The sequence below is a fragment of the Roseovarius maritimus genome (assembly GCF_043355895.2).
GTDB lineage: Bacteria > Pseudomonadota > Alphaproteobacteria > Rhodobacterales > Rhodobacteraceae > Roseovarius > Roseovarius maritimus.
Genome location: NZ_JBHFPF020000001.1, coordinates 728,496 through 840,485 on the forward strand (window position 1 = coordinate 728,496; position 111,990 = coordinate 840,485).

Genomic DNA, 111,990 nt, shown 5'->3' on the forward strand with positions numbered 1-111,990 from the left:
GGTTGCCTGGCGCAGTGCGCCCTCGCCCGCGCTGAGCCTGTCGCGGGCGGAAGCCTGACGCGCCTCGGCATCGGTGATCTTGCCTGCCAGCGCGGCACGCTTGGCAGCCAGTGTTTCGGGCTGCGATGCGGCCTCGGCCAGCTCGGCTTCGGAGGCCTCCTTGCGCTCTTGCAACTCGGCGCTGCGCTTCTCGGCGGTCTCGAGCCGGTGGCGCCAGCCGCTGATTTCCTTGGTCACTTCCTGGCTGCGGCGCAAACGCGCGTCGCCCTCGCGGCGCAGTTCGTCATGGGACGACCGGCGCGTCATCATCGTGATGCGCGCGGCCTCGACCGTCATCTTGATATCCTCGGCGCGGGCGCGCTCGGCCTCCAGATCACCCAGATCGGCAAGACCCTTTTCCGCCTCGGCCAGCTGCGCGCGAGCCGCCATCGCCTCGTCCCCGTGGCGTGTCACGGCCAGGCCCAGCGACTCGAGCTTGGAGGCCGCCAGGTTGCGGTCCGCCTCGGCGCGACTAAGCGCGCGAGAGGCATCGTTGACCGCGGTATCCGCGGCGCGGCGGGCGGCGCGCGCGGCCTTGTCGGCCTCGGTCCGCTCGGCCAACTGGCGGCCTAGCGCCTCATGCGCGCCCTTGGCACCATCCGCGCGGGCGGTGGCATGAGCCATCTGTTGTTTCAATGTTTCCAGCCGGTTCAGTTGCTCCAGCCGCAGCGCGGCGGCCGAGGGCGCATCCTCGGCCCAGGCGCGATAGCCATCCCAACGCCAGAGATCGCCCTCAATGCTGACCAGCCGCTGACCCGGCTTCAACTGCGGTTGCAAGCGCAGACCGTCATCCGCATCGACGAGGCCGATCTGCCCCATCCGGCGGGCCAGCACATCGGGCACAGAGACGTTCTGTGTCAAAGGCGGCACGCCTGCGGGAAGAGGCTGGGGCACGTCATAGGGCGGCAGCTCGGCCCAGCCCGAGGGCCCATCCGGGCCCACCTGAGGCGCGCGCAGATCATCGGCCAGCGCGGCCCCCAGCGCCTTTTCATAGCCCTGCTGCACCTGAAGCCGATCAAGGATCTGGCCACCCTCGGCCGTGTCCCGCTCCAGAAGGCGCGCAAGGGCCGAGACCTCGGCGCTGATCGCGCTCAGCTCGCCCTCGGCCTCGCTGCGCTCCGCCCGCGCTGCGGCTTCGCGCGTTTGAGTGTCGCTGCGCGCCGCATCGGCGGTAGTCAGCGCGGCCTCGGCGGCCTGGGCGGCGGTCAGTGCCTCGGCCTCGGCCTGGGTTGCCGCGTCGAACTCGGCCCCGGCCTTATCCATCGCGGCTCGGCTCTCCTCGACTGCGGCACGCGCGCGCGCCTCCTCGGCCTCGCTCCGCTCCAGCGTCTTGCGGCTGTCGGCCAAAAGGCGCTGCGCCGATTGGTGCCGCGCCGACAGCCGCGCGACATCCTCGGTCAGGGTCGAGAGGTCCGCCTCGCGCGCCTGCAAAGTCTGGCTGGCCTCGCGCGCGGCCTCGGCCGCGGCCTCCAGCCGCGCATCATGCCCCTCGCTGGCCTTCTGCAGCTCGGATTGCTCCCATTCCAGCCGCTTGATCGTGTCGCCGGCGTCGGAATTAAGACCTGCCTCACGCTCGATATCCCGCACCAGTTGCGCGATACGCCCCTCCAGCGTGTCGATCCGCGCGCGCGCGGCGGCCTCCTGGTCGGCAAGGCTGCCCTGCTCCACGCTGAGGCGCTGCAGAATGGCGGCGGCAATCGCCTCTTCCTCGCGCAGTTTGGGCAGGGCATCGTCGGCGGCGGCACGGGCTTGGGCCGCCTCGCGCGCGACCGCTTCGGCGTGGGCCGTGGCGGCCGTGCGCTCGCGCAGCTCGGCGCGCGCGACGTTCAGTGCCTCATCCGCCTCGCGCCAGCGCCGGTAGAGCAGCAGCCCCTCGGCGGTGCGCAGCTCGTCCCCGATGGCGCGATAGCGCGCGGCCTGTCGCGCCTGCCGCGCCAGAGTCGCCAGCTGGCTGGCCAGCTGATCGACCGTATCATCGACACGCGCGAGATTCGCCTCGGCGCCCTTTAGTTTGAGTTCGGCCTCGTGGCGGCGCTGGTAGAGGCCCGAAATGCCTGCCGCCTCCTCCAGGATGCGGCGGCGGGATTTGGGCTTGGCATTGATCAACTCCGAGATCTGGCCCTGCCGCACCAGCGCGGGCGAGTGCGAGCCGGTGGACGCATCGGCAAAAAGCATCTGCACATCGCGGGCGCGCACGTCTTTGCCGTTGACCTGATAGGCGCTGCCCACGTCGCGGGTGATGCGGCGCACGATCTCGATATGGTCGCTGTCGTTGAACCCTGCGGGCGCGAGTCGGTCAGTGTTGTCGATATGGATCGTGACCTCGGCAAAGTTGCGCGCGCCGCGCGACGAGGCGCCGGCAAAGATCACATCCTCCATCCCGCCGCCGCGCATCGCGGTCGGGCGGTTCTCGCCCATGACCCAGCGCAGCGCCTCCAGCAGGTTGGACTTGCCGCAGCCGTTGGGGCCGACCACCCCCGTTCGCCCGCTGCCGATGATGAGATCGGTCGGGTCGACAAAGCTTTTGAAGCCGTTGAGTTTGAGCTTGGAAAAGCGCAAAGGGTGGGTCGTCTCCAAAAATGGCCGCGGGCCGGGTCTAACTGGCCGCCAATGTGGCCGCCGCTGTGGCATTCTGTCAATGAAATACCCCCGCATCTGGCAGATGGCGGCAGGTTATCCACAATATATTGACGCAAGGAGAGGTTTTCGCGCCCGGATCCACTTGACTTGTCGTCTGCGCGAGGGCCAGATCGCGCCCATGTTGATCATCGAGCCTGCAAGCCCCCTTGCCCCCGGCCCGCATGCCCTGCTGACGCAGAGCCACGCGATGATGCAGGAGCTGTTCGAGCCGGAGGAAAATTACTTTCTTGGCTTCGAGGCGCTCTGCGCGCCCGAGGTGCATTTCGTCGCCGCCCGCAGGGATGGCGAGGTTTTGGGTACCGGCGCGCTGGTCGTCAACGGCGGCTATGGCGAGATCAAGTCGATGTTCACCGCGGCCGAGGCTCGCGGGCACGGCGTGGCCGCAGCCATTCTGCGCGCGCTCGAAGATCATGCGCGCCAAGCAGGGATATCCCTATTGCGGCTCGAGACGGCAGATGTGCTGGCGGGTGCGGTGCGCCTTTACGAGCGCCACGGATACGTGCGCTGCGGACTGTTCGGCGACTATGCGCCGAATGATGTCAGCGTCTACATGGAGAAGGCGCTCTAGCGCAGGGCGATAGCCATTTGGCCTACTCGGCCGAGCCCTTCGCCTGCGCGCTTTTCATCCGCTTCAGCAACTCCGCCTTGCCCGGACGCCCCTTGCCGCGCTTGCCAAACGGATCCTTTTGCGATCCGGGTGCATTATGCTCGGTATGGCGCGGTGCGTTGCGGCCCATCTTGGGCGCGCCTTGTGCCTTGTAGTTCATGGAAATCATCCTTGGTAGGCGATGCTGCCCCTGCGCGGTCTATAGGCGCAAAGCCATGCCAAGATCAAGCGGCGCCGGTCACACCGGATCCGGTCTGCAATCAAGCTCGGCCAGCCCATCAAAAATCTCATAGACGTCACACGTGTAGGAAAACCCGCGCGGGAGAGGCTCCAGCTTTTGACCGCAATCCAGCCGCGCGGCCATCAATGCGGCATCACCATACAGCTTGCGCACACGGCAGCCCGACACTTCCTCGATTGCGGCGACGCCGTTCGGCGCGACGCTGTCCAGATTGGGCGCCCAGCGCGCATTGAGGCGCATCGCCTCGGCGCGGACGCCGTCGATGCGGACGTCAAAGACGTCGCCGCGCAGGCTGATGCGGACAGGCTCGACCCCGCGAAAGGTGGGGCCGGGCGTGTCGCAGGCCATCAAGGCAAGCACGGCGACAATGAGGATCATGACATATCTCATTGCCTCACTCTGCGACACGAATGGTTAATGCATCCTTACCGTCCATGCCTGGGCGCCCCCAAGCGCACGAAAAGTGCGCATTCGCCACATTGGGCGCCACAAAATATCGCCACCTCTAAATTTTACCGTTTGATAAAAAATAATTCCGTGCTTTACTCGACGCCAGCCACCCCTTGCCAAAGGAGGACGCCATGACCCAAGGCGCACTGACCCCCGGTATCGTCGCAGGCAGATTGCCGGATGCCGACTACGCCGAAAACTTCTCGGACCTGCATCCGAGGCTTGACCAGCACGAGGCGCTTGTTGCCGCTGACCGCTGCTATTTTTGCCACGACGCGCCCTGCATAACGGCCTGCCCCACGGATATCGACATCCCCCTCTTCATTCGGCAGATCGCCACCGGCACGCCCGAGGCGGCGGCCAAGACGATTCTCAGCCAGAACATCATGGGCGGCATGTGCGCCCGCGTCTGCCCGACCGAGACGCTCTGCGAGGAGGTCTGCGTGCGTGAGGTCGCCGAAGGCAAGCCGGTCCTGATCGGCCAGTTGCAACGCTATGCCACCGATACGCTCATGGAGGCGGGCGTGCATCCCTTCACCCGCGCGCCCGAGACGGGCAAGCGCGTGGCCGTCGTGGGCGCCGGTCCTGCGGGGCTTTCCTGCGCGCATCGCCTCGCAATGCTGGGCCACGACGTCACGGTCTATGACGCACGGCCCAAGCCCGGCGGGCTGAACGAATACGGCATCGCCAGCTACAAGACGCCCGATGATTTCGCCGCACGCGAGGTCGACTGGCTACTCAAGATCGGCGGGATATCCATCGAGACGAGCAAGGCGCTGGGCAGCGAAATGACGCTGGACGAGCTCAAGTCGGATTTCGACGCGGTATTTCTGGCCATCGGCCTCGGCGGTGTCAACGCGCTGCACCTTGAGGGCGAGGACAAGGAGGGGCTGCAGGATGCGGTGGATTTCATCGCCGACCTGCGGCAGGCCAGCGACCTTTCGACCCTGCCCATCGGGCGCGACGTGGTGGTGATCGGCGGCGGAATGACCGCGGTGGACGCCGCCGTGCAGGCCAAGCGCCTTGGTGCGCTGAATGTCACGCTGGTCTATCGTCGGGGCCGCGAGCGGATGAACGCAAGCGAATTCGAGCAGGATCTGGCCGCCTCTTCGGGCGTGCGGATCATCACCAATGCCAGCCCCGTCGCCGTGATCGGCAATGGCGCGGTGCGCGAGATCGAGTTCGAATACACCGATGACGCGCTCAAGCCGACGGGCCAGACCTTCCGCCTTGCCGCCGACCAGGTGTTTCGCGCCATCGGCCAGACGCTGGAGGGCGCGGGCCTGCCCGATCTCGACGGACGCAAGATCGCCGTGAGCGGCGCGGGCCGCACCAGCACTGCCTTGGTCTGGGCAGGCGGCGATTGCGCCGCTGGCGGCGACGATCTGACCGTCACGGCAGTGGCCGAAGGCCGCGATGCCGCGATGGATATCCATGCAACACTGATGGCGGAGGGCTGAGCCATGGCCGACCTCACGAGCGACTTCATCGGGATCAAATCCCCCAATCCGTTCTGGCTGGCCTCGGCGCCGCCGACGGACAAGGAATACAACGTGCGCCGCGCCTTCGATGCCGGCTGGGGCGGCGTCGTGTGGAAAACACTGGGCGAGGCCGGGCCGCCCGTCGTCAACGTCAACGGGCCACGCTATGGCGCGATCTACGGCGCTGATCGACGCCTGCTGGGCCTCAACAATATCGAGCTCATCACCGACCGGCCGCTCGAAGTGAACCTGGAGGAAATGACGCGCGTCAAGCGGGACTATCCGGACCACGCACTGATCGCGTCGCTCATGGTGCCCGTCAACGAGGACGCGTGGAAGGAAATCCTGCGCCGCGTCGAAGATACCGGCTGTGACGGGGTCGAGCTCAACTTCGGCTGCCCCCACGGGATGAGCGAGCGCGGCATGGGCAGCGCCGTGGGCCAGGTGCCCGAATACGTGGGCCAGGTCGCGCATTGGTGCAAGAAACACAGTGATCTGCCCGTGATCGTCAAGCTGACGCCCAACATCACCGACATCCGCAAACCTGCGCAAGCGGCGATGGAAGGCGGCGCGGATGCGGTCAGTCTGATCAACACGATCAACTCGATCACTTCGGTCGATCTCGACCTTTTCGCGCCCCAACCCACCATCGACGGGCAAGGCGCCCATGGCGGCTATTGCGGCCCCGCGGTCAAGCCCATCGCGCTCAACATGGTGGCCGAGATCGCCCGCGATCCTGCCACCCGCGGCCTGCCGATCAGCGGCATTGGCGGCATCACCACATGGCGCGATGCGGCCGAGTTCATGGCGCTCGGCGCCGGCAACGTGCAGGTCTGCACGGCGGCGATGACCTATGGCTTCAAGATCGTGCAGGAGATGATCTCGGGCCTCAGCCAGTGGATGGACGAGAAGGGCTATGAGAGCACATCCGAAATCGTCGGGCGCGCCGTGCCCAACACGGTCAACTGGCAGGATCTGAACCTCAACTACGTCGCCAAAGCCGTGATCGACCAGGATCTCTGCATCAAATGCGGCCGCTGCTATGCGGCCTGCGAGGATACCTCGCATCAGGCGATCTCCATGTCCGAGGGGCGCGTCTTCGAGGTGATCGACGAGGAATGCGTGGCCTGCAACCTCTGCGTCAATGTCTGCCCGGTCGAGGGCTGCATCACGATGGAGGAAATGGCGGCGGGCGAGGTGGATCCGCGCACCGGCAAGGTGGTCGAGGCGGAGTATGCCAACTGGACGACCCACCCGAACAATCCCGGCGCCTGCGCCGCCGAATAGGCGGCGCGCCCACCCCGTCAGGAGCCACGAAAAGGCCGCGCGGGGCGCCGAAAACGCCCAGCGCGCAAAACCTCTGCGGCTGCCTCGTCATACGTGTCGATCACGCGCGCCCTTTCGCCACCCGCGTCGCCATCCTCAAGGATCTGCCCTGACACGGGCTGCGCGGTGACGCGCACAGCCGCAGCTGGCGCGCGCAGACCTGATGCTTCTTGCAATGCGCGGCGCAACTGGTCTGTGCGCAGGCGCGCCTCAATGTCACCTTCCAGCCTTGCCTGCGCTACGCCGAAATTTCGATAGAAATATCCCGCCATGAGGCCCTCACCAAAGGCCGCCACCCACGAGCAAGCTATGCCACCCCGAACCGTGCAGCCAGTGCATTCGCGGCAGCTGGCTAATACCGGACTAACCCTGATCCGGTATCAGCGCCTTGCGGTAAAGCCCGGACAAATGCGCCCACGCCCCATCCGTGGCCGGCGCCCCGCCCATAAGCACGCTGATCTGCGCCTCGAAATCCGCGTAATGCTGGGTCGTAGCCCAGATCGAGAAGATCAGGTGACGCGCGTCGATCGTCGCGATAGCACCCGAGCGGCTCCAGCCGTTGATCAATTCCACTGCGCTGTCGAAAAGCGGTTTGAGCTCAACCTCGAGCAGTGGCGCGATGCGCGGTGCGCCCTGCAGAATCTCGTTGGCGAACAAGCGGCTCTCGCGCGGGAAAGACTGGCTCATTTCCAGCTTGCGCCGCAGATAGGTCAAGAGCTCGTCCAGTGGCACGCCATCGGGGTCAAGCTGGCGCAGCGGCTCCAGCCAATTATCCATCAGCTGATGCAAAAGGGTGGCGTGGATGTCTTCCTTGCCAGCGAAATAGTAGAGAATATTCGGCTTGCTCAGCCCCGCGCTGGCCGCGATCTGGTCCAGCGTCGCGCCGCGATAGCCATGCTGCGAGAAGACGTCGAGCGCCGCTTCGAGGATACGGCGCCGGTTTCGCTGTTGGATACGGCTGGGCGCAGGATCTCTCGAATTTGCCGTCTCGCCCATATCGCCCCTTTCACACTCATCCGCCATCGCCCAATCTGTAGGCAATCGGCGGGTATCAGACAGATCCTTCAACACTATTCTTGACAGGTCCGGCCCGCTCCGCAATCGTTTAGTTGACCAAACGGTAAAAAGACCGCCCGCATCCCGCGCAAGAAAGGACACCCCATGGCAGCCTCCAAGACCTCACCGGGACAGAATCTGAAAATCGACGGACAGCGCCTCTGGGACAGCCTGATGGAAATGGCCAAGATCGGCCCCGGCGTGGCGGGCGGTAACAACCGCCAGACGCTGACCGATGCGGATGCCGAAGGGCGCGCTTTGTTCCAAAAGTGGTGCGAGGATGCGGGCGCCACCATGGGCCTCGACACGATGGGCAACATGTTCGCGCGGCGCGAGGGCACCGATACGGACGCCCTGCCCGTCTATGTCGGCTCGCATCTCGACACCCAGCCGACCGGCGGCAAATACGATGGCGTGCTGGGTGTGCTGGCGGGGCTGGAGCTGATCCGCACGCTCAATGATCTGGATATCAAGACGCGCCATCCTATCGTCGTCACCAACTGGACCAACGAAGAGGGCACGCGCTTTGCCCCCGCCATGCTGTCCTCCGGCGTTTTCGCGGGCATCCATGAGGAGGCGTGGGCCAAGGACCGCACCGACAAGGACGGGAAGACCTTCGGGGACGAGCTGAAGCGCATCGGCTGGCAAGGGGACGAGCCCGTGGGCGCGCGCAAGATGAAGGCGTTTTTCGAACTGCATATCGAGCAGGGCCCAATTTTGGAGGCTGAGGGCAAGGATATCGGCGTGGTCACCCATGGTCAGGGCCTCGACTGGACCGAAGTAACCATTATTGGCAAGGACGCGCATACCGGTTCGACGCCGATGCCCATGCGGCGCAATGCGGGCCTCGGCATGGCGCGTGTGCTGGAGAAGGTGAACGAGATCGCTCTCGCCCACGGCCCCAGCGCGGTCGGTGCTGTCGGCGCGCTCGAAGTCTATCCCAATTCGCGCAACGTGATCCCCGGCAAGGCCGTCTTTACCGTCGATTTCCGCTCGCCCGATATCGACGTGCTAGCCAAGATGGTGGGTGAGATGAAGGAGGCCGCCAAGGCGATCTGCGACGAGATGGAGTTGGAGGTCAGCTTCGAGAAGGTCGGCGGGTTCGATCCCGTGACCTTCGATCCGGATTGCGTCACCGCCATCCGCTCGGCCGCCGAGCGTCTGGGCTATTCGCATCAGGACGTCATCTCGGGCGCGGGCCACGACGCCTGCTGGATCAACCGCGTCGCCCCCACTGCGATGGTCATGTGCCCCTGCGTCGACGGCCTCTCGCACAACGAGGCCGAAGAGATCACGATGGAATGGGCCCGCGCCGGCGCGGATGTGCTGCTGCACGCGGTGGTGGAAACGGCGGGTGTTGAGGGCTAGCAGGGGGCCAACCCCCAACCCTGTATTTTCTGTGAAAATTCAGGGCATCCCCCGGAATATTTAAAGCAAGAAGAAAAGCCGAGACGCGACCAAGGGAGAACCATCATGACCACCAAAGTCATCAAAGGCGGCACCGTCTGCACCGCAGATCGCACGTGGAAAGCGGATGTCCTGATCGAGGGTGAAACGATCAAGCAGATCGGCGAGGACCTGAAGGGCGACGAGTATATCGACGCCTCGGGCGCCTACGTCATTCCCGGCGGGATCGACCCGCATACGCATCTGGAAATGCCCTTCATGGGCACGACGGCGGCCGAGACCTTCGAGAGCGGAACATGGGCCGCGGCCTGCGGCGGCACAACGATGCTGGTCGATTTCTGCCTGCCCGGCGCTGACGGGTCGATCAAGAACGCGATCAACGAATGGCACCGCAAATCCGCGCCGCAGATCTGCAGCGATATCGGCTATCACATGGCCATCACCGGCTGGAACGAAGATGTCTTCAACGAGATGAAGGACGCCGTCGACATGGGCGTCAATTCTTTCAAGCATTTCATGGCCTACAAGGGCGCGCTGATGATCGAGGACGACGAGATGTTCGCCTCGTTCAAGCGCTGCGCCGAGCTGGGTGCGCTGCCGATGGTCCATGCCGAGAACGGCGATCTGGTCGCCGAGATGCAGCAGAAATACTTCGATCAGGGCATCACCGGGCCCGAAGGCCACGCCTATTCCCGCCCGCCCGAGTTCGAGGGCGAAGCCGCCAACCGTGCCATCTGCATCGCCGACGCGGCGGGCGTGCCGCTCTACATCGTGCATGTCAGCTGCGAGCAATCGCATGAGGCGATCCGGCGCGCGCGTCAGAAGGGCATGCGCGTCTATGGCGAGCCCTTGGTGCAGTTTCTGACGCTGGACGAGTCCGAGTATTTCAATACCGATTGGGACCATGCCGCGCGCCGCGTCATGTCGCCCCCATTCCGGGGCAAGCAGCATCAGGACTCGCTCTGGGCAGGCCTTCAGGCCGGCTCGCTGCAGGTGGTGGCCACCGATCACGCCGCCTTCTCGACCGAACAGAAGCGCCGCGGGCGCGATGATTTCCGCATTATACCCAACGGCTCGAACGGCCTGGAAGAGCGGCTGCCGGTCCTTTGGACGCATGGGGTCGAGACCGGGCGCCTGACGCCAAACGAGTTCGTGGCAATGACCTCGACCAACGTGGCCAAGATCCTGAACATCTATCCCCGCAAGGGCGCCATCGTCGAAGGCGCCGACGCCGATATCGTGGTGTGGGACCCCAAGATCAGCAAGACGATCAGCCCCGCCAACCACCACTCGATCCTCGATTACAACGTCTTTGAAGGGTTCGAAGTGACCGCCAACAGCCGCTACACTCTATCACGCGGCGAGGTGATCTGGGCCTGGGGTCAGAACTCACAGCCCCAGCCGGGCCGCGGCCGGTTTGTCCCGCGCCCCGCGTTTCCATCGGCGCATACAGCGCTAAGCAAATGGAAGGCGCTGAACGCGCCCAAGATGATCCAGCGCGATCCGCTGAACATTCCGGCAGGGATTTAATGCAGATCGAACGCCCCTCATGGACATTATGGGTGGACGAAGCCGCTGGATTCCTAGCGGCATATCTTTATACGTTCATTCTGACCTTTCTCATTTTCCCGGTTGTCCTTCTCGTCATCGGGCAAGTGATCGCCCTATTCCAATTCGAAAGCGGTATTGAGAAATTCACATCCGCCTTGCAGGGTGGACCAGCCATGCTTGGGGTGTCCTACTTTTTCGGCTCTCCCCTCGCGGTAAAGGCTTTCCTTCCCGGACTGGCTGCATCTGCCCTGGGCTTTTTTCTGTTTCGGCTGTGTTCGCCTCGCAATGTCGAACAAAGGTCTTGGGCCAGGCTCACATTTCCTGCATCAGTCGGCGCGGGAGCGTTCATGGGCTTGGCATTTGAAGCAGCCCCATCACCTGCGTTTTTGCGTTGGTCGCAGGACGTTTCAACGTCTTTTGCTATGGGCATCGCCGCCACCGCAGCAGCGGTCGGAGTGATCGTCGCAAGACGGCAATGGCGGCAAGAGATTCAGTATGCATGATCCGGTTCTCTTGAAAAAAGACCCTGCGCCGATCTTCTTGGCCAATAGAGTTTCCGTTTCTGTTGGCGGCTTTCACCTGATCGGTCGTCATGTTATCACCTCACCAATCGGCACAGCCCTATGACCTCATCCCCCACCCGCCCCGGCATTCTGGAAACCGCACTCTACGCCCGGGACCTGGGCACGGCGGCACGCTTCTACGCCGATATCGTCGGTCTGACCGAGCAATCGCGGGTCGAAGGGCGGCACGTCTTTTTCCGTTGTGAAGGCTCGATGCTGATGCTCTTCAATCCCGATGCGACGCAGGAAACCGGAAGCAAGCTGCCGGTGCCGCCCCACGGCGCGCTTGGCGAGGGCCATGTCTGCTTTCGCGCCGCGCCGGGCGAGCTGGACGTCTGGGCGGCACATCTCAAGAACAAGGGTATCGCCATCGAGGCCGATTTCGAATGGCCGAACGGGGCGCGGTCGATCTATGTGCGCGATCCGGCAAACAATTCGGTCGAATTCGCCGAAGCCAAACTCTGGGGGGTCGAGCCATGAAGGATACAGCCATCAAGGACACGGTCATCAGCGCTCAAAACCTCTCGCTCACCTTCGAGACGAATGACGGTCCGGTGCATGCGCTGAAAGACGTCTCGCTCGACGTCAAACAGGGCGATTTTGTCAGCTTCATCGGCCCCTCGGGCTGCGGAAAAACCACCTTTCTGCGCGTCATGGCCGACCTTGAGCACCAAACGGCGGGCACAATCACGGTCAATGGTGTGACGCCCGAAGAGGCGCGCCGGAACCGCGCCTATGGCTACGTCTTCCAGGCTGCCGGCCTATATCCGTGGCGCACGATTGGCGGCAATATTCGCCTGCCGCTAGAGATCATGGGCTACTCCAAAGACGAGCAAGCGCGCCGCACCGACGAGGTGCTGGAGCTGGTCGAGCTTGGGGGATTTGAAAAGAAATTTCCGTGGCAACTCTCTGGCGGCATGCAGCAGCGTGCCTCGATCGCGCGTGCGCTGGCCTTCGATGCCGATATCCTGCTCATGGACGAGCCGTTCGGCGCGCTCGACGAAATCGTGCGCGACCACCTCAATGAACAGCTTCTCAAGCTTTGGGACCGCACCGGCAAGACGATCTGCTTTGTCACACATTCCATTCCGGAGGCGGTCTATCTGTCGACTCGGATCGTCGTCATGTCCCCGCGCCCCGGCCGCATCGCGGATGTGATCGACAGCCCCCTGCCCCGGACTCGCCCGCTGGATATCCGCGACAGCCAGCAGTTCATCGACATCGCCCACCGCGTCCGCGAGGGGCTGCGTGCGGGGCACGGCGATGATTGACCGCGGCGCAGCAGAGCCAACAACATGAGAAACGTCTTTCCCGTTCTCACCGTCGTCGCCGCCATTCTGGCCTTATGGTATGTTGCCGCCGTCCCGCTCAACGCGCCATGGGCCTACGACAAGGCGAAGCGGGCTGACATCACCCTGAGCACGGCGGATCTGGTGGCCGATACCTGGAGCCAGGACAAACCCAAACTGCCCGTTCCGCACCAGGTGGCGGCCGAGATTTGGGATACGACCGGCGCTATGGTGTTGAAAGGCCGCGGATTTTCCAAACGCTCGCTGATCTATCACAGCTGGGTCACGTTCAGCGCCACGATGCTGGGTTTCGTTCTGGGCACCGGACTCGGCGTTCTACTGGCTGTCGGGATCGTGCATAATCGCACGATGGACAAAAGCGTGATGCCCTGGATCATCGCCAGCCAGACGGTGCCGATCATCGCCATCGCGCCGATGATCATCGTGGTGCTCAATGCCATAGGCATCTCGGGGCTGCTGCCCAAGGCGATGATCTCGATGTATCTTTCGTTCTTTCCGGTGGTCGTGGGCATGGTCAAAGGGCTGCGCAGCCCCGACGCGATGCAGCTGGACCAGATGCGCACCTGGAATGCCAGCCGCGCGCAGACCTTTCGGTATCTGCGCTTGCCTTCGTCGATGCCCTACTTCTTTACCTCGCTCAAAATCGGCATGGCGGCCAGCCTCGTCGGGGCGATCATCGGAGAATTGCCGACAGGCGCGGTCGCGGGCCTCGGGGCACGCCTGCTTGCAGGCAGCTACTACGGGCAGACCATTCAGATCTGGAGTGCGCTCTTGATGGCGGCGCTGTTGGCAGCGGTCCTTGTCGGACTCATCGGCGCCATACAAAGGATTGCACTAACACGCATGGGGATGGGGCGATGACGACGCAAGCAAAGACGTCCGGCATGCCGGGTGGGATCTATGCCATCGCCGTCGCGCTGGCCTGTGTGGTTGGCATCAGCATCCTGAGCCCCACTCTGGCCCTGCTGCTGGTCGTATGGCTGGTCGGGTGGCGCTTCAATTCCTGGCTGGCGCGCTATGAGACGCGCGCAGCCCGGTTTCTGGTTCCGGTGATTTTCGGCCTCTCTGTCCTCGCCTTGTGGGAAATTGCTGTGCGCGGCTTTGGCATCAGCCCGGTCCTTCTGCCAGCGCCCAGCGATATCGCGCAGACCTTCGCAGCCTCGACCGGTCTGCTCTGGCAGGATTTTGTCCAGACCGTCATCAAGGGCGCGATGAGCGGCTATATCATCGGCTGCTGCGCGGCCTTTGCCATGGCCATCGCGGTAGACAGATTTCCCTTTCTGCAGCGCGGCCTCTTGCCCGTGGGCAATTTCATGGCCGCCCTGCCCATCATCGGCCTCGCCCCAATTCTGGTCATGTGGTTCGGCTTCGACTGGCAGTCGAAGGCTGCCGTGGTCGTCGTCATGGTCTTTTTTCCCATGCTGGTGAATACGGTGCAGGGGCTTGCCGATACCGGCGCGATGCAACGCGACCTGATGCGCACCTATGCCGCCAGCTATTGGCAGACCCTGCTGAAACTGCGCCTGCCCGCCGCGCTGCCCTTCATCTTCAACGGGCTAAAGATTGCGACGACACTGGCGCTGATCGGGGCGATCGTGGCAGAATTCTTTGGCTCGCCCACGAAGGGCATGGGATTCCGAATCTCGATCTCGGTCGGGCAACTGGCGATGGACCTTGTCTGGGCCGAGATCGTGGTAGCGGCGCTGGCCGGATCGGCGTTTTATGGCGTCATTGCACTGACCGAGAAGGCACTGACTTTCTGGCACCCGTCCCAACGGGGCCGGTAAACGAAAAAAAATCAACCAATAGGGAGACTTGAAATGAAAAATCTGACAACCCGGATCGGGCTGGCCGGTCTTGCACTGATTGGAGCCGGTGCGGCGCAGGCGGCGGATGATGTGACGCTGCAGCTCAAATGGGTGACACAAGCACAGTTCGCGGGCTATTACGTCGCACAGGATCAGGGCTTCTACGGCGAAGAGGATCTGAACGTGACGATCAAGCCGGGCGGCCCCGATATCGCGCCCGCGCAGGTCATCGCGGGCGGTGGCGCGGATGTGGTCGTCGACTGGATGCCCTCGGCCATGGCCAGCCGCGAAAAGGGGCTGGACCTCGTCAATATCGCGCAGCCCTTCAAATCGTCAGGGATGATGCTGACCTGCCGCAAGGACAGCGGCGTCGAGACGCCCGAGGACTTCCCCGGCAAGACCCTTGGCGTGTGGTTCAGCGGCAACGAGTACCCCTTTCTCAGCTGGATGAACAAGCTCGGTATCCCCACCGATGGCTCGGATGGTGGCGTCACCGTGCTCAAGCAGGGCTTCAACGTCGATCCTCTGCTGCAACGCCAGGCGGCCTGCATTTCGACCATGACTTATAACGAGTATGGTCAGGTGCTGGATGCCGGTCTGACGCCCGAGGAGCTGGTCGTGTTCAAGTATGAGGATCAGGGCGTCTCGACCCTGGAGGACGGGCTTTACGTGCTGGGCGAAAACCTCGAGGATCCGGCCTTCGTCGACAAAATGGCGCGCTTTGTCCGCGCTTCGATGAAGGGCTGGAAATGGGCCGAGGAGAATCCCGAGGAGGCCGCAATGATCGTGCTCGACAACGATGCGAGCGGCGCCCAGACTGAAAAGCACCAGATCCGCATGATGCAGGAGATTGCCAAGCTGACCGCAGGCAGCAACGGCGCGCTCGATCCGGCCGACTTCAAGCGGACGATTGACTCGCTGCTCTCTGGCGGCTCGGACCCGGTCATTACCGGCGATCCCGGCGACGCCGCCTGGACGCATGAGGTGACCGACAAAGCGCTGAATTGAGGCGGTTCTGAACATTGAAAGACGAGGCGCGTCCAGAGATGGGCGCGCCTTTTTTGTCGGATATGAACGTATTGAGACGGCGGAGCCTTCGGCGAGGATATTTTCAGCCAGAAGAAACGGGGCGCGATTACTGCTTCATCCTGGGTCCAATACGCAGGGCCATCAGGCGCTGCGCGTGATCTGTGCGCCGAGGCGGTCCATCAGAGGCTCGAAGATCGGAAAGGACGTGGCGATCGGGCTGCCGTCGTCTACCAACACAGGCGCGTTCGCGCCCATTCCAAGGATCAGGAAAGACATGGCGATGCGGTGGTCGAGATGGCTGGCGCAGGTGGCGCCTCCAGGCACGTTGCCGTGGCCGCGGCCGTTGACGATCCACCAATCCGGCCCATCCTCGACCTCGACACCGTTTGCACGCAGGCCAGTGGCCATGGCCTCGATCCGGTCGGATTCCTTGACGCGGAGTTCGGCAACGCCGCGCATCACCGTTTGCCCTTCCGCGAAGGCGGCGACGACCGACAGCACCGGGTATTCGTCGATCATCGAGGCCGCGCGGGCGGGATCCACCTCGATCCCTTCGAGATCGGGCGAAAAGCGGGCGCGCAGGTCGGCCACAGGCTCGCCGCCTTCAAGGCGCTCATTCTCGTAGGTGAGGTCCGCGCCCATCTCGCGCAGCGTAGTGAAGAGGCCCGCACGGGTCGGGTTGAGGCCGATATTGGGAACCAGCACGTCCGAGCCGGGCACGATAAGCGCCGCGCAGACGGGAAAGGCCGCCGAGCTGGGATCGCGCGGCACGTCGATCTCTTGGGCGCGCAACTCTGGCTGGCCTGTCAGGGTGATGACGCGGCCCTCTTTGCTATCCTCGGCGCGAATGGTCGCGCCGAAGCCTCCCAGCATCCGCTCGGAATGATCACGGGTCGCCTCGCGTTCGATCACCACCGTCTCGCCGGGGGCATTGAGCCCGGCGAGGAGGACCGCCGATTTCACCTGTGCGGAGGGAACCGGCGTGGTGTAGCGCACCGGCACAGGCTCGGCCGCGCCGACGATGGTCATGGGCAGGCGCCCCCCGGCGCGGCCATAGCTCTGCGCGCCGAAGAGAGCCAGCGGATCAGTCACGCGCGCCATCGGGCGCTTGTTGAGGGAGGCATCGCCGGTGAATGTCGCCGTGATGGGCGAGGTCGCCATCGCCCCCATGATCAGGCGCACGCCGGTGCCCGAATTGCCGCAATCAATCACATTTGATGGCTCGGCAAAGCCGCCCACCCCGACGCCATGCACCGACCATGCGCCGCCCCCGTAATCGGTGACCTCGGCGCCGAAGGCCCGCATGGCGCGCGCAGTGTCGAGCACATCCTCGCCCTCCAGAAGACCGGTAATCCGCGTCTCGCCCACGGCCATCGCGCCTAGAATCAGGGCGCGGTGCGAGATGGACTTGTCGCCCGGCACATCCGCCGTGCCGGTCAGCGGGCCGCATTTGGCCGAACTCATGGGGATGGGGGTGCCGTGGCCTGACATGCGCGCGCCTTTGCCTGAATTGCGTTTCGGACCTGATAGCGCACTCGCGCGGAGTGGTCCATCGCAGGCTACGCCCCGCCAGTCCCACTCAAAGAGAGAGTGTGCGCCCGCAACCATGTCATGAAACCGCGCGGATCGCGCCCCAGCATTTCCATCCGCTCGTCCGAGACGGGCGCGCCGACCACCGGTTTTTGCGGGCGGTTGCAGCTGTGGACCACCTCATGCAGCAAGAGGCCCTGCCGCAGAGTTGCCGAAATGCGGTTGGCCATCTGATACCAACGGCTGTTCGAACCCGGAAAATAGATCGGCACCACCTTGGCGCCCGAGCGGCGGATCATCTGCGCGGTGAACACGTTCCACTCTCGCTCGATGGCCGGGCCGAACATGGTGTCCGATGAGGCCACGACGCCCGAGGGAAAGACGCTGATCAGTCCGCCCTCCTTGAGGTGCGCCATCGCATTGGCGCGCATTTCCACGGATTTGCGCTGCGCGTCAGGTTCGTGCGGGAAAGGCACCGGGATCATGTAGCTGGCGGCGACCTCGTCTATGCCGGTCAGCAGGGCGCGTGTCAGAATCTTGTAATCGGTGCGGCGCCGGCCGATGAGATCGGCCAGGATCATGCCATCGACCAGACCATGAGGATGGTTGGCCACCGCGACGACCGGCCCGGTCAGCGGGATGTTCTCAAGCTCGCTATCCGGGGTCAGCAGGTCGATGCCCATCGTATCGAGCGAGGCACGCCAAAAGGCTTGCCCGGTGGGCGCGCCGCGCCGCTCGAAATCTCGGATCATGCGGATGATCGCCAGCTTGCCGGTCATCCACTCGATCCCCCGGATCGTGGCGGCGGTCAGCGGAGCATCGAAGGAATTGGAATAGGTCAGGCTGCGCCTGTCATATTTGGGAAAGGTCATCGTCGCATCGCCGGACGCGGTATGTGCGAACTGTTCCGCGCCGCCCTGGCCGGATGCCTGATGCCGTTCGTCGCGTTGATCGATTGCCAAGTTGGACCGTTCCAATCCGTCGCTCCGCGCGCGGTTGCGCGCTACATGTCTTCCCCGAACCTGGCCGCAACCAAGGCGGCTACCGCATCGGCCAGCGCCTCGGCATCCGGGCCGCGGGTTTCGACGTCAATAGTGCTTCCCATCGCGGCTGCCAACATCAAAAGGCCCATGATGCTGTCGCCGCTGGCCGATTGACCATCATAGGAAACCTCTGCAGACGCATCGAATCCTTCGACCACCTCGACCAGCTTGGCCGAGGCGCGGGCATGCAGGCCCTTGACGTTGACGATCTCCAGTTTTCGCGTCACGGGTGCGGACATAGGCTTAATCTTCCACTGAAATATTCTGGCTGTCGATGTACTTGCGCGCGGCATGAAGCGCGTCGCGCACCGCATCAGGCAGCGGCTTGTCCCGGCTTTTCGCCAACTTGATCAGCATGGGCAGGTTCGCACCATAGAGCATGCGGCGGTCACCGCTGCGGCAGGCGGGAAGCGACAGGTTGGAGGGAGATCCGCCGAACATGTCGGTCACGACCGCCACCCCCTCGCCCCGATCGACGTCGCGAGCCGCCTGGGTGATTTCGGCTGTCTTGGCTTCGCGGTCATCGCCGCTTTCGACCGAGATGGCGCGAATGCCCTGCTGCGGTCCGACGACATGCTCGATCGCGGCCAGATACTCACGTGCCAGCCCGCCGTGCGCTACGATGACGATCCCGATCAACGCCTTGTTATCCTTGTCTATCCGCCCCGGTCACAGCCAGTTACGTGTCGCTCGCCGGGCGCTCGAGTTCTCGGTGCCTAGTTGACACCTGCCACCCCCCTTCTGCAAGGGTGCGCGCCAAAGTTTCCGCCATGGCAACCGAACGATGCTGGCCGCCGGTGCATCCCAGCGCGATCGAGAGATAGGACTTGCCCTCGGCCTCGAAGGCCGGCAGCAGCAGATCCATCATCCTGCTCAGCTGGGCGTGAAAGGCCTCGAACCGCGGATCGGTGGCGACATAGCGCGCCACCTCCGGCGCCCGGCCATCCAGCGCGCGCAGGCCGGGCTCCCAATACGGGTTCTTCAGGAACCGGCAGTCGAAGACCATGTCAATGCCGCGCGGCAGCCCGCGCTTGTAGGAGAAGGAATGCACCGAGACGGCCAGTCGCGCAGCGCGGCCGGGGCTGATCCACTGCTCCAGCTCAGCGCGCAGCTCATGCGGGCTAAGCTCGGACGTGTCGATCAGGATGTCGGCACGTGTGCGCACGGCGCGCAACAGGTCCATCTCGCGCGCGATGCCGATCTGTGCGCTTTCTGCCGGGGCGAGAGGATGGCGGCGGCGCGTTTCGGAAAATCGGCGCAGCAGCACATCCGGGCGGCAATCCACAAACAAGAGCTGCACATGCCGGTCTCCACCCGCCGAGAGCTGGTCGACCGCGTCGATCACCGCCGCTGCCGAAAAGTCGCGATTGCGCGGATCGACGCCCAGCGCCATGGGCCGGTCCGGCGACGTGCCGCCACCACTGGGCGCATTCAGCAACCGCGGAAGAAGGCTGAGCGGCAGATTGTCGATCGCCTCATAGCCCATATCCTCCAGCGCGCGGATCGCCGTGCTGCGGCCCGCGCCCGAGGGCCCCGTAACCAGAACCAGCGGCGGCGCCGTGCCCTGCGGTGTCGATGTCCTGCTCTCACTCATATACCCACGTCCTCACTCAGCGCGTCCATGCAACAGATAGAGGTGAACAGCCGCCGGAAAATACTCTGCGGCACTGCCCCGCACCAGGGGAAGCGGCAGGCCCAGGATCGTCTCGGCCTCTTCGGGCGGCAGGCGCGGCGGATCCTCAAACCCCAGATCAACGACCAGTGCCGCGGGCGTCGGCCCCGCTGCCGGCGCATTCAATATCCCGACGCCGCGCGCCTCGATCCGGCCCTGGATGGCCGGGGGCGCGTCCAGCATGAGAGCGCCGCCCTCGCGCCATAAGCAGGTTCGATCATCTGAGACAAGCACGCCTCCCATTGCGATAAGTTGCAGTGCCAGAGACGACTTGCCCGAGCCGGAGGCGCCCCGGATCAACACGGCGCGGCCGGTGACCGCGACGCTTGAGGCGTGCAGCATCTGCATCCCCGACGGATCGTTGGACATCGGCCTAGACCGGCAGGCCGACGACAAAACGCGCGCCCAGCGGGTCCGAGGTGATATCCGCATCCGTCGGGCGAATATTCTCGGCCCAGATCACGCCGCCATGCGCCTCGACGATCTGCTTGGAGATCGCAAGGCCGAGGCCGGAATTGTTGCCGAAATCCTTGGCGCTACGCTGCGAATAGAACCGCTGGAAAATCTTCGTCAGTGCCTGATCGGGAATGCCGGGGCCAGTATCCTCAACCACGATCAGCACGCGGTTCTCACGGCGGCGGGCCCAGATGCGGATCGCGTCGCCCTCCTCGCAGAAGCTGGTCGCGTTTGAGATCAGATTGACAAAGACTTGCGCCAAACGTGCCTCAAGGCCATTGATGACGATTGGCTGGCTGGGAAAATCGGTGATGAACTCGATGCCCTTCTCGCCGGCCTGCTGGCCCAGATATTCGCCGAGATTGCGCATCATGGTCAGCAGATCGAAAGGCTCTTCCTCTTCCTTGACCAATTCGCTGTCGAGGCGCGAGGCATTCGAGATATCACTGACAAGCCGGTCGAGGCGGCGCACATCGTGGTCGATGACATCCAGCAGTTTTTCGCGCTGATCGTCCCGCTTGGCCACGCGCATGGTGCCCACGGCGCTGCGCAGGCTGGCAAGGGGGTTCTTGATCTCATGGGCGACATCGGCCGCGAACTGCTCGTTCCCGTCGATCCGGTTGTAGAGCGCGGCGACCATGCCGCGCAGCGCGCCTGAAAGGCGCCCGATTTCATCCGGGCGGGCCGTTAAATCGGGGATACGGATCCGGCCCGCCCCCTGCTTGCCGCGGTTGCGCGCGCCGCCGATCTCGGCTGCGGCGGCCAGATCGGCCAGCGGATGCGCGATGGTCGAGGCCAGTATCAGGCTGAGGCCGATGGAGACGAGCGTGGCGATCAGGAACATCTGCAGGATCCGCTCGCGCTCGGACATGACCAGATAGTCGATTTCGCCGGTCGCACTGATCATCGACACGGCGCCCACGGGGGTCTCATCCTGCAGGATCGGAGTCGAGATCACGAACACCGCGCCGCCATCGACCTCGGCGGTTGTCACCTGCGTGCCGCCCTGAAGCGCCAAATCCACCTGGGCGCGGGCGATTTCTTCCAGATCGGGCGCAGTGGCGTCCTGCTGGGCGGTAAAGGGCTTCGACAGCCAATCCCAAAGGCGGGCCAGCGCGTCGGTGATCAGCGTCGGCTGATCCTCGGCGGAGTTGGCGGGGCGATCCGCCGTACCGGTCATGCGGCCCGCCAGCGCGCCCGCCGCGTCGAACACGAACACCTCGGCCCCATCCTGTACATCCAGCCGCGACAGGGTTGTATCCACATCGACACCGTCCCCGGTGATGAGGTTGACCGGCGAGCGGGCAGGCATCTGCACTTCGAAAATATTGGCCACCAGTTCGGCTTCGCCGACCAGGCCACTCATGCGTTGCAGGGCAAGCCCGTCGCGCGATGAATTGAGATAAAGGATTCCGGCGACAAGGATGTTCAGCGCGATCAGGTTGAAGATGATGATCTTGCGCGCCAGAGGCGACTCGCGCAGCGAGAAAAAGCCGCGCCGCGCCCGGCGCTGACGCAACTCATCCTCGACAACGTTGTCCGGCGCGACGAAATCTTCGCCGAGAACCACGTCGCCATCCCGTCCCGGTGCCGCCTCGCGCACGTCAATCCCCTCGGCCAGAGCCACGTTTATTCTTCGTTGTATCTGTAACCGATGCCGTAGAGCGTCTCAATCGCGGAGAATTCCGGATCGACCTGGCGCAGCTTCTTGCGCAGACGCTTGATGTGACTGTCGATGGTGCGGTCGTCGACATAGACCTGATCGTCATAGGCCACATCCATCAGCTGGTCCCGGCTTTTTACGAAACCCGGGCGCTGCGCGAGCGCCTGAAGCAACAGGAATTCGGTGACGGTCAAAGAGACGTCCGAGCCCTTCCACGCCACCGCGTGGCGCAGCGGATCCATGCGCAGCTCGCCGCGCTCGATTACCTTGCCCTCTTCGGCATCGACGGCAGTCACGTTCCCATCCAGCGCATCCTGCCGGCGGAGCAGCGCACGGATCCGCTCGACAAGAAGCCTTTGGGAAAATGGCTTTTTCACATAGTCATCCGCGCCCATACGCAGGCCCAACACCTCGTCGATCTCGTCATCCTTGGAGGTGAGAAAGATCACCGGCATCTGCGATTTCTGGCGCAGACGCTGCAAGAGGTCCATCCCGTCCATGCGCGGCATCTTGATGTCGAGCACGGCCATGTCCGGCAGCTTCTTGGAAAATGCATCAAAGGCCTGCTGGCCGTCATTATAAGTCTCGACCTCGAAGCCTTCTGCCTCGAGGGTCATGGAAACGGATGTCAGAATATTCCTGTCATCGTCCACAAGGGCGATTTTGGACATTTAGCTATTCCTTGTACTGCTCAGATTGCCTGATTTTTTCAATCAGTATGCCGTTCTTTGCGCGTGGCGATCAATCCCAATTCGCGAATCACGCCCTTTTCACCCTCCATTTGAAGGCGTTTTTCATAACCAATGGCTAATATGACTCACTTTTTGGACCCATTCTGCGCATGATTTGTGCAAATTGCCGCCGGATGGGCGCGATTGCGCTAACGGCCATTTGGTTGCGCTAACGCGTGCAAAGCCGCCTGTTCAATCCCTGAAACCGCATGCTAAGAGACGCGTGAGCCATCGGTGGACGCCCGCGAATTCCGATCAATCGGTCTCCGCGCAGTGCATCCAAGGAGCGGCCAAGACCAATTATCGGAGAGAGATTGTCATGACATTGGGACGGGTAAACCCGAAATTCCGCCTTGAGGATCAGGGGATCGATGGGCTGGACAGCGTCCACTACAATCTGATCGAGCCTGCGCTGATCGAGGCCGCTCTGAAAAGCGGTGAAGGCACTCTCGGCCGCGGCGGCGCTTTCCTGGTCTCCACGGGCAAGTTCACGGGCCGTTCGCCGCAAGACAAACACGTTGTGGCGACCGACAGCGTCAAGGACAGTATCTGGTGGGATAACAACGCCGCCATGTCGCCCGAAGGGTTCGATGCCCTCTATGAAGATATGCTGACGCATATGAAGGGCGGCACCTATTATGTGCAGGACCTCGTAGGCGGCGCCGATCCGGCCTATGCGATCAAGGTCCGCATGGTGACCGAACTGGCCTGGCACGGTCTTTTCATCCGCCACCTGCTGCGCCGCCCCGACCGTGAGGCGCTGGACAATTTCGTCGCCGATTTCACCGTCATCAACTGCCCCAGCTTTCAGGCGAACCCGGCCAAGCATGACTGCCGCTCGGAAACGGTGATCGCGATGAATTTCGACCGCAAGATCATCCTGATCGGCGGCACCGAATACGCAGGCGAGAACAAGAAATCCGTCTTTTCGCTGCTCAACTATCTGCTCCCCGAAAAAGACGTGATGCCGATGCATTGCTCGGCCAACCACGCCAAGGGCAACCCCGTCGATACCGCCATCTTTTTTGGCCTTTCCGGCACGGGCAAGACCACCCTGTCGGCCGATCCTGACCGCACGCTGATCGGAGATGACGAGCATGGCTGGTCGGATCGCGGCACCTTCAACTTCGAGGGCGGCTGCTATGCCAAGACGATCAACCTCAACCCCGAGGCCGAGCCCGAGATCTATGCGACCACCTCGAAATTCGGCACCGTGATCGAAAACATGGTCTATGACGAAGAGACCAAGGAGCTTGATTTCGACGACGACAGCCTGACTGCAAACATGCGCTGCGCCTATCCGCTGGAATATATCTCGAATGCCAGTGACACGGCACTGGGCGGGCACCCCAAGAACATCATCATGCTGACCTGCGACGCATTTGGTGTGCTGCCCCCAATTGCCCGGCTGACGCCGGCGCAGGCGATGTATCACTTCCTGTCAGGCTTTACCTCCAAGGTCGCCGGCACCGAGCGTGGCGTGACCGAACCCGAGCCGACCTTCTCGACCTGCTTCGGTGCCCCCTTCATGCCGCGCCGCCCTGAGGTTTATGGCAACCTGCTGCGCCAGAAGATCGCCAAGCACGGCGCGACCTGCTGGCTGGTCAACACCGGCTGGACGGGCGGCGCCTATGGCACCGGCTCGCGCATGCCGATCAAGGCGACGCGCGCCCTGCTGACAGCCGCGCTCGACGGCTCGCTGGGGGATGTGGAGTTCCGGACGGATGCCAATTTCGGCTTCGAAGTGCCGATCGATGCACCGGGCGTGCCCACCGTCCTGCTGGACCCGCGCCGCACCTGGGACAAGCCCGACAGCTATGACCGCCAGGCGACCAAGCTGGTCAGGATGTTCGCGGAAAACTTCGAGCAGTACCTGCCGCATATCGATCAGGATGTGAAGGCGGCGGCCATCGGCTGAGCTTGACGGGCACTGACAAATGACAAGGGCGTGCCGATCGGCGCGCCCTTTCTCTATATGAGCCATCGAAACTTCGGGGCTTTGCCCCGGACCCCAGGACATTGTCAGCAAGAAGAACGAGCGGGTTTTTCTTTTTGCTGAGAACATCCCTGTCGAAGGCATTCGTCTTTTTTGGCGCGGCGCTTAGCCGAAAAGATAGAGCATACCATAGAGCGCGGCGGCCCCGGCAAGGATTGCTGCGACCACGTTGCGCGTGGCAAGCCCGACCAGGATCGTGGCGCAGGCCGCCGTCATGCGCGGCAGGTCCAGTGCGCCCCCTGTCGCGGGCGGCCAGACCACCATCGGTGCAACCAGCCCCGGCAGGACGGCGACAGCGGTATAGCGCAGGTGACGGAGTATCCATGCGGGGAGCGGCCGGTCCCCGATGAGGCCCAGGAATACAAAACGCAGCCCATAGCTGCCGAGGCCGAGGCAGATGATCGTGATCCAGATGTCGAGTGTGGCGATATCCCTCATGGCACAGACTGCCGGCGGGTCATCATCAGCTCGACCTGCGCGCCCGCCATCATGCCCACCACGCCTGCCACCAGAAGGCCCATGCTATAGGGCATGAAGGCCAGCAACAGCGCGACGGCGATGGAGGTGAGCGCCGCCGCCACATGGGCCAGCGTGCGCAGCATGGGCGCGATCATCGCGAGGAACGTGATGGGCACCGCGAAATCCAACGCAAATTCCGGCGGGATGCGCCCGCCGACCAGCGCGCCAATGACCGTGAAGAGCAGCCAGAGCGGCATGAGCGGCGTGACTGCGCCAAAATAGAACGCGATCTTCTGCCGCATGCTCCAGCCGGGATGTTTTTCGTAGGCAAGGATGGAGCAGGCATAAGCCTGATCGACCATGCAATAGGCCACCATCGCCCGCATGCCCAATGGCGCCTCGCCAAGATGCGGCGTCAGCGAGGCCGAATACATCGCCATCCGCAGGTTGACCGCCAGCGCGGTGACCACGACGATGATCGTCGGCGCGTGCTCGGTCAGAAGCTGAACCGCGGTGAACTGCGCGGCACCCGCGACGACCAGGATCGAGAAGGAAAACGTCTCGATCAGCGTCAGCCCCGCCTCGGTCGCCACGACGCCGAAGAGGAGCGCGAAAGGCACCAGCACCAGGATGAAAGGCGCGCCCGCGCCCACGCCTTGCCAGTAGGTGGATTTGGTGCTTTGTGGTGTCATGACATGCACGCCCCCCGCATGGTGATGGCGCTGCGGAATAGGCGCCGATACCGCGGGCTTAGCGGCCCCGCCAAGGAGATGCAATTGCCCCTGCCGGATGACAGCCCCTACATCATTGCCCCGTCGCCGACTGCGGCGGGCCTGACACGCGCCGTAACCGGCACCGATCACGAGGGACGCGCCCAGACGATCAACGTGGTCGAGGAGCGTCCTTTGACAATATTCCTCAACGCCCAGGAGATCGTGACCGCCATGACGATCGGGGATTACCCGGAATACCTGGCACTGGGATTCCTGCGCAACCAGGGTATGCTGAAGGATGGCGAGGCGGTGCTGCGCGTCGACTATGACGACGAGCTTGAGACAGTCGTCGTGCGCACCGATGGGAGCACCACCTATGAGGACAAGCTGAAGAAGAAGACCCGCACGAGCGGCTGCGCCGTCGGCACCGTTTTCGGTGACATGATGGAGGGGCTGGAGGGCGTGACGCTGCCCGACGCTCAGGTGCGCACCTCGCATCTTTATGCGCTTGCGCATGTTATCAACACGACGCCCAGCCTTTATCTCGAAGCGGGGGCGATCCATGGCACGGTCCTCTGCGAAGGGGACCGCCCGCTTGTCTACATGGAGGATGTCGGGCGCCATAACGCGGTCGACAAGATCGCGGGCTGGATGCTGTCGGAAGGCGTGGGGCCCGAGGGCAAGATACTCTACACCACCGGGCGCCTGACCTCCGAGATGGTGATCAAGACCGCGCTCATGGGCATTCCTGTACTCGCCTCGCGCTCGGGCTTTACCGCGTGGGGGGTCGAGATCGCACGGCAGGTGGGCCTCACGCTGATCGGGCGGATGCGTGGGAGGCGTTTCGTTTGCCTCTCCGGCGAGGAGAGGCTGCTGCGCGACGCCGATCCGGCGGGCGTGGCCGAGGAAGAAAGCAAGCACCGGCGCAAGGCGGCGCAACCCGAGGGTGACGCATGAAACAGCCCCATGCCATCATCCTTGCCGGGGGCCGCGCAACACGCATGGGCGGCGGTGACAAGGGGCTTTTGCCGCTTGGCGACACGACCTTGCTGGACCAAGTGATCGAACGGATCACGCCGCAGGTGGCCGGGGTCGCGCTCAATGCCAATGGCGAGCCGGCGCGGCTGGTGCAATTCGGCCTGCCGGTGCTGGCCGATCCGGTGGAGGGCTACGTCGGCCCCTTGGCGGGCGTTCTGGCGGGCATGGACTGGGCCGCGCGGGAGGGAGCGGAAACGGTCGTTTCCGTCGCCGCCGACACGCCGTTCTTTCCCTGTGATCTGGTGCCGCGCCTATTGCTGGCCGCCGAGGGGATGAAGGCGCCGCTGGCTTTGGCCGCAACGCCGGACGGGCGCCATCCGACTTTCGGCCTCTGGCCCGTCGTACTGCGCGACGATTTGCGCGCAGCGCTCAGGGGCGGTTTGCGCAAGGTGGTGCAATGGACCGATGCGCATGGGGCAGCGACGGCGATGTTCCCGAAGGACGGTGATCCCTTTTTTAACGTCAACACGCCCGAGGATCTGGCCCGCGCGCAGGAGATGGTTACGCGATGAAAGTCTACGGCGTCACCGGCTGGAAGAACGCAGGCAAGACCGGGCTGATGGAGCGCCTCGTGAGCGAAATCACCGCACGCGGGTACAGCGTCTCGACCATCAAACATGCGCATCATAGCTTCGACGTCGATCAGCCGGGGCGCGACAGTCACCGCCACCGCGTGGCCGGCGCGCAAGAGGTTCTGCTGGCCTCGGGCACGCGTATTGCGATCATGCAGGAGTTGCGCGGCGCACCAGAGCCGGATCTGGATACGCTTCTGGCCCGTCTTTCGCCCGTCGATCTGGTATTGATCGAGGGCTATAAACGCGCAACCCACCCCAAGGTCGAAGCCTATCGCGCCGAAGCGGGAAACCCTTTGATCGCACTGGATGATCCCAGTATCCGCGCCGTGGCCGCCGACTGCACGATAGACGCGCCCTGCCCCGTCATGGATCTGGACGATACGCGCGCCATTGCCGATTTCATCCTGCGCGAGGTCGATTTGTGAGCGGCTTCGACAGCATCCTGATCGTCGACTGGTCTGCCGCAGGCACGCGCGCGCCTGCCCGTCCGTCCAAGGATGCCATCTGGATGGGGTTCATTCAGAATGGTGCGCCGCAAGAACCGATCTATTGCCGCACCCGGATCGAGGCCGAGGCGCGCATCGCCGATATCATCGAGGTCGAGCGCAGCGCCGGGCGCCGCCTGCTGGCCGGGTTCGATTTTCCCTTCGGCTATCCGCGCGGTTTTGCGCGGCGCGTGACAGGCGGGGATAATCCGCTGGACCTCTGGGATTGGCTGGCCGCGCGCATCACCGATAGCGAGACGGGCGGGAACAATCGTTTTGACGTGGCCGAGTCGATGAACGCGCTGTTTGACGGCGCTGGCCCCTTCTGGGGCAAGACGCATGCGGGTCGCTGGCCCGGCATTCCCTACCGCAAGGAGGGGATCGTATATGATACCATCGCCGAAAAGCGCGCCTGCGATCTTGTCGCCAAGGCCGCCAGCAGTTGCTTTCAGCTTTGCTACAATCCTACGGTCGGTAGCCAGGTTCTGATGGGGCTGCCCATGCTGTCGCGCCTGCGCCGCCTGCCGGGTGTCGCCGTCTGGCCCTTCCAGGCTTGGCAGAGGGCGGATGTGGTGCTGGCCGAGATCTGGCCCGGCCTGATCGAATCTGCGGTGCGCGCGGCAATGGCAGAAAACCCCGGCCAGATCCGCGATGCGGTGCAGGTCGACTTGCTGTCGCGCACGCTCGCGAGCATGGCCGACGACCGGCTCTGTGCGCTGATGTCGGACCTGCCCCCCGAGGCGCCAGTGGAGGCTTGGATCCTCGGCGCCGGCCACGCCGCAGAGATGAGTGCGGTCGCAAAGGGAAAGGACAGCGGGCCGCCCTCCCCGCCGCCCTTGCGCGACGATTGCTTTGCGATGCCCGCGGGCATCGATTGGACACCGGTGGACGAGGCGCTGGCCGCGCTGCGGGCCGGGCTGCACCGGGTTGTCCGCAGCGGCCCCTGCCCCGTGTCGCTGGCCGCCGGCCGTATCCTTGCCGCGTCGGTGACCGCGCGCCGCGCCAGCCCGCCGCACGCCAATTCGGCGGTGGACGGCTACGGCTTTGCCCATGCGTCCCTTCCGCCAGGCGATCCGGTGATGCCACTGGCGGAGGGTCGCGCAGCAGCGGGCGCGCCCTACAAGGGCAGCCTGCCAGCAGGCCAAACGCTGCGCATCCTCACTGGTGCGATCCTGCCCGAGGGCGTCGATACCGTCATCCTTGAGGAAGACACGCGGCAGGGCGCCGGGCAGATCGCCTTTCGTGCCGGGATCAAGCCGGGCGCGAACACCCGCCGCGCGGGCGAGGATACGGAAACGGGTGCCGAAGTTCTGCCCGAGGGTCGCGCGCTGACCCCCGCCGATCTGGCTCTGCTGGCCTCAGTCGGCATTGGCGAGGTCGAGGTTTATGACCGTCTGCGCGTCGCCGTGCTCTCAAGCGGCGACGAGCTGGTCGAGGCGGGCGGCGACGCCAAAGCTGGGCAGATATTCGACGCGAACCGCCCCATGCTTCTGGCGCAGATCGCGCGGTGGGGGATGGAAGCCGTCGATATGGGCCGCATCCCCGATGACCGCGCCGCCCTGCGCAGCGCGCTTGATGATGCGGCAGGCCGCGCGGATGTCATCCTCACCTCGGGCGGTGCCTCGGCGGGCGATGAGGACCATGTCTCGGCCCTCTTGCGCGAGGCGGGCGCGATGCGCGAATGGCGCATCGCGCTGAAGCCGGGGCGACCCTTGGCCTTGGGACTGTGGCAAGGCGCGCCGGTTTTTGGCCTGCCGGGCAATCCGGTGGCGGCGCTGGTCTGCACGCTGATCTTCGCGCGGCCGGCACTGGGCCTTCTGGCAGGCGCGGGCTGGGCCGCGCCGCAGGGGTTCGACGTGCCCGCCGGTTTTGCCAAGTCCAAGAAACCGGGCCGCCGGGAATATCTGCGCGCCCGGATCCGAGAGGGCCGCGCGGAGGTATTCCCCTCCGAAGGATCGGGCCGCGTCAGCAGCCTCAGCTGGGCCGAGGGCTTGGTCGAGCTGTCCGACGGTGCGGCCAAGATCACGCCGGGCGATCCGGTGCGCTACATTCCCTTCGGCAGTTTCCAGCTCTGACGCCTACTTCGCGCCCCATGTATCGGAGAGACGATAGCCCTCGGGCCACGGATCCTCGGGGTCCAGCATGTGCTGATGCGTGCCGGTAATCCAGCCGCGCCCTGAAATCTCGGGCAGTATGGCGGGCTTGCCGCCCACGGTGGTCTCGCCCACGATCTGCCCCGCGAAGGTCGAGCCGATCAGCGACACCGCCGTCAGCGTATCGCCCATGCCCATCTGCCCCCGCGCCGCCAGCACCGCCATCCGTGCGCTCAGCGCGGTCCCGGTGGGTGAGCGGTCGATCTTGCCCGGCCGAACCGCGACGGCGGCACCGGCGCGCAGGGCATTCCCCTCGCGCGTCGCCGGCCCGGCGAAGAGGCAGAAGGAAATGTGCCGCCAGTCGGGATTATCCGGGTGGTGAAAGCCCAGCTGCTCGTTCGCCGCCGCAGTGATCTGCACGCCCAGTTTCGCCAACGCGTGCGCCTCCTCGGGCACCAGCGAAAACCCCAATGCTGCCGCATCGACAAAGACGAAACTGTCGCCGCCATAGGCGGTATCGACCGCCAGCGTGCCCAGCCCGTTCACCTCAAGTTGCGCATCGAGTTGGGCCGCGAAACTGGGCAGGTTCTGCACTTGGATGCGCTGCGCCTTGCCGTTGCGGCATTCGGCCCTCACCTTGACGAGGCCACCGGGTGCCTCCAGCAGCATCTCGGTCACCGGCTCGATCATCGGCACGATGCCGCTGTCGAGCAGCACGGTTGCCACACAGATCGAGTTCGAGCCGGACATGGGCGGCGTATCTTCGGGCTCCATGATGATGAAGGCGGCATCGGCATCCGGATGCTTGGGCGGGACCAGCAGGTTGACATGGCGAAAGACACCGCCGCGCGGCTCGTTCAGCACAAAATTCCGCAAGGTATTGTCGGCCGCGATCCAGCGGCTCTGCTCCCAGATCGTCTCGCCGGGGGGCGGGGCGACGCCTCCGACAATGACATCGCCCACCTCACCCTCGGCATGGGCGGAGATCACATGGATAGTCTTGGTGCTGCGCATATCTGTGCCTTTCTAGGAGGTGAGCCAAGTGGGCGGTTTGGCGGGTGCGATGCCTGTGATGGCGGTCTCGGCGCATTCGGCCAGACTGCCAAAGCGCACCGCGCGGCCCGAAAGGCCGGGCGCGTAATGGGCGTATTTTCCCGAATTGGTCATCAATACCCGCGCGGCGGGTGGAAAGACAGGCTCGGAAATCGAGCACCAGCAGATATCGGGAACGACCTGCACGCCGGATGCCTCGAGGCTGGCCAGAGTGCCATCGGCGCGGATCGCGTCCAGAACCTGCTGCCCGACGGTGGCGATGACCTTCGTGCCATCAGCGCGTTTGCGGCCTGCCAGCGCCGCGTTCAGCGCATGACATTCAGGCAGCGAGAAATGCGGGCTGCCGAAGGCGATCAAATCGATCTCGGAGGGAGCGTCGTTGAACTGTCGCCACCCCTCGGCCAAATCCGGCGCGCCGATGCGCACGGCATCGGCATCCGCGTCCAGCGCGCCCTCCGCCTCGGGCGTCACGCCCGCGACATGCAGCATGGGCGCGGCGGATGTGGTGCCAAAGGCGGCGCAGAGCGCCTTGAGGTCGTCATCGCTGGGCCTCGTCTGCTCCAGCCCGGTAATGAGCGGGATACGGTCGGGCGCGGCGCGGCCCACCAGCCAGCCCAATAGCGGCCAGAGCGCGTCGCCATGCCCGGCGGGCAGATCGACATGCACAGCGCGGCGCGCGATGCGGCCCGCATCCAGATAAACGCCCGACAGCGGCGCGCGGCCCGTGAGCGCGATGAAAAGGTCCATGAAGTCCGGGTGCTTGACCGTCCGCGCGCCCAGTACCGAATTGGCATAGATCACCGCATTCGACTCGGACCAGCCGATCATCTCGCCCAAGGCGGGCGGCGCAGGCAGCAGGTAGGGCGCGCAGGTGAAGCTGGGACGCGCGCCCATCTCGACATATGCATCAGCCAACTTCTGCGCAGGTCGGCCAAAGTTGGGCGGCACACCCTGCGACTCCCAGTTGGAATGATCGACCGAGATTGCATTCATCGTCGTCGGCACGCGCACCCGCCCGCCCATATCAGCCATGCGCCGTGCAAAGGTGAGGTTCGCGGGGCTGGCATAGATACAGCCGTCGATATGCGCGCGAGTGACATCCGTAAGGCGCGTCGCCCCCTGCCCTGCAGCCAGGGTGCAAATCACCTCTAGCGCCAGCTGCGCCGCCGCGCCGTCCTTGCCGTTCAGCATGGCGCGATCGCCCTCGCTCAGATCCAGCGCGGCGGTGGGCGGCGGTGCAAGGTCCAGCGCCCAATCTCCGGCTGTCAGGCGCGCACCTTCTATCTCGGCTTTCTCAGCGCCTGCCAGCCTGTCCCATTCCTCGGCGCTCAGCCGCAGCACGGCCAAAGGCTTGCCGAACATGCGCCCCGCGATCAGCGCCCCCAGCGTCAGGATGTCCTCCGCCTCGCGAAAGACCAGCGCGGCGGGCGCGTTGCCGGACAGCGCCAGCTCCAGCAACACGCCACTGCCGGTGCAGGAACCGCGGCTGGTCGGCAGGAGCAGCACGGTCCCCGCGAGGGATGCGCCCTGCAGCGGGTGATGCGCGTCGATCACCATGCCCGTGGCCGCATCGACGCCGCCCCAGAAACTCAGCCCCTCGGCGCTGGCCAGTATGGGGCCGGATGCGTCCGCCTCGACAATGGTCTGAGCCATGCGGCCCCCTTTTCAGATGACGACGAAGCCATGCGCGAAGGGATCACGCTCGTCGATAAAGATGGTGTTGAGCCCCGTCACCCGCGCCCAGCCGGCGATGGAGGGGATGATGGCGGGCTGGCCCGACACGTCGGTGCTGGCCTCATAGCGGCCCTTGAAAAGCGAGCCGATGATACTCTCGTGGATGAATTCCTCGCCCTCTTTCAGCAGGCCCTTGGCCGCCCGCTGCGCCATGCGGGCCGAGGTGCCCGTGCCACAGGGCGAGCGGTCGATCGCCTTGTCGCCATAGAACACCGCGTTGCGCGCATGCGCCTCGGCATGACGCGGTGCGCCGGTCCAAAGGATATGGCTGAGGCCGTTAATGGCCGGATGCTCGGGGTGGATGAATTCGTATTTGGCATTAAGCGCCGCGCGCAGTTTCGGGCTAAGGCCGATCAACTGCGAGGCGGTAAAATCGGCTATGTCTGCGAAGTTCTTCTGCGGCTCGACGATGGCGTAGAAATTACCCCCATAGGCAACATCGACGACGACCTCGCCCAGCCCCTCGACCTCGGCGGTCAGACCCTCGGAATGGAGGAATCCCGGCACATTGGTCAGGCACACTTCCTCTATGAAACGCCCCTCCTGCCGGTAGGTGACGTCGACCTTGCCGGCGGGCGTTTCCAGCGCCAGTTGCCCAGGAACTGCAGGCTTCACGAGGCCGTTTTCCAGCGCGATGGTGACCGTGCCGATCGTGCCATGTCCACACATCGGCAGGCAGCCGGAGGTCTCGATGAAAAGGACAGCGATATCGCAATCGGGGCGCGTCGGCGGATAGAGGATCGCGCCCGACATCATGTCATGCCCGCGCGGCTCGAACATCAGGCCGGTGCGGATCCAGTCGTATTCGGCCAGGAAATGTGCGCGCTTCTCCAGCATGTTGGCACCGCGCAGTATCGGCGCGCCCCCGGCGACAAGGCGCACGGGATTGCCGCAGGTATGGCCGTCAATGCAAGGAAAAGTGTGTTGGGTCATGGGTGCCTCCCTAGAACCGCGCGGGCGAGAATGGGGCCATGTCGATCTTCGGCACCTGCCGAGTCAAGAGATCGGCGACGATATCGGCCGTGGCCGTCGATTGGGTGAGGCCCAGATGGCCATGGCCGAAAGCGCAGATCGCATTGGGCGCGCCCGGAAGATAGCCGATGGCGGGCAAGCTGTCGGGCAAGGACGGACGAAACCCCATCCACTGCGTGCCGCCCGAAATATCGAGATCTGGCAGGAAGGCCTTGGCTTTTTGCAACATCGCGTCGGCGCGCTTGTAATTGGGCGGCGCTTTCAGCCCGCCCAGCTCGACGGCGCCTCCGACACGAAGCTTACCCGAAAGCTTCGAGATGACAAAGCCATGCGCCGGAAACGTGATGTGCTGGCGCAGATCGATCCCGCCATGGGGTAGCGTGGTGTTGTAGCCGCGCTCGGTCTCGAGCGGGATGCGCACGTCGGCGGTGCGGGCCAAGTGATGCGAATGGGCCCCGGCGGCGATGACGACACGACCGATGATCTCGCCCGCGCCGGTGGTCAGGCCGTCCTGCGTCAGAGCCTCGACATCCGCGATGACGATCTCGCCGCCATTCGCGACGAACTTCTCCGCCAGCGTTTCCACATAGAGCTTCGGATCGTCGATCGTGGCCCAGCCGGGGGTAAAGGTGGCATGGGTAAAGCGCGGTGAGAGGCCGGGCTGCATCGCCAGTATCTCGTCTCCCTCGAGGTGGCGAAACTCGACGCCGCCCTCTTGCCGCGCGCGCCAGCCGTCCAATGAGGCCTCGAACTGCGCCTTGCCTTCATAGACCTGCAACTGGCCCTCGCGGCGCAGCATGTTGGACGCGCCCGCGCGGACCAGAAAGCCGTCGAGCGTGCCTTGCGCATGGCGCATCATCGCCGTCTGCGCGGCGGTGGAGGCTGCCACTTGAGCCGGACGGCTCGCCCGCCAGAAGCGCCACATCCAAGGCAGGAGGCGCGGCGCGTAAGCCACCGGCACGCTCAGGGGCCCGAGCGGATCAAGCAGCCATTTCGGCGCTTGCCGCATGATGCGCGGCGAGGCCAGCGGCAGGATGTCGGCAAAGGCGAAGGCGCCCGCATTGCCTGCGGATGCGCCTGCCGCCGGCCCCTCGCGGTCGATCACGCGCACAGATAAGCCGCGCGATTGCGCTTCGAGCGCGATCGAGAGGCCAATGACTCCCGCACCAACGACCAATATCTGATCCGTCATTACCGGACGCTCGACAGGAACTTGCGCGTAGCCTCGCTCTTGGGCGCGCCGAAAATCTGCTCGGGCGGACCGATCTCGGCCATGACGCCGCTCTCGAAATAGGCGACGCGGTTCGACACGTCGCGGGCAAAGCCCATCTCGTGCGTCACGCAGATCATGGTCATGCCGCCCTCGGCGAGCAGTTTGAGGGTATCCAGAACCTCGCCCACAAGCTGCGGATCAAGCGCCGATGTCACCTCATCAAAGAGCATGTAGTCAGGCGACATCGCAAGAGCGCGGGCAATCGCCATGCGCTGCTGTTGTCCGCCCGAAAGGCGGCCGGGATAGACCTTCATCTTGTCGGCGAGGCCCACATGGGTCAGCTGCTTTACCGCGATCTCCTCGGCCTCGGCACGGCCCATGCCCTTGACCTTGCGGGGCGCGAGCGTGACGTTTTCGAGAACCGTCAGATGCGGGAATGCGTTGAACTGCTGAAAGACGATGCCGATATGCTGGCGCAACTTGTTGAGGTCGGTGCCGCGCGCATGGACTACGGTGCCGTCAACGGTGATCGTGCCGCTGTCGATCGGCTCGAGGCCGTTGATGCAGGTCAGCAGTGTCGACTTGCCCGATCCCGAGCCGCCGATCACCGACACCACCTCGCCCTTCTCCACCGTCAGGTCGATGCCGTTCAGCACCTTGAGCGCGCCAAAGGATTTATGGACGTTTTCGATCTCAATCATTCTCTTGCCACCTTCGTTCCAAATGTCCGCCCAGCCGCGCGATGGGAAAGCTGATGGCGAAATAGATCGCGCCCGCGATCAGCAGGATCAGCATCGGCTCTTGCAGACGTGTCACGATGATCTGGCTGGCCCGCAAAAGCTCGATGATACCCAGCCACAAGACCAGCGCGCTGTCCTTCATCACGCCCAACGTCAGTCCAATCCAGCTGGGCAGGCCGACGCGCAGCGCCATGGGAAAGACGATCTGCGTCATGTCCTGCCCCCATGTCAGCCCCAGCGAGCGCGCGGCGCGGCGCGTAACGGTGGGCACCGCGTCGATGGCGCCGCGCACGATTTCGGTGCAATAGGCCGACGTATAAAGCGCCAGGACGATGCAGGACGTCACGAACGGCGACATCTGCAAGCCAGCGATGGCCTGAAACGCATTGGCGAGGATCAACTGGATCAGCAGCGGGACCGAACGGAAGATATCCAGCACGAAGACCAGCGGCAGCGTGAACCACGGGTTCACATGGCTGCGGATCACGCCGAAGGCAAGGCCCATCAGCGTGCCGCCGGTGACTGCGAAAAACGTGATCGCCAGCGTGACGCCCGCGCCTTTCAGCATGAACCAGATATCATTGAGGGTGAGGCCGGTATCGAACATCAGCAGCCCCTCAATACCGGAAGAGACGCCAGGCGAGCAGACGCGCGCCCAGCATCACCGCCTTGGCGATGCAGTAATAGATGACACCTGCCAGCGCAAAAAGCTCGAAGGTGCGGAAGGTACGCGCGTTCAGGGCCTGTGTCACGCCCGTCAGATCGATATTCATTCCCACGGTGACACCCAGCGAGGTCATCAAGATCGCCCAGACCATCTGGTTGGTGCTGGGCAGGAACGCGATGCGGAACATCTGCGGCAGCACGATCAGGCGAAACGCCTTGACCGGCCCCATGCCCAGCGAGCGGCCCGCCCTCACCTGTGTCTCGGGGATGGCGCGCAGGGCGCCGCGAAATGTCTCGCAGAGATAGCCCGCGTTGTTGAAGGTGATCCCGGCCAGCAGCGCGACGAACGGGCTGAGGTAGATGCCGAAGGATCCGAGACCGAAATGCGCCATGTAGATCTGGAACAGCGCGGGCGTGTTGCGCGCGACCTCGACCCAGGCGGTCGCCGGTCCGCGCAGCCAGATGGATTTTGAGTTGCGCCCCACGGCTAGCAGAACCGCGATCGCGATGCCGATCGCCATCGACAAGAGCGAGATCTGCATCGTGACCACCGCCCCCTCCAGCATCTGCGGCAGGGCGCGGAAGGCTTGCCGCCATTGAAAGGTATAGTCGAACATGCCGCGCTCCGGATGGGGCCAGTCGATGAAAGGTTATGGGCAACAAAAAGCCGGGCAGAAGGAATAGTCGCGCCCCCTGCCCGGCCAGCTTAAGCCTTAGTAGTAGACCTTGTCGACGGTCAGGCGCGGTGCGTCGCCGCCGATCCACTGCTGAAAGAGCTCGTCATAGCGACCGGTGCGAACCTGCTGGTTCACGAACAGATCAAGGTAGTTCAGCAGGCCGTATTCCTGGCGCAGGGCGATAAGGCCGACATAGTCGATATCGTAAGGCGCCTCACCCGTCATCGCGAGGCCATCGTAGGTGCCACCCTGTACGATGGCCGCGCCCACGGTCGAGGTCACGACCGTGGCGTCGATCTGGCCCTGCGAAAGGGCCAGGAACACGTCTGCCTGGCTCTGATACGAGCGGAACGAGCCGCCCTTGTCCCAAGTGTTGATATCCTCTTCGAGGCGGATTGCCTCATATGTGCCCGCGACGGCGCCGACGGTGCGATCTGCCAGCGCCTCGTATGTCTCGAGGCCGGCTTCGGCATTTGTCACAACATTAAAGGTGAAGGCGAAATAGGGGATCGAAAAGCCGACCGTGCGCGCCCGCTCCAGCGTGTCCGAGGTGGACGCAATACCCACATCGGCGCGGCCCGACACCAGCGCCGGGATACGGTCGGGGAAAGGCGTTTCAACGATTTCGGCCTCGACATCCAGTGCCTTGGCCAGGTCGTTGCAATAGTCGACGTCAAAGCCGACCGGCTCATTATTGGCATCGCGCGAGCCCATGGGCGGAAAGTCCAGCACGACGGCGCAGCGCAGCGTGCCCGAGGCGATGATATCGTCCAGCTTGTCGGCCTGCGCGGCGGGGGCCACCAGCGCCGCGGCGATCAGAGCTCCGGCGAGTTTAATGAATTTCATGATTATCTCCCTGTTTTTTTGTCTCGTTGTCGTCCCGACCTGCCGTGATGCATCCGCAGCGAGTCGGGCCTGCATTCAGCGAACACCAGATGGTTTTTGAATACAAGTTGTATACTAGTATCAAGAACAGAAAAATGCGCCCTGGATTGGCGGGCGCGGGCGACAGGCAACAAAAACGGCGCGCAAGGGGATGCGCGCCGCTGACACGTCTTAGGCCGCGCTGGCCATTGCGCTGGGATCAGCCGCCGAGGCTCTCAGGCAGCAGACCGGCGGGCATGTTCTGATAGCAGACCGGGCGCAGGAACCTGCGGATCGACAGGGTGCCGACGCTGGTCGCGCCGAAATTGGTGCTGGCCGGGTAAGGCCCGCCATGCACCATGGAATCGACGACCTCGACGCCGGTGGGGAAGCCGTTGACCAGAACCCGGCCCGCCTTCCGCTCAAGCACCGGGACCAGCGCGTGCGCGGCCTCCATGTCGGCATCATCCATATGCAGCGTCACGGTCAGCTGCCCTTCCAGACCACGGGCGATCTGCATTGCCTCGTCCTGCGAGGCCGCGCGCACGATCAGGCCCAGCGGGCCAAAGACCTCATGATGCAGCTCGGGATTGGCAAGAAATGCCGCGCCGCTGGTTTGGTAAAGCGCGGGAGCGGCGCTACGTCCCTCAGCGTCGGCCACCTGCACGGGGGCCACATCCGGCGCGCCAGCGACGCGCGCCCGGCCCTTGCCATAGGCCTCGGCGATGCCATCCGTCAGCATGACCTGCGGCGCCACACCCGCCAATGCCTCGGCGGCGGCTGCAGCAAAGCGGTCTGCCGCCGCGCCATCCGTGATCACCGCGATGCCGGGATTGGTGCAGAATTGGCCCGCCCCCATCACCAGCGATCCAGCCCAGCCGCTGCCGATCTCCTCGGCGCGCGCCTCGGCGGCGCGGTCCAGCACGAACATCGGATTGACCGATCCAAGCTCGCCGAAGAACGGGATCGGCTCGGGCCGCTGGGCGCACAGATCAAAGAGCGCACGCCCCCCCGCAAGGCTGCCGGTGAAGCCGACGGCCTTGATCAACGGGTGCTGCACAACGGCCTGCCCCACCTTGCGATCGCCGCCCTGGATCAGGGAAAAGACGCCGGGCGGCATATCGCTGCGCTCCGCCGCGGCCTTGATCGCTTCGGCCACGATCTCGCCCGTGCCGGGATGGGCGGAATGGCCCTTGACCACCACGGGGCAGCCTGCGGCCAGCGCCGCCGCCGTATCGCCGCCTGCAACCGAAAAGGCGAGCGGGAAGTTCGACGCGCCAAAGACCGCGACGGGCCCGATCGGCCGCTGGATCATCACCAGATCCGGGCGCGGCGCGGGCGCGCGGTCCGGCATGGCGGCATCATGGCGGCGGTCCAGATAGGCGCCGCTCCGGATGTGATCGGCAAAAAGGCGCATCTGGCCGACGGTGCGCCCGCGCTCACCCTCCAGTCGGCCTTCCGGCAGGCCGGTTTCCTGCGTGCCGATCCCGGTGATCTGCGCGCCGCGCGCCTCGATTTCCTCCGCGATGGCATCAAGGAAATCGGCCCGCGCCGCGCGGCTGGTGGCTGCATAGGCGTTGAACGCCTCTTCGGCGGCCTGCACGGCGCGGTCGACCAGCTCGGGCGTGCCCACGGCATAGGCATGCGTCGGGCCATGCGCAGGGTCCGATGCGAAGGTCGTCTCGCCTGCGATCCACTGACCAGCGATCAGGTGTTTTCCGTGCGGGGTGAAAGGCATATCATTCTCCATAGTTCCTGTGGCAATGCGGGCGTCGCCCCTTGCCTTGATATCCACATGCATACAGTGTGTATGCAATAACGCAACCGACCAAACCCGGCGAGGCCCCATGACTGACACCACCCTGACCCACCATGCGCTCATCACCCGCGTCTCGCAGATTTTCCAGCGCGCGGGGCTAAGTGCGCTGCAATCGGATGCCGTCGCCCGCACCATCGCGGCGGGCGAGCGGGACGCCTGCAAATCGCACGGCATCTACCGCATCGACGGCTGCCTGCGCACAGTGAAGGCGGGGATGGTCACACTGGACGCGGTGCCCGAACTGGGCGGCGATGAAGGCGCGATCGTGCGCGTGGCGGCCAAGGGCGGCTTTGCCAATGCCGCGTTCGAGCTGGGCGCCCCCGAGCTGGCAAAGCGCGCCAAAGAGCTGGGCATTGCCGCCCTCGTGATCAATGACTGCACCCATTTCGCCGCCCTCTGGCCCGAGATCGAAACACTGACCGCCCATGGCCTCGCCGCGATGGCGATGTGCCCCAGCTATTCCAGCGTCGCGCCCTCAGGCGGGAACGAGGCGTTGATGGGCACCAACCCCTTCGCCTTCGGCTGGCCCCGGGCGGAGACCGACCCCTACGTCTTCGACTTCGCCACCAGCGTCGCCGCGCGCGGTGAGATCGAGCTGCACCGCCGCGCCGGCACCCCCCTGCCCGAGGGCTGGGCGGTGGACAGCAACGGCAATCCCACGACCGATCCCGAGGCCGCGCTGGACGGTGCCATGCTGCCCTTTGGCGGGCACAAGGGATCGGCGATTGCCACGATGATCGAGCTGTTGGCCGGTGTGATGATCGGCGATCTGACCAGTCGCGAGGCGCTGGACAGGCTGGGGAACTTCACCCTCCTGCCCGGCCATGGCGAACTGATCCTGGCCTTCGATCCAGCACGGTTTTCGGCGGGCCGCGAGGGCGATCCGATGGCACGCGCCGAGACGCTTTTTTCGGCCATCATCGGCCAGGGCGCCCGACTGCCATCACAGCGCCGCTTTGCCGCGCGCAAGGCGGCGATGGCCGAGGGCATCACGCTGACCGCCGAAGAAGTGGCGCATCTGGACCGGTTGCAAGAGCACGGTCTGGACGCGGTGGACTGAAACGCAAAACGGCCCCGCCATCACTAGCGGGGCCGTCTTCAATACAGCGCTCAGGCGGCGTATTTGCTGACCACGCCGGGCTGCTTGCTCCATTCGGCATACCACGCGCGGAACAGCTTCAGCTGCGTCTCTGCGAAACCGCGCTGGCTGTCCGACAGAACGTCATCCTCGTTGAAATGCAGCGCATATTCCTGCTCGCCGTTCAGCACCATCATATGCTTGAAATACAGCACCAGATCGGGGCCCGCGTCGAAAGTGGACAGGACTTGCATCGCCGTGTCGAGCTCCAGCGCACGCTGGCGCGCCTCGGCATCACCTGCAGCCGCCGCCTGGCTGAGCGCTACAAGGTGCAGCACCTCGCGCGGCAGCACGTTGCCGATGCCGGTGATCGCGCCGCCCGCGCCGCAATTGACGAAACCATGGAACACCGTGGTATCGACGCCGATCATCAGAACGACCTCGTCATCGCCGCTGGTGATGTTCTCGGCAGCATAGCTGAGATCGGCGGGGCCGCCGAATTCCTTGAACCCGACGAGGTTCTTGTGCTCGGCCCGCAGCGCAAAGAAGAGATCGGCGCGCGTGGCGAAGCCGTAATAAGGGCTGTTATAGATGACCGCAGGCAGATCGGGCGCGGCCGAGAGGACCGCCTTGAAATGGCTGCGCTGCGCGGCGGGCGAGATGCCGCGCGACAGAACGCGCGGGATCAGCATCAGGCCATGCGCGCCCACCTTTTGCGCATGGGCAGCGTGCTCGACGGCGACCTTGGTATTGACGGCGCCGGTGCCGACGATGACGGGCACACCCGCCTCGACAAGGCGCGCGACACCCTCCATTCGCTGCTCGTCCGTCAGCAGCGGCCAGTCGCCCATCGAGCCGCAATAGACCACCGCGCGCATGCCCAGATCGATCAGCTCGCGCCCCTTGCGCACCAGCGCATCATAGTCAGGGCTGCGGTCCGCCTTGCAGGGCGTCATCAGCGCGGGCACCGTGCCCGAAAAAATGCTGGTTTTCATAGTGGTCTCCTTGAGGATCTGAACCGGGATGGGCCGTGGCGCATCCCGGCGGGGCCGGACATGGAAGGGCCAGACGTGGCTGTGCCCTGATCATGGAATCGGGCAGATAATAGCACTTGTATATTTCTTGTCGACAAAAATTATGCGCGTGTCTCTGCCGAGGGTTTACCGCCTTACAAGGCGATATCGCGGCGGCGGTCCTTGGCGATCATCGTGCGGATCTTGCCGGTGATCTGATCGGCATGCGCCTTGGCCAGCCAATCACACGCGTCGATATCCCGCGCCTCGATGGCGGCGATGATCTCGTCATGTTCGGTGACATAGCGCTGCGGCAGGCGATCATCGAAGGCCGAGTAATAGAGGCGCAGCAGGCGCCGCCCCTCGTCGAGCAGGCGCAGAAACAGTCCCTCGTAGTACGGGTTGCGCCCGGCGGCGGCGATGGCGGCATGAAAATCCCGGTTGGTGCCGATCATCGCCAGCGCGTCCTGCGCGGTGACCGCCTGCGCGAATTCCGCCTGCCGGGCGCGGATCGCCACCAGATCGGCTTCTGTGCGATGCTCGGCGGCAAGGCGGGTGGTGACGCGGTACATCAGGGTGATGGCGTCAAAGAACGTGTGCAGGTTCAGAAAGTCGATATTCGCAACCACGGTCGAGCGGTTGGGCAGCGTTGTCACCAGCCCCTCGCTCGCCAGCCGCACCAGCGCCTCGCGGATCGGCGTGCGCGACATGGCCAGCCGTTCCGAGAGTTGCACCTCGTCGATAGGGCTACCGGGGGGCAGCGTGAGGTTCAGGATTTCGTCGCGCAGCACGCCGTAGATGAATTGCACGCCCGACCCGCGCTTGCGTTCGGTCGGTTTGCGGGATGAGGTTGCAGACATGACGCCTCCTGTGTGCCGAGCGGCAAAATACAGGCCCCGCCAGTCCGATCAAGCGCAAACGCGGCAATCGAGCATGCGCATGGTGCGCCGGAAGCCCGACAGCCCTCAGGAGCGCCAGGCCGCGCCCCTCAGCGCCCGCTTGCGGCCATACTCGAAGAGCGGGCGCATATACTTAAGCGAAAATCGCTCGGTCGGGTCCCACGCAACGTCGAAGTCGGGCCCGATCGTCGCGACCGCAAAGCGCATGCCGGTGCGCTCGGCATAGCGCTCGGCGATACCAACCGATTGGGCCGCACTCGCACGCACGGCGGTGTTGAACGTATTCATCATGATTGCAATCGGTGTCCGGCTGACCGCCGCGGGCGGCGGCCTGAGCATGTTGTTGACCAAGATCCACAACGCACCGCCCCGGCCCGGCGAGTCGCCCAGATTGCCGAAGGCCGCTTCGGGTACGGCCAGGAACTGCATGTGAACCGCACCATCGACATGCGACTCGATACCGCCCGCCATGTGCAGCGTCACGGGTGGAAAGAGGCCCGGAATCGACGCCGATGCCAGGATAACGGCGCGGAAGAGACCATACTGCCCCTCATCGGCAATCGCGCCCATGTCCCAGATCATCGCCCGCCCGGTATCAATGTTGGAGGTCACGACGAACATCCGGCGCCCGGCGCGCCATTCTGCCGCGATCTGCCGCAGTACGTTATCCGGCAGGTGCCGCTCGATCAGACCCGCCATCGGCGCGGACGACACCAAGCCACCGCTTAGAATGCCGCCAAGGCCGCGATACGCGATAAGATCATCCTGACCATAGGTGGTATAGATGCGCCGCAGTTCGGAATCGTATTGTGGCCCCAGAAAGGCGAAGGGCGCCATCAGCGCGCCGGTGGACACGCCAGTCACCACGTCAAATTGCGGCCGCGTGCCCGTCTCGGACCACCCGACCAGCACACCGGCGCCGAATGCGCCATCCTCGCCTCCGCCGGAAAGGGCCAGAACATTGGGCCTGCTCCGCATCCGGCCCAGGTCCAGATGCGAGCGCCACGTCTCGAAGGGCGCGTCTCCGGATATCCGCAGATGCGGCAGCAAAGGCTCTTTGACCTTACGGATTTCGGGCGGCGACCCGGTGCAGGCCCCCAGCGCAAGCGCCCCGGCGATGAATCCACGCCGCCTCACGCGCGCACCTTCATGCAACGCGAGGCGACAATTCTTCGATCAAATGGAAGAGACATGACACGGAACCTTTCGTCGCTTGGCCAGCCTTGCCGGACATCGGCCGGGGCCGCCATCCGGTAATCCGCTGCGCGGGCAAGGCATCGCAAGATGATGTGCACCAGATTTGCGACCCTGACAATACTACGGCCCTGTCCCTCAGCCCCGGTCCACCTGGATCGCGCCCTTGGCCAGGTTGCACCAAAGGGCCACGCCCACCGGGATCGCGGCATCGTTGAAGTCATAAGACGGGTTGTGAAGCGGAGCCGCGCCATGCCCTTCCGTGCCGTTGCCCATCAGGATGAACGCACCGGGTCGATGCGCGAGGAAGGCGGCGAAATCCTCGGAGAAGCCGACGCGGCCATAGCCCGTATCGACCGCGCCCACCTGCCGTGCCGCTTCGGCAAGCGTCCGGGCCGCGCCCGCGTCATTGACCAGCGGCTGAAAGGAGGTGGCATAGCTGACCTCTCCGCTCGCGCCATGTGCGGCGCAGACCCCACCCACGATGGCGCGCATCCGGGCCTCAATCGTATCCGACACCTCGGACGAGAAGCCCCGGCAATCGCCGCGCAGGACCACTCGGCTGGCCAGCACGTTGCGCGCGCCGTCGGTGACGAACTCGGTCACAGAAACCACCGCATGCTGCGCGGGCAGCAGGCTGCGCGCGACGATGGTCTGAAGCTGAAGCACCACCGCACTGGCCACAACGATGGGGTCGATCGCCTTGTCGGGCATCGATGCATGGCCCCCACGCCCGGTGATCGTGATCTCAAAATTATCCTCGAAAGCGCAGAACGGCCCCGCCTGCGTCGCGAATTGCCCCAGCGCCATGCCCGGCATGTTGTGCAGGCCGAAAATCGCGCGCATCGGAAACCGGTCAAAGAGCCCGTCGGCAATCATCGCCGCAGCGCCCTCGCCATTCTCCTCGTTGGGCTGGAACACGAAATGCACGCTGCGCGTCAGGTCGGGGTCATGGGCCAGCGCCAGCGCGGCGCCCATCAGCATGGTGCTGTGACCGTCATGCCCGCAGCCGTGAAAGCGTCCCGGCACGGTCGAGCGATGCGCAAATTCATTCGCCTCCTCGATAGGCAGCGCGTCCATATCCGCGCGCAGGCCGATCGCCTCGGCATCGGGCCCGCGATGCAGCGTCGCAACCAGCCCCGTGAGGCCGACACCGCGCGTCACCTCCAGACCCGCGGCCTCCAGTTGACGGGCAATCGCATCCGGGCTGCGCACCAGGTCAAAGCCAGCCTCGGGATGCATATGCAGGTCGCGCCGGAACGCCGTCAGGTCAATCGTCATCGCAGCCTCCACCGGGGCGGTGCGCCCCGCGGGGTCAATCGTGCCTCATCTATCCCGCCGCAGGCAAGACCCGCGCATCATGCCGCCGCCTCTTACGGCTGGTCCGTCAGGCGGCGCGCGGCGGCAGCGGGCAGCGCAACCACCCCCGCCGCCGCGCCCAGAACCAACGGCAGTTCACCCGTCTGACAGGTCAGACTCGAAAGAAGCGTGCCGATCAGCCGCCCGCCCGCATTGGCCATGTAGTAGAAACCGACATTCTTCGTGACCCTCTCGGACCGGGTGAAGGCGAGGATCAGATAGGAATACAGAGAGGAGTTGACGGCAAAGATCACCATCAGGATGACCGCCAGCCCCAGTGCCATAACCGGATCGCCTTGGTGCCAGCCGAATGGGTGGCGGGCGCCGTGGGCGGCGACGGCGCATTGTCGATCTTCATCGCCACACTGGTCGGCGCGCCGAGCTATCTCAACGGGTATGCGGCGCTTCCACTGGTCTCGGGGCATGTCGATCAGGGCATGGCGCCGGGGGCCGGCCTTGCCATTCTCGTGGCGGGGACGTCACCTCTTTGCCCGCCGCTATCGCGGTGTGGGCCCTGGCCAACCGGGCGGTCCTTGCGCTCCATGTCGCGCTCGCGCTCAGCGGCTAAGTGGTGGCGGGCCTGCTCTTTCAGCTTTGGTTGGGCGGTATGAGGTAGAGGCGGCTCCGCTCGCCGCGTGCGCCTCTTGAACCGATCATTCGCAATCATCCACATTCGACCGGCCGGATACCTCCATCGCTCTCGAAACAGGGAGAACCTTCCATGAGCGCCCACCCATCATGCGACCAGGCATTCTGTAAATCTTGTGTTCAGAGGCCACTCCACGCGCATGCGCCCCGCGGCGTTCGACCGGCGAGCGCCGCGTGCGGACTTCGCTGTGGTGCCTGCCGCGCGGCAGCGATATCCTCTGGTCATCCCGTGCTGACCGCAGCACGAGAGACGTCACGCGAGGTCAGAAGATGAACGCCAAGCCGAACCAAGATCAGGGCCGCGATATCGTGATGACCCACGGCGTGCTTACCGAAAATCCGCAAGACCTGTTCTACGGCACCGGATGGCGGGTGATGCGCGGCGTCATGCAAGAGGCGATCCTGAGACTCTGGAGCGATGACGCCTTCGGCCTGGCGGGCAACGTCGCCTTTCGCGCCCTCTTGGCAATCTTTCCCTTCCTGATCTTCACCAGCGCCATGACGGCTTTCGTCGGAGATCGCTCGATGGCCAACGACCTGGTCGATTTCCTGATCGCCATCGTGCCCCCTGCCCTGATCGAGCCCATCGTCGCCGAGGTCGAAAACGTGATGACGGTGCCGCGCGGCGGCGTGCTGAGCGTAGGTATCCTGCTGACGATCTGGTTCGCGGTGGGCGGTGTCGACGGTGTGCGAGTCGGGCTGAACCGGGCCTACGGGCTGCGCGAAACCCGGTCCGCCGTGCTGATCTACAGCGTCCAGATCGCAATGATCGTTCTGGCCAGCCTCGCGCTGGTGCTGGTCGGCTACCTCCTGGTGCTTGCGCCGCGGGCGGGGTCATGGCTGCATGACCTGATACCGGGGTTCGACCCTGCCTCGGTGACGGTCCGGCTGATCCGCTTTCCCGCGTCGGCGACCATTTTCGTGGTCGCGCTCTTCTCCGCACATGTCCTGCTGCCCGCGCGCCGGACCAAGTTCGCCAATATTTGGCCGGGCGTGATGTTCACCGCCCTCGCCTGGACGCTGCTGGCGACGGTGTTTGCCTTCTACGTCCGCAGTTTCGGCACCTATGCCAGCTATTACGCCGGCATGGCGGGGATCATTGCCGCCCTTTATTTCATGTACCTTTCTGCACTTCTGCTGATTTTCGGGGGCGAGTTGAACCGCGCGCTGCGGATCCGGCGTCTGGCCCGCGCCATGCGAGACTGAGGGTGGTAGCCGCGCGGTCCGGTTAGGCGAAGTCTCGCTACTCGCGCGGCAACAACGAGCGTTAAGAAGACAGACAGTCGCGAAGGTGATACTCTAACTTTCACCATCTTATATTTTTTGCACAGAATTTTCTGGCAGCGCGTGTGCGATTGTCCGGACCATCCCGGCGTGTTCACAGCGTTGATGATTATTTGAAAATCAGGATGTCCGGTGATGCAGTGTCTATCGGCTACGCAAAGACCCATGTCTCGAAGCCGCTTATCGGCGGCGCTGTGGCGAGCTCTCTGGCAGATCACGGCTCCAATACCGCCAGACCGGCGCAGGACCAAGCACCGCATTCTCACCCTGCTCGCCGCTGTGATCATGATATGCGCCGCGACTTCCGCCAGCGCGCAGGCCTTCGCGGCAGACGACGTCAGGCGCTACAATCTCGGTCAGGTAAACGCGCCCGCCTATCTGGCGGGCTTCGACTCGGCCACCTTGCGGACGCGGCCACGCTGTGCGCGGGCCCGGAACGATTTCGTCGATAGTCCCTCAAACCCCGCAAATTCCGAGTTTCGCTACATCTCCAGCGTGGATGAGATCTTCAGCCAGCAGAAGCTGGCTGTGGGCGCGCGCGTCGCGGTCAAATACATGGGCGTCGGCGCCAGCGTCGACACGCGCTACAGCCAGATCGAAACCTCGTCCCGGCGGTTTGAGAACGGTGCAATCTACGGGTATTTCGAACGGGTCGAGCCGATCCGCTTTCTCTCGGCCCCGCGGATCCGACTGACGGAACGGGGCCGCCGCCTGCATGACGAAGCCGTGCTGGCGCGGAACATGGCGGCCTTCTTTTCCGAATGCGGGGACGAGCTGATCGTGGGGCGCCAGAAAGCCAGCTATGCGCAGGTCATCGGAACCTACACATTTCAGGAGGGCATGAGCGAGATGGAAAAGTCGCTGGCCGTCGAAGCATCGGTCAAGGTCGCCACCGGGGTTCTGAATGTCTCGGCATCTGCCGGCGTCGAGGAGGACCAGCACCTGCGCGAGGCCTTTGCACGCACCGAAGTGCTGACCGACACGATCTTTACCGGCAACCCGATAGGATGCGGCGCGCCCAGTCAGACGCTGGAGTCGGCGGGTGAGTTCTTTTCCTGCTTCACCGCGCAGGACGATCGCCTGACGTCAGATCTGCACGCCGTCTACACCGTGCGCTATCAGGACGTGATCGACGGCTTTGGCACCCTGCCTGATCTCGACATTGCCGAGGATCGAGAGAACGATGTCCGCCGCATTCTGAACGGGCTGTCACTGCACGAGTTGGCGCTTCTGGAAATCGTTGGGCGCAATGACGGACAAGAGGCGTTACTGCACAAGGATCATGCGCGGATGGTGACGAGGTTCGTTCGCGAAGGCGGCTGTCTCACGCGCTTCGGCCCCTATTGCGAAAACCTTCTGGTGCGGCTCAGGACCCATCCCCCGGCCACGCGGGCGAATGCGCGGGCGCTGGTCGAAAAGATGCTGCAACTGAATCGCCGCTGCACCGAAACCGGCGCTGCCGATGTCACGGCATGGCCATTGGTCAGCGGCCGCGGCTTTCTGGGCTGCCGACGGTGCGGGATCGGCCTCTCGCCGATCTTTATCGACGGCCGCAATGCACAATGCGGCCTGCCCATCGCCCCACCCGAGGACAACGTGGTGCGCTATTTCGCCAAGGACTTGACGCGCGAGGCGATGGTGCCCGGCGGCTCGGATTCGGGCGGCGCAAGCCTGCGGGATGTCTATCTGTCCACCTGCGCAAGCGCAGGCGAGGATTGCGGAACGCCCCGCGCGAACGCGATCTGCGCCGAAAAGGGGTTCGAGCGGATGCGCCGGTATCAGGCGGCTCGTTATCCGCTCACGCTTTATGGGGACGGCCGACTTTGCAGTCAGACTGCCCAGGATACGCAACTGACCCCGCAGGTCTGCCGAACGTTCGCGATGCTCGATTGCGCCTGCCCGCCCGGGCATCAGGCGGTGGGGCGGTCCTGCGTTTTCGTCCCCGAGGCGGCCGAAGGCGTCGCCATCGAATTTCACAATGATCCTGACCCTGACGAGCAAGACAGCGACCTCGGCCTGACGGCGGTGCCCGGAGCAGCCGAGGTTCAACCCTTGATGATTTTCGAGGGCATCCGCCTCCCCGCGCAACCCGAGGATTGAAGAAGGATATGTCCGATGATCAGACCGATAGCTCTCGCCGCGCTGGCCACCTGTCTGGCCACCTTGGCAAATGCGCAATGCGATATTGCCGACTGCAATCCACGGGACTGCGAGGATTACGCCATACAGCAAATATTGCCGGGCTTTCCCGCTCATGTCGCCGAAACGACCGAGGAACAGCGTTTGCAGATCAGCAGGATAGGATTGGGGCTGGCGCTGCAACTGGGCAATCCGGGTGCCTATGAATGCGCCTTCGTGATGGGCCACTCCTCATCCTGGCGAGGTATCTCGGCGGATGAGTACGATGATCGCGCCCATCAGCGCGCGCGGATCGTCGCCGAGATGATGGCCACGACGATGGAGACCGAGGGTGTTGTTGCGACCGTTGTGGCCAAGGAAGATCTTGACGGCGACGCGTTCTGCGAAACCACCGGCGAAGAGCAGTTCGTCATCGTCTATGACGGGCGGGGCAATGCCTGCCCCCGGGTGGATAACCAGGTGAACAGCACCACGCGCGACGCCCGCAACGCGCGTTTCGTAAACCGTCGGGTCGAGCTCTACCTGGTCCCCAAGGGCGAACGGTACTTGGTCCAGATTGACCGCGACGCGCCCTGCCCCGATGTGATTTCATCGAAGATGCTGTGCGTCGACGTGGATCAGCCGTTGAGGCAAGGCGTGATCTGCTCTGATGACGGGTGGCTGCAGACCTCGAAAGAGGACTTGCGGGATCTGGTCACGCGCGGCGAAGCCACGGTTTTCTGCGAGCCTGCAGAATAGCGACGCGCCGACCGTCTCCAATGGGGCCAGCGCCCGTGCCCTACAGCTCCAGCCCCGCCGTCTGCATCATGCCGGAGGCCAGATAGCCACCATCCACCGGCATTGTGTGCCCGTTGACATAGCGCGCTTGCCGGGAGGCGAGGAACACGATGGAGGGCGCGATGTCCTCCGGCTCTGCGATGAATCCCGAGGGGATCATCTTGAGAAAATTCGCCTTGTTCTCATCGGTATAGGCTTCGGCTGTCATGTTGGTCATGGTGGTGCCGGGCGCGACGGCGTTCGCGGTGATGCCGTGGCGCCCCAGCTCCAGCGCCAGTTGCCGCGTCAAATGTGCGACGGCGGCCTTGGACGTGCCGTAGGCCGTCCGGCCCACGCCCGCGCGATAGCCCGAGACCGAGGACAGGTTTATGATGCGGCCAAAGCCCTTCTTCTTCATTCCTTTCACGACCCGCTGCGCACAGTGAAAACTGCCGGTGACATTGACTGACATCACGCGTTCAAAATCCTCGGCGGACATCGTTTCAAAGGGCTCAACCCGCAAGATGCCGGCGCTGTTGACCAGGACGGTGACCGCCCCCTTCCAGGCCTCTGCCTTGTCACAGGCAGCGTTAACCGATGCCTGATCGCTCACGTCCAGAGTAACGCCCAGCGCCTCTCCCCCGGCAGACTTGATGCGTGAGACGGTTTCGGAAACGCCATCCTCGTTTATATCGGCGACCACGACGGGAACGCCTGCCTCGCCCAGCATCACAGCGGTAGCCCGTCCGATGCCGGATCCGCCGCCCGTCACGAATGCTGTTCCATCGTCAAATGTGAGCATGGCGCTCCTCCTTCTATGCGTGGCGTGCTTTCGCGCCGCCGGTATCGTTCATCTCCGCCAGCACGGCGGTTTGCCGGGGTCAGTTGGCATCCATAAGGTTGGGAAGCCAGGTGATGATGCCGGGAAAGCTGAAAAGGATGACAATCGTCACGAACTCCATCGCCACGAACCACAGCGCGCCACGAAACACGGTGGGAAGCGGCGTTTCGCGGTCGATGCCAGCAATGACATAGCAGTTCAGCCCGACGGGCGGCGTGATCAGGCCAATCTCGCACATCTTGACCGTCAGGATGCCGAACCAGATCGGATCAAAGCCCAGCGACCGGACGGTGGGAAACATGATGGGGATCGCGATCACCATCATCGAGAACGCATCCAGAAACATGCCCAAGGGCACGAAAACCAGAAGCAGGCAGCCGATGACCAGATAGGGCGGCAGGCCGGAATCCACCACCGCCTGCGCCAACTGGTTGGGCACCTGCACCAGCGTCAGAAAGTAGGAGAAGACGCCCGCGCCGATGATGGTAAAAAGGATCATCACAGTCGTGTCGATGGTCGAGCGGAAGCTCTCGGTGATCTTGCCAAGCAAGCCCGCCTTCCACGCGCCGCGATGGGCGAGCAGCATGAGAAACGCGGCGAACGCGCCCAGGGCGCCGGCCTCGGTGGGCGTCATCAGACCAAGGTATATTCCGCCCATGACGACGATGAAAAGCACCAGCACCTGCCATGCCTGCGCGGTCCCAATGACCGCCTCGCCCCAGCCCGCGCGCGGCGTCACGGCCCCCTTCGAGGCGCCGCGTTTGGCGATGAAATAGATCCCGATCATGAAGATGATCGTGGTCAGCAGGCCCGGCACGAAACCGGCGATCAGCATCTTGCCCGCCGATGTCTCGGTCAGGGCCGCGTAGAAGATCAGCAGGACGCTGGGCGGAATGAGTACGCCCAGAACACCGCCCGCCGCCACCGCCCCGGCAGAGAGCGCGGGATCGTAGCCGGCCTTCTTCATCTCGGGCAGCGCGACACTGCCGACCGTCGCGGCCGTCGCAACGGACGAGCCGGATGTGGCCGCGAACCCCGCGCTGGTCAGGATCGAGGACATCGCTAGCCCACCGGGAAGATGCCCTGTCCACTTGCTGGCCACGTTGAACAGCTTTTTCCCGACCTCGGCATGGTGCGCAAAGGATCCCATCAAAATGAAAAGCGGTATGATCACCAGCGTGTAGACTGCCGTGACCGAATAGGGCAGCGACTTGAGCCGCGTCAGCAGGAATGCGAAATCCTCAACCATGATGATGCCGGCTGCGCCCGACAGCGCAAGGGCGGCAAAGACCGGCACGCCCGCCGCCATCAGGAAGAAAATCAGTGTCACCGCGATATAAGGTGCGAAAGACGGATCCATTGGAAACCTTTCAGAAGGGGCGCTGGCAGATCACGCCTCGGCGGCGGGGTGGATATCGTCGCTTTCGTCCCGGGCAAGGGCAAATGCGGCATGGCAGGCCATCTGGATCGCGGCGAACCACAGGCCCAGCGCAAGCCCGACCTTGGTCCACCAGATCGGAAACTGGGTATAGCCCCAGCGGAATTCCCAGATGGACACCGAATAGATCGCCTCTTGCGTCGCCGGCCATGCCAGCATCAACAAGGCCAGGGCACCGCAACCCCACCCGAACGCCATGATGATCCGGTGCGCCCAGCCGGTTAGGCGTTGGGACAGAATGTTGACCCGGATATGCGCGCGGTCCCTCTGCGCCCACATGGCGCCCAGAAAGACGACCATCACAAGGCTCAGCTCGGACATCTCGAAGACCCCCGAAAGGGGATCTCCGGTAAGCGCACGCATGATGACATCGGCGGTGATGCCGAACATCAAAAACGCCAGGAACAGCATCGCGACCACCCCGAAAAGATTGGAGACAAGTCTGAGAACTGTCTGAATCATGCTCATGAAAGCCTCCTGTCAGAGCGGTCGCGATGGGCCTTTGGTGCGGATCAGGACCGCTGGCTGATCTCGTAGGGACGCGGCAGGGTGCCTTCAGGATCGAACTTGGCAATCGCATCGTCGATCATTGCCTGCATGGCGTCGCCGTCGATGCCCGCTTGCGGGGCGACCTCTTCTTTCCACTTGTTCACCTGCGCAGGCTGGACAAGATCCTTGGCGCGCTGCTTCTCCTCGTCCGAGATGGTGGCAAACTGGACGCCTTCGGCGGTGGCCGTATCCACATAGCGCGTCAGCACGTCCTCGTAGATCGACGAGAACTGGCCGCCATAGATTTCGGAAATCAGCTCGTCCGAGACCTTGCGAACATCTTCGGGCAGATTGTCATGAACCTGCTTGTTCATGATGACCGCCGAAGGCGCGTGCGGGCCATCGCCGATATCGTAGAAATGCGGCGCGATTTCGTGCAGCTTGTAGGCCACGGCGGTCACGAAGTCGAAGCCGTAGACACCGTCGAGGATGCCACGCTCGAGCGATTGGTATACTTCGCCCGCCGCCATGGGAATCGCGGTGCCGCCCAGCGCCTCAATCACGTCTGTCGCAACGCCGTAACCCCGGATCCGCTTGCCCTTGAGATCCTCGAGGCTGTTGATCGGCTCGCGCAGCACAAGCGGCGCGTAGTTCCAGTTGGTCCAGTAGAGCACCTTGGAGCGGTGGCGCTGCTCCCACTCGGCGCGCAGAGGCTCGAAATTGTCATAGACCTCGCGGCAGACGCGCTGCAGCGCATCGGCGCGGTTCATGCGGAAATACCACTCCAGACCGCGCGTTACGGGCAGCTCCGCCTGATAGTAACCGGGCGCGATCAGCGTGATTTCGGACGTGCCGTCGCGCGCGGCGGCCAGATGCTCGCCGACCTTGTTGAGCGAGCCGGACCAGTAGCGGCGGATCTCGACCTCGCCATTGGTGCGCTTCTCCAGCTCGTCCAGATACCAGCGATCAACCCAGGACGGGCCAGCCGAATCCGACACATAGCTGTCGAACTTCAGGGATGTTGCCGCCGATGCAATCGACGGCGCGCCCATGATGAATGCACCGCCAGCGGCGGCTGCACCCGTTTGCAGGAAATGTCTACGCTTCATGATATCCTCCCGATAAGCGTGAATTTTAGAGTACTCGCGTCACAGCCCCTCCTCAGAGACCGCAACGCGTTCGCGAAGGCTGGTTTTCAGAACCTTGCCGTAGCTGTTCTTTGGCAATTCAGGGACGAAAACGTAGCGCTTCGGCTTCTTGAAAGATGCGATTTGCGTTTTGCACCAGTCGTCAAGTTCTTGGGTCTCGCACGCCTGCCCCTCATTGAAGACGACGAAGGCCACGACTTCCTCGCCCCATTCCGGATGCGGGCATCCGATCACCGAGACTTCGAAGACCTTCTCATTGGTCAGGATGGCTTCCTCGACCTCGCGCGGATAGATATTGGTCCCGCCCGAGATGATGACATCCTTGGACCGGTCCGTCAGGGTCAGGAAACCGTCTGCATCCATGGCGCCCAGATCGCCGGTCCGCAGCCAGCCATCGACGATGGTCTCGGCAGTCGCCTTGTCGTTTTTCCAGTAACCCTTCATCACGGTATCGCCGCGCACAATCACCTCGCCGACCTCGCCGACGGGTTTCTCGTTCATGGCTTCATCAACGATGCGCACCTCGACGCAGGATTGCGCGATGCCGGTCGAGGCCCGGCGCTGCTCGGCATTGGGATGCTGCGTATCGGCCACCAGATCGCGCGTCATCGCGGTGATCGTCATCGGGCTTTCGCCCTGGCCATAGATATGGGCAAATTTCGGCCCGAAGGTCGTGAGCGCCTTGTTGATATCGGCTGCATACATCGGGCCGCCGCCATAGACGATGGTCCGGATCCCGTTCCCGCGATAGCCGGTCTGTTCCGCATGTTTCACCAGCCGCATGATCATCGTCGGGGCGGCAAAGAACACGAGGTTGCCCAGCTTTTCGGCTAGCTGCTGAATTTCGGCGGCGTCAAAGCCCTTGGATTCGGGGATGACGTGGCAGGCGCCTGCCCGCACGAACTGAAAATTGTAGAGCCCCGCCCCATGCGACATCGGGGCGGCATAAAGCGAATGATCCAAAGACGAGACCGTATCAACATCCAGCGCATAGCTGGTCGCCATCATGCGCAGGTTTTTATGCGTCGCCATCACGCCCTTGGGCCGGCCGGTGGTGCCGGAGGTGTAGAAGAGCCACGCGACATCATCATCCGCCATCTCGACCGGCGCCGCGTAGTCAGAGGCTGCCGCAGCCTGCGCCGAATTTTGGAATTCGGGCGCACGGATCCCGACTTCGAGGCACTCGACATTCAGATCCAGCGGGCTGGTATAGATCTCACCCGTCTCGGTGATCGCAAGTTTGGCTTCGGAATCCTCGATGATCCAGGCCGCCTCACGCGGATGCAGCTTGTTGTTGATTGGCACGATGATCGCGCCGATCCAGAGAACCCCGTAGAGCATTTCGAGATACTCGGCACAGTTCTTGGCAAAGAGTGCGACACGATCCCCGTTCCGGATGCCGTACTGGTCCTTCAGGTGCTGGCCGACAGCCCAGCTGCGAAAGGCGAACTGGCCGTAATCGGCGCAGACCGTCTCGCCAAAGCGGATGGCCGGTGCGCTGGAGCGCAGGAGACCGGTCTGATGAAGCCAGGTCGCGAGGTTCATCGGCGTCAGGCTTTTTGCGTTTCGAGGATCGAGACGTAGTTGGCCACGGCCGAGCCGCCCATGTTGAACACCATCCCCAACCGGGCATCGGGCGTCTGCATCTCGCCCGCCTGCCCCGTCAGCTGGCGGTATGACAGCGCGTGCATCGAAACGCCGGTTGCGCCGACAGGATGGCCCTTGGCCTTGAGGCCGCCCGAGAGGTTCACCGGCAGCTTGCCGCCCCGGTAGACATGGCCCTCTTCCAGCGCCTTGGCGCCTTGGCCCTTGGGCGCCAGGCCCATTGCTTCATAGGTCAGCAATTCAGCGATGGTGAAGCAATCGTGCACCTCGGCAAAGTCGATATCATCAAGTGTGACGCCGGCCTCATCGAATGCCATGCCGAATGCACGCGTGGGGCCTTCGAATTCCAGGAAATCCCGGCTCGACATAGGGATGAGATCGCTGACATGCGCCGCCGCGCGGAAACGCACGGCGCGGTCGAAATTCGCAGCATTGTCTTCGGTCGTCATAACGATAGCGGCGGCCCCATCTGTGACCAGCGAGCAATCCGTCAGGCGCAGCGGCGGCGCAATCTCGGGGTTCTTGTTGGTGACCTGGCTTGCCTGCTCGAATGTGAATTCCTTCTGCATATGGGCCAGCGGGTTGCGCATCGCGTTCGCGTGGTTCTTGACCGAGATATGCGCCATCGCGTCCAGCGGGCTGCCATAGCGCCCGGTGTATTCCTTGGCCGCGACGCCGAAGACCTGCGGAAAGCTCAGCTTTTTCTCGTCTTCGTTGTTCTGATATCCCGCCCCGGCCAGCGCGAGGGTCACGTCCTCGGTCGCGCGGTGGGTCATCTTTTCGGCGCCGACGACAAGGACGGTTTTCGCCTTGCCGGCCTGGATCGCGTTCATGCCGGCATGGATTGCGGCAGAGCCTGACGCACAGGCGTTCTCGGCCCTCATGGCGGGCTTGAAGCGCAGTTCAGGATAAGCCTGATGAATCAGAGAAGAGGCAAAGCCGTCACTGACAAGGCCGGAGTTGAAATGGCCCAGAAAAACCGCGTCGATCTGGCTGGGGTCGATGCCTGCATCCTCGACGGCCTCGCGCGTGACCTCGACGATCATCTCCTCGAGGTTCTTGTCCAGACGCCCGAATTTCGTGTGACCAGCGCCAACGATGGAAATTGTATCAGTCATGGCTCCCCCCTATTCTTAGGCAAGCATGACATGTGGATGACAGGCGAAACAGTCGTAGAACTACGTAGAAATATCCGTAAGACTACGTAGGACGTCGCGTAGTGGAGGCCACCGTGATCAATACATCCACCCCCGAAAAGGCCGGGCTATTGGGCTTTGTCGAATCGCCCGTCGCACAGATGGTGCTGCGCCACCGCCGCGTGATCGAAAGCAACAAGGCCATCGAGCGCCTCTTCGGGTTCAAGCGCGCCGAGCTGGTCGGGCGATCGGTTCAACGGCTGTATCCATCGACCGCCGATTTCAAGCGTATCGGAGAGATCGGCGAGGCCGCCCTGCGGAGCGGCGAGAGCGATTACTACGAGGACAAGCGCTTCATGCAGACCCGCGACGGAGAGGTCTTCTGGGCGCGGGCCCGGGGCATCACCCTGTCCCCCGAAGACCCGTTCGCCCTGATGATCTGGAGCTTTGACCGGGTCGAGGAGAAGGCCTACCAATCCGTCAACCTGACGCCGCGAGAACGCGAAATCGCGCCGCTGATCGGTCAGGGTCTGACGTCGAAACAGATTGGCGAGCGGCTGAAAATCTCACATCGGACGGTCGAGACGCACCGCGCCCGGCTGATGAAAAAGTTCGGCGTGCATAATACGGCCGAGCTAGTGTCGCAGATCGTGATCGCGATCTAGGCAGGCGCGAGCCCGCCGATCAGGATCAGTCTCGGCCAAGAGGCCGCGCGGCGCTCAGACACGTTTTCCCGATACGTCGAACCACATCTCGTCAGCGTCGTCCCACGTCAGCGCTACGGCTTCACCCTCGGCTGCCAGCGGTTCCGCAGCGCTCTGGCGGACGGTGACAAGGGTGTCATCCGCCAAGCGGACATGCACCAGCGTCTCGGCCCCCAGTGCTTCGGAGTATAAGACCGTGCCTTTGACCTTGGGCGCGCCGGTGGCGATGCTCAGATGTTCGGGGCGCACGCCCAGCGTGACCGCCGATGCCGAGGGCACATTCGCCAGCTCGGCCTTCATGAAATTGGTCGGCGGCGAGCCGATGAAGCCCGCCACGAACTGGGTCGCCGGGTTGGCATAAACGTCAAGCGGCGCGCCGATCTGTTCGGCGACGCCGCCATTCATCACGATCATCCGGTCGGCAAGGGTCATCGCCTCGACCTGATCATGCGTGACATAGAGTGAGGTGACGCCGAGGCGCCGTTGCAGCTGCTTGATCTCCAGCCGCATCTGGACACGCAGCTTGGCGTCGAGATTGGACAGCGGCTCGTCAAAGAGAAAGACCGCCGGTTTGCGCACGATGGCGCGGCCCATCGCAACCCGTTGGCGCTGACCACCCGAAAGCTCGCGCGGACGCCGCTTTAGATAGGGCTCAAGCTGAAGAAGGGTCGCGGCGGCCTCCACCCTCTCGGCGATTTCCGCCTTGGGGCGGCCGGCAATCTTCAGCCCGTAGGCCATGTTGTCGAAGACCGACATATGCGGGTAGAGCGCGTAATTCTGGAACACCATGGCGATATCGCGGGCCATCGGCTCGCGCTCGTTGACGCGCGTGCCATTGATCAGAACCTCGCCCGACGTGATCGTCTCAAGGCCCGCCACCATGCGCAGAAGTGTGGATTTGCCGCAGCCCGAGGGGCCGACGATCACGATCAACTCGCCATCCTCGATATCGATGTCGATGCCGTGGATCACGTCGGTCTTGCCGAAGGATTTTTTTATGCCCTTAAGGCTGACGGTCGCCATGGTTTACTTCTCACTATCGACAAGGCCGCGAATGAACAGCCGCTGCATGCTGATGACGACGATCACCGGCGGTATCATCGCCAGAAGGGACGTCGCCATGATGACCGGCCAGTCAGCGATATCGTCCCCCGACGGGAACATCTGCTTGATCCCCATGACGATGGTGTTCATGGACGGATCCGTAGTGATCAAGAGCGGCCACAGATACTGGTTCCAGCCATAGATGAACAGGATCACGAAGAGCGCCGCGATATTCGTGCGGCTCATCGGCAGCAGGATATCCCAGAAAAAGCGCATGGGCCGGGCGCCATCGACGCGCGCGGCCTCGGCCAATTCGTCCGGAACGGTCATGAAGAACTGGCGGAAGAGGAAGGTTGCCGTGGCCGAGGCTATAAGCGGGAAGATGAGGCCCGAATAGCTGTTGAGCATGCCAAAGCCGGCAACCACCTCGTAGGTCGGGACGATCCGCACCTCGACCGGCAGCATCAGGGTGAGGAAAATCAGCCAGAAGAAGAGCCTGCGCCCCGGAAAGCGGAAATAGACGATCGCGAAGGCCGAGATCAGCGAAATGGCGATCTTGCCCACCGCGATGCCCATTGCCATGATCAGCGAATTCAGCATCATCAAGGCTACGGGCGCATTGATGCCTGCCACCAGCGCCTTGCGGTAATTCTCGAAAAACTGATCGCCAGGCAGCAGCGGCATGGGGGGCCTGACGATCTCGGGCTGGGTTACAGTCGAGGCGACGAAGGCCAGCCAGATCGGAAAGAAGACAAAGAGCAGGCCGATGATCAGGCCCAGATGGGTCATCCAGTGGCTCAGTCCGCGCCGCTCTACCATGCCGTCGCGCTCAGCCATCAGTAATGCACCCGCCGTTCGATGAACTTGAACTGCACGATGGTCAGCAGGCCGACGATCAGCAGCAGGATCACGGATTGCGCGGCGGACGAGCCCAGATCCTGCCCCACGAAGCCATCCGAATAGACCTTGTAGACCAGAATGGTCGTGGCCTGCTGCGGCCCGCCCGAGGTGATCGTGTGGATGACCCCAAAGGTCTCGAAAAAGGCGTAGACGATGTTGACCACAAGCAGGAAAAACGTGGTCGGCGACAGCAAGGGAAAGACAATGGTGCGAAAGCGCGTCCAGAAATGGGCGCCGTCAATGGCCGCGGCTTCGATCACCGATCTGGGGATCGCCTGAAGCCCGGCAAGAAAGAACAGAAAGTTATAGCTGATCCGCCCCCAGGAGGAGGCGACGACGACAAGGCCCATCGCCTCATCTCCGTTCAGCACATGGTTCCAGTCATAGCCGAGCATGCCCAGATACCAGGTCACCACGCCCACGCGCGTGTTGAACATGAAAAGCCACAGCACGCCGGCGACGGCGGGGGCGACCGCATAGGGCCAGATCAGCAAGGTCCGGTAGACGCCCGAGCCCTTGATCAGCCGATCCGCCAGAACGGCGAGGTAGAGCGCGACGCCCATCGACACCACCGTCACGAGGATCGAAAAGACCGCCGTCGTGACAAAGGATGCACGGTAATAGGGATTGCCAAGCAGGTATTCGAAATTGCCCAGACCGACATATCGCATCGACAGGCCGAACGGGTCCGGGATGAACAGCGACTGCCAGATCGCCTGCCCCGCCGGGTAGAAGAAAAAGACAGCCGTCACCGCGATCTGCGGCAGGACCAGCAGAAGCGGCAACAAGATGCCCTTGAACGTGACGCGCTTTTCCATGAACCCTCGCGCCGCGCCCCGACATCGCGGGGCGCGGCCTGACTTTAGCGGTTCGCTTGCTCGAAGCGGCGGAGCAGTTCGTTGCCGCGGCTTGCGGCGCTGTCCAGAGCGGCTTGCGCGGGCTTGTCACCGGCCCAGACGGCCTCCAGCTCTTCGTCGATGATGGTGCGGATCTGGTCGAAATTACCCAGACGCAGGCCCTTGGAGTTTTCCGTCGGCGCATTGGTCGTCATCTGGGTCACGGCCACGTCGGTGCCGGGATTCTCCTCGTAGAACCCCTGCTCGCGCGTCAGCTCGGCAGCGGCCGTCGTGATCGGCAGATACCCGGTGTTCTGATGCCACTTGGCCTGAACCTCGGGCGAGGAGAGGTAGTTGAGGAAGGACGCGACGCCCTTGTATTCCTCAGCGCCCTGCCCTGCCATCACCCAGAGCGAGGCACCACCAATGATGGTGTTCTGCGGTGCATCGACCAATGACGACCAGTAGGGAAGCGGACGCACATCGAACTCGAACGTCGCCTCATCCTTGATGCCGGCATAGCCGGCCGAACTTTCGGTGAAGAGCGCGCATTCGCCCGCCCGGAAATTGGCGCCCCCTTCGTTACGGCGACCGGCATAGATGAACTTGCCCTCTTTTGCCCATTCGCCCAGCGCCTCGATATGCGCGATCTGTGTCTCGCCATTCAGGGCCAGCTCGGTATCGAGGCCGTCGAACCCGTTTGCCTGCGTCGCGAAAGGCACGTCGTGATAGGCTGAAAGGTTCTCAAGATGGATCCAGCTTTGCCATGCGGTGGTCATCGGGCAGGTGCTGCCCGCCTCCTTCAACTGGTCCAGAACCGTACCCACCTTCTCCCATGTCGAGAGGTCCGTATCGGGGTCGATCCCTGCCTCGGACAGCGCATCGCGGTTTACCCACAGCACCGGCGTCGATGAGTTGAAGGGCATCGACAGCATTTCGCCATCGCTGGTCGTATAATATCCCTTGACCGATCCGATGAAGCCGTCCGGATCAAATTCGGCCCCCGCCTCTTCCATGACGTTGTAGACTGGATTGATGGCACCCTCTGCGGCCATCATTGTGGCGGTGCCCACCTCGAACACCATCAGGATGTCGGGCTGCTCGCCCGCGCGGAAGGCCGCGATCCCGGCGTTCAGCGTCTCGGAATAGTTGCCTTTGTGGGTTGCGGTGACGGTGTAGTCCGATTGCGAGTTGTTGAAGTCCTCGACCTGAGCGGTCACCAGCTCCCCCAGACGGCCCGTAAACGCGTGCCAGAATTCGATTTCCGTCTGCGCCGCCAGCGGGCCGGCGATCACGGTCGCGGATGCCGACGCCAGCAGTAAGCGTTGGATATTCATGTCGATCCCTCCAGTTCAACGATACCTATCGTGCCGCCACGATAGGCCCAACGTCTTCGGTTAATCAACTGACTCGTCTTTTGCTCTGTCGCCTCTAATCATCGCCTGAGAAAAGACAAATAAACTTTTGCAGTCGGTATAGGTGACTGTTTGAAAATCATAATTTCAGCTTCTCATGTTCCGGCTACGCCAGGTCGGCGGCCAGATCCAAGAGAATTGTCATGCAATCTTCATCGAAATTGCAGAATCCGTTGCCGTGAGAAACAGACTACCGCTCCCGAACACGGTGACCGGCTTCGACGGCATGCACATCTCACGTGTCGCGAGACCAAGTGGGAGTATCGGTCGAAAAGCGGTGAGAATTTTTACCTGTAGCCTGCACCTGCAAAGCTTGCTTTGACCTCCAGTTTCCCGCAGCCTCGGATGTGTATGCCGATCCGCGAACGATGATCTCCGCACGGGGATACCGGCGGGAAAGGCCATCCGGACAGGACACAGAAAAATGCTGCATTTCGATCGATCCGAATTCGACCAACGACTGGCAAACGCCCGCAAACTCATGCAGCGCGACGGTCTCGATGCGCTGCTAGTCTTCTCACAGGAAAGTCTTTTCTATCTGACGGGGTTCGACACCAAAGGCTTTGTGTTCTTTCAATGCATGGTGGTCACCGCCGATGACGCCCCGGTGACCCTGCTGACCCGCAGACCCGATCTGGAACAGGCCCGGCGCACTTCGATCATCGAGGACATACGGCTCTGGTATGACGCACCCGGCGCGGACCCCTCGTCCGAGTTGCACGAGATCCTGACCGAAAAGGGATTGGAAGGCGCTCGGGTCGGCGTTGAGCTGCGCAGCTTCGGTTTGACCGGAGACAAGCACGAGTTGCTCCGTCAGCGGTTCACGAATTGGTGCACGCTGGTCGATGCGTCACACTTGGTGCGTGAATTGCGGCTCATCAAATCGGAGGCCGAAATCGCGTATGTCCGGCAGGCCGCCGAGCTTGCCGACCAATCCTTGGAGGCGATGATCGAGGCCGCAGGCCCCGGCGTGTTCGAGGGCCGCATCGCCGCCGCCGGGATCGCGCCGATCCTGGAGGGCGGCGGGGATATGCCCCCGTCCGGCCCGGTTCTGGGTTCGGGCGACCGGGCACTGCTGGTGCGCAGCGCGGCGGGATACCGCCATCTCGACGCCGAGGATCAACTGACCATCGAACATGCGGGCAGCTACCGGCATTACTGCGCCTGCCTGATGCGCACGCTGACGATCGGCAAGGCGGGCGCGGCGCATGAGGACATGTTCAGCGCCACGAAGGATGCGATGGCAGCGATGACGGATGCCGCACGCAGCGGCAATACCATCGGGCAGATCGACGATGCGCACCGGGCCTCCTTCGACGCGGCGGGCTATGGAGGGGCGCGCATGTCGGCCTGCGGCTATTCGCTGGGCGCGACCTACTCGCCCTCTTGGATGGACGTGCCGCCGATGATCCATTCGGGCAATGACATGCCGATCCAGTCCGGCATGATCCTGTTCCTGCATGCCATCCTGATAGACGCGCCGCGCAATCTGGCAATGAGTGCGGGCTACACAATCCTGACGCGCGGCGCAGGACAGGCGCCCGAGGTCCTCAGCCGCTTGCCGCTGGAGCTGATCAGCCGCTAGGCCCGCGCCCGGCGTGGTCGAGTCCGTCGCGCAGCCAGGCCCAACCGATGGCGGCGGCCAGAGCCGGGCGGCGCGCAGCGTGGAAGGGCAGCGGCTGCATGCGCGTGACGGCAAGAGGCAGGGCCTCGTCGCTGTCCCGCATCACCGCTTCGGCCAGCGCCTTGCCGACGGCGGGCGCGATGGCCACCCCGCGCCCGCTGAAGCCGATAACGGCCCAGATGCCCGGCTCGGGCCGATGGACGCGGAGCGCGCGCTCTGGCGTCAGATCGACCTGCCCCGCCCAGTGATACCGAACGGGGACAGTCCCGATTTGCGGGAAATAGTCGCGCATGGTGCTTTCCAGCCGCGACAGATGTGCAGGCTTTATCCCCTCGCCCCCGGTCGACCCGCGCCCGCCAAAGACCAGCCGCCCTTCCTCGTTCAGTCGAAAGTAGAGGAGCAGGCGCCGTGTATCGCTGACGACATGGCCGCCGGGCAGGATCGAGGCCCGGACCTCCTCGGGCAGCACCCCGGTCGCAATCTGCATCGACTGCATCGTCAGCATGCTCCGCCTCAGGGCGGGGATCAGATTGCCCGAATAGGCGCCGGTCGCCAGCACGATCCGGCCGCAGCGCACGGAGCCTCGGGGGGTGGTGACGCGCCAGCCGGTCCCGTCGCGCTCGATACGCTCTGCCGGACTGCGCGAGTGCAGACGCGCGCCCAGGCGCTGCGCCACCTCTGCCATTCCGCGCGCCAGCGACATCGGATTGAGGCCGCCCCCGGCGGGGTCGAGATAGCCGGCAACATACTTGTCGCAGCCCGTCAGCGCCGCGACCTCCTCACGCCCGAGGATGCGCACATCGCGCCCGCGCGCCTGCCATTGGCGCGCACGCTCCTCCACGGCGGTAAGCGCGGCCTGCGCATGAACCCCGAGAATCCAGCCGTCGCGGTGAAAGGCGCAGTCGATATTGTGACGTTCTATCATACCTGCAACCAAGTCGCCGCCGCTTTCGCCCAGATCGGCGATGGCGTTGCCCAGCTCGGGACCGTGCCGCACGATGAGATCTTCGGGGTTGTCCTTGAAACAGGGGATCAGCTGGCCCCCGTTGCGCCCCGACGCGCCGAACCCGATAGCCTCGGCTTCAAGGAGCACGGTATCGCAGCCGGCCTCCGCCAGGTGCAGCGCGCAGGAAATCCCGCAGAACCCGCCTCCGATGACGACCACATCCGCGTGCGTCTCGCCTTCGAGCGGGGGCGCATCCGGGGCGGGCCGCGCCGTGGCTTCCCAGAGCGGATCCGGAGCCAGAAGCGCACTCAATCGTCGGATCCGGGGCCGAGATAATCCCAGGCCGAGAGCACATGGGTGCGCACGACATGCAGGAATTCCTCGATCTCCACATGCTCGTCATGCGAGCCCATCCCGTGCGGATAGGGGCCATAGACATAGGCCGGCACGCCGTTATGCCGCCAAAGCCGCGCGTCGGTTCCGCCAAGGCTGACGATGGGTGTCGGGCGCGGCCTTCCGAATGCCTCGACGTTCTTCTGAATGATCTCGACCATCTCGTGACAGGGATCGCACCAAGATGGCTCGTCCCCGCCGATCACCTCCCATTCGACGCCCGGATGGCGCGCCGCGATGGCTTCGACATGCGGCAGCAGATCGGATTTCGACATGCCGACGGGCAGGCGCAGATCCGCGGTGAAACGGCACTCGGACGGGATCATGTTGGTCTTTTCCCCGCCCTGAATCGTGCCGATATTAAGCGTCACGCGCGAGACGAGATCACCCGCCCCGTCGCCCATCATCCGGTCCATAGCGCCGCGCCCGGCATCTACGGCACTGGCGACGTTATGGGGCGGATCACCCTCAAGCTCGGTCAGCTCTTCGAGGTCGCGCGCGACGGCCATCGCGATCTTGGTCGCGCTTTCGGTGATGTGGACATAGGCGCCATGCGCCCCGGCGGCGCGCGCGGTAAATTCGATCCAGAGCGGGCCGCGCTCGCCAAAGCGCACCGATTCCGGGCCACCCGGCTCGCCATTGAGCAGGCAATCGCCATGCACCTCGGGGTGATGCTCCATGAGGTAGCGCGCGCCCCAGGGCCCGAAGGTTTCCTCGTCCGAGACGCAGGTCAGGGTCAGCTTGCCACGGAGCTGATCTTGCAGGCGGCTGAGCAGGCAGTAGGTGATGATCGAAGCGGTCGTACCGGGCTTCATGTCGCAAGCACCTCGGCCATAGATCTTGCCGTCTTTTTCAGTCCCGGTCCAAGGGTCATGGGTCCAGCCGCGGTGATCCTCGGGTACCGGAAAGACATCCATGTGCCCGTTAAGAACGAGATGTCGCCCCGACTGTCCTCCCTCGAAGGCTGCGACGATATTGGGCATCTGGGGATGTGGGTCGATGATCCGGTAACTAAGCCCCTCGGCATCGAGATGGTCCCGCACAACCTGCGCCGCGTCCAGCGTGTCTCCGGGCGGGTTGGGTGACCGGGCGCGCAAGAAAGTCTTGAGAAGCTCGATGATTACACCGCGCTCCTCATCCAGCCAGTCAAGAATTTTCTGACGGCCCTCTTCATGTCCGGACATCATGACCGGCTCCTTTCTATCTGGTCGCGCAGGCGGTACCACATCAATATCAGGGGCAGCACCCACGGGTTGCCGCCATATCCGGGGAAGGTCGGGAAGTGCCCTTCGGCAAAGGCACTTTCGCTGTTTCCACGCAGCATCATGCGCGCGGTCTGGTACCCCAGCCATGTTTGCATCGCGACGCCGCTGCCCTGGCAGCCTAGCGCGTAATGCACCCCCTCATGCTCGCCGAGGTGAGGCAGGAAATCGAAGGTGAAGGCCACATTGCCGTTCCAGCTATGACTGATGCGCACATCGCCCAGCTGCGGCCAGACGCGCGTCATCACGTTGTGCAGGCGGCGCGCGCTTTCGCGCGGGTCCATTGCCGTGGTGCCGACGCGCCCGCCCCAGAGAACCCGCTTGTGATCGGGCGAGAGGCGGAAATAGCTGAGCACGCGGCGCGTATCCGCAAGGCCGCGCGCGTTCGGCACCAGCTCCCGCGCGAGTTCGAGAGGGATCTCTTCGGTCGCGATCAGGAAGCTGGCGACCGGCACGACCCTGCGGCGAAACCACGGCACCTCGCGGCCCGTGTAGCCATTGGTGGCCAGCATCACCTTGTCGGCGCGGATGGTGCCTCGATCGGTCTTGATCCGCCAGCCATCCGGGCCGCGCGTCATGCCGGTCACATGGGTCTGGCCGTGAAGGCGCGCACCGGCGCGTTCTGCGGCATCGGCCAGCCCACGCACATATTTTCCCGGGTGGATCGTCGCCGCGCCTTCGGCCACCTGCCCCCCGCGATAGAAATCGGTGCCGATCTCCTCGCGCTGGCGCTCGGGCGGGACCATGCGGACCGATGCGCCCGTCAATTCCTCGGTCAGTTCAGCACTGCGGGCCAGCGCATCGTAATGCCCGCGCGTCCAGGCGCATGAAAACCGGCCCACCCGTGCAAAGTCACAGTCGATCCCCTCGCGCATGATTAAATCGTCGAGGAAGGGCAGCGTTCCCGCCGCCTCCTGCATCAGGCGCATGGCGCGCTCCTGGCCCACCTCCTTGACCAGCCCGGCCTGCGCGTGCTTGAGGCCGCCCGACACCAGCCCCCCATTGCGAGAGCTGGCGCCCTGCCCGATCCGCTTGCTATCCAGCACCGCGCAATCGGTGCCGGATCGTGCCAGTTCCAGCGCACAGGACAGACCGGCATAGCCGCCGCCAATGATGCACACATCGCTCTTCTGCGCGATTTCGTCCGGCGCGCCGATACCGGGGCGTGCGGCGTCCCACCAATAGGGTTGCGCTTTGAAATCGGAGGTAAAGAGGCGCTCATCGGGCATGGCTCTGGCCTATTTCCGTGACTGCAGGAATTGCGACAGGGTCAGCATCAGCACTGAAAAGGTGATCAGAAGCGTCGATATAGCCGCGATGGTCGGATCGATCTCGTCGCGCAGGGCGAGGAACATCCGCCGGGTCAGAGTCGCCTTGTCCCCGCCCGCGATCAGCAGCGCGATCACCACCTCGTCAAGCGATATGATGAAGGCCAGCAACGCGCCCGACAGCACCGAATTGCGGATTTGCGGCAAGGTCACCGTCAGGAAGGCCCAAGGCCGTGATGCCCCCATCGAGCGGGCGACCATCTCCTGATTGAAGTCAAAATTCTGCATCCCTGCCGTCACGGTGATCATCACCAGCGGAATGGCAAGGATGGTATGCGCGAGCACGAGTCCGGTGATCGTGGAGTTGAGCCCGACAGGCGCGAAGCTGAGGAAGATGCCGACAGCCAGCAGGATCAGCGGAATGATCATTGGCAGCGTCAGCAGGATCGTCATGTAGCGGCCCAGCCGCGCCTTGGTCACGTGAAGGCCGTAAGAGGCCATCGTGCCGGTCACCGTTGCGAGGATCATCGTGAGGAACGCTACCTGAAACGACACCGACGTCGCCTGAAGCCACTCCGGCGAGTCGAAATAGGCATGATACCAGCGCAGCGACCACGATTCCGGTGGAAACTCGAGATAGCGAGAATCCGAGAAGCTCATTGGGACCACAAGCAGCGTCGGTGCGATAAGGAACACGATCACGAGGATGCAAACCGCGTAGAGCCAGAGCCGCTGAAAATGCGTCACTTGCGTATCGGTGGCGGGTTTGTTCAGCATGTCATTTCCCCCCCGTCGCCGCGAAGGCGCCGGTCAGCCGCCCGAAGGCCCAGAGGATGCCCAGCGTCATCACCAGGAGGACAACCCCCAGCGCGCTCGCCGCGCCCCAATCGGCGTAGACCGCCATCGAGCGTTCGATCTGCATCGCCCACATCATCACGCGCCCGCCACCCAGCAGCGCGGGCGTGACGTAGAAGCCCAAGGACAGCACGAAGACAAGGATCACACCCGCCCCGAGGCCCGTCAGGGTGAGCGGTACGTAGATCTGCCAGAACGCCTTGATCGGGGACGCACCGAGATTGGCTGCGGCCTTCATCAGATCGAGATCGACGGTCTTCATGCTGGCGTAGAGCGGCAACACGAAGAAGGGCAGCATGATGTGCACCATTCCGATGGTCGTGCCGGTGAAGTTATGCACCAGCTTGAGCGGCGCTTCGATCAACCCCATGTCCATCAGCCAGGTGTTGATCAGCCCCTTGCGCTGCAGCAGCACCAGCCACGCATAGGTCCGCACCAGAAGCGACGTCCAGAACGGAAAGAGCACGCAGAGCAGCACGATGCTCGACATGCGCGGGCCGAGCTGCGAGGCGAGATAGGCGACCGGATAGCCCAGAAGGATGCAGAGCCCCGTCACCAGGAACGCCAGTTCGAACGTGGTGATAAGCGTGATCTTATAGGACGGGTGCATCAGGCGCGTGTAATTCTCCAGCGTGAACCCGTCGGTTCCGTAGATGGACAGCCAGAAGAGCCAGCCGATGGGCACGAGGACGAGGCTGCCAACCAGAATGAAGGCCGGCAGCGAGAGCGACAACAGCCTGCGCTGCTCGGCGCGCGCCTGGCGGTCCAGCGCGTCCGCGTTCTCGGATCGGGCAGCCGGGGCCATGTCGACCGCGCTCATTCCCGATCCTCCTCGGCAAGGATCACCGTATCCTGCACCAGCCAGGACAGGCGCACCTCGCTGCCTGGCTCTGGCAGGGACTGATTGCTGCGGTGCTGGCTGCGCACGGCAATTTCGTGATCGCCGTGGATGGTGATGTAGCTGACGACGCTGTCGCCCTGGAACACGGTCTTGCGCAACGTGCCGGTCATCTGGTTCTCGTCCTCGCCTGGCAGGCCGCCCGCGATGTGCAGCATCTCGGGACGCAGGATCAGGGTCTGGCTACGGCGCGCCGAGGCGATGGTCCCCTCTGTCCTGATCGGCTGACCGAAGAGGCTGGCCGCGCCGTTTTCCACCTCGACCGGCAGACGATATGTCTCGCCGATAAAACTGGCCACAAAGAAGGTCTCGGGCCGCTCATAAAGGCGCTGGGGCGGGTCCACCTGTTGAATCCGGCCCTCGTTGATCACGGCGATGCGGTCCGACATGGTCAGCGCTTCGCGCTGGTCATGGGTGACATAGACGGTGGTGATACCCAGCCGATCATGCAGCGCGCGTACTTCGAATTGCATCTGCTCGCGCAAGTTCTTGTCGAGCGCCGACAACGGCTCGTCCATCAGCAGGATGCGCGGCTCGAAGATCACGGCGCGTGCCAGCGCCACGCGCTGCCTTTGGCCACCGGAGAGCGCGTCGATGCCACGATCGCCCAGTTCGGTCAACTGCACAAGATCCAGCGCCCGCGCCACGCGCTCGCGGATCTCGGTCTTGGGAGTGCTGCGCAGCTTAAGCGGATAAGCAAGATTTTCGGCCACCGTCATGTGCGGAAAGAGGGCGTAGTTCTGAAAGACCATGCCGATATCGCGTTTGTGCGGCGGCAGCAGCAGGATTTCGTCATCGCCGAATTTCACCGATCCGCTGTCAGGCCGCACGAAGCCGGCCAGGACCATGAGCAGCGTCGTCTTGCCGGACCCGGACGGACCCAAAAGTGTCATGAATTCACCGCTTTGGATGTCGATGCTCACGTTATCCAGCGCACGGAACGCACCGTAGCTCTTGACCAGGGAAGTCACGCTGATCGGTAGCGAGTTGTCCCGCCCGGCGGCCTCGGTGGCGCCGTCCGGTCCGGCATATGCCGGGCCGGTCATTTTGATTGCATCAGACATCAAGGGTCATTCCTGAATGAAGAAGTCGAAATCCTGGGTCAGTTGATCGAGATTCTCTGCCCAGTATTCGGCATCCAGAACAAACCCCTTGGCCACGTTGTCCGGGTGACTCGGCAACCCTTTGGCCACATCCTCCGGAATGACCCCGGTATCATAGGCATCCGCATTCGCGGGACCGTAGTTGATGAAGAGCGCGATGCGTGCTTGCACCTCGGGCCGGCTCATGATTTCGATCGCCTTCATCGCGAGATCCTTGTTCTTGGCGCCTTTCGGAATGACCCAGCAATCGGTCAAAACGATCTGTTGGTCCCAGGTAATGCTGACTGGGGCGCCCTCATCCGCGATGGATTGCGCGCGGCCGTTCCAGACCATCGCCATATCGACCTCGCCATCCTGAAGAACCTGCGCGGATTGCGCGCCCGAACTCCACCAGACGGCGACATCGTCTCTGATTTCCCGCAACTTTTTGAAGGCGCGCTCCGTGTCGAGGGGGTAGAGCTCGTCCATCGGCACACCGTCCGCGATCAGGGCCGCCTCCATGTTGTAGACCGGATTGCGGCGCAGGCTGCGTGGCCCCGGGTATTTCTCGGTATCCCAGAAATCCGCCCAGGAACTCGGCTTGTCATCGGGAAAAGCCTCGTCATTGCGGGCCAGTACGGCACCATAGACTAGGTTGGAGATCCATCCCTTGCCCTTCATGCTGTCCGGAATGCCGGACACGCCGAGCACTTCGTCGCTCAGCATTTCGACATTGCCCTCACTCTCGAGCAATGCGCAGCTGTAATTGCCCTGCTGGGTCAGATCCCAGGTCGGACTGCCCGACGCGACCTGCACGCGCACATCCGCCGCGCCCGAGGTCGTGTCCTCGATGATCTTGATGCCGAGTTCCTCCTCGACGACGTCGAACCACGCCTGGCGCTGAGCCTCTTGGTAGGCGCCGCCCCAGGACGCGATTGTGAGCGTATCCTGTGCCAGCGCCGAGCCGGCGCCCAGTGTGACGACTGCCGTCAGCGCGGTCGCGGTCAGTAACGTTCTGCGAATACTCATTTTCTAAGTCTCCCTGATGGTTTCTTGGTTTGGTGAGTAGTTGCTTGACCTTAGGTAATGCTGTCCCGGATCAGCGGCGATGTCGAGCAGTGAATTCCGCCCCCGTTCATCTGCACCCGATCATAGGGCACGATCACGAATTCCACGCCCTCGGATTCGAGCGCGCTGCGCGTTGCGTCAGATATCCCCTCGGGCATCAGCACACGGCGCGGTCTGACCGCGAGGCCGTTGACGATCCAGCGATTGTCGGCCTCGGTCATCTCGACGGCGCGGATGCCCAGCTCTTTCAGCTTTTCAAGAAACGTGAAGGGCAGCCCGGCCGCCCAGACCAGCGCCAAGTCCGGCGCGATCATCAGGAAATGGCCGTCAATGTGGATATCATAGCCGCGCAGATCAACGACCAGCAATTCGACGCCGACATGCGCCAGTACCTCGCGGATCTGTGCGATGCCCTCATCGTTCTGGCGAATACCCCGCCCGATGACAGCGGTCTTCGAATTGAGCCAGGCAAAGCTGCCGCCCTCGGCCATCGCGCGGCCTTGCAGCGTGCGCAAGATCGGCGCGCCGGCCTTTGCCAAGGCCCGAGTGACGGCCTGCTCTTCACCCTGCCGCATCCGCGGCGCAAGGCGCGTGACAATCGCGCCGCCGGGCACCGCGATGCAGGAATCGCGCGTGTAGACCGATTTGAACCGCCCGTCGGTGACGCCGTCGAGATAGATCACTTCGGCCCCTTCGGCCCGCAGCGCATCGGCCAGCCCGTCATGTTGTGCCTGCAGCTCCGCGAGATCGGGAATGTCGCGGCTCTGCCAATACCAGCCGGCGTCGATATCACCATACCCTCCCGTCGCGGCGATTGCCTTGCTGCGGTCTATCACGTCGAATTCAGGCCCCGGGCGATGCATCAGGACGGCACGGATCTGACCCACATCGTTGTTACAGCCCCAGTTTCGGCCCCAAAGCCGCTCCATCCGGCTCGGATCTTCAAAAGCCGGGTCGGGCTCCGAGCCAAAGAGCTTGACCGTCGCACTATAGACGCCCGTGTCTTTCTGGACTGGAACCCCTTTGCTCATCTTGGCTGTCCTCAGCAGGCTTGTGTGAATTTCAAACCACGCTAGGATGTGAGTAAAATTATAGCAACTGCAGGAAGTTTCCACTTTAATGGAAATTAACTCACATATTAAGCGCTTTTGGAGGCGTATTTGACATTGGAAAAGGCAGGAATTTAATGCGTCGGTTGCCTTCTCTCAGTGCGCTTCGCGCTTTCGAAGCCACAGGGCGCCGGGGCAATCTGAGCCATGCCGCCGAGGAACTTTACGTAACGCACGGCGCGATCAGCAAGCAGGTGAAGGCACTGGAGAATGCGCTTGGGCTGACGCTGACCCGCCGTGCCGGGCGCGGGATCGAGCTGACCTCGCAAGGGCGACGCCTGATTCCGTATCTCACCAAGGCATTCGACGATATCGACGCCGCGCTGCGCACCCTGAGCAGCGAGACCTTCGAAGGCCATATGGTCATATCGTGCATGCCCGGCCTGACCAACTCGTGGCTGATTCCGCGCCTGCCATCGTTCCTCAGCCAGTATCCGGGCGTGTCGCTGACCGTCCTGACACCGCATGAGGCCTCGACCCACGAGGCCGATATCGAGATCCGGTATGGACGGCCCGGCTGGCCCGACCGCAATATCACGCTACTCAGGCAACTTGACGTCTTTCCGGTGTGCAGCCCGCGGCTGATGAACGGCCCCAATCCGGTGCGCCGCATCGAGGATCTGTTTCAGCATACCCTGATCGACGAGCCGGGCGGCGCGCATTGGCGCGAGTTCTTCGTCTCGCAGGGAAAAGACCCGTCTAAGGTGACGCGGACCCTTCGCTTTCAGGACTTCACGCATGGCCAGACTGCCGCGCTTGAAGGGCTGGGCATTGCGATGGGTGACGACCTGACTATGGAGGGCGATCTGGCCGCCGGGCGTCTGATACGGCCCCTGCCCACGGTCGTTCGGCGCCAAAGCCTTGCCTATTACCTGCTGACCGCCCCTGACCAGCCCCTGACCGGCGCGATGCGCGTCTTCATCGATTGGCTGACGATGGAGATTCAACGCAAGGACCGAGACTGAAACCGCCGCTTGCCGGTAACGCCACTCAACCCGAACATTCAAGGAACGGCAGTATGGATACTCTTCCCATAGATACGATCGTCATCAACGGCAGGATCGCAACCATGCGCACGCAAGGCGAGTTCATCGAAGCGATGGCCATCTCGCGCGGCTGGATCGTCGCAACCGGCAGCACCACCGAAATACGCGGGCTTGCCCCGCAGGCGCAGGTCATTGACTGCCGCGGCCGCACGGTCCTGCCCGGTTTTATTGACAGCCATTGTCACCCGGATTTGCATGGCGCGCGGCTGGGCCGCTGGACGGATCTGTCTCAGGGCCCTGATACGCTTCCGGACCTGCTGAACCTTATCGAAAAGAAGACCGAAGGTACCTCACAGGACGCCTGGTTCGTCGGCTTCGGATATGACGACCTGCGCCTTGGCGGTTACCCGACACGTGACGCGCTCGACAATGCCGCAGGCGGGCGCCCGGTCTTTCTCTACCGCCGCGACTCGCATCTGGGCTTCGCCAATAGCGCCGCGCTTGGGAAAGTGGGCTTTGACAGCGACTCGCCCGATCCGCCCTTTGGCCGGATAGACCGCCATCCCGAAACGGGCGCGCCGACGGGCCTGCTGCGCGAAACTGCCGCGCATGCGGTCGTCAATCTCTGCCAACGAGAATTCACCACCGAGGATTTCTCCGCCGGATTGCAGCGCGTCTTTGCCGACTTCGCCACTTATGGCATCACCTCGGTTCACAATTCGCTGGCCTCGACTCAAGGGATCGAAGCCTATCAGCTCATGCGCGACGCCGGCACGCTCAAGATGCGCGTAGGCCTTCTGGCCAGCGGCCGCGAGGATGATCTGGTGGACGCGATCCTACGCTCGGGCTGGCGCACCGGCTTCGGGGATGAGTGGGTTCGGCTGACCGGCGTTGAATGGTGCCCCGACTGCTCGACCAGCGGCCGGACCGCCGCCTATTACGACCCCTATGTCGGCACGAAGGTCATTGGCGAACCCGAGGATAACCGCGGGATGCTCCTTTATGAGGCGGGCGATTTCAATCAGCGCGTGCTGAACGCGCATCGCGCAGGCCTTTTGGTAGGGGCGGACGGCGTCGGGAATCGAGGTATCGATTTTGTTCTGGATGCCTATGAAAACGCGCTCCATCACCACCCGGTCGAGGATCATCGCCTGCGGGTGGAGCATTGCTGCAACGTCACCCCTGCAATCCTGAAACGGCTGAGCCGGCTCAAGGTGATCTGCTCTTCCGCGACGGGGTTCGCCTATGATCTGGGCGATGCCTATATCCGCAATCGGGGCGGCGACGCGATGCGCTTCATGTGGCCGCATCGCAGCATGATCGACGCCGGGATCATCGCACCCGGTCATTCGGATTCGCCAGTGTGCCATCCCAACCCGATGCGAGGAATCCACGCCTTGGTGAACCGGCATACATCCTCGGGCGCCGATCTGTGCGCCGACGAGGCGATCACCGTCTTCGAGGCGCTGCAGGCCTACACCGTGCTTGGAGCCTTCGCTGGCCGGGAAGAACACATCAAGGGGTCGCTGACCGTCGGCAGGTTGGCAGATTTTGCAATTCTCGAGAATGACATCTTCAAAACGCCCCGTCACCTGATTGCCAACACACGTGTCGCGCAGACTTATATCGGAGGTCAACAGATCTTCTCCCGCGAGTAGACACCCCTTTTGCTCAGGCTTCACGCATCCATCTATTTTCTTCGCCCTATTTAGCCCAAGTTGCCCGTCACCTCTCACTCTGAGCGGTGCGCAGTCCGCGCAACCGCTCTCGCAGTTCATCCTCAAACGGGTCGTGCGCACAGGTGTTGACCTGTAGCGCAAACTTCAATGTCTTGGGATTTTCGTTCATTGCGTAACCTCCTCGGCGGTTGCAGCCGCCGGTTGAGTGGGTTCAGATCGCCCGAACATGACGCCGGCTTTGAGTTTACACCGTTCGCGGCACCACCAGCGATTACCGATCCGTATACTTCGCGCCACATGGCGGCGTATGGCGCCGGACTAACAGTAAGGCATGACCCCTGGACGGAGATTGCCCCTCGTGACCTCGACCGATGTTGCCACCGCCACCAACACCGTACAGCAAGAGCGCAGCAGCAGCGGGCACCGCCTCTCGGATCTGGCTCTGCCCTTGGGCCATGTCCGCATCCTCTGGGCCACGCTGGCCGCCTTCCTCATCGTGCGGCTGGTGGCGATGGTGACGCTTCCGTTCACCGACACGACCGAGGCGCGCTATGCCGAAATGGCGCGCAAGATGGTTGAGATCGGAAATTGGCTGAACCCGCAGGACGGCTATGGCGTGCCCTTCTGGGGCAAGCCACCGCTGAACACATGGATGGCCGCCGGGGGAATGGAGCTCTTCGGCATCAATGAGTTCGCAGCGCGCCTGCCGATCCTGCTGGCCTCGCTGGTGATCCTCGCCCTGGTCTTTGTCTGGGTCCGGGATATTGCCGGGCGCAATACGGCGCTGGTGTCGGTAGCGGTTCTTTTCTCGACCGTGGCCTTCTTCGGTGCGTCGGCCTTCGTAATGACGGATATCCCGATGGCCCTCGGCACGACATTGGTGATGGTGGCGTTCTGGCGCGCGGCGTGCTGCGCTGTGCCGGATCGTGGCTGGGGGTACGCGGTTTTTCTGGGCTTGGCCATCGGGATGCTGGCCAAAGGGCCGGTCGCGGTCGTGATCTGCCTCATCCCGCTGATCCTTTGGCTCACCATCCGGCGCGACTGGCGCCTCTTGCGCCGCCTGCCATGGCTCAAAGGCAGCGCGCTGCTGCTCGGCCTGACCCTGCCGTGGTATGCCGCCGCCGAGGCTGCGACGCCGGGTTTCCTGCGCTACTTTCTCATCGGCGAGCATATCGAGCGCTTCCTCGTGCCCGGCTGGCCCGGAGACCTCTATGGTGGCGGCCATGACGAGGCCAAGGGCATGATCTGGATCTTCTGGACGGGCACAATCCGGCCTTGGAGCTATGTCGCGCTGATCCCGCTCTTATGGAACCTGCGCGGCTCCACCCGTGCGGTGCGCAGCGATGGCACGGGCTGGATGCTCTATCTTCTCCTTTGGGCGATCTCGCCGATGATCCTCTTTACCTTCGCGTCGAACATTCTGCCCGCCTACACGATCCCCGGATTGCCGGCGTCTGCCGTGCTCTTGGTCGTGCTCTACACCTGCCTCTGGGGCAACGCTCCGGGTAAATGGCGGAACGTGCTCTTTGCCGGCAGCGCAGGCGTCTCGCTCGTCTTCTTTGCAGGCGCGTCGATCCTCGCCGTCACCGCGCCCGACATGCTACGCCTCAAGACGCACAAGGCGCTGGTGGCCGAAGCCGAAGCATTGATGCCGGATGCGCCGCTCTATCGGATAGGACAGCGTAGTTTCTCCTCGGAGTTCTACACTGGCGGCAAAGTGCGGCTGCTGACGATGTCCGAACTGGCGGCGCTGGACGCGGGCGACTCCGCCGCGCTGTCGGTGGCGGATCGCTATGTCGCGCAGGTCAACATGCTGGGTTATCGCCGCATCGGTGGCTTCGGGCGAGGCAATACACTTTACGTCTCGAAGCAGGCAGCCGAGTAGGTTTCAGGCCGCTTTCCAACCGGGGAAGGTAACAATCACCTTCAGGCCGGGCGCGTTGTCCTCCAAGGCGATCTCGGCACCGTGTAGCGTGCAGATCGCCTTGACCAGCGGCAGGCCCAGCCCGTGCCCCTCGGTCGTGCGACTTTTCTCGAGGCGATAGAACCGCCGAAAGACCTTGGACCGCTCGCCCGCAGGAATGCCCGGCCCGTCATCCGACATGATGAGGACGGGTGCGGGGCCGAGCGCGAGCGACAATGTCAGCACGGCGCCCGGTGGGCTATGACGAATGGCGTTTTCGATCAGGTTCGACATAAGCTGGCCCAGAAGCGCAGGATCCCCGCGCATCTCGGCTTGGCCATCCGGGATCAAGGCGGTCAGGGTCTGGCCCTCATCCTCGGCTACAGGCTGATATATTTCGACGACATCCCGGGCAAGAGCGCCCAGATCAACCGGCACGAAATGCGATTGCTGCGTTCCGGCCTCGATCTGGGCGATGCGCAGAAGGGCGCGGAACGTCTCGATCAGTGTCTCGGTCTCACCGAGGGCAGCGGTCAGATCCGCGTCTTCCTCATGCGCCTCCTGCATCCGCTCGAGCCGCTGCCGCAGACGTTGCAGCGGCGTGCGTAGATCATGCGCGATGTCCGTGGCGATCTGCTTCTGGCTCTGAAGCAGCGTCTCGAGCTGATCCAGCATCACGTTGATGGCACCTGAGACGCGCGAGAGGTCGTCCCGGTCGGTGCCCAAGAGCGGAATCCGGCGCGAGAGCGCGCCCTTTGCGACCTCCTCCAGCGTCTCCATGATGCTGCCGATCCGCCGCTCGGTGCGGATGCCGACGAATTGCCCTATGATGAGCCCCGCCGATATGACGAGGATGTAGCCTGCGACGAGCGCGATGCTGAGCGCCTCCAGTACCTCGGCGATGATGTGATCGCCCGCGCCCTGGATAAGCGTATAGGGCCCGATCCGGTCGGCCCGCGTCCAGTAGCCCGAAACCTCGCCGCTGGGCGGGCTTTCCGCGTCGACGGCGCTGACGGGCAAAAAGACATGCGTGCCCGCCTCGGCCGCGTCCGCGTCGATCACCGTGCCGCCAAGATGGGCGCCGTGGGGGCTGCGCAACTGGTAGATCCGTTCGCTGTCATAGCTGAACTCGCTGAGAGTCGCGATCCGGTCCAGAAGGCCCGCCTCGCCGCGCAAGGCATAGACCCGCTCGAACGCCACCAGATCCGACCGCATCTGGCCCTCGATCCAATCGCGCACCTCGTAGTCCGTCATCCAGTAGGCGCCGAAGAACATCGCCGCCGACAGGACCGCGTAGAGAAATGCGAACTGCAGGGAAAGCCGCACCGATGTACGCCCGAGACCCAAGGACACACGCGCGCGCCTAGTCATGCAGGCTGTAGCCCGCACCGCGCACCGTGTGCAGCAGCGGCGCGTCGAAGGGCTTGTCGATCTTGTTGCGCAGACGGCTGATATGCGTCTCGACCACGTTCGTGTGGGGATCGAAATGGAAATCCCACACCGACTCCAGCAGCATGGTGCGCGTCAGAACCTTGCCCGCGTTGCGCAGAAGATAGACCAGCAGGCGATATTCGCGCGGCTGCAACGTGATCGTCTGACCCGCGCGGCTGACCGAGTGGCGCACGAGGTCCAGCTCCAGATCGGCAAGGCGCATCACTGTCTCTTCCATCTGCATCGGCGGGCGGCGCATCAGGGCGGTGAGGCGGGCGTGCAGTTCGGAAAAGGCGAAGGGTTTGACAAGGTAGTCGTCCGCCCCGGCGTCCAGCCCCTCGACCCGATCGTTGAGACCGCCCATCGCGCTGAGGATGATGATCGGCGAGCGCACATCGGCGATCCGGATCGACTTGACCAGCGACAGACCGTCCAGCTTGGGCAGCATGCGGTCGATCACCATCACGTCGAAATCATTGTCGAGGGCGTGGAGATACCCCTCCTTGCCATCCGCTGCATGCAAGGCGATATGCCCATGCGCCGTCAGGCTCGAGCAGATGTAATCCGCCGTCTCGGCATCATCCTCAACCACCAGAATCCGCATACACGCACTGCCTTTTCGAATGCTTCCGACACCACTCCTACCCCAAAGGCCGCGCCAGTGCGCATCTGAATTCCGAACATTGCCAAATCGTATAGTTTCGATCAGCCGTCGGTGCGCACTGGCGGACTAGACAGCGGTCATGCAATCCTGACCGCTGGAGCCGCCCAGATGAAGATCACCCCGATTTCCGCCGATATCGTCCACACGCCCCACCGTCAGCCTGCGCGCAAAATCGAGCTATCCTTTGTGATCCCTGCCCATAACGAGGCAGGTAGCATCGCCGTGACCATTGATCGCGTGCATGCCGAGGCGGCGCGGCTGGGCCTTACCCACGAGATCCTGATCGTCGACGATGGCAGCAGCGACGCCACCTCGTCCGAGGCCATGGCGGCCAGCCAATCGGCGCCAGTGCGGGTGTTGCGCCTCTCGCGCAATTTCGGCAAGGAGCAGGCGATCATGGCGGGCCTCGGCCGCGCGTCGGGTGCCGCCACCGTCATTCTCGATGCCGATCTCCAAGAGCCGCTGAGCTGCCTCGAAACCATGCTGGATCACTATCGCAGCGGCTACGAGATGGTCTATGCCGTGCGCGCCCACCGCCGCGACGAGCCGCGCGCCAAACGCGCCTTCACCCGCATCTTCTACCGGACGCTAAGCCTCGGCAGCCGCGTCAGCATTCCGGCCGATGCGCGCGATTTTCGCCTGATGGACCGGCGCGTGGTCGATGCGCTCTGCGCTCTGCCCGAGCGGGACCGGTTCATGAAGGGCCTCTACGGCTGGGTGGGATTTCGCAGCATCGCCGTGCCGATCGAGCTGGAGCCGCGCTGCAGCGGCAGATCGAAATTCGGCTTTGCGGAGCTTTTTCGGTTGGCACTTACGGGCCTCACGTCCTTCACAGACTGGCCGTTGCGCATCTGGACCGGCATCGGCGGCGGCATCGCCTGCATGTCAATCCTTTATGGCCTCTGGATCACGCTGCGCACGCTGATCTTCGGCACCCATGTCGCAGGCTGGTCGACCTTGATCGTCGCCATCTGCCTGCTCGGGGGCGTGCAGCTAATCTCCGTCGGGGTTCTGGGCGAATATCTTGCCCGCGTCTTTACCGAAGTGAAGGGTCGCCCCGGTTTCATCATCGCCGAGGAGACGGCCAGCGACGCGGCGGAGCGGCCATGATCGGCCAGATCCTGCGCTTCGGCCTTGTCGGCGGCACCGCAACAATGGTGCATCTCTTGGTCGGCGTGACGCTTATTCAGGCGGATTGGTTGCCGGTACTCGCCAATGCCGCCGCGTTCTGCATCGCCTTCATCGTCAGTTTCGCGGGACATTTTGGGTATACTTTCGCCGAAGGCGCGACGTCGATGCGCGCGGCGCTCATCCGCTTTGTCGCCGTCGCCCTCGCTGGATTTACGGCGAACGAGGCGCTGCTGTCAGGCCTTCTGAGCCGCAATCTTCTGGCCCCGAGCTTCACCCTGATCCTCTCCACCGGCCTCGTCGCGCTCGCCACCTTCGCGCTAGCGCGCAAATGGGCCTTCGCTGCCTGATGATTGCGCCATTGCAGCGCCTTCCCGCGCCTTGCCGCATCCTTGCCGCGCGCCCGACGATCCCCCGGCCTGGTGCTGGCCAACCTTGCAACCCATTGGATGCTCGCGGCCTATAACGCCGATTTCTGGCAGAGCGCCGCCAGTCTCTTCGGCGCCGTGCCGATTATTTTGTTCCTCTTCGTGGTCGACATTTGGGCCTTCATGATGGTCTATGTGCTCATCTGCGCCTATGGCGGCGTCAAGACCTGCGGCACCTCTACCAATGTCTGGATCCCTTGCATGTTCTCGGCACTCGGGCGCGCGGAGGTCAGCTTCGAGGCGGCGAGTTTGCAGGAAAACCTTCTCAATATCCTTACCCGCGCCGGATGTGCCTATGCCAAGACGCGCGGCAAAGGCGGGACGGGCAATCATGATGGCGACGGCTATAAGAAAATTAAGCCTTTGCTTGGCCCCGGCGTGGTTGAGAGGAGCTCAGGCGGCGCGTCCTGACCTTGGGCATATGAGCCGCGAGAGACCCCGTGAACGTCACCCATCCTCAAGATGCAGGATCAGTCCCAGCGCCATCAGCAGTCCCGCCAAGGGCGGCGCCCAGACAGAGATGAGTATCGGCAACTGGCCATTCTCACCCAGGATCAGAGCAAAATTGCGGATGAAGTAGAGCGCGAATCCCGAGAGCAGCGCAAAGAGTACCATCAGCCCCGTGTGCCCCGACCGCCCGTGGCGCATCGTGAACGCGGCGCCGATCAGCACCATCACCGCCAGGAAAAGAGGCCGCGCCAACTCGGTCTGGAGCCAGATCAGTGGCCGCCTTGAGGAGAAACCCGCGCGCTCGAGCTGGGCGATATGGGCGCGCAGTTTCCAGACGGAAACCGACATGGCGGTGCCAGCGGACGCGGCAATGCGCGCAGGCGTCAAACTGGTCTGGACCCGCATTCCATCGCGCCGCTTGGCGCCAGCCTCGGGATTGGCGAAGTTATTGAACATCCAGTCCTTGGCATCTTGCAGAGTCCAAAAACCATCCTCGAGCGTTGCCCTCCCAGCGTCGATCCGCTCGGTTGGGGCACCGTTTGCGTCGAACATGAGGAAGGTCACCGACTGCAAATCGGATCCATCGTGGTTGGCGGATCTCGCGTGGATCACCGGCTGCCCATCCTCCGTTCCCTGGCGCAGCCACAGCCCGTCCGCGCCGATGGAAAGCAAAGTTTGATCGCCGCCGCAAAATTGCCTGCTGAGCGCCTCATATCGGCGGCCAAGACCGCTCACGACCGGATTGAACACGGCGACGGCAACCGCGCCAATAATCAAGGAGACGACGAGCGGGGCTATGATAACGCGCAGCGCCGACCACCCTAGCGCGCGGGTCACCACCAACTCGGATGAGCGCGCCAGCCCAAGAAAAAGCGCCAGTGACGCCAAGATCATCGCGAGGGGCAGAAATTCGTAAATCGCTGCTGGCGTGCCAAGCAGGGTCAGGCCCAGCACCGAGGTAAAGCCGATCTGCGCCACATCGTAGCGCCCCACCTGATTCATCAGGTCCACCAGCGCGAGAATGGCCGCAAAGATCATCAAAACGACGAAGAACGTCACCGCGAACTTTCGCGCGAAGTACCGATGCAGCCTCATGGTTTACGATCCGCGCGCCGCGCGAGCGCGGACAGGCGGTCTTGTCGGAAGGACTGATAGGATCGCTCTTGGGACATGCCGGCCTCGCTCGTGCTTGTGACGAACGAATGAGCCGAGAGGTCTAGCGAAAGGATGGCCCGATCTATACGGATCGGCAATATGGACCTGTCCCACCCTTGTGCCCATTTAAGCCACCTTTCTTTCTAAGGCGACCGGGCTTTTCCAGCCGAGTGCTGAAAGTCGTCGGCGGGGATTGTGTAAACCGTTGATGTATACGACGAACGTCATCTCGGCTTGCCGTCTTGTTTCCCAAAGGCTCACGGCAAATCAAGGGTCGATGACCACGGGGTTCTGAGCGGGATTATCTTCATCAAACGCAATGGCTTACGCTGGTGAGATCGTGAGCCGTTGTCGCGCCGTTAGCCCGAGAGACAATGAACGCGAAATAGGGTCCGCACAAGGCGCTCTGTAACCGAAGGAAGTGATGGAGCGATAAAGGGTCATTGCCCGGATAATGGCCAGCTTGGCGGCCGATCACCGCGAATAGAAGACGGTTATGGTCTCCTCTCGGCAAATTGCTTTGCAATCGCCTTCCCGGCAATGGACGCGGCCTACGTCAAGGCACACCGGGCCGCGACCGGCATGGACGTAAAGAATTGGCAGCGTGGCCGCCTGATCAAGAGGACCAAGGCGGTATGAACATCAAGCTACATGCAGTCAGTGACAGCCAGAGCCAGCCCGTTAGCCTGTTCATCACTGCCGCTGAGGCAAGCGATTACATCGGTGCGCGGCCAGGCTCAGCAGTCAACCAAGGATCAACCGGCTCTTTGGCAGACCGTGGCTATGACGGCGATTGATTCAGAGAAGGGTTGCAAGGCAAACGGATACGCGCATGTATCTCGGGCTGGAAGCCACGCAAGACAACCGCGAAATACTGCACGCGTCGCGACAAGCGCCGCAACCGGATCGAGTTCGTGTTCGGAAGGCCGAATGACTGGCGGTGGATAGCGACATGATACGGCAGCTGTCCGAAGGTCTGCCTCTCGGCAGTCGCACTCGCCGCAACCGTCATCTTCGGCTTCAAGTTTAGGGCCGGATTGGGTCATGTATCAACGCTACAAATTCAACCCTGCATGCTTTACGCCAAGTTCATCGCGTAGAGCCGCGAAAAGCACTCCATTCGGTCGATCTGTAAGGCTGCGAAACCGCCCTGCCCGTCTCAAGCGGTATTGCATGTCAGATCAGGAAATTCCTCAAGATTACTGGCAAAAGACGCGAATGCTTGCCATCTCAAGCAGGCCCACTGTGCAGTCCCGCTGCCCAGCATAACCCCTAGTTATCTAACCGGACATTTCCAGTCGAAGCCGAGAAAGCCCCGGACGAGAAATTCGCCTGCGTCAGGATCAGGTTGGCGCCGATCGTGATGGCCACGAGTGCCACCATTGCTATCAAGAAGGCTTTCATCCTAGGTCTTCCTGCCGTGCCGAATTTCGGCGTCCTGCACCTCGTCCACCCAGAGGCTATGATGCTCACGCGCCCATTGCTCCTCTACCTCACCGCTGCCCATCGCGTCGAAAGCGCCTTCCATCCCGATGCTGCCGATATAGATATGCGCAAAGATGATGGCCGTGAGAACCAGGCTGACAATGGCATGCCACAGCTGTGCATATTGCATCTCTTCCTGCGGTGACAGCGGATACGGTAGCGGGCCCGCGCCGACCCAACCCGGCACGCCCCAGTCATTCAACTTCGCAAATGTCGCGCCGAACATGTTGAATTCGAAAGGGAACAGCAGGGAAAGACCGGAAACCGAGATCGACCCGCCCAGCACAATCACCGACCAGAAGATCAGTTTCTGACCCGCGTTGAATTTCTTGGCGGGCGGATGGCCTTTCCCGAAAATACCGCCACCTTTGGCCAGCCAGTTCAGGTCCGTGCGGTCCGGCAGATTGTGGATGACCCAAAAGACGAAGATGATGACGAGCGCCACAATGAATGCCCAGGATACATTGTTATGTATCCACTTCGTCCCGATCGCGAGGGTCGAGAAGGCATCATGGCCAAAGGCCGGGATCAGCACTTTGCGCCCGAAGAGGGATATCAGGCCGGTCACGCCAAGGATTAGGAAGGAGGCGGCCAGCAGCCAATGGCCAAACCGCTCGACTCCGGTGAAACGGGTGATCGTGCGGCCGGTTTTCGCGCCCTCGATACGGATACGTCCGCGAATGAGGTAAAATAACGCCAAGAGCAGCAAGGTGCCGCCCAAAAGCGCCGCACCATAAATCAGCAGCGGACCTTCGCGGAACTTCAGCCACCACATTCCGGCATCCTGAATAAGCGTTCTGGACGCGGGACCGCGCGATTGGGTGGTCACGTCCGCCGTATCATAGCGCAGCGCGCGCCACAGATCGGGATCGGACTGCCCGCCAAGCGTGCCAAGCGGCGCTGTCATCGGCGCGGCGGCCTCGGGATTGCCGGTTTCGTCGCGCCGGAAGGAATCCTCGACCTTTTGCTGTGCCTGTCTGCGCAGGATATCATCCAGCGTTTGCGCCCCGCCCGTTTCAGCGCGCGGGGTGACCGTGGTCTCCTGCGCCAGCGCCGGAGTCATCAGGCCGCAGACCAGAAGGAAAACTGCGAAGAGGCGTAGCATCATGGCGATCCTTTACTTCAGCGTCTCATGTCAAAGCCATTTGCCCACGTTGAAACGCTTTTCCTTCGGAAAAAGCAGGCGGCCAATAGCGTGCCGCATGCCCAAAGCCATGCGGTCATGCGGGCGCATCAATTGCCGCGTTGCTGCGCCGGCCCACCTTTTTGGCCATAAGCCGTGCCCCAACCCCAAGCACCCGCACCAAAGCCACGCGCGACGATACGTTCACGATAGATGCTGGAGACGTCGTCGCCGTCACCTGCCAACAGCGCTTTGGTCGAGCACATCTCGGCGCAGATCGGCAGTTTGCCCTCGGCAATGCGGTTGCGGCCGTATTTGGCAAATTCGGCCTCGGAGTTGTTTTCCTCGGGACCACCGGCGCAGAAGGTGCATTTGTCCATCTTGCCGCGTGATCCGAAATTGCCCGCCTGGGGATATTGCGGCGCACCGAACGGGCACGCGTAGAAGCAATAGCCGCAGCCGATGCACAGATCCTTGGAGTGCAGGACAATCCCGTCTTCGGTCTGGTAGAAGCAATCCACCGGGCAGACCGCCATGCAGGGCGCGTCCGAGCAGTGCATGCATGCGACGGAAATCGAGCGCTCGCCCGGTTTGCCGTCGTTGATCGTGACCACCTTGCGGCGGTTGATCCCCCACGGCACCTCATGTTCGTTCTTGCAGGCAGTGACGCACGCGTTGCATTCGATGCAGCGTTCAGCGTCGCAGAGAAACTTTGCTCTAGCCATGATCGGTCTCCTTATGCTGTCCAGATCTTGCAGAGTGTCGCTTTGGTCTCTTGCATCTGGGTTACGCTGTCATAGCCATAGGTCTGGGCTAGGTTGGCCGATTCCCCCAGAACGTAGGGATCGGCGCCTTCGGGGTATTTGTCGCGCAGATCCTTGCCCTCGAAATGCCCGCCAAAGTGGAACGGCATAAAGGCCACGCCCTCGCCGACCCGCTCGGTCACCATGGCCATCACCTTGACCTTGCCGCCCTCCGGCCCTTCGACCCAGACCTGAGCACCGTCACGAACGCCCAGATTGTTGGCATCACGGGTATTGATTTCGACAAACATGTCTTGCTGCAGTTCCGCCAGCCACGGGTTCGAGCGCGTCTCCTCGCCGCCGCCCTCGTATTCGACCAGACGGCCGGAGGTCAGGATGATGGGATAATCCTCTGAGAAGTCTTTTGTCTGGATCGAGGCGTACATCGTCGGCACGCGCCAGAACTTCTTGTCCTCGTAGGTCGGATAGTCGGCCACGAGGTCGCGGCGGTTGGAATAGAGCGGCTCGCGGTGGAGCGGCACCGGATCGGGGAACGTCCAGACCACGGCGCGGGCCTTGGCGTTGCCGAAAGGCGCGCACCCGTGCGCAATGGCAACCCGCTGGATACCGCCAGAAAGGTCCGTCTTCCAGTTCACGCCGCCTGTTTTCTCCTTGTAGTCAGACGGTATTTCACCCTGCTGAGACGTCTCGCCCACTTCTTCGTCTGCATTCGAGCCGCCATCATCGGCAGGCTCCGACATCAGGGGCGAACCATCAGGGAAACCGGCCACGCGATCGATGCTGGCCCGTTCCTCCTGGGTCAGATCGCCTTCCCAGCCCAGATCCCGCAGCATCTGCATCGTGAATTCAGGATAGCCGTCCTGGATTTCGGACCCTTTCGAATAGACCCCTTCGGCCAGAAGGTTGTCGCCGTCTCGCTCCACGCCGAAGCGTGCGCGGAAGGTCAGGCCGCCTTCGGCCACGGGAACCGACATGTCATAAAGGACCGGCGTGCCGGGATGGTTCATCTCAGCCGTGCCCCAGCAGGGCCACGGCATGCCGTAGACATCGCCGTCAGCCGGGCCGCCATTGGCGCGCAGCGTCGTGCGATCAAAAGTGTGCTGGTTGGCCATGTGTTTTTTCAGCCGCTCCGGGCTTTGGCCGGTATAGCCGATGGTCCACATGCCGCGGTTGAATTCGCGGGTGATATCCTCGACATTCGGCTCTCCGCCCTCGTCGATGGCGATGTTGCGGAACATCTTGTCGTGAAAGCCGAACTTCTCGGCAAACATGGCCATGATGGTGTGATCGGGCAGCGATTCAAACAGCGGATCAAAGATCTTCTCGCGCCATTGCAGCGACCGGTTGGAGGCGGTGACAGAGCCGCGCGTCTCGAACTGTGTGCAGGCCGGCAGCAGGTAGACGCCATCGGTGCGGTCCTGCATCACGGCGGACACGGTCGGATAGGGATCGACCACGACCAGCATATCCAGCCGCTCCATCGCGGTTTTCATTTCCTTCATCCGGGTCTGCGAGTTGGGCGCGTGACCCCATAGAACCATCGCGCGGGTATTGTCCGGCTGATCAAGGTTGGCCTTGTCCTCCAGCACCCCGTCGATCCAGCGGCTGACCGGGATACCGGTCAGGTTCATCATCTTGGTGTCGCCTACGCTGGCATCGGAAAACTGGCCCTTGAGCCAATCAAGGTCTTCCTCCCAGACACGCGCCCAATGCGCCCACGAGCCTTCCGAAAGGCCGTAATAGCCCGGCAGCGTGTCGGCCAGAACCCCAAGGTCCGTGGCCCCCTGCACGTTGTCGTGGCCGCGGAAGATGTTGGTCCCGCCGCCCGGACGGCCCATGTTTCCAAGGGCCAGTTGCAGGATGCAATAGGCGCGGGTGTTGTTGTTGCCGTTGGAGTGCTGCGTGCCGCCCATGCACCAGACCACGGTGCCGGGCCGGTTGTTGGCCAGCGTGCGCGCGACGCGCTTGAGCTGTTCGCCGGGCGCGCCGGTGACTCGCTCGACCTCTTCGGGGGTCCAGCTCTTCACCTCGTCGCGGATCTGGTCCATGCCCCAGACACGGGTGCGGATGAACTCCTTGTCCTCCCAGCTGTTTTCGAAAATGTGCCACAGGATACCCCACACCAGCGCGACGTCGCTGCCCGGCCGGAAGCGGACATATTCATCCGCATGTGCGGCGGTGCGCGTAAAGCGCGGATCGCAGACGATCAGCGGCGCGTTGTTTTCCTCTTTGGCCTTGAGGATATGCAGCAGGGACACCGGATGCGCCTCGGCGGGGTTGGAGCCGATCAGGAACATCGCCTTGGAATTGTGGATGTCGTTATAGCTGTTGGTCATGGCGCCGTAGCCCCATGTATTTGCCACACCGGCCACGGTGGTCGAGTGGCAGATACGCGCCTGGTGATCGACGTTGTTCGTGCCCCAATAGGCGGCGAATTTGCGGAAGAGATAGGCTTGTTCGTTGCTGTGCTTGGCAGAGCCCAGCCAATAGACGGAATCCGGCCCGCTCTCGTCGCGGATCTTCATCATGCCGTCGCCGATCTCACCTATCGCCTGTTCCCAGCTCAGGCGAACCCATTCGCCGTTTTCTTTCTTCATTGGATATTTCAGGCGCCGCTCGCCGTGTGCATGTTCGCGCACCGACGCGCCCTTGGCACAATGCGCCCCAAGGTTGAACGGGCTGTCAAAGCCGGGCTCCTGCCCGGTCCAGACGCCGTTATCAACCTCGGCAATGACCGTGCAGCCGACTGAACAGTGGGTGCAGACGGATTTCTTGATCTCGACCGCCCGCGCCGCTGCGGTCTGGGCGGTCGCGCGCGAAACGGTGCCGCCGGTTGCCGCAACCGCTGCCAGACCGCCGATCGCGAGGCCAGAGCCGCGCAGGAATGTGCGGCGGTCAACACCAGCGGACGCGGCGCTTGCACCAGGCTTTCTCGCAGCCCGGCGTGCGCTTCCATCTGTCTTTTTCCTGAGCATTGTCTTTCTCCCTACATCTGCGCTGCCCGCAGTCTTGGTACCTATGAATTGCCCCTGCCAGCCGTGCTTCCAGACGGGCGGCGCTGACTTAAAAGCGCGTGCTTTCCAGATAAGCGCGGGTATGTTCCGTATCCTGCATCACCTGGGATGACAGGTCCACTTCGGCGGGCGCGGCCTGCGCCTCGCTGCTGCCTGCGGCAACCGCCACAACGCCGGGCACCGCAGTGCCGGCAATCTTCAGGAAATTCCGGCGGGTCGTGCCCTGTTTCGTGTCAGCCATTTTATGCGTCCTCCCCTGCTGTCATCATGGCGGCCCCTGCCGCCGTTTGATTGGCGGCCATCAGCCCGCCATCATGCGAAATGCCTCTTGTTCGACATTCAAAAACTCGGCGCCCACGGCCCCGACCGAGGCATAGAGAACCGATGATTTCGCGCCCTGAAGATCCGCAAAGAAATGCGGGGCCCATGGGCCGATATGCTTGCTGTAGAATTCCTTTTGACGCGCCAGCGGCGCCGCAGTGCCAAAGCGCCCCACGATCATGCCGCCCATCATCTCCATCAACGAGGCGATGTTGTCCTCGGGCTCGAACGTGTTTTCCGCCCGCGTCATGCCCAGCGCCGCCATGTCGGCGCGCAGATTGGCCAGCGGCTTTTCGTTCAGGAACCCGGTCATGTAGTAGCTGGCATAGGGCAAGAGCTCGCCGCGCCCAAGACCGATGAATAAGGCATTGTATTCCGTGAGGGCGGATTTGGGTTTCGTCACCTTCGCAACCCGCGCCAGCCCCTCGATCGCCTGCCCCAAAGAGGACGCATCACCAGTCAGCCCCGCAGTCTGCGCCAGCAGCAATTCATCCGGCGGACCGGCCAGCATCACGCCGAGATAATTGTAAAGATCCGCGCGCAGGCGATCCTCTTCGTCGATCTTCTGCTGTGCCTGTGCCAATGTCATGCGGCGTTCCCGTCAAAGCGAAAAACCATTCGGCGCGGTCTTTGCTGGTCAGTATCCTGCGGCTCCGGCTCGACGTCGGTCGCCAATTCCGGCGCAGGCGCCTCAACCGCCGCGACCACGTCCTCATGGCTTTCATCTTCTCCCGATTTTTCCTCTTTGTCGAGTGGCACGCCATCATCGGCGTTCAACTCTTCCTGATGTGCCACCTCCAGCACATGCGTCAGCAAGCCCTTGCCAACCTGGTAGTTCGTCTTCAACGGCGCATTTCCATAGCTGCTGGCCAGATAGTCGTCGTCGTAATCGTTCAATCCGTCGACGCAGGCCAGAACCGGATTACTGCGCCACAGCTGGCGCAGCGCGCGTTTGCGCAAATGTTCCGGCACCGCTTTGGACATGAACGCGGCGAAATCATCCCCCTTGGTCAGCGTGTCGGGATCAGGCAGAGCCAGTTCCGCCAGGATCTCCTCATCGCTTTTCTCGGCAAGGGCCTGCTGCTGGCGCGCATTGATTGCGGCCTGCTCGGCGGCGGCTTCGGCCTCAGCCTCGGCCTTGACGGCGGCGCGGCGGCGCGCCCAGAAGCTGTCGGTCCGGGTCACTTCAACGCCCCCATGCGGCTGCGCGGCGAACGGTAGACATCGCTGTCCTGCGCGATGCGCGCGTCGCCGATACCGTCCTCGGCATCCTCGGCGCGCCAATCGCGGCGCTTGCGCTTCACGAACGTCTCTTCTTCATGATGGTGGGTCACGAAATCCGCGATCCAGGCCTGCATGCCGTCCGGCATCGCCACTTTTTCAACCATCACCTCGGCGGAATCGCAGTAGTCCTGCGCCTCGTAGGGCGAGGCCGACACCAGCGTCACTTTCCATGGTATGTCCTGCAACGACGGGTCCGGGCTGAGCACGACATAGACGGATGGCTGCCGGGTCTGCAGCTCGTGGACATACGCCTCGGTGTCGGACACATACAGCTTCAGCGGCAGCGTCGCGGCGTGAAATTCGGTCACGTCATCCTCGTTGCGCAGAACGGTCCAACTGGCCGGTCCGGCACCGGGCAGAATACCTACCGCCCGCCACGCCCATTTTGCCCAGCGCGTCACGCCCGGCGACTTCCGCACCACGACCCCAAGGGGAATGGACTGGGAATTGGGAAAGACGAAGGTCAAGCTGGCACTCGCTGGCTGAAACGCTGAGGTGAGTTTCCGCGAGTGTACTGACTTATGGAAAAAATCAAAGCAGAGTCTTGGCGCAACCCCGCTAATCCCGTGTTGCCAGCTACCGATCTGGCCCCTGCCGCTAGGTCAACTCTGGCGCGAGGCATCAAAATCTTGGGACCGGCTTTCATCTGCTGGCTTTCCGTCCTAACCTCGCGCTGCGCGAGGAGGCGAAATGACGAAAACCCTGCTGATTTGTGATTGCCTCGGCACCCAGACCATAGACCCGGCCGCGTTGAGTGCCGCGACGGGGATGGAATGCTCGCGGCTGCACACGGCCCTTTGCCAATCTCAAATCGGCCTCGCCGCCAAGGCGATGGAGCGCGGCGATGTGATGATCGCCTGCCAGCAGGAAGCAGATCGTTTCAGTGATCTGGCCGAAGATATCAGCGCGCCCGAGCCGGACTTCGTCGACTTACGCGACCGCGCGGGCTGGACGGCCGACAAGGGCGATACGTCGGCGAAAATGGCCGCCCTGGTGGCCGAGGCCGCGCTGCCCCAACCCGCGCCCAAGACGACGGATGTCGTCTCGGACGGTGTCTGCCTGATCATCGGCGCGGGCGAGGTTGCGGTGGCCGCCGCGGAAAAGCTGGCGGATATTCTGGCGGTGACGGTTTTGTTGCCGACAGGGGCCGACCTGCCTGTGACCAGCCGCTTCGATTGCTGCACCGGGCGGTTGAGCATTGTCTCGGGGACACTCGGCCAGTTCCACATCTCGATTGACGCGTTCCAGCAGGCTCTGCCGGGCGGGCGCGGCGCGCCATCTCTGACGGACCCGCGCGATGGGGCCCAATCCGAATGCGACCTTATCCTTGATCTGACGGGCGAAACGCCCCTGTTCCCCGCGCCGGACAAGCGCGACGGATATCTGCGCGCCGATCCGGGCAGCCTGACTGCCGTGGCAGATGGCATACTCGCCGCCAGCCAGATGGTCGGCACCTTCGAAAAGCCGTTTTATATCCGGCTGGAGGAGTCTCTCTGTGCCCATTCGCGCGCCGGGCAACCCGCCTGCTCTAACTGCCTGAATGTCTGCCCGACTGGCGCGATCCTGCCCGCTGGCGAACATGTCAGGATTGATCCCCTGGTCTGCGCCGGGTGCGGCGCATGCTCGGCTGTCTGCCCCTCTGGCGCGATCAGCTATGACGCACCCCCCGTTGATCATGTGTTCCGGCGCATCGCCACGCTGGCCTCAAGCTACCGCAAGGCAGGCGGCCAGTCGGGCGCCCTGCTCGTGCATGACGCGCACGGGGCCGAGATGATCCGCTTGGCAGCGCGCCATGGCAACGGCCTGCCAGCACACGTGATCCCGCTGGAGATCGATGCGCTGGCGATGTTCGGCCATGCCGAAATGCTTGCGGCACTGGCCAGCGGATTTGTCTCTGTCGATGTCCTGCTGGCTCCCAGGAGCGACCGCGACGTGATCCAAGCTCAGGCGGATCTCGCCGCAGCGATGGGCGCGGACGAGGCCGTGACGCTGCTGGATATCGCAGACCCCGACGCGCTTTCGGATCATCTGTTTGACCGCGAATTAGCGGCCCGTCCGGCCATAACCCCAATCCTGCCGCAAGGCTCGCGCCGACAGGTGGCGCGCCTCGCCGCAAAGGCGCTCTCGCCCGGGGAGCACGTGATCCCCCTGCCCGATCACGCACCCTACGGTGCGGTGATTGTCGATACCGACGCCTGCACGCTCTGCCTAGCCTGCGTGTCGCTATGCCCCTCTGGCGCGCTGATGGACAATCCCGACATGCCGCAACTGCGCTTTCAGGAGGATGCGTGCCTGCAGTGCGGCCTTTGCGCCAATGTCTGCCCCGAGGACGCGATCACCCTGCGCCCGCAGATCGACCTGACCGACGGGGCCCTGAGCCAGGTAATCCTGAACGAGGAAGAACCCTTTGCCTGCGTCGAATGTGGCGCCCTGTTCGGTGTCAGATCCACCGTCGAGCGGATCATGGAAAAGCTGGCAGGCAACCACGCGATGTTCGCCAATCCGGCGGCGGCACGCATGATCCAGATGTGCGACAATTGCCGCGTGCAGGCGCAGTTCCATTCGCAGAACAATCCTATGGCAGGCAAGGAACGCCCGCCCGTGCGGACCACGGAGGACTACCTGTCCAAGCGCAAGGATCATTAGCATTCTTTCCCTGACCAACCTCAAAAATGGAGACAAAAATGAGTGACGATTTCAACATGTCGATGCGCAAGTTCCTCAAGCAGGTCGGCGTGACCTCGCAGCAGGCGATCGAAGAAGCGTTCCGCAAAACGGACGGCACCGAGGGCAAGCAGTTCGAGGCCAAGATGGTCCTGACGGTCGATGGCGTCGATCTGGAACATGTGGTGACTGGCACGATCAAGGGTTGAACCGGGCATGACGCTCGCCCGCGAGGATGTGCTGGCCGCGCTGAAAACTTTGACCGATCCGGTCAGTGGCGCTTCGCTGGTCGATGCCGGTCTGGTCAAGGCGCTGACGGTTCAGGACGGGGCCGTGCGCTTTGTGCTGGAGGTCAGCGGCAAACACGCGGCGGCCTATGGCAAGGTCAAGGACGAGGTCGAGGCCAGGCTGAACGCCGTGCCCGGCGTCGAAAAGCTGTCGGTCGTCATGACCGCCCACAGCGCACCGGCCGCGCCCCCCGATCTGAAGCCGACCCGCTCGGCAGAACCGTCAGGGCCGCAAAAGGTGCCCGGCGTCGACCGGATCATCGCGGTGGCGTCCGGCAAGGGCGGCGTCGGCAAATCCACGGTCGCCGCGAATCTTGCCTGCGCGCTGGCCGCTGCCGGGCGCCGCGTCGGGCTGCTGGATGCGGATGTCTATGGCCCGTCGCAGCCGCGTATGCTGGGCGTGTCGGGGCGGCCCTCCTCACCCGATGGCAAGACGATCCTGCCGATGCGCAATTTCGGCGTGACGATGATGTCCATCGGATTGATGACGAACGACGATCAAGCCGTCGTCTGGCGCGGGCCAATGCTGATGGGGGCCTTGCAACAGATGCTGGGTCAGGTGCAATGGGGCGCGCTGGATGTGCTGATCGTCGATCTGCCGCCCGGTACCGGAGACGTGCAGATGACGCTGGCACAAAAGGCGGAGCTCAATGGCGCGATCATTGTCTCGACCCCGCAGGACGTGGCGCTGCTGGATGCCCGCAAGGGGATCGACATGTTCAACCAACTCGGCACGCCGATCATTGGCATGATCGAGAACATGTCCACGCATATCTGCTCGCAATGCGGCCATGAGGAGCACATGTTCGGGCATGGCGGTGTCGCCGCCGAGGCGGCCAAGCTGGGCGTGCCGCTGCTGGCGGAAATCCCGCTGCATCTGGACATCCGGCTGGCCGCAGATGGCGGTGCCCCTATCGTGGTGTCCAAACCTGACTCTGCGCAGGCGGCCGGGTTCCGTTCTGTCGCCGAGCAACTGATCGCGCTTGGCCACGCATGACACCGCCGGTTTTTCCACCGCTATTCACCGGGCTGGATGCGGATGGCGCGGACCCGTTCGCGCTGGCCTGTGCCAAGGCGGCTGCGGTCTGCGACGCGGGGCTGGTCTGCCATGATCTGGGCCATGACCGGCTACGCGCGGCGATCGTGTTTGCGCCCGATGTGGCGCTGCGCGAGGCCGCCTGCATGCTCCCGCTCTGCGGTGTCGGGTTCCAGAATGCGCTCGGCGCGCTTGCGCCGCCCGAGGTCGCCGTGCATCTGGGCTGGGGCGGTGAGATTTACGTGAATGGCGGGCGCTGCGGAGGGTTGCAAATCGCCGCTGCCACGACTGACCCCGATGTCATACCGGCTTGGCTGGCTGTCGGCCTGTCGCTGAACCTGTGGCCCCCCGTGCAGGACACCGGCCTTACGCCCGACGCGACGGCCCTTTACGCGGAGGGCTGCGGCGAGGTCGACCCGACAACTTTGCTCGAGGCGTGGGTGCGGCACACCTTGGTTCAGATCAACGCCTGGAGCGATGAAGGCCAGGCGCGACTGCATCGCGATTGGCTGGCCGTGGCCCATAGCCTGAATGCCAATATAACGGTCGGCGGATATGAGGGCACGTTCACCGGAGTTGACGAACACCTGGGTCTGCTGTTGAAAACCGGGGACACCACCCGTCTGATCCCCCTCACCACCCTGCTGACGGAGCCTGCATGAAACTTGCCCGCGCTATCCATTTCGACGAAAGCGACACCCGCGTTTTCCACAACCCTGCCAGAACCGGCGAATGGTGCATTTCCGGAGGCTTCGAGTTTTCCAACTGGTCCGAAGCTGATCTGACCGGCAAGGCCCGACAGGCGTTTGCCAATGGCTGGTTGGGGTGCGAAACTTTTGGCCGCGTCAGCTTTGTCGCCGTGACGCAGATCGAACCGGTCGAGCGGGATGCACTGGCGGACAATCTGGCGCAGCATTTCGTTGATATCTACGGCGCGCCCTCTCTTGACGCCGCCCGCAACGTCGCACTCGAGGAAGTGTCGCAAATGGCGGACCTTTGCGACGAGCATGCCCCCAACACCCTGCTGACTGTCGCGCGTGAGTTGACCGAGGCTGGCGTCAGGGAAACCTTCCGCGTGATCGAAGCACAGGCCGCGGGGCTGGAGCAATTCGCAATCCACGGATCGCTCGACGAACCGAAGGGATAGCCCTGTTCCTTCAAGCATCAGCCAGACATGACGTCGCGGCCGATCGCAGGATTGCTTCTGCCATCTGCCGGTGTGGGTGCTGTCAGACGAATTCGAACTCGTCTCAGTTCGGACGTCAGCGGTGTCCGTTATGCCATGCAGAGGCCACGCCATTCGACCAGAGCGTCGGTATGGCTTTGTTTGAAATGATCTCGGCTGGAGAGGTGTCGATCCTGGTTGAGGCGATCGAAGACGAAGGAGTGGACGGCGACGAACTTTCTGAAAAGGTCGTCGGTCGCGCCGGACCCTTTCCAAAAAACAAGAACAAAATCAGCCTTGGTAGTCCGTGAGCCCCGCCATCCCACGATGCGGTCGGCGTATCTGTCGATGTCAAAAGCCACATGGATAAAGCCCTGCCAGAATGAGACGCAGGTAAATTGCTGCCCCGCAGGTGGCTCGGTGCTGGTGCCCGGAACACACGGTTCACCTTGTCACGCGCACAGGAGGCTGACATGCAAAAGAGCCGTTGTCTTGACCACCTTTCCACAAGTCGCATCATGGCTGCCAATCTGTTTCATCCGCTGCCCGGCAGGGTGTTTCCAAAGGAAATATACAAGAAAGGGAGGCGCTCCAAAGTGCAGCGGGCTGCTTCAAAGCCCTCGCGCTTCAGCTGGTGCAACGCCTTGCGGACCCCGTAGACCTGACAGGTTTCGTCCCAGATCCGTTTAATCTCGGGGCCAGTCTTGAAGTAGCGAACAGACTGGTTTCCGACATATTCTCACGCAATCCAGCTCCCTGATCCGCGTCCCGTTAAGCCGTATTGACAGCGCGAGCCAGCGTCGTTTGACAGCACCAAGCGAATTTGTTTCCGAAATTCGGCGCATTGTAGTAGGCTGCGGATATATAGGAATGCGCTGCCGAGCGGGACAATTGCCGAGGGGGGACAAGCTCGCCCGATGATGGATCGTCCAATTTCCAGTACGCGGTAGCGCAAATTTCAAATTTCACCATGAGGCATTTCAGGGCATGTAGAGCAGTTTTTTGAACGAGTATTTTGAGGTGGCTGCCCATGAAGAATATTCTAGTTACTGGTGGCGCAGGGTTTCTGGGATCCCATCTATGCGATCACCTGATCAGCGCGGGTCACAATGTAATCTGCATCGACAATCTTCAGACCGGATCGCTGAACAACATTGTCCATCTGTTTCCTCATCCGCACTTCAAATTCGTACCACTGGATATCGAACTACCTCTAAACAGCGTCGCGAATGTCGACGAGATCTACAACATGGCCTGCCCGGCCAGCCCCGTGCACTATCAGACCGATCCAGTCCGCACGATGCGCACCTGCGTGATCGGAGCACTCCACGTTCTGGAACTGGCAAGACGATCTGGAGCACGTGTCTTGCAGGCCTCCACCTCCGAAGTCTATGGCGATCCCGAAATACATCCCCAAGACGAAACCTATCGCGGCTGCGTCCAGTCCTTCGGACCGCGCGCCTGCTATGATGAGGGCAAGCGTGCTGCAGAAGCATTGTTTCACGACTATCACAGGATGTACGGCGTCGATGTCCGGCTCGCACGGATATTCAACACCTATGGTTCGCGCATGGCGGTCGATGACGGCCGGGTTGTTTCGAATTTCATCATGCAGGCCCTGATGGATCGCCCTCTGACTGTTTATGGGGACGGAAGCCAAACAAGATCCTTCTGCCACGTCTCCGATCTGGTCGACGGGCTGGTCCGACTGATGGCCAGCGACGGAACCATGTGCCGCCCCTGCAATCTGGGCAATCCCGAGGAGTTTACGATTACCGAACTGGCGGCGCTTGTTCTAAAGCTGACGGGATCGCGCAGCACTTTCGCACATGAACCGCTGCCGGCTGACGATCCGACCCGGCGCAGACCCGATATCGCGATGGCGCGCAGGGTTCTCGACTGGCAGCCCAAGGTCCCTCTCGCAGAGGGGCTCCAGCAGACAGTGGATTATTTCCGTTGCCTTGCGGCGACCCAACAGGGGGTGGCCGGCAACATCGCTACAGTTTTTGAGGCGCTAACCCAACCAGCCGGGCTGATGCCGTGGCGCATCAATGGAACGATGCATATCCGTCCCCTGCATGAGATAACGCCGCGGTCCGGGAGTTTCGCCGAATGACCGGTCCGGACTCCACCTATACGGAAATTCTAGCGCGGTGTGGACATGCCCGGGGTCAATAGGTTCATCCATCGTGGCCGTCGCGTCCTGGCCAAGTCGATCCTTCTGGGGCGTCGGGCCGTGCAGGAGATGCGAACCCCCACACAATCCGAAACCGTCATGATGCAATTACCCAAGGTCGATTCAGCAACCCTGGACCTGCCGGGCAAGGTTGTGGTGATCACGGGCGGCACCCAGGGAGTCGGGCGCATGGTCGCGGAGAGGTTCGGAGCGTTGGGCGCACGGCTTGTCATCAACGGCCGCCGGGCCGAGGCCGTCGAGACCGCCTGTGAGGCGCTGCGCAAGAAGGGCATCGAGGTGGCCGGAGTGGTTGCTGACGCGGCGGATGCGGACGGCGCCCAAGCGTTGATCGACGGGGCGGCGAAAGCTTTTGGCGGCTTCGATATCCTGATCAACAACGCGGCCATCGCTGGCCCCTATGCCCCAATCTGGGAAATCGATGCCGACCAGATGGCGAAAACTCTGGAGGTGAACCTCACCGGGCCGATCTTGTGCTCGCTGGCAGCAATCCGCTGGCTGGTCGCCAACAGTCGGACCGGCCGGGTGATTAATGTCTCGAGCATCGCATCGGAAGGACGCTTTCCCGGGATGGTACCCTACAGCACGTCGAAAGCCGGGATCGAGGGGTTCACTCGCCACCTCGCTTCCGATTTCGAAAACGCCGAGGTCGTAGTGACTGCGCTGATGCTGCATTCGGTGCAGACGGAGCGGAAATTCGAGGCAAGCTGGGCGCAGACCGAGCTTTTACCTCCTGCCGAGGTGTTGCTACCAGCCTTCGAATTTGCCGCAACCGGCCCGGTAGGCCAGCTTCATGGAAGGGTTCTGTCGACGTCCCGATTTCTGGATGACGCGAAAGCCGAGGCGCAACTGGCATCGGTCGCAGCGCCGCGGCGTGCCATCCTCTACCCCGAAATCGAAATCGACGGTAAAGCGGTTGCGCGCGACCCGCGCCATCTGGTCCTGTTGGACAGAGCGGAGAACCAGTTCGGCACTTCGCTCAAAGTGATCGAGGCGATCACCGCGAGCCTTAGTGATCATCCGCCCAACTTCTACCCCGACGACCGTTTCAGTACATTGCGCTCTACGCTGGCGCGCGAGCTGGATCTGGAACCGCAGTGCATTGCGCTTGGTCCCGGGTCTTGGGAATTGATCTCTCGCATGGTGGGAATCTTCGCCAGGCCGGGCGAAGAAATCGTTTCGAGCGGGCCGGGATGGTTCGGCTTCAATCTGACATGTCAACGCCATGGCGTCGCTCAAAAACTTGTCCCGATGGATCGCGGTCTGACCGGGAACCGGCCAAACCATAACTTGGGTGAAATGAGGGACGCGATCCGGCCACATACGCGAATGGTCTACCTAATCAGCCCCAGCAACCCCGAAGGCGTGACGCTTAACCACCGGGAGGTTGTAGAGTTTTTGGCCGATATCCCTCCGGAGCTTCCGGTTCTGATCGATGAAGCTTACGCCGAATACTCAGCCGACCCCGAAATGCTCGACGTGCCCGCCCTGGTTCGCGAGAGCAAGAACGCCGTGATCGGGCTGCGGACTTTTTCCAAGTTCTATGCAATGGCCGGAATGCGCGTGGGATATGCCTTTGCAAGGCCTGATCTAATTGATTTGGTGCGGCGGTCTGAGCAAATCTTCAATCTTTCCCATGTGGCCGAAATGGCCGCCGTGGCTGCTCTGGAAGACAGGGACCACAGGGCGATCGTCTTTGAAGCGGCCCGCGACGCGCGGCAGAATCTTAGTCAGGATTTGACGGCTAACGGCATCGGTCATATCCCGAGCGAAGCGCCCTTCATTTTTGCAGACGCGCCAAAGAAATTTGAAAAGATGGTAGAGGAATTGGCACGAGACGGGGTCATCGTGGCGCCCTACCGTTTTAACGGAGATGCCTCGGTTATGCTGCCGGTCGGCCGTCCGGATCAGAACGCTCGCATCCTCGATGTCCTACGGCGCCATTTCTGAGGCCGCTGATGGGCAAAGTGCCATCATATCAAACGTTGGTACGGGGAGGCGGTCTTGTCGTCATGGGCAACGGTACCGCGGCGGCTCTTGGGCTTGTTCTGCTTTTGCTGCTGACCCAAGGCTTCGGGCCGGCAGAACTGGTCGTGGTTGTGGCGATCATCGCGGTGATCGATGGGGGACAGATGTTCCTCGATGCGACGGTGAATATCGGGATGATCCACACCGCGTCCCGTGGCACTCAGGACGGTCAGCCCAGCCGCGAGGCCCTGCGGGTAGGGTTTCTCACCAAGATGGCGGTTGGTCTTCTCTTCGCAGTCTGCACGGCTTTGGCTGCGACGCCGATGTCGCTTGCCCTTGTGGGGGATACTTCCCTGACCAAGACAATCATGCTCGCCGGTGTTGCGGCCATGATCGCCGGGTTGCAGAGCCACATTCTGGCTGTGTTGACATCGCATGGTGCGTTTGCACGCCTGTCGGTCGTGTCGCTTTTCAAGAACGGCTTACGCATTGCTGTGAGCGTGCCGTTGCTGTGGCAGTCCGATCCCGATCCAGTCCGCGTTGCGCAACTGATCTGTTTGATGACAGCTCTAAATCTGGGGCTTAGCGCGACAACCGTTTCCTGGGCCTTTCTCCGCGCCTCAGGTGGGATGCTGGAACCCTTTCGAAAAATGATGTCCGTCAATGGGTGGTTGTTCCTGTCCGCCGTCGCAATGCTGGCAGGCCGGTTGGACGTATGGCTGGTGGGATGGTTATCTTCAGCCGAAGAGGCTGGGTATTACGCGGTGGCGGCACAGCTCTGCGTGGGCGTGGGTGTCGTCAGCCAAGCTCTGATAACTACTTTTCTGCCCACAGTTTCCCGGTTCGAGTGTAAAGAGGACTTGTTAGATTTCCTGCGCAGAACCGCGCAGTATGGCGCGCCGTTGGTTCTTGCTCCCGTGCTTGCGTGGTTTCTTGCCGAACCTGTCATCGGGTTGATCTTCGGAACGGCTTACGTCTCTGCCGCACCGATCTTCGTCGCCCTCTTCACTGCGTCGATTATGACGGTGATCGGGATCCCCCTGATGATGATGCTTCTGTCCATAGACCAGGCACGGATCATCGCCATTGGCAGTATCGCACAGACGGGTCTGCGGATCGGGCTTGGCACCATCACTGTTCCTCTATTCGGCGGCTTAGGGTTGGCACTGTCCGACCTGGTCTCGAGGATTGTAGCAATGTCCGCAATCACACGTATCATTCTCAAAGCGCTGAAAACCCGCGAGGCGGCGGAACCGTCTGGACGGGACACGCTGGCGGAGGGATAGGCCCATGCATGCGCCATTCGCAGTCGCGGCAGGCACACGCTCAACCGAAAATGCGGGCGAAATGCCTGCTCCCTGCACGGTTCTCGAGACAGCAGACAAGGCCGTGGCGCATATCGCTGCATGGCAGGCGTTGCTGAAGCGGTCCGCCGAGCCTAACGTGTTTTTTGCTCCGGGCGTCTTGTTGCCGGCCATGCGACATCTGTCGAACGGCAAGCAAATTCGGATCATCCTCATCCACCATCCAGACGACACGGGGCGCTTGATCGGTGTCTTCCCGGTGGTGTTCTGCCGCAGATTTCACGGCCTGCCTTTGCGCCACGTAACCCTTTGGCTCCATGCGCATGTTTTCGTCGCCGCGCCGCCTGTCGATCCACAGTTTTCCGCCATTGCTTGGCGCGGTTTTCTGGCGTGGGCCCGAGGGTCAGGCGCCCTATTCGTGAACCTGCCGCTCCAGGTAGATGGGCCGGGCAGTCCTGACGCCGTGGCCGGACCTAGCCTGGAACTTGATCGCTTCAGCCGCCCGGTCTTCATTCCCGACGCCGCCGGCGCAGATAACTACATCCGGACGGCATGTTCTCCCAAATCGCGGAAGTCGTGGCGCCGGCAGCTCCGCAGGCTGGCCGAACAGGGACGCCTCGAACTCAGGCAGCTTGGCGATAAAGATGACCTCACACCCTGGGTCGAGGACTTCCTCGAACTGGAGGCGGCCAGCTGGAAGGGCAAGGTGGGAACAGCAATAGCCAGTGACCCGAACGAAGCCGCCTTCTTTCGAGAAATGATGGGCCACATCCATGGCGAAGGCGGACTGCACTTTCTGGGCTACTACCTCGACGGGCGGCCGGTTTCGATGCAATGCAACCTGTTCGAAGGGGGCGTTGGCTATGCCTTCAAGGTTGCGTTTGACGAGGAACATGCTTCGCTGTCGCCAGGCGCGCTTCTGGAACTGGCCGCAGTCGCGGGTTTTCACGGCCGTGCGGGGTTGGTGATGGTCGATTCCTGCGCGAGCAGAGATCATCCGCTGATGGGCAGGATCTGGACGGACACCCGAGACATTCGTCGCCTGATACTTCCTGTTCCGGGATTGCGTGAACGTCTGGTGTTTGCGGGCTTGCAGGCCGGCCTGCGCCTGCGCCGCATGCTGGGCGGGGGCCGGTCATGATGCGTGCCAACACCGTCACCTTGGTCGATCGGCCCAACACCGAAAAAGCGGATTGCGACGCGACGGTTCACTGGGGGCCTTTGTCTTCTGCGCTGAAGGCAGAATGGAGGTCGCTTGCCGAGGACGTTGCCGATGGAGATTTCTTTCAGCGGCCCGAAGTTTTCGACGCTTGGCGGACCGAACTGTCGAATGGGGCGCAATGTGGCATCCTCCTCGTAAGAAAATCGGAAAGGCCGGTCGGGCTCATGACCGTGATGCGCTGCAACGGCCTGCGGCCAGCGAACCTTCGGGTCCACTACGATTACGACCCTGCAGATGCGACCTTCTTGACGAAACCGGGGATCAGGCTTCTGCCTGTTCGCCAATTCGGCCCTATCCTTTCGTTGCCGGCAACCATGCTTGGACCGGTGTGCTCCATTTCAGAAAGCCGGCCCGAGGTGATCAGTGCATTCTGCAAGGCCTTTGCGCAAGAAAAGCGATGGGACATGTCAGTTTTTCCTATGCAGGAAAGTGACCTGCCCCTCTGGCACAAGGGGCTGCACGCCGTGGGTCTGCGGCACGACGTGCAATCACTGGACCGGACGGCCATCGTTCTGGACCCCGTGATGCCCCTGCCCGATCTAATCGCGATGCAGTCCAAGAAACGCCGGCAGAATTTTCGCCGGGCCGTAGCATCCGGCGACCGGATTGGCCTTACGGTGCGTCGCTGCCGTGATGTGTCTGACATCGTGCCTCTGCTGACACGGCTGGCGCACGAGAGCTGGAAGACAACCGGACGTGCGGGCGAAAACGTCCTTGTTCGTTACGATGGTCGCCAACGCCGGTTCTTCGAAACGCTTTTTCTCGGACCGGAGCGCGACAGAACCATCGCCACCATCGCGTCATTGCCTGATCGTGACATCGCGATTCTCGTGGGATGCGTGATTGGCAACCGTCTTACTACGCTGTTGACCTTCTGGGATGGAACCCACCCGGAGTCCAGCCCGGGCATCCGGATAATAGCGGACATGATCGACTGGGCCGCCGACCAGGGGCTGACGACGGTTGATTTCAATTCAGGTGCACCCTGGTTACAGATGTTCAGGGGGACTACGACGACGACACAGCAGAACCTCGTAATCTATGGGCGAGGGGTGCGCCCGACCGCGCTCCGCCTTTGGCGCGCGTCCGGGCGCTCGCTCAAGTCGATGTGGCGGGACGGCCGGCCCGGTAGCCGATGATCCTGTCACCTGAAATCCTGGATCCGCAAGATTTTTCTCGCATACGGGACGAATGGCAGGCGCTGTTTGACCGCGTTCCCGGCGCCGCCTGGTCCTGTGCGCCGGAAATCTACAACTGCTGGCGAAAGGCATTACGGAAAGAACCACGCGACCGTATCATCGCTGTTCGCACCGAAGGCGGCCTGCTGGCGGGTCTCTTTCCGGTGTCGCTGGACCATGCTTGGCGCGGACCGTCGATCGCTCCGCGTTTCGATTACAACCCGTCCGATGCGCGGTTCGTAAACGCCCGCCGAAAGGCGTTCATCCCGGTGCGCCAGGCGACGGGGCTCGCGTCGCTGCCGGGGACTATGCTTTGGCTTGGGCCCTTGTGCCGTGAGGCAGAGCGTCCTGCGGTTTGCGACGCCGTGGCCAAGGCGCTTCTTTGTTTGGATGGATGGGATGTGGGCGTATTCCCCGCCTATACAGGGCCGGCCATGCGGGATCTTCGCGCAGGATTTGTTCGTCACGGCGCGGAGGTTGGCGAACAAGCTCTAGGTCGCGAGGTTCAGAACGTCCTGCATCTGAAATGTTTTGAAGACATCGTCGTCGGTCAGGGCAAGAAATTCCGACAGAACGTGCGGCGGGCGCGCCGGACTGCAGAAAAATACGGGCTGCGTGTCAGCTTCGTTTCAGGCAGCGAGAACATGGCCAGTGTCATGCCCATGGTTGCCGATTTGGCGCGACAAAGCTGGAAACATGAGGGGCGTGCGGGAAACGATGTCAATATTCCCTATCACGGGCCGCAACAGGCGTTTTTCGAAGCGCTCATGACATCACCCCGGCTTGGCGGCATGCCCGCCATCGGTCTTCTTCACGATGCCGAGGGACCAATCGTTGTTTATCTGCTAGTGAAGACGGACCAAACGGTATCTGCGCTTCTGACCTTCTGGAACGGACGTGCAGAAAAGGCCAGCCCTGGGCTTCTGCTTCTGGGCGCCTGCATGGATTGGGCGCTTGAGCAAGGAGCGACGCGGTTTGACTATAACACCACCTCTTCATGGGTGCGTTATCTGGCCGACAGCATAGAAACTGTCGACAATCTTGTCGTGTTCCGGCCTGGGCTGCGCGGTAGGCTTCTGGGCGGTATCGCGCGGTTGCGAGGCCGCGTCCGATGATCGGTTTTGAAACTCCGGACACTTCCACGGGAAGAATGTCGACAACGCTGATAGGCGACCGCGAATACTTCCGGTCAGTCGATGGCGAATGGGCGGAATTGACACGCCACGATCGCCAGCCCAGCTGTTTTCGCACACCTGCGTATTTTCACGCATGGGCTTCAACAGAAGGCCGGGAGCTGGACCTTTCACTGCTTGTGGCACGTGACGGCGCCCGGCTGGCGGGTGTCATGCCCCTGATGCGGGTCAAAGTCTGGCGCGGACCGTCCTGCGCGCCAAGGCACGACTTTATTCCGGCCGACCGCGAGCTGCTGCGGCATCGTGGAAAGCGGCTCTTTTGTTTGCGTCAACTGTCGCCAGCGGCCTCCATCCCGGCCATGTATATTGCACCCGCACCGCAATGCCGAACGGAAGACCGCAGCGAGGTGATCGGCTGTATGGCGATGGCGCTGAAAGACCTGCCGGGATGGGACAGTTTCGTCGTTCCCGTCACGCCCGGAGAGACTCAGGAGTTGTGGCTCAATGCCCTGCTGGCTGCGGGGTGCCGAGCCCGGGTGATGCCGCTGGGCAGATACATCAGCGGTATTTCCAATCCCCGCCCCTTCTCGCAGATGGTTGCCGAGGGCAGCCGGAATTTTCGCAAGAACATCCGCCGTGCAGAGCGGGCGGCGCGGAAAGCGGGCCTGACCTTCGACATTCACGAGGGGGCCACCAGGGTCGCCAAGCACCTGCCGACGATTGCAGAGGTGGCGGCGCAAAGCTGGAAAGCAGAGGGCCGGAAAGCTGCAGATCTGGACATTCCTTTTGCAGGCCGGCAGGCGGCATTTCTGCGCTCACTTCTGGCGCAACCCGAACTCGACGATACTGCCAAGCCGGTCCTCGCAATAGCGAAGCACGGCGACGAGCCGGTTGCCGTTCTTTTGTCGCTTCAGACGGGCGCGGGGATCACTGCGCTTCTGACCTTCCGGACACAGGCGGTGGCCGAGGCCAGTCCGGGTCTATTGCTGATCGGCCAGATGCTGGATTGGGCTTCGGAACTGGGCCTGCATAGTTTCGACCTGAACATTACGCAGAACTGGGCACGGCACCTATGCAACACGACTGTCGAGCAAAACTACGTGGTGGCCTACGCGCCATCCCTTGCAGGCAGGATGATCGCGGCGATGTCATCCCTGACTGAACGGCTGAAAGGATGAGCGAAGCACTGCAAGCCACCTGTCTGTCTTTGGACGAGGCCATTTCACGCTGGGGCACCGCGTGGCAAGAGCTTGCCGACAATGTCGGTTCGGCCACGCTTTTTTCCCGCCCAGCGGCGGTCTCCGCTTGGGACCGGCATTACCGTGCAAGAATGACCGGTTCAGTCCTGATTGCGCTTGACGGTTCGCGGCTGGCCGGCGTGCTGCCGCTGATGCGCGGGCGGGTCTGGCGTGGTCCAGCCTTCGCTCCACGTATCGATTACGCTTCTGAAGAGGCGTCATTGATGCCATCGGCGTTTCGTCCATTTCCAGTGCGTCAGGTATCACCGGTGGTGTGCTGGCGTGCGTCAATGGTCAAGCCGGTTCTGTTGTGCCAGCCTGGGGATCTGGATGGTGTTTGTCATGCGATGGCGCTGGTGCTGGCGAACATGACGGGGATCGACCAGATCATCCTGACGGCCTACGAGGATGATGAGGCGAGCGCATGGATATCCGGATTGCGCGAGGCGGGTCTATCGCCTTTCCGGCATGCCTTGGACCGATCGGTTTACACTCTGGAGACCTTGCGGGATCTCGACAGCATCATCGACGAGCAAAGCGCAAATTTCCGCAAGAACATGCGGCGTTCCTCGGCTCGAGCTCGAAAGGTAGGCCTCACCTTCTCGCATTTCCTGGGCCGTGAGGAGGTTATTCCGCAACTCGACACACTCGCCGATATCGCCGATCGCAGCTGGAAGAATACCGGATCACGGGAAACTGTCGTGGCGCTCAAGCATGACGCCAGCCAACAGGCCTATCTGCGTGACATGATTTCCTTTGACGATCCGGGGCTGGAGCCGTTCTTGACGCTGGCGCACACGGGAAACACCGCGATTGCCGCAGCACTCTGGTTTCGTCACGGACAGACCCAATCTGGACTTTATATTTTCCGAGACGAAACGGACCGTCGCCTCAGCACGGGTCTTCTTACGCTGGCCCAAGGATACGGTCCCGCGCTAGAGGCCGGCCTGGAAAGGATCGATCTGAACGCGACGCAAGATTGGGTTCGCTATCTCGCGGATACGAACCGGATGATGTCCAACGTTGTCGCATTCCGTCCGACCATTGCAGGTCGGATGTACCAGGCCATCGCTTCGCGCCGTGGCCATCTGAGCAGAGCATAGGCCTATTTGCGCTGTCGCACGAAGTATCGGAACGTTTCGAAACTGGGGCGCTTCCGCAAATCATGCGTCGCCAACCCGAAGGTCGGTGTCCTCCGCTTCGCGCTGTAATCCTTTGCGGAAAACCAGAAAAACGCATCGGCCACACCAGCCTCGGACAATGCGGCAAGCATCGGATTGCTGCCCCTATCGGGGTTGCGCGCCATGTCCATTTCTTTCTGTTCGGTCCAGCCATATTCGTTGAACCAGACGGGCTTTGATCCGTCGCCATGACGCGCCAGCACCGACTTCACCCGCGCCATAGCTTCGGGAAAGCGATTTTGGTACCCGTAGGGATGGAAAGCCATGATATCGAAGCACGGCGCGGCGCCTAGTCCGTAGAGGATGTCCATCGTCGTCTCGACAGGTAGTCCGCGATGCTGATCCGAAGCTATGCCGCCAATGATAACTGCGCCGCGGGGGTCGTGCCTGCGTACCGCCGCATTCGCCCGCGCCAGCAACAACGCATAGCCCGGCAGGTTGGCCTTGGCGTTGTCATCCCTAGTCAACCAGCCATAGCCGGTAAGGTTCGGCTCGTTGAACACCTCCCAGTGATGAACGCCCCTTGGGGCATAACGCGCAACCACGGCATCGGCAAACCGAGCAAATGCCTGATCTATCACTCGCCAGTCATCGGGTAGCGACTGCGGGATATAGGTCAGGATGGCCTGTACGCGAATCCCCAAATCGGAATAGGCGCGGATCATGCGGTCTGTTTCGCCCCAGTTGTAACCGCCTCCCGGCACCTGTTCGATACGGTTCCAGAAAATCTCCGCGCGCACCCATTTCACACCGGTTTCCGCTATCAGCCGGATCACGCCCGGATCGCCAGCATGCGGGTCGCTGATACCCAATATCCCCGTTTCGCGGCGCGGATTTCCGCGCTGGCACCGCGCCGTGACCTCGCGGATCGCTTGTGCTCCGGGCAATGTGCGCGCCGGATCGGCGGCGCTCGTAGAGGCCCCGATCAGAGAAGTCAGGATCGCGGCCAGCAGAAGCAGCCATTTTGCGACCTCACCGGGCCATCTGCAAAGAGATTTCATCTTTTGCCTCCGTTCCATCTTGGCCCATGCCACCGGGCCAGCGCGGCGCGGCCGGGCCTTGAGACAGCAGAAGATCCATTTCTGAAATCGCACTCGATGGGTCACGTTGGGCAACACATTATAGCGCCAAAAGAGCGAATTTTCCATGAAAAGCATTTTTGAGCGACTCCACCGCCCTTATCGTTTCCGCCATGACCGGATTGTGGTTCCCGGTCGGAATGCCCGCTTGAATATCGATTTCGCCCGCGCGCCCGAAGCGGTGCTGTCGCGCGCCGATCGGCGATTGACCGGGGCTCTTGCCTGGCTTGAACCACAGATCGATGTGTCAACTTCCGTTTTGCCTTGTGCCTCGCGCACGCACCGGCATACGGGAGACGAACGCTTCCGCTTCTGGGAGCAGAAAGCCGATCATTACAGAAAAACTGTGCGCGATCCGGCCTTGCGCGTCGTGCTGCCGAAATACGACCCGGACCAAACTGAGTATGCCGGTTTGCCGGACGTCATGGATGTCCGGCCTTATGTCGCAGTCGAACTTCTGATGATCGATGCGCTTTATGCAGACAACTGTCCGAAACCCGACATCGTCCCAAGGCTGCAGTCGTTCGACGATGAAGGCTACTATGGCACGACACACATCGTCGCCGGCGGCCTCCTGCTTCTGGACAACGGCGGCGCACCCGCAGGCGAGGTGCATGCAATGATGGAAGCGACCATCCCTTCAATCGTGCTACGGAACCGCACGACCTCGCGCGCCGATGACATCTTTGCGGAAAGGTGCATGGTTCTGCAATGGATGGGGCGTCACGGTCTGGTGGAACCCGCCTGGATCATGCGCTCGCTCGACGACCAGCTCCATGATGGCGGCTGGGGGGCGCCAAACATGCCGCCTGTGAACGAGTCGGACCATCGTACTGTCGCGGTAGCGACCGCAGCGTTGGCCGAATTCGCCACACACTACCGGGTATGTTAGCTTAAACCCCGTGGCCGCGATGAAACACGACACCCAGCGTCCGGACCAGAATGGACAGATCGCGGCCCAGTGACCAATTGCGGATGTAGTCTCGGTCCAGCAGCACGCGCCGCTGCAGCGACTGGCTGGATTTGACTGCGCCGCGCGACCCATTCACCTGTGCCCAACCAGTGATTCCGGGAGGCACTGCATGTCGGGTGTGATAGATACGGTTCAGGTCCTCGCACAACTGACCGTCCACGCGCATTCCGCATGGATGGGCGCGCGGGCCGACCAAAAGCATGTCACCTCGAATGACGTTGAATATTTGGGGAAGCTCATCGAGGGACGCGCGTCGCAAGACGAAGCCAACGCGCGTGATCCGGCTGTCCACGTCCGCGGTTTGCCGTGCACCGGACTGATCGCACTCGTTGATGTGCATCGTGCGAAACTTGTAGCAGTTGAAAGGTTTGCCGCCCTGTCCAAAACGCGACTGTATGAAAAGGACGGGTCCCCGACTGTCCAGTTTCACAAATAGTGCGATCAGCAATAGCAGAGGCAATAACAGCGCCAAAAGAAATAAGGCTGCACTGCGTTCAAGCGCCTTCTTGAATGACCAGGCCATACCCTCGGGCGCGACGATCTCTTCTTCGGGGCCCGGAAGCTCCAGCGCCTCTGAGTCGGCCATCAGCAGCAGGCCAAGGCTCTCGCCGTCTGTTCTAAACATCATCCGCCCTCAAATAATTAGTATTCAGATCATCCACATGCTAAAGTTCCATTAAATTTTTCGTCGAGCGGCCTTGGCTTTTCCGGTGGTGCCTTTGGCCGCCGCAGATAGTGGGCGACATCGCAAATGCTTTTTCTGTCAGGATAGCTCATCTGAAAGACAAAATAAATGGTTTCGCAACCGGGAGAGGATGACGAAAAGCTGGACCATATCGGTTTTGCGACCGTAAGAAAGGTGCTTGCCGGATTGACAGATGCCATCGTGCGCCGTGTGAAACCACGCTGGATCCGCAACAGAACTGCCATTTTTCTAACCCGCTACGAACGCTTCGGCCCTTTGCCGTGGAGCGATTTGCCCGAGGGGCGGCGGTTATGCGTCGTCGCGCCCCATCCCGATGACGAAAGCATCGGATGCGGAGGGCTTATCGCCCGTTGGACCCGCGAGGGACGCGCGGCTGATGTGGTCTTTCTCACCGCTGGCGAAGCGGGTGACAGACGATTGCGGCAGGACGAGCTCTCAACTGAGCAGGCAGCCGCAATCCGTATCGACGTCGCGGCTGCACGGCACGGGGAGGCCCTCGCCGCCCTGAAACATCTCGGGGCGTCAGGACACTGGCTGGACGGCGTCGATGGCGGGCTGCACGGCCAGGTGGACCAACTGGCGCGGCAACTGTCCGACCTGTGGTCGGTGACGCCACCCGACGTTGTGGCGGCTCCGTTTCCGGCGGACCGGCACCCAGACCATGCCATGGCTGCCCGGATCGTCGCCATCGCACTTGCGCGCACGGCCACGTCGCCATGTATCCTTGGATACGAGATATGGAGCCCCGCCCCTGTCAACACACTGGTTTCGATAAATTCGGTGGCGGGGGTGAAATGGGCGGCCATCGCCGCCCATCGCTCTCAGGTAACGACAACCGACTACGTTTCCGCCGCGCAGGGTCTCAACACGTATCGCGCCATTTCGGGCGGCAGGACAGGTTTCGCCGAAGGGTACTTCCGAACCGATATCGAGACTTTTACCGCTTTGGCGAATGAATTGCGGATCTAGCATCATGACACGCGTGCTACAGATCACCGACAAGGGCCCCGGCGGTGGTGGCATCCGTCGCGTGGTCGAGGCGCACGAAAAGCTGATCGGCCAGACAGGCGGCACCTGCCTCCGCCTGATCCTGACAGCGAACCCGGGACAAGGCGAGGCACCGCTCGATGTGCGGTCGCGTCTGCCACGGCAGGCGCAAGTGCTCAAGGCGTTACGCAACGCTGCGCGCGGCGCCGATGTCATTCACCTCCATCTGGGCTTTTCCTCGGTGTCCCCAGACTTCATCAGCGAAGCCGCCTCTCTTGCGCCTCTCGTCGTTAATCTGCATGACGTAACACCATTTGAAACTCTGCCGGGCTGGAGCGACCCATCCCCTGCAAATGGCTGGCGCGACCGCCTCGCGCAGCGTTGGTTTCTGCCGGTGCGGCGCGATTTGCTGTTGCGCATCTGGCACCATTCAAGTGCGATTATCGCACCAAGCACCTACCTCGCCGAGTTGGCGCGGAACGCCGGAGCCCCGGCGAACCGGCTCTGGCATATCCCACATCCGGTCTGGGCAGCTGAGGACCCCGTGCTTCCCCCCTCACGGCGAGATCCAGTGATCCTCTACGCCGGAATGATCGCAGCCCACAAAGGCGCACCGATGCTGCTTGATGCGCTCGCACATGTGAAATTGCCAACGGCACGGCTGCGTATCGTAGGCGATGGACCCTTGCGGCCACAGATGGAGCGGCGCGCGCGGCGCCTGGGCATGGCGGACCGCGTGGAATTTGTCGGACAGGTTTCTGCCGAAATGGTCTGGAAAGAGTTGTGCCATGCTCGGGTACTGGCCCACCCGTCCCAAATCGCCGAGGGCCTTGGGCTTATCGGGATCGAAGCACTGCAAGCGATGTGCCCGGTCGTCGGTTTTGCGACGGGTGGGGCGGTGGACTGGCTGTTGCATGAGAGGACCGGGCTGCGCCCGGAACCGGCATCTCCCGCAGCGCTCGGTGCCGCGTTGGAACGCGTATTGTCAGAGGATGCGCTGGCCGACCGCCTTGGAGCCGAGGGTCGGCGTCTCGCCATCAAGGCCTTTGCTCCGGCGCGTGTGTCCGAAGCCTTGTCGGCGTGCTATGATCAGGTGCTGGGACAGATGGCATGACCGATCTTCTGATCCTCACGACCCTTGACGTCGAAGGCCGGCGGAATAATCGGGAACATCACGCGATTGCCCATCTGAAGAGCCGCTTTGACCGCATCACAGTCGTCTTTCGCCAACGCGGGAAGATGGATAAACCGGCGGGGCGCTATCTGGTTTCCGGTCAAAGCTACCGGGTTCAGGATGGTGTGCGCTATGTCGCTGTTGATCCAGCTCTGAATCCGCCTGAGGGCCGGGTTCGCGGGATCACCGGCAGCGACCGGCCGGGCGGTTTTGGTCTGCGCCGGTGCCTGGCACAAGCAATCGATCTGTTGGGAATTCTGCGGGACCGCCTGACCATCCGTGCCCTTGCGGCGGCGGCAGCTGACGAAGTGGATGCCGGTGCCAACACGACCGTCTGTGTCGCGTTCGGCCCATGGGCCGCAACAGCGGCGCACAGGCTTCGAACCGCGGGCCGGATCGCAAAGTTCGTCTATGTCGACCGTGATTACGAGCCGGGTTTCGTCATATCCTTCATGCGCCGCAACTGGGCGGAAATGAATGAGATGCGCGCCGCAGCAGCTGCAGATCTGACCTTTTCGATCGGCCACCGGCTCGCCGCCCGCTTTGCAGATGTGC

General features: G+C 62.9%; 105 protein-coding genes and 4 pseudogenes (2 of these 109 running past the window's edge). 47 read left to right on the forward strand and 62 right to left on the reverse strand.

From position 1 onward, the window contains the following. Positions 1–2,598, reverse strand: partial view of a chromosome segregation SMC family protein gene (locus tag ACEWPM_RS03645; protein WP_393961837.1) — the 5' portion only. 858 nt of this gene lie to the left of the window's left edge; the window shows 2,598 of its 3,456 coding nt (coding positions 1–2,598); its start codon is at positions 2,596–2,598; its stop codon lies off the left edge, out of view. Between the two features lie 79 nt (positions 2,599–2,677). On the opposite strand from ACEWPM_RS03645, the gene ACEWPM_RS03650 reads away from it, so the two are divergent. Next, a complete protein-coding gene (locus ACEWPM_RS03650; RefSeq protein WP_393961839.1) occupies positions 2,678–3,247 on the forward strand; it encodes a GNAT family N-acetyltransferase in 570 nt (189 codons plus the stop codon). A gap of 22 nt (positions 3,248–3,269) precedes the next feature. On the opposite strand, the gene ACEWPM_RS03655 is transcribed toward ACEWPM_RS03650, so the two are convergent. Both ACEWPM_RS03655 and ACEWPM_RS03660 read right to left on the reverse strand, forming a co-directional pair. Beyond that, entirely contained in the window at positions 3,270–3,446 is a 177-nt protein-coding gene (locus ACEWPM_RS03655) for a hypothetical protein (protein ID WP_393961841.1), read from the reverse strand. A 78-nt stretch (positions 3,447–3,524) separates the two neighbouring features. After that, the gene (locus ACEWPM_RS03660) at positions 3,525–3,905 is read right to left on the reverse strand and encodes a hypothetical protein (RefSeq protein ID WP_393961843.1); all 381 of its coding nucleotides are present in this window, start codon (positions 3,903–3,905) and stop codon (positions 3,525–3,527) included. Positions 3,906–4,108: 203 nt separating this feature from the next. Here ACEWPM_RS03660 and ACEWPM_RS03665 point away from each other — a divergent pair, with 203 nt between their 5' ends. Both ACEWPM_RS03665 and preA read left to right on the forward strand, forming a co-directional pair. Further along, a complete protein-coding gene (locus tag ACEWPM_RS03665; RefSeq protein ID WP_393961844.1) occupies positions 4,109–5,437 on the forward strand; it encodes an NAD(P)-dependent oxidoreductase in 1,329 nt (442 codons plus the stop codon). Between the two features lie 3 nt (positions 5,438–5,440). After that, positions 5,441–6,745, forward strand: coding sequence for an NAD-dependent dihydropyrimidine dehydrogenase subunit PreA (gene preA, locus ACEWPM_RS03670; protein ID WP_393961846.1), 1,305 nt, complete (start codon positions 5,441–5,443; stop codon positions 6,743–6,745). A gap of 17 nt (positions 6,746–6,762) precedes the next feature. On the opposite strand, the gene ACEWPM_RS03675 is transcribed toward preA, so the two are convergent. Together ACEWPM_RS03675 and ACEWPM_RS03680 are read right to left on the reverse strand one after the other, a co-directional pair. Beyond that, on the reverse strand, positions 6,763–7,056 hold the full coding sequence (locus ACEWPM_RS03675; protein ID WP_393961848.1) for a hypothetical protein: 294 nt from the start codon (positions 7,054–7,056) through the stop codon (positions 6,763–6,765). Between the two features lie 91 nt (positions 7,057–7,147). Beyond that, positions 7,148–7,780 carry a TetR family transcriptional regulator C-terminal domain-containing protein gene (locus ACEWPM_RS03680; RefSeq protein WP_393961850.1) on the reverse strand — a complete coding sequence of 211 codons (633 nt, stop codon included), beginning with the start codon at positions 7,778–7,780 and terminating at the stop codon, positions 7,148–7,150. A gap of 165 nt (positions 7,781–7,945) precedes the next feature. On the opposite strand from ACEWPM_RS03680, the gene ACEWPM_RS03685 reads away from it, so the two are divergent. The 8 genes from ACEWPM_RS03685 (at position 7,946) to ACEWPM_RS03720 (ending at position 15,487) form a co-directional block, all read left to right on the forward strand. Further along, positions 7,946–9,208 (forward strand): Zn-dependent hydrolase, encoded by a 1,263-nt coding sequence (locus tag ACEWPM_RS03685; protein ID WP_393961851.1) that lies wholly within the window; start codon positions 7,946–7,948, stop codon positions 9,206–9,208. A 105-nt stretch (positions 9,209–9,313) separates the two neighbouring features. Continuing rightward, entirely contained in the window at positions 9,314–10,777 is a 1,464-nt protein-coding gene (gene hydA / locus ACEWPM_RS03690; protein ID WP_393961852.1) for a dihydropyrimidinase, read from the forward strand. Next, complete coding sequence (locus ACEWPM_RS03695; RefSeq protein ID WP_393961854.1) at positions 10,777–11,301, forward strand: hypothetical protein; 525 nt, start codon at positions 10,777–10,779, stop codon at positions 11,299–11,301. Before hydA ends, ACEWPM_RS03695 begins: the two co-directional genes overlap by 1 nt. Before the next feature lie 120 nt (positions 11,302–11,421). Further along, on the forward strand, positions 11,422–11,841 hold the full coding sequence (locus ACEWPM_RS03700; RefSeq protein WP_393961855.1) for a VOC family protein: 420 nt from the start codon (positions 11,422–11,424) through the stop codon (positions 11,839–11,841). Continuing rightward, a complete protein-coding gene (locus ACEWPM_RS03705; RefSeq protein ID WP_393961856.1) occupies positions 11,838–12,632 on the forward strand; it encodes an ABC transporter ATP-binding protein in 795 nt (264 codons plus the stop codon). The genes ACEWPM_RS03700 and ACEWPM_RS03705 overlap by 4 nt, the downstream gene beginning before the upstream one ends. 24 nt (positions 12,633–12,656) lie before the next feature. Then, positions 12,657–13,532 carry an ABC transporter permease gene (locus ACEWPM_RS03710; protein ID WP_393961857.1) on the forward strand — a complete coding sequence of 292 codons (876 nt, stop codon included), beginning with the start codon at positions 12,657–12,659 and terminating at the stop codon, positions 13,530–13,532. Further along, entirely contained in the window at positions 13,529–14,458 is a 930-nt protein-coding gene (locus ACEWPM_RS03715; protein ID WP_393961858.1) for an ABC transporter permease, read from the forward strand. The genes ACEWPM_RS03710 and ACEWPM_RS03715 overlap by 4 nt, the downstream gene beginning before the upstream one ends. Before the next feature lie 33 nt (positions 14,459–14,491). Beyond that, complete coding sequence (locus tag ACEWPM_RS03720) at positions 14,492–15,487, forward strand: ABC transporter substrate-binding protein (RefSeq protein ID WP_393961859.1); 996 nt, start codon at positions 14,492–14,494, stop codon at positions 15,485–15,487. 162 nt (positions 15,488–15,649) lie between these two features. Here the strand turns inward: ACEWPM_RS03720 and aroA are convergent, their stop codons facing one another. The 8 genes from aroA to ACEWPM_RS03760 all read right to left on the reverse strand — a co-directional run bounded on the left by aroA (position 15,650) and on the right by ACEWPM_RS03760 (position 22,543). After that, positions 15,650–16,999, reverse strand: coding sequence for a 3-phosphoshikimate 1-carboxyvinyltransferase (aroA, locus tag ACEWPM_RS03725; RefSeq protein WP_393961860.1), 1,350 nt, complete (start codon positions 16,997–16,999; stop codon positions 15,650–15,652). Positions 17,000–17,067: 68 nt separating this feature from the next. Further along, positions 17,068–17,910 carry a lysophospholipid acyltransferase family protein gene (locus tag ACEWPM_RS03730; protein WP_393961990.1) on the reverse strand — a complete coding sequence of 281 codons (843 nt, stop codon included), beginning with the start codon at positions 17,908–17,910 and terminating at the stop codon, positions 17,068–17,070. 131 nt (positions 17,911–18,041) lie between these two features. Continuing rightward, positions 18,042–18,320, reverse strand: a complete 279-nt coding sequence (locus ACEWPM_RS03735) for an HPr family phosphocarrier protein (protein ID WP_393961861.1) — start codon at positions 18,318–18,320, stop codon at positions 18,042–18,044. Positions 18,321–18,324: 4 nt separating this feature from the next. After that, the gene (locus ACEWPM_RS03740; RefSeq protein WP_393961862.1) at positions 18,325–18,720 is read right to left on the reverse strand and encodes a PTS sugar transporter subunit IIA; all 396 of its coding nucleotides are present in this window, start codon (positions 18,718–18,720) and stop codon (positions 18,325–18,327) included. A gap of 40 nt (positions 18,721–18,760) precedes the next feature. Continuing rightward, a complete protein-coding gene (gene rapZ / locus ACEWPM_RS03745; protein WP_393961863.1) occupies positions 18,761–19,675 on the reverse strand; it encodes an RNase adapter RapZ in 915 nt (304 codons plus the stop codon). A 12-nt stretch (positions 19,676–19,687) separates the two neighbouring features. Then, a complete protein-coding gene (locus tag ACEWPM_RS03750) occupies positions 19,688–20,122 on the reverse strand; it encodes an HPr kinase/phosphorylase (protein ID WP_393961864.1) in 435 nt (144 codons plus the stop codon). A gap of 4 nt (positions 20,123–20,126) precedes the next feature. Further along, complete coding sequence (locus tag ACEWPM_RS03755; RefSeq protein WP_393961865.1) at positions 20,127–21,836, reverse strand: sensor N-terminal transmembrane domain-containing protein; 1,710 nt, start codon at positions 21,834–21,836, stop codon at positions 20,127–20,129. Between the two features lie 2 nt (positions 21,837–21,838). After that, positions 21,839–22,543 carry a response regulator transcription factor gene (locus ACEWPM_RS03760; protein WP_393930737.1) on the reverse strand — a complete coding sequence of 235 codons (705 nt, stop codon included), beginning with the start codon at positions 22,541–22,543 and terminating at the stop codon, positions 21,839–21,841. A gap of 379 nt (positions 22,544–22,922) precedes the next feature. Here ACEWPM_RS03760 and ACEWPM_RS03765 point away from each other — a divergent pair, with 379 nt between their 5' ends. Continuing rightward, entirely contained in the window at positions 22,923–24,521 is a 1,599-nt protein-coding gene (locus ACEWPM_RS03765) for a phosphoenolpyruvate carboxykinase (RefSeq protein ID WP_393961866.1), read from the forward strand. A 183-nt stretch (positions 24,522–24,704) separates the two neighbouring features. On the opposite strand, the gene ACEWPM_RS03770 is transcribed toward ACEWPM_RS03765, so the two are convergent. Continuing rightward, positions 24,705–25,037, reverse strand: a complete 333-nt coding sequence (locus ACEWPM_RS03770; RefSeq protein ID WP_393961867.1) for an AzlD domain-containing protein — start codon at positions 25,035–25,037, stop codon at positions 24,705–24,707. Continuing rightward, on the reverse strand, positions 25,034–25,750 hold the full coding sequence (locus ACEWPM_RS03775) for an AzlC family ABC transporter permease (protein WP_393961868.1): 717 nt from the start codon (positions 25,748–25,750) through the stop codon (positions 25,034–25,036). The genes ACEWPM_RS03770 and ACEWPM_RS03775 overlap by 4 nt, the downstream gene beginning before the upstream one ends. 78 nt (positions 25,751–25,828) lie before the next feature. On the opposite strand from ACEWPM_RS03775, the gene ACEWPM_RS03780 reads away from it, so the two are divergent. Genes ACEWPM_RS03780 through ACEWPM_RS03795 form a run of 4 tightly spaced genes read left to right on the forward strand, consistent with a single transcriptional unit; the run spans position 25,829 to position 29,944 of the window. Beyond that, complete coding sequence (locus ACEWPM_RS03780; RefSeq protein ID WP_393961869.1) at positions 25,829–26,728, forward strand: formate dehydrogenase accessory sulfurtransferase FdhD; 900 nt, start codon at positions 25,829–25,831, stop codon at positions 26,726–26,728. Further along, positions 26,725–27,321: a molybdenum cofactor guanylyltransferase MobA gene (gene mobA / locus ACEWPM_RS03785; RefSeq protein ID WP_393961870.1), complete on the forward strand. Its 597-nt coding sequence runs from the start codon at positions 26,725–26,727 to the stop codon at positions 27,319–27,321. The genes ACEWPM_RS03780 and mobA overlap by 4 nt, the downstream gene beginning before the upstream one ends. Next, positions 27,318–27,809 (forward strand): molybdopterin-guanine dinucleotide biosynthesis protein B, encoded by a 492-nt coding sequence (gene mobB, locus ACEWPM_RS03790; RefSeq protein ID WP_393961871.1) that lies wholly within the window; start codon positions 27,318–27,320, stop codon positions 27,807–27,809. Before mobA ends, mobB begins: the two co-directional genes overlap by 4 nt. Then, complete coding sequence (locus ACEWPM_RS03795) at positions 27,806–29,944, forward strand: molybdopterin-binding protein (protein ID WP_393961872.1); 2,139 nt, start codon at positions 27,806–27,808, stop codon at positions 29,942–29,944. The genes mobB and ACEWPM_RS03795 overlap by 4 nt, the downstream gene beginning before the upstream one ends. A gap of 3 nt (positions 29,945–29,947) precedes the next feature. Here the strand turns inward: ACEWPM_RS03795 and ACEWPM_RS03800 are convergent, their stop codons facing one another. From ACEWPM_RS03800 to ACEWPM_RS03840, 9 genes are all read right to left on the reverse strand, one after another. Next, positions 29,948–30,976 (reverse strand): trans-3-hydroxy-L-proline dehydratase, encoded by a 1,029-nt coding sequence (locus ACEWPM_RS03800; RefSeq protein WP_393961873.1) that lies wholly within the window; start codon positions 30,974–30,976, stop codon positions 29,948–29,950. A 12-nt stretch (positions 30,977–30,988) separates the two neighbouring features. After that, a complete protein-coding gene (gene lhpI, locus ACEWPM_RS03805) occupies positions 30,989–32,668 on the reverse strand; it encodes a cis-3-hydroxy-L-proline dehydratase (protein ID WP_393961874.1) in 1,680 nt (559 codons plus the stop codon). A 12-nt stretch (positions 32,669–32,680) separates the two neighbouring features. After that, on the reverse strand, positions 32,681–33,682 hold the full coding sequence (locus ACEWPM_RS03810; protein WP_393961875.1) for a 4-hydroxyproline epimerase: 1,002 nt from the start codon (positions 33,680–33,682) through the stop codon (positions 32,681–32,683). Positions 33,683–33,692: 10 nt separating this feature from the next. Continuing rightward, entirely contained in the window at positions 33,693–34,913 is a 1,221-nt protein-coding gene (locus tag ACEWPM_RS03815) for an NAD(P)/FAD-dependent oxidoreductase (RefSeq protein WP_393961876.1), read from the reverse strand. Further along, entirely contained in the window at positions 34,913–35,635 is a 723-nt protein-coding gene (locus tag ACEWPM_RS03820; RefSeq protein ID WP_393961877.1) for an amino acid ABC transporter ATP-binding protein, read from the reverse strand. The genes ACEWPM_RS03815 and ACEWPM_RS03820 overlap by 1 nt, the downstream gene beginning before the upstream one ends. After that, a complete protein-coding gene (locus ACEWPM_RS03825; protein ID WP_393961878.1) occupies positions 35,628–36,281 on the reverse strand; it encodes an amino acid ABC transporter permease in 654 nt (217 codons plus the stop codon). The genes ACEWPM_RS03820 and ACEWPM_RS03825 overlap by 8 nt, the downstream gene beginning before the upstream one ends. 10 nt (positions 36,282–36,291) lie before the next feature. After that, positions 36,292–36,957 (reverse strand): amino acid ABC transporter permease, encoded by a 666-nt coding sequence (locus ACEWPM_RS03830; protein WP_393961880.1) that lies wholly within the window; start codon positions 36,955–36,957, stop codon positions 36,292–36,294. A 96-nt stretch (positions 36,958–37,053) separates the two neighbouring features. Then, positions 37,054–37,863, reverse strand: a complete 810-nt coding sequence (locus ACEWPM_RS03835) for an ABC transporter substrate-binding protein (protein WP_393961882.1) — start codon at positions 37,861–37,863, stop codon at positions 37,054–37,056. Positions 37,864–38,101: 238 nt separating this feature from the next. Next, on the reverse strand, positions 38,102–39,619 hold the full coding sequence (locus tag ACEWPM_RS03840) for an aldehyde dehydrogenase (NADP(+)) (RefSeq protein WP_393961883.1): 1,518 nt from the start codon (positions 39,617–39,619) through the stop codon (positions 38,102–38,104). A 109-nt stretch (positions 39,620–39,728) separates the two neighbouring features. Between ACEWPM_RS03840 and ACEWPM_RS03845 the strand changes: the two genes are divergently transcribed. Then, positions 39,729–40,760: an Ldh family oxidoreductase gene (locus tag ACEWPM_RS03845; protein WP_393961885.1), complete on the forward strand. Its 1,032-nt coding sequence runs from the start codon at positions 39,729–39,731 to the stop codon at positions 40,758–40,760. 50 nt (positions 40,761–40,810) lie between these two features. Here ACEWPM_RS03845 and ACEWPM_RS03850 read toward each other — a convergent pair whose 3' ends face one another. From ACEWPM_RS03850 to ACEWPM_RS03870, 5 genes and pseudogenes are all read right to left on the reverse strand, one after another. Next, a complete protein-coding gene (locus ACEWPM_RS03850; protein WP_393961886.1) occupies positions 40,811–41,773 on the reverse strand; it encodes a dihydrodipicolinate synthase family protein in 963 nt (320 codons plus the stop codon). 173 nt (positions 41,774–41,946) lie between these two features. Then, positions 41,947–42,651 carry a GntR family transcriptional regulator gene (locus ACEWPM_RS03855; protein ID WP_393961888.1) on the reverse strand — a complete coding sequence of 235 codons (705 nt, stop codon included), beginning with the start codon at positions 42,649–42,651 and terminating at the stop codon, positions 41,947–41,949. Between the two features lie 105 nt (positions 42,652–42,756). Then, positions 42,757–43,827, reverse strand: a complete 1,071-nt coding sequence (locus tag ACEWPM_RS03860; protein ID WP_393961889.1) for a patatin-like phospholipase family protein — start codon at positions 43,825–43,827, stop codon at positions 42,757–42,759. A 195-nt stretch (positions 43,828–44,022) separates the two neighbouring features. After that, a complete protein-coding gene (locus ACEWPM_RS03865) occupies positions 44,023–45,165 on the reverse strand; it encodes an amidohydrolase (RefSeq protein ID WP_393961891.1) in 1,143 nt (380 codons plus the stop codon). 92 nt (positions 45,166–45,257) lie between these two features. Next, positions 45,258–45,497 (reverse strand): annotated as a pseudogene (locus ACEWPM_RS03870) (organoarsenical effux MFS transporter ArsJ); the annotation flags it as partial. A gap of 36 nt (positions 45,498–45,533) precedes the next feature. Between ACEWPM_RS03870 and ACEWPM_RS03875 the strand changes: the two are divergent. The 4 genes and pseudogenes from ACEWPM_RS03875 to ACEWPM_RS03890 form a co-directional block, all read left to right on the forward strand. Then, positions 45,534–45,811: pseudogene (locus tag ACEWPM_RS03875) on the forward strand (permease); the annotation flags it as partial. Between the two features lie 350 nt (positions 45,812–46,161). Beyond that, entirely contained in the window at positions 46,162–47,097 is a 936-nt protein-coding gene (locus tag ACEWPM_RS03880; RefSeq protein WP_420767996.1) for a YihY/virulence factor BrkB family protein, read from the forward strand. A gap of 357 nt (positions 47,098–47,454) precedes the next feature. Further along, on the forward strand, positions 47,455–49,275 hold the full coding sequence (locus ACEWPM_RS03885; protein WP_393961893.1) for a hypothetical protein: 1,821 nt from the start codon (positions 47,455–47,457) through the stop codon (positions 49,273–49,275). Between the two features lie 15 nt (positions 49,276–49,290). Next, positions 49,291–50,052 carry a hypothetical protein gene (locus ACEWPM_RS03890; RefSeq protein ID WP_393961894.1) on the forward strand — a complete coding sequence of 254 codons (762 nt, stop codon included), beginning with the start codon at positions 49,291–49,293 and terminating at the stop codon, positions 50,050–50,052. Between the two features lie 40 nt (positions 50,053–50,092). Here the strand turns inward: ACEWPM_RS03890 and ACEWPM_RS03895 are convergent, their stop codons facing one another. The 6 genes from ACEWPM_RS03895 to ACEWPM_RS03920 form a co-directional block, all read right to left on the reverse strand. Further along, on the reverse strand, positions 50,093–50,872 hold the full coding sequence (locus ACEWPM_RS03895) for an SDR family NAD(P)-dependent oxidoreductase (protein ID WP_393961895.1): 780 nt from the start codon (positions 50,870–50,872) through the stop codon (positions 50,093–50,095). 79 nt (positions 50,873–50,951) lie between these two features. Further along, a complete protein-coding gene (locus ACEWPM_RS03900) occupies positions 50,952–52,271 on the reverse strand; it encodes a TRAP transporter large permease (RefSeq protein ID WP_393961896.1) in 1,320 nt (439 codons plus the stop codon). A gap of 30 nt (positions 52,272–52,301) precedes the next feature. After that, on the reverse strand, positions 52,302–52,817 hold the full coding sequence (locus ACEWPM_RS03905) for a TRAP transporter small permease (protein WP_393961898.1): 516 nt from the start codon (positions 52,815–52,817) through the stop codon (positions 52,302–52,304). Between the two features lie 44 nt (positions 52,818–52,861). Then, positions 52,862–53,947, reverse strand: coding sequence for a C4-dicarboxylate TRAP transporter substrate-binding protein (locus ACEWPM_RS03910; RefSeq protein WP_393961899.1), 1,086 nt, complete (start codon positions 53,945–53,947; stop codon positions 52,862–52,864). Positions 53,948–53,986: 39 nt separating this feature from the next. Beyond that, on the reverse strand, positions 53,987–55,531 hold the full coding sequence (locus tag ACEWPM_RS03915) for a class I adenylate-forming enzyme family protein (RefSeq protein ID WP_393961900.1): 1,545 nt from the start codon (positions 55,529–55,531) through the stop codon (positions 53,987–53,989). Between the two features lie 5 nt (positions 55,532–55,536). Further along, entirely contained in the window at positions 55,537–56,709 is a 1,173-nt protein-coding gene (locus tag ACEWPM_RS03920) for an acetyl-CoA acetyltransferase (protein WP_393961901.1), read from the reverse strand. Between the two features lie 113 nt (positions 56,710–56,822). Between ACEWPM_RS03920 and ACEWPM_RS03925 the strand changes: the two genes are divergently transcribed. Further along, entirely contained in the window at positions 56,823–57,392 is a 570-nt protein-coding gene (locus tag ACEWPM_RS03925) for a LuxR C-terminal-related transcriptional regulator (protein ID WP_393961902.1), read from the forward strand. Positions 57,393–57,446: 54 nt separating this feature from the next. Here the strand turns inward: ACEWPM_RS03925 and ugpC are convergent, their stop codons facing one another. Genes ugpC through ugpB form a run of 4 tightly spaced genes read right to left on the reverse strand, consistent with a single transcriptional unit; the run spans position 57,447 to position 61,548 of the window. After that, positions 57,447–58,454, reverse strand: a complete 1,008-nt coding sequence (ugpC, locus tag ACEWPM_RS03930) for a sn-glycerol-3-phosphate ABC transporter ATP-binding protein UgpC (RefSeq protein ID WP_393961903.1) — start codon at positions 58,452–58,454, stop codon at positions 57,447–57,449. Between the two features lie 3 nt (positions 58,455–58,457). Then, positions 58,458–59,294, reverse strand: a complete 837-nt coding sequence (ugpE, locus tag ACEWPM_RS03935; RefSeq protein WP_393961991.1) for a sn-glycerol-3-phosphate ABC transporter permease UgpE — start codon at positions 59,292–59,294, stop codon at positions 58,458–58,460. 17 nt (positions 59,295–59,311) lie between these two features. Next, the gene (ugpA, locus tag ACEWPM_RS03940; protein WP_393961904.1) at positions 59,312–60,193 is read right to left on the reverse strand and encodes a sn-glycerol-3-phosphate ABC transporter permease UgpA; all 882 of its coding nucleotides are present in this window, start codon (positions 60,191–60,193) and stop codon (positions 59,312–59,314) included. 44 nt (positions 60,194–60,237) lie between these two features. Next, positions 60,238–61,548, reverse strand: a complete 1,311-nt coding sequence (gene ugpB, locus ACEWPM_RS03945) for a sn-glycerol-3-phosphate ABC transporter substrate-binding protein UgpB (RefSeq protein WP_393961906.1) — start codon at positions 61,546–61,548, stop codon at positions 60,238–60,240. A gap of 502 nt (positions 61,549–62,050) precedes the next feature. Here ugpB and ACEWPM_RS03950 point away from each other — a divergent pair. Next, entirely contained in the window at positions 62,051–63,211 is a 1,161-nt protein-coding gene (locus tag ACEWPM_RS03950) for a M24 family metallopeptidase (RefSeq protein ID WP_393961907.1), read from the forward strand. Here ACEWPM_RS03950 and ACEWPM_RS03955 read toward each other — a convergent pair. The 8 genes from ACEWPM_RS03955 to ACEWPM_RS03990 are packed head-to-tail and all read right to left on the reverse strand — an operon-like array spanning position 63,201 to position 72,053. After that, a complete protein-coding gene (locus ACEWPM_RS03955; protein ID WP_393961908.1) occupies positions 63,201–64,508 on the reverse strand; it encodes an NAD(P)/FAD-dependent oxidoreductase in 1,308 nt (435 codons plus the stop codon). The two genes, ACEWPM_RS03950 and ACEWPM_RS03955, sit on opposite strands and share 11 nt — an antisense overlap. Next, the gene (locus tag ACEWPM_RS03960; RefSeq protein WP_393961910.1) at positions 64,505–65,776 is read right to left on the reverse strand and encodes a M20/M25/M40 family metallo-hydrolase; all 1,272 of its coding nucleotides are present in this window, start codon (positions 65,774–65,776) and stop codon (positions 64,505–64,507) included. The genes ACEWPM_RS03955 and ACEWPM_RS03960 overlap by 4 nt, the downstream gene beginning before the upstream one ends. Beyond that, on the reverse strand, positions 65,773–67,080 hold the full coding sequence (locus ACEWPM_RS03965; RefSeq protein WP_393961911.1) for an NAD(P)/FAD-dependent oxidoreductase: 1,308 nt from the start codon (positions 67,078–67,080) through the stop codon (positions 65,773–65,775). The genes ACEWPM_RS03960 and ACEWPM_RS03965 overlap by 4 nt, the downstream gene beginning before the upstream one ends. Before the next feature lie 9 nt (positions 67,081–67,089). Beyond that, positions 67,090–67,896, reverse strand: a complete 807-nt coding sequence (locus tag ACEWPM_RS03970) for an ABC transporter permease (protein ID WP_393961912.1) — start codon at positions 67,894–67,896, stop codon at positions 67,090–67,092. 1 nt (position 67,897) lies between these two features. Continuing rightward, on the reverse strand, positions 67,898–68,794 hold the full coding sequence (locus tag ACEWPM_RS03975) for an ABC transporter permease (RefSeq protein WP_393961913.1): 897 nt from the start codon (positions 68,792–68,794) through the stop codon (positions 67,898–67,900). Then, a complete protein-coding gene (locus ACEWPM_RS03980) occupies positions 68,791–69,936 on the reverse strand; it encodes an ABC transporter ATP-binding protein (protein ID WP_393961915.1) in 1,146 nt (381 codons plus the stop codon). The genes ACEWPM_RS03975 and ACEWPM_RS03980 overlap by 4 nt, the downstream gene beginning before the upstream one ends. A 6-nt stretch (positions 69,937–69,942) precedes the next feature. Further along, on the reverse strand, positions 69,943–70,983 hold the full coding sequence (locus ACEWPM_RS03985; RefSeq protein WP_393961916.1) for a polyamine ABC transporter substrate-binding protein: 1,041 nt from the start codon (positions 70,981–70,983) through the stop codon (positions 69,943–69,945). A gap of 50 nt (positions 70,984–71,033) precedes the next feature. Continuing rightward, a complete protein-coding gene (locus ACEWPM_RS03990) occupies positions 71,034–72,053 on the reverse strand; it encodes a dimethylarginine dimethylaminohydrolase family protein (RefSeq protein ID WP_393961917.1) in 1,020 nt (339 codons plus the stop codon). Positions 72,054–72,208: 155 nt separating this feature from the next. Between ACEWPM_RS03990 and ACEWPM_RS03995 the strand changes: the two genes are divergently transcribed. The 3 genes from ACEWPM_RS03995 to ACEWPM_RS04005 all read left to right on the forward strand — a co-directional run bounded on the left by ACEWPM_RS03995 (position 72,209) and on the right by ACEWPM_RS04005 (position 76,681). Continuing rightward, a complete protein-coding gene (locus ACEWPM_RS03995) occupies positions 72,209–73,096 on the forward strand; it encodes a LysR substrate-binding domain-containing protein (protein ID WP_393961919.1) in 888 nt (295 codons plus the stop codon). A gap of 53 nt (positions 73,097–73,149) precedes the next feature. After that, positions 73,150–74,775: an amidohydrolase gene (locus tag ACEWPM_RS04000; RefSeq protein ID WP_393961920.1), complete on the forward strand. Its 1,626-nt coding sequence runs from the start codon at positions 73,150–73,152 to the stop codon at positions 74,773–74,775. A 379-nt stretch (positions 74,776–75,154) separates the two neighbouring features. Then, positions 75,155–76,681, forward strand: a complete 1,527-nt coding sequence (locus ACEWPM_RS04005) for an ArnT family glycosyltransferase (RefSeq protein ID WP_393961921.1) — start codon at positions 75,155–75,157, stop codon at positions 76,679–76,681. A 3-nt stretch (positions 76,682–76,684) separates the two neighbouring features. On the opposite strand, the gene ACEWPM_RS04010 is transcribed toward ACEWPM_RS04005, so the two are convergent. Together ACEWPM_RS04010 and ACEWPM_RS04015 are read right to left on the reverse strand one after the other, a co-directional pair. Next, complete coding sequence (locus ACEWPM_RS04010; RefSeq protein ID WP_393961922.1) at positions 76,685–78,025, reverse strand: sensor histidine kinase; 1,341 nt, start codon at positions 78,023–78,025, stop codon at positions 76,685–76,687. Between the two features lie 37 nt (positions 78,026–78,062). After that, positions 78,063–78,734, reverse strand: a complete 672-nt coding sequence (locus ACEWPM_RS04015; protein WP_393961923.1) for a winged helix-turn-helix domain-containing protein — start codon at positions 78,732–78,734, stop codon at positions 78,063–78,065. Positions 78,735–78,902: 168 nt separating this feature from the next. Here ACEWPM_RS04015 and ACEWPM_RS04020 point away from each other — a divergent pair, with 168 nt between their 5' ends. The 3 genes from ACEWPM_RS04020 (at position 78,903) to ACEWPM_RS04030 (ending at position 80,761) form a co-directional block, all read left to right on the forward strand. After that, on the forward strand, positions 78,903–79,904 hold the full coding sequence (locus ACEWPM_RS04020; protein WP_393961924.1) for a glycosyltransferase family 2 protein: 1,002 nt from the start codon (positions 78,903–78,905) through the stop codon (positions 79,902–79,904). After that, positions 79,901–80,272, forward strand: coding sequence for a GtrA family protein (locus tag ACEWPM_RS04025; RefSeq protein WP_393961925.1), 372 nt, complete (start codon positions 79,901–79,903; stop codon positions 80,270–80,272). The genes ACEWPM_RS04020 and ACEWPM_RS04025 overlap by 4 nt, the downstream gene beginning before the upstream one ends. A gap of 99 nt (positions 80,273–80,371) precedes the next feature. Then, a complete protein-coding gene (locus ACEWPM_RS04030; protein WP_393961926.1) occupies positions 80,372–80,761 on the forward strand; it encodes a hypothetical protein in 390 nt (129 codons plus the stop codon). Between the two features lie 36 nt (positions 80,762–80,797). On the opposite strand, the gene lptG is transcribed toward ACEWPM_RS04030, so the two are convergent. Together lptG and ACEWPM_RS04040 are read right to left on the reverse strand one after the other, a co-directional pair. Continuing rightward, entirely contained in the window at positions 80,798–81,895 is a 1,098-nt protein-coding gene (gene lptG / locus ACEWPM_RS04035) for an LPS export ABC transporter permease LptG (RefSeq protein WP_393961927.1), read from the reverse strand. Between the two features lie 186 nt (positions 81,896–82,081). After that, positions 82,082–82,207 (reverse strand): annotated as a pseudogene (locus ACEWPM_RS04040) (IS3 family transposase); the annotation flags it as partial. A 383-nt stretch (positions 82,208–82,590) separates the two neighbouring features. Here ACEWPM_RS04040 and ACEWPM_RS04045 point away from each other — a divergent pair. Next, positions 82,591–82,752: a hypothetical protein gene (locus tag ACEWPM_RS04045; protein ID WP_420767997.1), complete on the forward strand. Its 162-nt coding sequence runs from the start codon at positions 82,591–82,593 to the stop codon at positions 82,750–82,752. Between the two features lie 475 nt (positions 82,753–83,227). Here the strand turns inward: ACEWPM_RS04045 and ACEWPM_RS04050 are convergent, their stop codons facing one another. The 8 genes from ACEWPM_RS04050 to ACEWPM_RS04085 all read right to left on the reverse strand — a co-directional run bounded on the left by ACEWPM_RS04050 (position 83,228) and on the right by ACEWPM_RS04085 (position 90,413). Next, complete coding sequence (locus ACEWPM_RS04050; RefSeq protein ID WP_393961928.1) at positions 83,228–83,359, reverse strand: hypothetical protein; 132 nt, start codon at positions 83,357–83,359, stop codon at positions 83,228–83,230. A gap of 1 nt (position 83,360) precedes the next feature. Then, positions 83,361–84,545 (reverse strand): formate dehydrogenase subunit gamma, encoded by a 1,185-nt coding sequence (locus ACEWPM_RS04055; protein ID WP_393961992.1) that lies wholly within the window; start codon positions 84,543–84,545, stop codon positions 83,361–83,363. A 128-nt stretch (positions 84,546–84,673) separates the two neighbouring features. Continuing rightward, positions 84,674–85,288 (reverse strand): formate dehydrogenase FDH3 subunit beta, encoded by a 615-nt coding sequence (fdh3B, locus tag ACEWPM_RS04060; protein ID WP_393961929.1) that lies wholly within the window; start codon positions 85,286–85,288, stop codon positions 84,674–84,676. An 11-nt stretch (positions 85,289–85,299) separates the two neighbouring features. Beyond that, complete coding sequence (locus tag ACEWPM_RS04065; RefSeq protein WP_393961930.1) at positions 85,300–88,302, reverse strand: formate dehydrogenase subunit alpha; 3,003 nt, start codon at positions 88,300–88,302, stop codon at positions 85,300–85,302. An 88-nt stretch (positions 88,303–88,390) separates the two neighbouring features. Then, a complete protein-coding gene (locus ACEWPM_RS04070; RefSeq protein ID WP_393931259.1) occupies positions 88,391–88,582 on the reverse strand; it encodes a twin-arginine translocation pathway signal protein in 192 nt (63 codons plus the stop codon). Positions 88,583–88,642: 60 nt separating this feature from the next. Continuing rightward, positions 88,643–89,251 (reverse strand): TorD/DmsD family molecular chaperone, encoded by a 609-nt coding sequence (locus tag ACEWPM_RS04075; protein ID WP_393961931.1) that lies wholly within the window; start codon positions 89,249–89,251, stop codon positions 88,643–88,645. Further along, positions 89,248–89,847 (reverse strand): DUF3306 domain-containing protein, encoded by a 600-nt coding sequence (locus ACEWPM_RS04080; protein ID WP_393961932.1) that lies wholly within the window; start codon positions 89,845–89,847, stop codon positions 89,248–89,250. The genes ACEWPM_RS04075 and ACEWPM_RS04080 overlap by 4 nt, the downstream gene beginning before the upstream one ends. Beyond that, positions 89,844–90,413, reverse strand: a complete 570-nt coding sequence (locus ACEWPM_RS04085) for a DUF3305 domain-containing protein (RefSeq protein WP_393961933.1) — start codon at positions 90,411–90,413, stop codon at positions 89,844–89,846. The genes ACEWPM_RS04080 and ACEWPM_RS04085 overlap by 4 nt, the downstream gene beginning before the upstream one ends. Before the next feature lie 223 nt (positions 90,414–90,636). Between ACEWPM_RS04085 and ACEWPM_RS04090 the strand changes: the two genes are divergently transcribed. Genes ACEWPM_RS04090 through ACEWPM_RS04110 form a run of 5 tightly spaced genes read left to right on the forward strand, consistent with a single transcriptional unit; the run spans position 90,637 to position 95,080 of the window. Continuing rightward, the gene (locus tag ACEWPM_RS04090; protein ID WP_393961934.1) at positions 90,637–92,592 is read left to right on the forward strand and encodes a 4Fe-4S binding protein; all 1,956 of its coding nucleotides are present in this window, start codon (positions 90,637–90,639) and stop codon (positions 92,590–92,592) included. Positions 92,593–92,630: 38 nt separating this feature from the next. Beyond that, positions 92,631–92,819, forward strand: a complete 189-nt coding sequence (locus tag ACEWPM_RS04095) for a DUF6494 family protein (RefSeq protein ID WP_393931249.1) — start codon at positions 92,631–92,633, stop codon at positions 92,817–92,819. 7 nt (positions 92,820–92,826) lie between these two features. After that, entirely contained in the window at positions 92,827–93,894 is a 1,068-nt protein-coding gene (locus ACEWPM_RS04100) for an Mrp/NBP35 family ATP-binding protein (protein ID WP_393961935.1), read from the forward strand. Next, the gene (locus ACEWPM_RS04105) at positions 93,891–94,595 is read left to right on the forward strand and encodes a biotin/lipoate--protein ligase family protein (RefSeq protein ID WP_393961936.1); all 705 of its coding nucleotides are present in this window, start codon (positions 93,891–93,893) and stop codon (positions 94,593–94,595) included. Before ACEWPM_RS04100 ends, ACEWPM_RS04105 begins: the two co-directional genes overlap by 4 nt. Continuing rightward, positions 94,592–95,080, forward strand: a complete 489-nt coding sequence (locus ACEWPM_RS04110) for a DUF6505 family protein (RefSeq protein WP_393961937.1) — start codon at positions 94,592–94,594, stop codon at positions 95,078–95,080. The genes ACEWPM_RS04105 and ACEWPM_RS04110 overlap by 4 nt, the downstream gene beginning before the upstream one ends. A 255-nt stretch (positions 95,081–95,335) precedes the next feature. On the opposite strand, the pseudogene ACEWPM_RS04115 reads toward ACEWPM_RS04110, so the two are convergent. Further along, positions 95,336–95,795, reverse strand: a pseudogene (locus ACEWPM_RS04115) (IS3 family transposase); the annotation flags it as partial. Positions 95,796–96,128: 333 nt separating this feature from the next. Here ACEWPM_RS04115 and ACEWPM_RS04120 point away from each other — a divergent pair. The 8 genes from ACEWPM_RS04120 (at position 96,129) to ACEWPM_RS04155 (ending at position 106,438) form a co-directional block, all read left to right on the forward strand. After that, positions 96,129–97,214 (forward strand): UDP-glucuronic acid decarboxylase family protein, encoded by a 1,086-nt coding sequence (locus ACEWPM_RS04120; RefSeq protein ID WP_393961938.1) that lies wholly within the window; start codon positions 96,129–96,131, stop codon positions 97,212–97,214. A 45-nt stretch (positions 97,215–97,259) separates the two neighbouring features. Beyond that, a complete protein-coding gene (locus tag ACEWPM_RS04125) occupies positions 97,260–99,242 on the forward strand; it encodes an SDR family NAD(P)-dependent oxidoreductase (protein ID WP_393961939.1) in 1,983 nt (660 codons plus the stop codon). A gap of 62 nt (positions 99,243–99,304) precedes the next feature. Beyond that, entirely contained in the window at positions 99,305–100,546 is a 1,242-nt protein-coding gene (locus tag ACEWPM_RS04130) for a lipopolysaccharide biosynthesis protein (protein WP_393961940.1), read from the forward strand. Positions 100,547–100,550: 4 nt separating this feature from the next. Beyond that, entirely contained in the window at positions 100,551–101,705 is a 1,155-nt protein-coding gene (locus ACEWPM_RS04135) for a GNAT family N-acetyltransferase (protein WP_393961941.1), read from the forward strand. Continuing rightward, complete coding sequence (locus ACEWPM_RS04140; RefSeq protein ID WP_393961943.1) at positions 101,702–102,925, forward strand: GNAT family N-acetyltransferase; 1,224 nt, start codon at positions 101,702–101,704, stop codon at positions 102,923–102,925. Before ACEWPM_RS04135 ends, ACEWPM_RS04140 begins: the two co-directional genes overlap by 4 nt. Beyond that, positions 102,922–104,079, forward strand: coding sequence for a GNAT family N-acetyltransferase (locus ACEWPM_RS04145; RefSeq protein WP_393961945.1), 1,158 nt, complete (start codon positions 102,922–102,924; stop codon positions 104,077–104,079). Before ACEWPM_RS04140 ends, ACEWPM_RS04145 begins: the two co-directional genes overlap by 4 nt. Next, positions 104,076–105,275: a GNAT family N-acetyltransferase gene (locus ACEWPM_RS04150; RefSeq protein ID WP_393961946.1), complete on the forward strand. Its 1,200-nt coding sequence runs from the start codon at positions 104,076–104,078 to the stop codon at positions 105,273–105,275. Before ACEWPM_RS04145 ends, ACEWPM_RS04150 begins: the two co-directional genes overlap by 4 nt. Beyond that, entirely contained in the window at positions 105,272–106,438 is a 1,167-nt protein-coding gene (locus ACEWPM_RS04155; RefSeq protein ID WP_393961947.1) for a GNAT family N-acetyltransferase, read from the forward strand. The genes ACEWPM_RS04150 and ACEWPM_RS04155 overlap by 4 nt, the downstream gene beginning before the upstream one ends. Positions 106,439–106,440: 2 nt before the next feature. Here the strand turns inward: ACEWPM_RS04155 and ACEWPM_RS04160 are convergent, their stop codons facing one another. Beyond that, the gene (locus tag ACEWPM_RS04160) at positions 106,441–107,328 is read right to left on the reverse strand and encodes a cellulase family glycosylhydrolase (protein WP_393961948.1); all 888 of its coding nucleotides are present in this window, start codon (positions 107,326–107,328) and stop codon (positions 106,441–106,443) included. Between the two features lie 334 nt (positions 107,329–107,662). Here ACEWPM_RS04160 and ACEWPM_RS04165 point away from each other — a divergent pair, with 334 nt between their 5' ends. Beyond that, on the forward strand, positions 107,663–108,487 hold the full coding sequence (locus ACEWPM_RS04165) for a hypothetical protein (protein ID WP_393961949.1): 825 nt from the start codon (positions 107,663–107,665) through the stop codon (positions 108,485–108,487). Position 108,488: 1 nt separating this feature from the next. Here ACEWPM_RS04165 and ACEWPM_RS04170 read toward each other — a convergent pair whose 3' ends face one another. Next, positions 108,489–109,154: a sugar transferase gene (locus tag ACEWPM_RS04170; RefSeq protein WP_393961951.1), complete on the reverse strand. Its 666-nt coding sequence runs from the start codon at positions 109,152–109,154 to the stop codon at positions 108,489–108,491. Between the two features lie 207 nt (positions 109,155–109,361). Between ACEWPM_RS04170 and ACEWPM_RS04175 the strand changes: the two genes are divergently transcribed. The 3 genes in view from ACEWPM_RS04175 to ACEWPM_RS04185 are tightly spaced (at most 4 nt apart) and all read left to right on the forward strand, a layout consistent with a single transcriptional unit that may run on beyond the window. After that, the gene (locus ACEWPM_RS04175) at positions 109,362–110,243 is read left to right on the forward strand and encodes a PIG-L deacetylase family protein (RefSeq protein WP_393961952.1); all 882 of its coding nucleotides are present in this window, start codon (positions 109,362–109,364) and stop codon (positions 110,241–110,243) included. Positions 110,244–110,247: 4 nt separating this feature from the next. Then, positions 110,248–111,375, forward strand: a complete 1,128-nt coding sequence (locus ACEWPM_RS04180) for a glycosyltransferase family 4 protein (protein WP_393961953.1) — start codon at positions 110,248–110,250, stop codon at positions 111,373–111,375. Continuing rightward, a protein-coding gene (locus ACEWPM_RS04185; RefSeq protein WP_393961954.1) for a glycosyltransferase crosses the window boundary here: on the forward strand, positions 111,372–111,990 show its beginning. 662 nt of this gene lie beyond the right edge of the window; 619 of the gene's 1,281 nt are visible here — the first part of the coding sequence; the start codon lies at positions 111,372–111,374; its stop codon lies beyond the right edge, outside the window. Before ACEWPM_RS04180 ends, ACEWPM_RS04185 begins: the two co-directional genes overlap by 4 nt.

Excerpts from the sequence above, each read along its gene's own strand:
- ACEWPM_RS04000 (WP_393961920.1), top strand. The coding sequence starts at position 73,150 with ATGGATACTCTTCCCATAGATACGATCGTCATCAACGGCAGGATCGCA.
- ACEWPM_RS03960 (WP_393961910.1), bottom strand. The coding sequence starts at position 65,776 with ATGATGTCCGGACATGAAGAGGGCCGTCAGAAAATTCTTGACTGGCTG.
- ACEWPM_RS03780 (WP_393961869.1), top strand. The coding sequence starts at position 25,829 with ATGCAATTGCCCCTGCCGGATGACAGCCCCTACATCATTGCCCCGTCG.
- ACEWPM_RS03855 (WP_393961888.1), bottom strand. The coding sequence starts at position 42,651 with ATGTCTGCAACCTCATCCCGCAAACCGACCGAACGCAAGCGCGGGTCG.
- ACEWPM_RS03715 (WP_393961858.1), top strand. The coding sequence starts at position 13,529 with ATGACGACGCAAGCAAAGACGTCCGGCATGCCGGGTGGGATCTATGCC.
- ACEWPM_RS03830 (WP_393961880.1), bottom strand. The coding sequence starts at position 36,957 with ATGTTCGACTATACCTTTCAATGGCGGCAAGCCTTCCGCGCCCTGCCG.
- ACEWPM_RS03815 (WP_393961876.1), bottom strand. The coding sequence starts at position 34,913 with ATGACGGATCAGATATTGGTCGTTGGTGCGGGAGTCATTGGCCTCTCG.
- ACEWPM_RS04170 (WP_393961951.1), bottom strand. The coding sequence starts at position 109,154 with ATGGCCGACTCAGAGGCGCTGGAGCTTCCGGGCCCCGAAGAAGAGATC.
- ACEWPM_RS04070 (WP_393931259.1), bottom strand. The coding sequence starts at position 88,582 with ATGGCTGACACGAAACAGGGCACGACCCGCCGGAATTTCCTGAAGATT.
- ACEWPM_RS04105 (WP_393961936.1), top strand. The coding sequence starts at position 93,891 with ATGACACCGCCGGTTTTTCCACCGCTATTCACCGGGCTGGATGCGGAT.
- ACEWPM_RS04120 (WP_393961938.1), top strand. The coding sequence starts at position 96,129 with ATGAAGAATATTCTAGTTACTGGTGGCGCAGGGTTTCTGGGATCCCAT.
- ACEWPM_RS03775 (WP_393961868.1), bottom strand. The coding sequence starts at position 25,750 with ATGACACCACAAAGCACCAAATCCACCTACTGGCAAGGCGTGGGCGCG.
- ACEWPM_RS04075 (WP_393961931.1), bottom strand. The coding sequence starts at position 89,251 with ATGACATTGGCACAGGCACAGCAGAAGATCGACGAAGAGGATCGCCTG.
- ACEWPM_RS04130 (WP_393961940.1), top strand. The coding sequence starts at position 99,305 with ATGGGCAACGGTACCGCGGCGGCTCTTGGGCTTGTTCTGCTTTTGCTG.
- ACEWPM_RS03735 (WP_393961861.1), bottom strand. The coding sequence starts at position 18,320 with ATGTCCGCACCCGTGACGCGAAAACTGGAGATCGTCAACGTCAAGGGC.
- ugpB (WP_393961906.1), bottom strand. The coding sequence starts at position 61,548 with ATGAATATCCAACGCTTACTGCTGGCGTCGGCATCCGCGACCGTGATC.
- ACEWPM_RS04020 (WP_393961924.1), top strand. The coding sequence starts at position 78,903 with ATGAAGATCACCCCGATTTCCGCCGATATCGTCCACACGCCCCACCGT.
- ACEWPM_RS03810 (WP_393961875.1), bottom strand. The coding sequence starts at position 33,682 with ATGACCCAACACACTTTTCCTTGCATTGACGGCCATACCTGCGGCAAT.
- ACEWPM_RS03880 (WP_420767996.1), top strand. The coding sequence starts at position 46,162 with ATGAACGCCAAGCCGAACCAAGATCAGGGCCGCGATATCGTGATGACC.
- lhpI (WP_393961874.1), bottom strand. The coding sequence starts at position 32,668 with ATGGCTCAGACCATTGTCGAGGCGGACGCATCCGGCCCCATACTGGCC.
- ACEWPM_RS04150 (WP_393961946.1), top strand. The coding sequence starts at position 104,076 with ATGATCGGTTTTGAAACTCCGGACACTTCCACGGGAAGAATGTCGACA.
- ACEWPM_RS03700 (WP_393961855.1), top strand. The coding sequence starts at position 11,422 with ATGACCTCATCCCCCACCCGCCCCGGCATTCTGGAAACCGCACTCTAC.
- ACEWPM_RS03760 (WP_393930737.1), bottom strand. The coding sequence starts at position 22,543 with ATGTCCAAAATCGCCCTTGTGGACGATGACAGGAATATTCTGACATCC.
- ACEWPM_RS03965 (WP_393961911.1), bottom strand. The coding sequence starts at position 67,080 with ATGCCCGATGAGCGCCTCTTTACCTCCGATTTCAAAGCGCAACCCTAT.
- ACEWPM_RS04175 (WP_393961952.1), top strand. The coding sequence starts at position 109,362 with ATGGTTTCGCAACCGGGAGAGGATGACGAAAAGCTGGACCATATCGGT.
- ACEWPM_RS03680 (WP_393961850.1), bottom strand. The coding sequence starts at position 7,780 with ATGGGCGAGACGGCAAATTCGAGAGATCCTGCGCCCAGCCGTATCCAA.
- ACEWPM_RS03660 (WP_393961843.1), bottom strand. The coding sequence starts at position 3,905 with ATGATCCTCATTGTCGCCGTGCTTGCCTTGATGGCCTGCGACACGCCC.
- mobA (WP_393961870.1), top strand. The coding sequence starts at position 26,725 with ATGAAACAGCCCCATGCCATCATCCTTGCCGGGGGCCGCGCAACACGC.
- ACEWPM_RS04045 (WP_420767997.1), top strand. The coding sequence starts at position 82,591 with ATGAACATCAAGCTACATGCAGTCAGTGACAGCCAGAGCCAGCCCGTT.
- ACEWPM_RS03650 (WP_393961839.1), top strand. The coding sequence starts at position 2,678 with ATGAAATACCCCCGCATCTGGCAGATGGCGGCAGGTTATCCACAATAT.
- ACEWPM_RS03765 (WP_393961866.1), top strand. The coding sequence starts at position 22,923 with ATGACATTGGGACGGGTAAACCCGAAATTCCGCCTTGAGGATCAGGGG.
- ACEWPM_RS03975 (WP_393961913.1), bottom strand. The coding sequence starts at position 68,794 with ATGAGCGCGGTCGACATGGCCCCGGCTGCCCGATCCGAGAACGCGGAC.
- ACEWPM_RS04165 (WP_393961949.1), top strand. The coding sequence starts at position 107,663 with ATGAAAAGCATTTTTGAGCGACTCCACCGCCCTTATCGTTTCCGCCAT.
- ACEWPM_RS03840 (WP_393961883.1), bottom strand. The coding sequence starts at position 39,619 with ATGCCTTTCACCCCGCACGGAAAACACCTGATCGCTGGTCAGTGGATC.
- ACEWPM_RS03915 (WP_393961900.1), bottom strand. The coding sequence starts at position 55,531 with ATGAACCTCGCGACCTGGCTTCATCAGACCGGTCTCCTGCGCTCCAGC.
- ACEWPM_RS03825 (WP_393961878.1), bottom strand. The coding sequence starts at position 36,281 with ATGTTCGATACCGGCCTCACCCTCAATGATATCTGGTTCATGCTGAAA.
- ACEWPM_RS03905 (WP_393961898.1), bottom strand. The coding sequence starts at position 52,817 with ATGAGCATGATTCAGACAGTTCTCAGACTTGTCTCCAATCTTTTCGGG.
- ACEWPM_RS04100 (WP_393961935.1), top strand. The coding sequence starts at position 92,827 with ATGACGCTCGCCCGCGAGGATGTGCTGGCCGCGCTGAAAACTTTGACC.
- ACEWPM_RS04050 (WP_393961928.1), bottom strand. The coding sequence starts at position 83,359 with ATGAAAGCCTTCTTGATAGCAATGGTGGCACTCGTGGCCATCACGATC.
- ACEWPM_RS03995 (WP_393961919.1), top strand. The coding sequence starts at position 72,209 with ATGCGTCGGTTGCCTTCTCTCAGTGCGCTTCGCGCTTTCGAAGCCACA.
- ACEWPM_RS03695 (WP_393961854.1), top strand. The coding sequence starts at position 10,777 with ATGCAGATCGAACGCCCCTCATGGACATTATGGGTGGACGAAGCCGCT.
- ACEWPM_RS04015 (WP_393961923.1), bottom strand. The coding sequence starts at position 78,734 with ATGCGGATTCTGGTGGTTGAGGATGATGCCGAGACGGCGGATTACATC.
- ACEWPM_RS03895 (WP_393961895.1), bottom strand. The coding sequence starts at position 50,872 with ATGCTCACATTTGACGATGGAACAGCATTCGTGACGGGCGGCGGATCC.
- ACEWPM_RS03655 (WP_393961841.1), bottom strand. The coding sequence starts at position 3,446 with ATGAACTACAAGGCACAAGGCGCGCCCAAGATGGGCCGCAACGCACCG.
- lptG (WP_393961927.1), bottom strand. The coding sequence starts at position 81,895 with ATGAGGCTGCATCGGTACTTCGCGCGAAAGTTCGCGGTGACGTTCTTC.
- ACEWPM_RS04135 (WP_393961941.1), top strand. The coding sequence starts at position 100,551 with ATGCATGCGCCATTCGCAGTCGCGGCAGGCACACGCTCAACCGAAAAT.
- ACEWPM_RS03800 (WP_393961873.1), bottom strand. The coding sequence starts at position 30,976 with ATGCGCAGCACCAAGACTATCCATGTGATCTCCGCCCATGCCGAGGGT.
- ACEWPM_RS04065 (WP_393961930.1), bottom strand. The coding sequence starts at position 88,302 with ATGCTCAGGAAAAAGACAGATGGAAGCGCACGCCGGGCTGCGAGAAAG.
- ACEWPM_RS03730 (WP_393961990.1), bottom strand. The coding sequence starts at position 17,910 with ATGACCTTTCCCAAATATGACAGGCGCAGCCTGACCTATTCCAATTCC.
- ACEWPM_RS04030 (WP_393961926.1), top strand. The coding sequence starts at position 80,372 with ATGCTCGCGGCCTATAACGCCGATTTCTGGCAGAGCGCCGCCAGTCTC.
- ACEWPM_RS03720 (WP_393961859.1), top strand. The coding sequence starts at position 14,492 with ATGAAAAATCTGACAACCCGGATCGGGCTGGCCGGTCTTGCACTGATT.
- ACEWPM_RS04145 (WP_393961945.1), top strand. The coding sequence starts at position 102,922 with ATGATCCTGTCACCTGAAATCCTGGATCCGCAAGATTTTTCTCGCATA.
- ACEWPM_RS04110 (WP_393961937.1), top strand. The coding sequence starts at position 94,592 with ATGAAACTTGCCCGCGCTATCCATTTCGACGAAAGCGACACCCGCGTT.
- aroA (WP_393961860.1), bottom strand. The coding sequence starts at position 16,999 with ATGTCAGGCCACGGCACCCCCATCCCCATGAGTTCGGCCAAATGCGGC.
- ACEWPM_RS03705 (WP_393961856.1), top strand. The coding sequence starts at position 11,838 with ATGAAGGATACAGCCATCAAGGACACGGTCATCAGCGCTCAAAACCTC.
- ACEWPM_RS04025 (WP_393961925.1), top strand. The coding sequence starts at position 79,901 with ATGATCGGCCAGATCCTGCGCTTCGGCCTTGTCGGCGGCACCGCAACA.
- hydA (WP_393961852.1), top strand. The coding sequence starts at position 9,314 with ATGACCACCAAAGTCATCAAAGGCGGCACCGTCTGCACCGCAGATCGC.
- ACEWPM_RS03985 (WP_393961916.1), bottom strand. The coding sequence starts at position 70,983 with ATGAGTATTCGCAGAACGTTACTGACCGCGACCGCGCTGACGGCAGTC.
- ACEWPM_RS03675 (WP_393961848.1), bottom strand. The coding sequence starts at position 7,056 with ATGGCGGGATATTTCTATCGAAATTTCGGCGTAGCGCAGGCAAGGCTG.
- ugpE (WP_393961991.1), bottom strand. The coding sequence starts at position 59,294 with ATGGTAGAGCGGCGCGGACTGAGCCACTGGATGACCCATCTGGGCCTG.
- ACEWPM_RS04140 (WP_393961943.1), top strand. The coding sequence starts at position 101,702 with ATGATGCGTGCCAACACCGTCACCTTGGTCGATCGGCCCAACACCGAA.
- ACEWPM_RS03865 (WP_393961891.1), bottom strand. The coding sequence starts at position 45,165 with ATGACGATTGACCTGACGGCGTTCCGGCGCGACCTGCATATGCATCCC.
- ACEWPM_RS03665 (WP_393961844.1), top strand. The coding sequence starts at position 4,109 with ATGACCCAAGGCGCACTGACCCCCGGTATCGTCGCAGGCAGATTGCCG.
- ACEWPM_RS04180 (WP_393961953.1), top strand. The coding sequence starts at position 110,248 with ATGACACGCGTGCTACAGATCACCGACAAGGGCCCCGGCGGTGGTGGC.
- ACEWPM_RS03845 (WP_393961885.1), top strand. The coding sequence starts at position 39,729 with ATGACTGACACCACCCTGACCCACCATGCGCTCATCACCCGCGTCTCG.
- ACEWPM_RS03850 (WP_393961886.1), bottom strand. The coding sequence starts at position 41,773 with ATGAAAACCAGCATTTTTTCGGGCACGGTGCCCGCGCTGATGACGCCC.
- ACEWPM_RS03950 (WP_393961907.1), top strand. The coding sequence starts at position 62,051 with ATGCTGCATTTCGATCGATCCGAATTCGACCAACGACTGGCAAACGCC.
- ugpC (WP_393961903.1), bottom strand. The coding sequence starts at position 58,454 with ATGGCGACCGTCAGCCTTAAGGGCATAAAAAAATCCTTCGGCAAGACC.
- ACEWPM_RS03910 (WP_393961899.1), bottom strand. The coding sequence starts at position 53,947 with ATGAAGCGTAGACATTTCCTGCAAACGGGTGCAGCCGCCGCTGGCGGT.
- rapZ (WP_393961863.1), bottom strand. The coding sequence starts at position 19,675 with ATGAGTGAGAGCAGGACATCGACACCGCAGGGCACGGCGCCGCCGCTG.
- ACEWPM_RS03750 (WP_393961864.1), bottom strand. The coding sequence starts at position 20,122 with ATGTCCAACGATCCGTCGGGGATGCAGATGCTGCACGCCTCAAGCGTC.
- ACEWPM_RS03890 (WP_393961894.1), top strand. The coding sequence starts at position 49,291 with ATGATCAGACCGATAGCTCTCGCCGCGCTGGCCACCTGTCTGGCCACC.
- ACEWPM_RS03990 (WP_393961917.1), bottom strand. The coding sequence starts at position 72,053 with ATGAGCAAAGGGGTTCCAGTCCAGAAAGACACGGGCGTCTATAGTGCG.
- ACEWPM_RS03970 (WP_393961912.1), bottom strand. The coding sequence starts at position 67,896 with ATGCTGAACAAACCCGCCACCGATACGCAAGTGACGCATTTTCAGCGG.
- ACEWPM_RS03685 (WP_393961851.1), top strand. The coding sequence starts at position 7,946 with ATGGCAGCCTCCAAGACCTCACCGGGACAGAATCTGAAAATCGACGGA.
- ACEWPM_RS03835 (WP_393961882.1), bottom strand. The coding sequence starts at position 37,863 with ATGAAATTCATTAAACTCGCCGGAGCTCTGATCGCCGCGGCGCTGGTG.
- ACEWPM_RS04125 (WP_393961939.1), top strand. The coding sequence starts at position 97,260 with ATGCCCGGGGTCAATAGGTTCATCCATCGTGGCCGTCGCGTCCTGGCC.
- ACEWPM_RS03900 (WP_393961896.1), bottom strand. The coding sequence starts at position 52,271 with ATGGATCCGTCTTTCGCACCTTATATCGCGGTGACACTGATTTTCTTC.
- ACEWPM_RS04090 (WP_393961934.1), top strand. The coding sequence starts at position 90,637 with ATGACGAAAACCCTGCTGATTTGTGATTGCCTCGGCACCCAGACCATA.
- ACEWPM_RS03710 (WP_393961857.1), top strand. The coding sequence starts at position 12,657 with ATGAGAAACGTCTTTCCCGTTCTCACCGTCGTCGCCGCCATTCTGGCC.
- ACEWPM_RS03920 (WP_393961901.1), bottom strand. The coding sequence starts at position 56,709 with ATGACTGATACAATTTCCATCGTTGGCGCTGGTCACACGAAATTCGGG.
- ACEWPM_RS03770 (WP_393961867.1), bottom strand. The coding sequence starts at position 25,037 with ATGAGGGATATCGCCACACTCGACATCTGGATCACGATCATCTGCCTC.
- ACEWPM_RS04055 (WP_393961992.1), bottom strand. The coding sequence starts at position 84,545 with ATGCTACGCCTCTTCGCAGTTTTCCTTCTGGTCTGCGGCCTGATGACT.
- ugpA (WP_393961904.1), bottom strand. The coding sequence starts at position 60,193 with ATGGAAAAGCGCGTCACGTTCAAGGGCATCTTGTTGCCGCTTCTGCTG.
- ACEWPM_RS03820 (WP_393961877.1), bottom strand. The coding sequence starts at position 35,635 with ATGATTGAGATCGAAAACGTCCATAAATCCTTTGGCGCGCTCAAGGTG.
- preA (WP_393961846.1), top strand. The coding sequence starts at position 5,441 with ATGGCCGACCTCACGAGCGACTTCATCGGGATCAAATCCCCCAATCCG.
- mobB (WP_393961871.1), top strand. The coding sequence starts at position 27,318 with ATGAAAGTCTACGGCGTCACCGGCTGGAAGAACGCAGGCAAGACCGGG.
- ACEWPM_RS04095 (WP_393931249.1), top strand. The coding sequence starts at position 92,631 with ATGAGTGACGATTTCAACATGTCGATGCGCAAGTTCCTCAAGCAGGTC.
- ACEWPM_RS04155 (WP_393961947.1), top strand. The coding sequence starts at position 105,272 with ATGAGCGAAGCACTGCAAGCCACCTGTCTGTCTTTGGACGAGGCCATT.
- ACEWPM_RS03980 (WP_393961915.1), bottom strand. The coding sequence starts at position 69,936 with ATGTCTGATGCAATCAAAATGACCGGCCCGGCATATGCCGGACCGGAC.
- fdh3B (WP_393961929.1), bottom strand. The coding sequence starts at position 85,288 with ATGGCTAGAGCAAAGTTTCTCTGCGACGCTGAACGCTGCATCGAATGC.